The sequence below is a fragment of the Lactiplantibacillus brownii genome (assembly GCF_031085375.1).
GTDB lineage: Bacteria > Bacillota > Bacilli > Lactobacillales > Lactobacillaceae > Lactiplantibacillus > Lactiplantibacillus brownii.
Map to the genome: position 1 here is coordinate 1,499,460 of NZ_JAVCWF010000001.1, position 115,343 is coordinate 1,614,802.

Annotated in this window: 114 protein-coding genes and 1 riboswitch (2 of these 115 cut by a window edge); of the genes, 37 read left to right on the forward strand and 77 right to left on the reverse strand. The window is 43.8% G+C overall.

Going from position 1 to position 115,343, the window contains the following annotated elements; translation table 11 throughout:
- Nucleotides 1–754, forward strand: the 3' portion of a protein-coding gene (locus tag RA086_RS06920; RefSeq protein WP_308703108.1) for a hypothetical protein. The gene continues 1,274 nt to the left of window position 1, outside the view; only the last 754 of its 2,028 coding nucleotides appear in the window; its start codon lies off the left edge, out of view; the stop codon is at nucleotides 752–754.
- Nucleotides 755–842: 88 nt separating this feature from the next.
- On the opposite strand, the gene RA086_RS06925 is transcribed toward RA086_RS06920, so the two are convergent.
- Entirely contained in the window at nucleotides 843–1,112 is a 270-nt protein-coding gene (locus tag RA086_RS06925; RefSeq protein WP_308703109.1) for a hypothetical protein, read from the reverse strand.
- 213 nt (nucleotides 1,113–1,325) lie between these two features.
- On the opposite strand from RA086_RS06925, the gene RA086_RS06930 reads away from it, so the two are divergent.
- Nucleotides 1,326–1,895: a TetR/AcrR family transcriptional regulator gene (locus RA086_RS06930; RefSeq protein ID WP_308703110.1), complete on the forward strand. Its 570-nt coding sequence runs from the start codon at nucleotides 1,326–1,328 to the stop codon at nucleotides 1,893–1,895.
- 83 nt (nucleotides 1,896–1,978) lie between these two features.
- On the opposite strand, the gene RA086_RS06935 is transcribed toward RA086_RS06930, so the two are convergent.
- Together RA086_RS06935 and RA086_RS06940 are read right to left on the reverse strand one after the other, a co-directional pair.
- Complete coding sequence (locus RA086_RS06935; protein WP_308703111.1) at nucleotides 1,979–2,692, reverse strand: DUF2087 domain-containing protein; 714 nt, start codon at nucleotides 2,690–2,692, stop codon at nucleotides 1,979–1,981.
- Between the two features lie 569 nt (nucleotides 2,693–3,261).
- Nucleotides 3,262–4,968: an NFACT RNA binding domain-containing protein gene (locus RA086_RS06940; RefSeq protein WP_308704429.1), complete on the reverse strand. Its 1,707-nt coding sequence runs from the start codon at nucleotides 4,966–4,968 to the stop codon at nucleotides 3,262–3,264.
- A gap of 341 nt (nucleotides 4,969–5,309) precedes the next feature.
- Between RA086_RS06940 and RA086_RS06945 the strand changes: the two genes are divergently transcribed.
- From RA086_RS06945 to RA086_RS06980, 8 genes are all read left to right on the forward strand, one after another.
- The gene (locus RA086_RS06945; RefSeq protein ID WP_308703112.1) at nucleotides 5,310–5,732 is read left to right on the forward strand and encodes a MarR family winged helix-turn-helix transcriptional regulator; all 423 of its coding nucleotides are present in this window, start codon (nucleotides 5,310–5,312) and stop codon (nucleotides 5,730–5,732) included.
- Nucleotides 5,733–5,824: 92 nt separating this feature from the next.
- Nucleotides 5,825–6,691, forward strand: a complete 867-nt coding sequence (locus RA086_RS06950; protein WP_308703113.1) for a DegV family protein — start codon at nucleotides 5,825–5,827, stop codon at nucleotides 6,689–6,691.
- Between the two features lie 2 nt (nucleotides 6,692–6,693).
- Nucleotides 6,694–7,125, forward strand: coding sequence for a GNAT family N-acetyltransferase (locus RA086_RS06955; RefSeq protein ID WP_308703114.1), 432 nt, complete (start codon nucleotides 6,694–6,696; stop codon nucleotides 7,123–7,125).
- A gap of 79 nt (nucleotides 7,126–7,204) precedes the next feature.
- Complete coding sequence (locus tag RA086_RS06960) at nucleotides 7,205–7,951, forward strand: DUF975 family protein (RefSeq protein ID WP_308703115.1); 747 nt, start codon at nucleotides 7,205–7,207, stop codon at nucleotides 7,949–7,951.
- A 191-nt stretch (nucleotides 7,952–8,142) separates the two neighbouring features.
- Nucleotides 8,143–9,921, forward strand: a complete 1,779-nt coding sequence (locus tag RA086_RS06965; protein ID WP_308703116.1) for a hypothetical protein — start codon at nucleotides 8,143–8,145, stop codon at nucleotides 9,919–9,921.
- Nucleotides 9,922–10,007: 86 nt separating this feature from the next.
- Nucleotides 10,008–10,733 carry a hypothetical protein gene (locus RA086_RS06970; RefSeq protein ID WP_308703117.1) on the forward strand — a complete coding sequence of 242 codons (726 nt, stop codon included), beginning with the start codon at nucleotides 10,008–10,010 and terminating at the stop codon, nucleotides 10,731–10,733.
- A 93-nt stretch (nucleotides 10,734–10,826) separates the two neighbouring features.
- Nucleotides 10,827–11,114, forward strand: a complete 288-nt coding sequence (locus RA086_RS06975; RefSeq protein WP_308703118.1) for an RNA-binding protein — start codon at nucleotides 10,827–10,829, stop codon at nucleotides 11,112–11,114.
- A 66-nt stretch (nucleotides 11,115–11,180) separates the two neighbouring features.
- Nucleotides 11,181–11,954 carry a DUF4931 domain-containing protein gene (locus RA086_RS06980; RefSeq protein WP_308703119.1) on the forward strand — a complete coding sequence of 258 codons (774 nt, stop codon included), beginning with the start codon at nucleotides 11,181–11,183 and terminating at the stop codon, nucleotides 11,952–11,954.
- 50 nt (nucleotides 11,955–12,004) lie between these two features.
- Here RA086_RS06980 and RA086_RS06985 read toward each other — a convergent pair whose 3' ends face one another.
- The gene (locus RA086_RS06985; protein WP_308703120.1) at nucleotides 12,005–12,349 is read right to left on the reverse strand and encodes a hypothetical protein; all 345 of its coding nucleotides are present in this window, start codon (nucleotides 12,347–12,349) and stop codon (nucleotides 12,005–12,007) included.
- 153 nt (nucleotides 12,350–12,502) lie between these two features.
- Here RA086_RS06985 and RA086_RS06990 point away from each other — a divergent pair, with 153 nt between their 5' ends.
- The 3 genes from RA086_RS06990 to RA086_RS07000 all read left to right on the forward strand — a co-directional run bounded on the left by RA086_RS06990 (nucleotide 12,503) and on the right by RA086_RS07000 (nucleotide 14,053).
- Nucleotides 12,503–12,835 carry a hypothetical protein gene (locus RA086_RS06990; RefSeq protein ID WP_308703121.1) on the forward strand — a complete coding sequence of 111 codons (333 nt, stop codon included), beginning with the start codon at nucleotides 12,503–12,505 and terminating at the stop codon, nucleotides 12,833–12,835.
- A gap of 21 nt (nucleotides 12,836–12,856) precedes the next feature.
- The gene (locus RA086_RS06995; protein WP_308703122.1) at nucleotides 12,857–13,165 is read left to right on the forward strand and encodes a DUF960 domain-containing protein; all 309 of its coding nucleotides are present in this window, start codon (nucleotides 12,857–12,859) and stop codon (nucleotides 13,163–13,165) included.
- A 162-nt stretch (nucleotides 13,166–13,327) separates the two neighbouring features.
- Complete coding sequence (locus tag RA086_RS07000; RefSeq protein ID WP_308703123.1) at nucleotides 13,328–14,053, forward strand: DUF1003 domain-containing protein; 726 nt, start codon at nucleotides 13,328–13,330, stop codon at nucleotides 14,051–14,053.
- A 2-nt stretch (nucleotides 14,054–14,055) separates the two neighbouring features.
- Here the strand turns inward: RA086_RS07000 and RA086_RS07005 are convergent, their stop codons facing one another.
- Nucleotides 14,056–14,913, reverse strand: a complete 858-nt coding sequence (locus tag RA086_RS07005) for a DUF368 domain-containing protein (RefSeq protein ID WP_308703124.1) — start codon at nucleotides 14,911–14,913, stop codon at nucleotides 14,056–14,058.
- Between the two features lie 199 nt (nucleotides 14,914–15,112).
- Between RA086_RS07005 and RA086_RS07010 the strand changes: the two genes are divergently transcribed.
- Nucleotides 15,113–16,462, forward strand: a complete 1,350-nt coding sequence (locus tag RA086_RS07010) for an amino acid permease (RefSeq protein ID WP_308703125.1) — start codon at nucleotides 15,113–15,115, stop codon at nucleotides 16,460–16,462.
- A gap of 36 nt (nucleotides 16,463–16,498) precedes the next feature.
- On the opposite strand, the gene RA086_RS07015 is transcribed toward RA086_RS07010, so the two are convergent.
- From RA086_RS07015 to RA086_RS07025, 3 genes are all read right to left on the reverse strand, one after another.
- The gene (locus RA086_RS07015; RefSeq protein WP_308704430.1) at nucleotides 16,499–16,828 is read right to left on the reverse strand and encodes a hypothetical protein; all 330 of its coding nucleotides are present in this window, start codon (nucleotides 16,826–16,828) and stop codon (nucleotides 16,499–16,501) included.
- A gap of 122 nt (nucleotides 16,829–16,950) precedes the next feature.
- Nucleotides 16,951–18,549, reverse strand: coding sequence for an L-lactate permease (locus RA086_RS07020; protein ID WP_308703126.1), 1,599 nt, complete (start codon nucleotides 18,547–18,549; stop codon nucleotides 16,951–16,953).
- 23 nt (nucleotides 18,550–18,572) lie between these two features.
- A complete protein-coding gene (locus RA086_RS07025) occupies nucleotides 18,573–19,922 on the reverse strand; it encodes a hypothetical protein (RefSeq protein WP_308703127.1) in 1,350 nt (449 codons plus the stop codon).
- Nucleotides 19,923–20,464: 542 nt separating this feature from the next.
- On the opposite strand from RA086_RS07025, the gene RA086_RS07030 reads away from it, so the two are divergent.
- The 6 genes from RA086_RS07030 (at nucleotide 20,465) to RA086_RS07055 (ending at nucleotide 26,428) form a co-directional block, all read left to right on the forward strand.
- Nucleotides 20,465–20,884 (forward strand): MarR family winged helix-turn-helix transcriptional regulator, encoded by a 420-nt coding sequence (locus tag RA086_RS07030; protein WP_308703128.1) that lies wholly within the window; start codon nucleotides 20,465–20,467, stop codon nucleotides 20,882–20,884.
- Nucleotides 20,885–21,120: 236 nt separating this feature from the next.
- Entirely contained in the window at nucleotides 21,121–21,822 is a 702-nt protein-coding gene (locus tag RA086_RS07035; RefSeq protein ID WP_308703129.1) for an IspD/TarI family cytidylyltransferase, read from the forward strand.
- Nucleotide 21,823: 1 nt separating this feature from the next.
- The gene (locus RA086_RS07040; RefSeq protein WP_308703130.1) at nucleotides 21,824–22,849 is read left to right on the forward strand and encodes a ribitol-5-phosphate dehydrogenase; all 1,026 of its coding nucleotides are present in this window, start codon (nucleotides 21,824–21,826) and stop codon (nucleotides 22,847–22,849) included.
- Complete coding sequence (locus RA086_RS07045; RefSeq protein WP_308703131.1) at nucleotides 22,837–23,946, forward strand: CDP-glycerol glycerophosphotransferase family protein; 1,110 nt, start codon at nucleotides 22,837–22,839, stop codon at nucleotides 23,944–23,946. The genes RA086_RS07040 and RA086_RS07045 overlap by 13 nt, the downstream gene beginning before the upstream one ends.
- Before the next feature lie 28 nt (nucleotides 23,947–23,974).
- Complete coding sequence (locus RA086_RS07050) at nucleotides 23,975–25,864, forward strand: CDP-glycerol glycerophosphotransferase family protein (protein WP_308703132.1); 1,890 nt, start codon at nucleotides 23,975–23,977, stop codon at nucleotides 25,862–25,864.
- Between the two features lie 45 nt (nucleotides 25,865–25,909).
- Complete coding sequence (locus tag RA086_RS07055; protein WP_308703133.1) at nucleotides 25,910–26,428, forward strand: GNAT family N-acetyltransferase; 519 nt, start codon at nucleotides 25,910–25,912, stop codon at nucleotides 26,426–26,428.
- Between the two features lie 85 nt (nucleotides 26,429–26,513).
- Here RA086_RS07055 and RA086_RS07060 read toward each other — a convergent pair whose 3' ends face one another.
- Nucleotides 26,514–26,939 carry a hypothetical protein gene (locus RA086_RS07060; protein ID WP_308703134.1) on the reverse strand — a complete coding sequence of 142 codons (426 nt, stop codon included), beginning with the start codon at nucleotides 26,937–26,939 and terminating at the stop codon, nucleotides 26,514–26,516.
- A 244-nt stretch (nucleotides 26,940–27,183) separates the two neighbouring features.
- On the opposite strand from RA086_RS07060, the gene RA086_RS07065 reads away from it, so the two are divergent.
- The 3 genes from RA086_RS07065 to RA086_RS07075 all read left to right on the forward strand — a co-directional run bounded on the left by RA086_RS07065 (nucleotide 27,184) and on the right by RA086_RS07075 (nucleotide 30,569).
- A complete protein-coding gene (locus RA086_RS07065) occupies nucleotides 27,184–28,476 on the forward strand; it encodes a glycosyltransferase family 2 protein (RefSeq protein WP_308703135.1) in 1,293 nt (430 codons plus the stop codon).
- Between the two features lie 12 nt (nucleotides 28,477–28,488).
- Nucleotides 28,489–30,042 carry a hypothetical protein gene (locus RA086_RS07070; protein ID WP_308703136.1) on the forward strand — a complete coding sequence of 518 codons (1,554 nt, stop codon included), beginning with the start codon at nucleotides 28,489–28,491 and terminating at the stop codon, nucleotides 30,040–30,042.
- Between the two features lie 191 nt (nucleotides 30,043–30,233).
- Nucleotides 30,234–30,569 (forward strand): helix-turn-helix transcriptional regulator, encoded by a 336-nt coding sequence (locus RA086_RS07075; protein WP_308703137.1) that lies wholly within the window; start codon nucleotides 30,234–30,236, stop codon nucleotides 30,567–30,569.
- Nucleotides 30,570–30,669: 100 nt separating this feature from the next.
- Here the strand turns inward: RA086_RS07075 and RA086_RS07080 are convergent, their stop codons facing one another.
- Nucleotides 30,670–31,530 carry a LysR family transcriptional regulator gene (locus RA086_RS07080; protein ID WP_308703138.1) on the reverse strand — a complete coding sequence of 287 codons (861 nt, stop codon included), beginning with the start codon at nucleotides 31,528–31,530 and terminating at the stop codon, nucleotides 30,670–30,672.
- Between the two features lie 124 nt (nucleotides 31,531–31,654).
- Here RA086_RS07080 and RA086_RS07085 point away from each other — a divergent pair, with 124 nt between their 5' ends.
- Genes RA086_RS07085 through RA086_RS07095 form a run of 3 tightly spaced genes read left to right on the forward strand, consistent with a single transcriptional unit; the run spans nucleotide 31,655 to nucleotide 33,940 of the window.
- Nucleotides 31,655–32,512, forward strand: coding sequence for an aldo/keto reductase (locus RA086_RS07085; protein WP_308703139.1), 858 nt, complete (start codon nucleotides 31,655–31,657; stop codon nucleotides 32,510–32,512).
- 14 nt (nucleotides 32,513–32,526) lie between these two features.
- Complete coding sequence (locus RA086_RS07090; RefSeq protein WP_308703140.1) at nucleotides 32,527–33,174, forward strand: NAD(P)H-binding protein; 648 nt, start codon at nucleotides 32,527–32,529, stop codon at nucleotides 33,172–33,174.
- A gap of 22 nt (nucleotides 33,175–33,196) precedes the next feature.
- On the forward strand, nucleotides 33,197–33,940 hold the full coding sequence (locus RA086_RS07095) for an SDR family oxidoreductase (protein ID WP_308703141.1): 744 nt from the start codon (nucleotides 33,197–33,199) through the stop codon (nucleotides 33,938–33,940).
- Nucleotides 33,941–34,125: 185 nt separating this feature from the next.
- Here RA086_RS07095 and RA086_RS07100 read toward each other — a convergent pair whose 3' ends face one another.
- Entirely contained in the window at nucleotides 34,126–34,689 is a 564-nt protein-coding gene (locus tag RA086_RS07100) for a TetR/AcrR family transcriptional regulator (RefSeq protein ID WP_308703142.1), read from the reverse strand.
- 12 nt (nucleotides 34,690–34,701) lie between these two features.
- Nucleotides 34,702–35,592: an SDR family NAD(P)-dependent oxidoreductase gene (locus RA086_RS07105; RefSeq protein WP_308703143.1), complete on the reverse strand. Its 891-nt coding sequence runs from the start codon at nucleotides 35,590–35,592 to the stop codon at nucleotides 34,702–34,704.
- Between the two features lie 298 nt (nucleotides 35,593–35,890).
- Here RA086_RS07105 and RA086_RS07110 point away from each other — a divergent pair, with 298 nt between their 5' ends.
- Nucleotides 35,891–36,517 carry an IS110 family transposase gene (locus RA086_RS07110; RefSeq protein ID WP_308703144.1) on the forward strand — a complete coding sequence of 209 codons (627 nt, stop codon included), beginning with the start codon at nucleotides 35,891–35,893 and terminating at the stop codon, nucleotides 36,515–36,517.
- Nucleotides 36,518–36,913: 396 nt separating this feature from the next.
- On the opposite strand, the gene RA086_RS07115 is transcribed toward RA086_RS07110, so the two are convergent.
- Nucleotides 36,914–37,840 carry a bifunctional helix-turn-helix transcriptional regulator/GNAT family N-acetyltransferase gene (locus RA086_RS07115; protein ID WP_308703145.1) on the reverse strand — a complete coding sequence of 309 codons (927 nt, stop codon included), beginning with the start codon at nucleotides 37,838–37,840 and terminating at the stop codon, nucleotides 36,914–36,916.
- Between the two features lie 197 nt (nucleotides 37,841–38,037).
- Between RA086_RS07115 and RA086_RS07120 the strand changes: the two genes are divergently transcribed.
- The 3 genes from RA086_RS07120 to RA086_RS07130 all read left to right on the forward strand — a co-directional run bounded on the left by RA086_RS07120 (nucleotide 38,038) and on the right by RA086_RS07130 (nucleotide 39,636).
- Nucleotides 38,038–38,169 carry a hypothetical protein gene (locus tag RA086_RS07120; RefSeq protein WP_308703146.1) on the forward strand — a complete coding sequence of 44 codons (132 nt, stop codon included), beginning with the start codon at nucleotides 38,038–38,040 and terminating at the stop codon, nucleotides 38,167–38,169.
- Between the two features lie 23 nt (nucleotides 38,170–38,192).
- On the forward strand, nucleotides 38,193–38,978 hold the full coding sequence (locus RA086_RS07125) for a glucose-1-dehydrogenase (protein ID WP_308704431.1): 786 nt from the start codon (nucleotides 38,193–38,195) through the stop codon (nucleotides 38,976–38,978).
- Nucleotides 38,979–39,075: 97 nt separating this feature from the next.
- Nucleotides 39,076–39,636 carry a flavodoxin family protein gene (locus RA086_RS07130; protein WP_308703147.1) on the forward strand — a complete coding sequence of 187 codons (561 nt, stop codon included), beginning with the start codon at nucleotides 39,076–39,078 and terminating at the stop codon, nucleotides 39,634–39,636.
- Nucleotides 39,637–39,825: 189 nt separating this feature from the next.
- Here RA086_RS07130 and RA086_RS07135 read toward each other — a convergent pair whose 3' ends face one another.
- From RA086_RS07135 to RA086_RS07145, 3 genes are read right to left on the reverse strand one after another with little or no spacing between them, the layout of a single operon-like run.
- A complete protein-coding gene (locus RA086_RS07135; RefSeq protein ID WP_308703148.1) occupies nucleotides 39,826–40,098 on the reverse strand; it encodes a hypothetical protein in 273 nt (90 codons plus the stop codon).
- 11 nt (nucleotides 40,099–40,109) lie between these two features.
- Nucleotides 40,110–41,021 carry an MFS transporter gene (locus RA086_RS07140; protein WP_308703149.1) on the reverse strand — a complete coding sequence of 304 codons (912 nt, stop codon included), beginning with the start codon at nucleotides 41,019–41,021 and terminating at the stop codon, nucleotides 40,110–40,112.
- Complete coding sequence (locus RA086_RS07145; protein ID WP_308703150.1) at nucleotides 40,940–41,167, reverse strand: hypothetical protein; 228 nt, start codon at nucleotides 41,165–41,167, stop codon at nucleotides 40,940–40,942. The genes RA086_RS07140 and RA086_RS07145 overlap by 82 nt, the downstream gene beginning before the upstream one ends.
- Nucleotides 41,168–41,294: 127 nt before the next feature.
- Here RA086_RS07145 and RA086_RS07150 point away from each other — a divergent pair, with 127 nt between their 5' ends.
- From RA086_RS07150 to RA086_RS07160, 3 genes are all read left to right on the forward strand, one after another.
- Nucleotides 41,295–41,720: a MarR family winged helix-turn-helix transcriptional regulator gene (locus tag RA086_RS07150; RefSeq protein ID WP_308703151.1), complete on the forward strand. Its 426-nt coding sequence runs from the start codon at nucleotides 41,295–41,297 to the stop codon at nucleotides 41,718–41,720.
- An 885-nt stretch (nucleotides 41,721–42,605) separates the two neighbouring features.
- Complete coding sequence (locus tag RA086_RS07155; RefSeq protein WP_308703152.1) at nucleotides 42,606–43,460, forward strand: phage integrase N-terminal SAM-like domain-containing protein; 855 nt, start codon at nucleotides 42,606–42,608, stop codon at nucleotides 43,458–43,460.
- A 147-nt stretch (nucleotides 43,461–43,607) separates the two neighbouring features.
- Nucleotides 43,608–43,808: a YozE family protein gene (locus RA086_RS07160; protein WP_308703153.1), complete on the forward strand. Its 201-nt coding sequence runs from the start codon at nucleotides 43,608–43,610 to the stop codon at nucleotides 43,806–43,808.
- Between the two features lie 45 nt (nucleotides 43,809–43,853).
- Here the strand turns inward: RA086_RS07160 and msrA are convergent, their stop codons facing one another.
- The 6 genes from msrA to parE form a co-directional block, all read right to left on the reverse strand.
- Nucleotides 43,854–44,369 carry a peptide-methionine (S)-S-oxide reductase MsrA gene (msrA, locus tag RA086_RS07165; protein ID WP_308703154.1) on the reverse strand — a complete coding sequence of 172 codons (516 nt, stop codon included), beginning with the start codon at nucleotides 44,367–44,369 and terminating at the stop codon, nucleotides 43,854–43,856.
- A gap of 14 nt (nucleotides 44,370–44,383) precedes the next feature.
- On the reverse strand, nucleotides 44,384–44,812 hold the full coding sequence (msrB, locus tag RA086_RS07170) for a peptide-methionine (R)-S-oxide reductase MsrB (RefSeq protein ID WP_308703155.1): 429 nt from the start codon (nucleotides 44,810–44,812) through the stop codon (nucleotides 44,384–44,386).
- 136 nt (nucleotides 44,813–44,948) lie between these two features.
- A complete protein-coding gene (locus RA086_RS07175) occupies nucleotides 44,949–45,878 on the reverse strand; it encodes a manganese-dependent inorganic pyrophosphatase (RefSeq protein ID WP_308703156.1) in 930 nt (309 codons plus the stop codon).
- Between the two features lie 22 nt (nucleotides 45,879–45,900).
- Complete coding sequence (locus RA086_RS07180) at nucleotides 45,901–46,860, reverse strand: LysR family transcriptional regulator (RefSeq protein WP_308703157.1); 960 nt, start codon at nucleotides 46,858–46,860, stop codon at nucleotides 45,901–45,903.
- Between the two features lie 184 nt (nucleotides 46,861–47,044).
- Nucleotides 47,045–49,495, reverse strand: coding sequence for a DNA topoisomerase IV subunit A (gene parC / locus RA086_RS07185; RefSeq protein WP_308703158.1), 2,451 nt, complete (start codon nucleotides 49,493–49,495; stop codon nucleotides 47,045–47,047).
- Nucleotides 49,496–49,507: 12 nt separating this feature from the next.
- Nucleotides 49,508–51,514: a DNA topoisomerase IV subunit B gene (gene parE, locus RA086_RS07190; RefSeq protein WP_308703159.1), complete on the reverse strand. Its 2,007-nt coding sequence runs from the start codon at nucleotides 51,512–51,514 to the stop codon at nucleotides 49,508–49,510.
- 375 nt (nucleotides 51,515–51,889) lie between these two features.
- Here parE and plsY point away from each other — a divergent pair, with 375 nt between their 5' ends.
- The gene (gene plsY / locus RA086_RS07195; protein ID WP_308703160.1) at nucleotides 51,890–52,507 is read left to right on the forward strand and encodes a glycerol-3-phosphate 1-O-acyltransferase PlsY; all 618 of its coding nucleotides are present in this window, start codon (nucleotides 51,890–51,892) and stop codon (nucleotides 52,505–52,507) included.
- 205 nt (nucleotides 52,508–52,712) lie between these two features.
- Here plsY and RA086_RS07200 read toward each other — a convergent pair whose 3' ends face one another.
- The 31 genes from RA086_RS07200 to RA086_RS07350 form a co-directional block, all read right to left on the reverse strand.
- Nucleotides 52,713–53,591 carry an aldose 1-epimerase family protein gene (locus tag RA086_RS07200; RefSeq protein WP_308703161.1) on the reverse strand — a complete coding sequence of 293 codons (879 nt, stop codon included), beginning with the start codon at nucleotides 53,589–53,591 and terminating at the stop codon, nucleotides 52,713–52,715.
- Nucleotides 53,592–53,614: 23 nt separating this feature from the next.
- The gene (gene hslU / locus RA086_RS07205) at nucleotides 53,615–55,036 is read right to left on the reverse strand and encodes an ATP-dependent protease ATPase subunit HslU (protein WP_308703162.1); all 1,422 of its coding nucleotides are present in this window, start codon (nucleotides 55,034–55,036) and stop codon (nucleotides 53,615–53,617) included.
- Between the two features lie 17 nt (nucleotides 55,037–55,053).
- Nucleotides 55,054–55,596, reverse strand: a complete 543-nt coding sequence (gene hslV, locus RA086_RS07210; protein ID WP_308703163.1) for an HslVU peptidase proteolytic subunit — start codon at nucleotides 55,594–55,596, stop codon at nucleotides 55,054–55,056.
- A 16-nt stretch (nucleotides 55,597–55,612) separates the two neighbouring features.
- Nucleotides 55,613–56,539 (reverse strand): tyrosine recombinase XerC, encoded by a 927-nt coding sequence (gene xerC / locus RA086_RS07215; protein WP_407659055.1) that lies wholly within the window; start codon nucleotides 56,537–56,539, stop codon nucleotides 55,613–55,615.
- Nucleotides 56,540–56,589: 50 nt separating this feature from the next.
- Nucleotides 56,590–57,924, reverse strand: coding sequence for an FADH(2)-oxidizing methylenetetrahydrofolate--tRNA-(uracil(54)-C(5))-methyltransferase TrmFO (trmFO, locus tag RA086_RS07220; protein ID WP_308703165.1), 1,335 nt, complete (start codon nucleotides 57,922–57,924; stop codon nucleotides 56,590–56,592).
- Between the two features lie 135 nt (nucleotides 57,925–58,059).
- On the reverse strand, nucleotides 58,060–60,225 hold the full coding sequence (gene topA, locus RA086_RS07225; protein WP_308703166.1) for a type I DNA topoisomerase: 2,166 nt from the start codon (nucleotides 60,223–60,225) through the stop codon (nucleotides 58,060–58,062).
- A gap of 89 nt (nucleotides 60,226–60,314) precedes the next feature.
- Nucleotides 60,315–61,181: a DNA-processing protein DprA gene (gene dprA, locus RA086_RS07230; protein ID WP_308703167.1), complete on the reverse strand. Its 867-nt coding sequence runs from the start codon at nucleotides 61,179–61,181 to the stop codon at nucleotides 60,315–60,317.
- Nucleotides 61,182–61,218: 37 nt separating this feature from the next.
- Nucleotides 61,219–61,980: a ribonuclease HII gene (locus RA086_RS07235; protein ID WP_308703168.1), complete on the reverse strand. Its 762-nt coding sequence runs from the start codon at nucleotides 61,978–61,980 to the stop codon at nucleotides 61,219–61,221.
- Nucleotides 61,973–62,827, reverse strand: a complete 855-nt coding sequence (gene ylqF, locus RA086_RS07240; RefSeq protein WP_308703169.1) for a ribosome biogenesis GTPase YlqF — start codon at nucleotides 62,825–62,827, stop codon at nucleotides 61,973–61,975. Before ylqF ends, RA086_RS07235 begins: the two co-directional genes overlap by 8 nt.
- Before the next feature lie 528 nt (nucleotides 62,828–63,355).
- A complete protein-coding gene (locus RA086_RS07245) occupies nucleotides 63,356–64,861 on the reverse strand; it encodes a S41 family peptidase (protein ID WP_308703170.1) in 1,506 nt (501 codons plus the stop codon).
- A gap of 30 nt (nucleotides 64,862–64,891) precedes the next feature.
- On the reverse strand, nucleotides 64,892–65,113 hold the full coding sequence (locus tag RA086_RS07250) for a YozE family protein (RefSeq protein WP_308703171.1): 222 nt from the start codon (nucleotides 65,111–65,113) through the stop codon (nucleotides 64,892–64,894).
- A gap of 12 nt (nucleotides 65,114–65,125) precedes the next feature.
- The gene (locus RA086_RS07255; protein WP_308703172.1) at nucleotides 65,126–65,773 is read right to left on the reverse strand and encodes a YpmS family protein; all 648 of its coding nucleotides are present in this window, start codon (nucleotides 65,771–65,773) and stop codon (nucleotides 65,126–65,128) included.
- A gap of 12 nt (nucleotides 65,774–65,785) precedes the next feature.
- Entirely contained in the window at nucleotides 65,786–66,751 is a 966-nt protein-coding gene (locus tag RA086_RS07260; protein WP_308703173.1) for an SGNH/GDSL hydrolase family protein, read from the reverse strand.
- A gap of 120 nt (nucleotides 66,752–66,871) precedes the next feature.
- On the reverse strand, nucleotides 66,872–67,723 hold the full coding sequence (locus tag RA086_RS07265) for a DegV family protein (RefSeq protein WP_308703174.1): 852 nt from the start codon (nucleotides 67,721–67,723) through the stop codon (nucleotides 66,872–66,874).
- Between the two features lie 107 nt (nucleotides 67,724–67,830).
- Nucleotides 67,831–68,319, reverse strand: coding sequence for a dihydrofolate reductase (locus tag RA086_RS07270; protein ID WP_308703175.1), 489 nt, complete (start codon nucleotides 68,317–68,319; stop codon nucleotides 67,831–67,833).
- Nucleotides 68,320–68,329: 10 nt separating this feature from the next.
- Complete coding sequence (locus RA086_RS07275) at nucleotides 68,330–69,280, reverse strand: thymidylate synthase (protein ID WP_308703176.1); 951 nt, start codon at nucleotides 69,278–69,280, stop codon at nucleotides 68,330–68,332.
- 18 nt (nucleotides 69,281–69,298) lie between these two features.
- Nucleotides 69,299–71,188, reverse strand: a complete 1,890-nt coding sequence (locus tag RA086_RS07280; RefSeq protein ID WP_308703177.1) for an ABC-F family ATP-binding cassette domain-containing protein — start codon at nucleotides 71,186–71,188, stop codon at nucleotides 69,299–69,301.
- Nucleotides 71,189–71,437: 249 nt separating this feature from the next.
- The gene (locus RA086_RS07285) at nucleotides 71,438–71,890 is read right to left on the reverse strand and encodes a hypothetical protein (protein ID WP_137607142.1); all 453 of its coding nucleotides are present in this window, start codon (nucleotides 71,888–71,890) and stop codon (nucleotides 71,438–71,440) included.
- A gap of 60 nt (nucleotides 71,891–71,950) precedes the next feature.
- Nucleotides 71,951–73,174 carry a CCA tRNA nucleotidyltransferase gene (locus tag RA086_RS07290; RefSeq protein ID WP_308703178.1) on the reverse strand — a complete coding sequence of 408 codons (1,224 nt, stop codon included), beginning with the start codon at nucleotides 73,172–73,174 and terminating at the stop codon, nucleotides 71,951–71,953.
- Nucleotides 73,171–73,956, reverse strand: a complete 786-nt coding sequence (gene dapB, locus RA086_RS07295) for a 4-hydroxy-tetrahydrodipicolinate reductase (protein WP_308703179.1) — start codon at nucleotides 73,954–73,956, stop codon at nucleotides 73,171–73,173. The genes RA086_RS07290 and dapB overlap by 4 nt, the downstream gene beginning before the upstream one ends.
- A gap of 188 nt (nucleotides 73,957–74,144) precedes the next feature.
- Nucleotides 74,145–74,942: a Cof-type HAD-IIB family hydrolase gene (locus RA086_RS07300; protein ID WP_308703180.1), complete on the reverse strand. Its 798-nt coding sequence runs from the start codon at nucleotides 74,940–74,942 to the stop codon at nucleotides 74,145–74,147.
- Between the two features lie 66 nt (nucleotides 74,943–75,008).
- Nucleotides 75,009–76,277: a tetratricopeptide repeat protein gene (locus tag RA086_RS07305; RefSeq protein WP_308703181.1), complete on the reverse strand. Its 1,269-nt coding sequence runs from the start codon at nucleotides 76,275–76,277 to the stop codon at nucleotides 75,009–75,011.
- Nucleotides 76,278–76,397: 120 nt separating this feature from the next.
- Complete coding sequence (locus RA086_RS07310; protein WP_105448472.1) at nucleotides 76,398–76,673, reverse strand: HU family DNA-binding protein; 276 nt, start codon at nucleotides 76,671–76,673, stop codon at nucleotides 76,398–76,400.
- Nucleotides 76,674–76,919: 246 nt separating this feature from the next.
- Nucleotides 76,920–78,230, reverse strand: a complete 1,311-nt coding sequence (der, locus tag RA086_RS07315; protein ID WP_308703182.1) for a ribosome biogenesis GTPase Der — start codon at nucleotides 78,228–78,230, stop codon at nucleotides 76,920–76,922.
- 98 nt (nucleotides 78,231–78,328) lie between these two features.
- Nucleotides 78,329–79,636 (reverse strand): 30S ribosomal protein S1, encoded by a 1,308-nt coding sequence (gene rpsA / locus RA086_RS07320; RefSeq protein ID WP_308703183.1) that lies wholly within the window; start codon nucleotides 79,634–79,636, stop codon nucleotides 78,329–78,331.
- Between the two features lie 88 nt (nucleotides 79,637–79,724).
- Nucleotides 79,725–80,408, reverse strand: a complete 684-nt coding sequence (gene cmk, locus RA086_RS07325) for a (d)CMP kinase (RefSeq protein ID WP_308703184.1) — start codon at nucleotides 80,406–80,408, stop codon at nucleotides 79,725–79,727.
- Between the two features lie 35 nt (nucleotides 80,409–80,443).
- The gene (locus tag RA086_RS07330) at nucleotides 80,444–81,082 is read right to left on the reverse strand and encodes a LysM peptidoglycan-binding domain-containing protein (protein WP_308703185.1); all 639 of its coding nucleotides are present in this window, start codon (nucleotides 81,080–81,082) and stop codon (nucleotides 80,444–80,446) included.
- Between the two features lie 61 nt (nucleotides 81,083–81,143).
- On the reverse strand, nucleotides 81,144–82,583 hold the full coding sequence (locus RA086_RS07335) for a RecQ family ATP-dependent DNA helicase (protein WP_407659086.1): 1,440 nt from the start codon (nucleotides 82,581–82,583) through the stop codon (nucleotides 81,144–81,146).
- The gene (locus RA086_RS07340; RefSeq protein WP_308703187.1) at nucleotides 82,573–83,610 is read right to left on the reverse strand and encodes a helix-turn-helix domain-containing protein; all 1,038 of its coding nucleotides are present in this window, start codon (nucleotides 83,608–83,610) and stop codon (nucleotides 82,573–82,575) included. The genes RA086_RS07335 and RA086_RS07340 overlap by 11 nt, the downstream gene beginning before the upstream one ends.
- 318 nt (nucleotides 83,611–83,928) lie before the next feature.
- Nucleotides 83,929–84,558 carry an NAD(P)-binding oxidoreductase gene (locus tag RA086_RS07345; RefSeq protein ID WP_308703188.1) on the reverse strand — a complete coding sequence of 210 codons (630 nt, stop codon included), beginning with the start codon at nucleotides 84,556–84,558 and terminating at the stop codon, nucleotides 83,929–83,931.
- An 18-nt stretch (nucleotides 84,559–84,576) separates the two neighbouring features.
- Nucleotides 84,577–85,233 carry a nitroreductase gene (locus RA086_RS07350; RefSeq protein WP_308703189.1) on the reverse strand — a complete coding sequence of 219 codons (657 nt, stop codon included), beginning with the start codon at nucleotides 85,231–85,233 and terminating at the stop codon, nucleotides 84,577–84,579.
- A 160-nt stretch (nucleotides 85,234–85,393) separates the two neighbouring features.
- On the opposite strand from RA086_RS07350, the gene RA086_RS07355 reads away from it, so the two are divergent.
- The gene (locus RA086_RS07355; protein ID WP_308703190.1) at nucleotides 85,394–86,473 is read left to right on the forward strand and encodes a helix-turn-helix domain-containing protein; all 1,080 of its coding nucleotides are present in this window, start codon (nucleotides 85,394–85,396) and stop codon (nucleotides 86,471–86,473) included.
- Nucleotides 86,474–86,646: 173 nt separating this feature from the next.
- On the opposite strand, the gene RA086_RS07360 is transcribed toward RA086_RS07355, so the two are convergent.
- The 11 genes from RA086_RS07360 to dnaE all read right to left on the reverse strand — a co-directional run bounded on the left by RA086_RS07360 (nucleotide 86,647) and on the right by dnaE (nucleotide 98,650).
- Nucleotides 86,647–87,231: an ECF transporter S component gene (locus tag RA086_RS07360; RefSeq protein ID WP_308703191.1), complete on the reverse strand. Its 585-nt coding sequence runs from the start codon at nucleotides 87,229–87,231 to the stop codon at nucleotides 86,647–86,649.
- A gap of 120 nt (nucleotides 87,232–87,351) precedes the next feature.
- A riboswitch (FMN riboswitch) is annotated at nucleotides 87,352–87,474 on the reverse strand.
- 57 nt (nucleotides 87,475–87,531) lie between these two features.
- Entirely contained in the window at nucleotides 87,532–88,248 is a 717-nt protein-coding gene (locus tag RA086_RS07365; RefSeq protein WP_308703192.1) for a pseudouridine synthase, read from the reverse strand.
- Nucleotides 88,248–88,856 (reverse strand): SMC-Scp complex subunit ScpB, encoded by a 609-nt coding sequence (scpB, locus tag RA086_RS07370; RefSeq protein ID WP_308703193.1) that lies wholly within the window; start codon nucleotides 88,854–88,856, stop codon nucleotides 88,248–88,250. The genes RA086_RS07365 and scpB overlap by 1 nt, the downstream gene beginning before the upstream one ends.
- 1 nt (nucleotide 88,857) lies before the next feature.
- On the reverse strand, nucleotides 88,858–89,610 hold the full coding sequence (locus RA086_RS07375) for a segregation and condensation protein A (RefSeq protein ID WP_308704432.1): 753 nt from the start codon (nucleotides 89,608–89,610) through the stop codon (nucleotides 88,858–88,860).
- On the reverse strand, nucleotides 89,576–89,956 hold the full coding sequence (locus RA086_RS07380) for an N-acetyltransferase (RefSeq protein WP_308703194.1): 381 nt from the start codon (nucleotides 89,954–89,956) through the stop codon (nucleotides 89,576–89,578). Before RA086_RS07380 ends, RA086_RS07375 begins: the two co-directional genes overlap by 35 nt.
- Before the next feature lie 15 nt (nucleotides 89,957–89,971).
- Nucleotides 89,972–90,862, reverse strand: coding sequence for a site-specific tyrosine recombinase XerD (gene xerD / locus RA086_RS07385; protein ID WP_308704433.1), 891 nt, complete (start codon nucleotides 90,860–90,862; stop codon nucleotides 89,972–89,974).
- 7 nt (nucleotides 90,863–90,869) lie between these two features.
- Nucleotides 90,870–91,760: a CvfB family protein gene (locus tag RA086_RS07390; protein ID WP_308703195.1), complete on the reverse strand. Its 891-nt coding sequence runs from the start codon at nucleotides 91,758–91,760 to the stop codon at nucleotides 90,870–90,872.
- A 16-nt stretch (nucleotides 91,761–91,776) separates the two neighbouring features.
- A complete protein-coding gene (locus tag RA086_RS07395; RefSeq protein WP_308703196.1) occupies nucleotides 91,777–92,235 on the reverse strand; it encodes a DUF441 domain-containing protein in 459 nt (152 codons plus the stop codon).
- A gap of 153 nt (nucleotides 92,236–92,388) precedes the next feature.
- Complete coding sequence (gene pyk / locus RA086_RS07400; protein WP_308703197.1) at nucleotides 92,389–94,149, reverse strand: pyruvate kinase; 1,761 nt, start codon at nucleotides 94,147–94,149, stop codon at nucleotides 92,389–92,391.
- A gap of 74 nt (nucleotides 94,150–94,223) precedes the next feature.
- Nucleotides 94,224–95,186: a 6-phosphofructokinase gene (gene pfkA, locus RA086_RS07405; protein WP_308703198.1), complete on the reverse strand. Its 963-nt coding sequence runs from the start codon at nucleotides 95,184–95,186 to the stop codon at nucleotides 94,224–94,226.
- Between the two features lie 113 nt (nucleotides 95,187–95,299).
- Nucleotides 95,300–98,650, reverse strand: a complete 3,351-nt coding sequence (gene dnaE, locus RA086_RS07410; protein ID WP_308703199.1) for a DNA polymerase III subunit alpha — start codon at nucleotides 98,648–98,650, stop codon at nucleotides 95,300–95,302.
- A 128-nt stretch (nucleotides 98,651–98,778) separates the two neighbouring features.
- Between dnaE and RA086_RS07415 the strand changes: the two genes are divergently transcribed.
- Nucleotides 98,779–98,979, forward strand: a complete 201-nt coding sequence (locus tag RA086_RS07415) for a YjzD family protein (RefSeq protein WP_308703200.1) — start codon at nucleotides 98,779–98,781, stop codon at nucleotides 98,977–98,979.
- 80 nt (nucleotides 98,980–99,059) lie between these two features.
- Here the strand turns inward: RA086_RS07415 and clpB are convergent, their stop codons facing one another.
- From clpB to RA086_RS07435, 4 genes are all read right to left on the reverse strand, one after another.
- Entirely contained in the window at nucleotides 99,060–101,675 is a 2,616-nt protein-coding gene (gene clpB, locus RA086_RS07420) for an ATP-dependent chaperone ClpB (protein WP_308703201.1), read from the reverse strand.
- A 113-nt stretch (nucleotides 101,676–101,788) separates the two neighbouring features.
- Complete coding sequence (gene pepT / locus RA086_RS07425) at nucleotides 101,789–103,030, reverse strand: peptidase T (RefSeq protein WP_308703202.1); 1,242 nt, start codon at nucleotides 103,028–103,030, stop codon at nucleotides 101,789–101,791.
- A gap of 21 nt (nucleotides 103,031–103,051) precedes the next feature.
- Entirely contained in the window at nucleotides 103,052–104,077 is a 1,026-nt protein-coding gene (locus RA086_RS07430) for a Nif3-like dinuclear metal center hexameric protein (RefSeq protein WP_308703203.1), read from the reverse strand.
- Nucleotides 104,064–104,771: a tRNA (adenine(22)-N(1))-methyltransferase gene (locus RA086_RS07435; protein WP_308703204.1), complete on the reverse strand. Its 708-nt coding sequence runs from the start codon at nucleotides 104,769–104,771 to the stop codon at nucleotides 104,064–104,066. Before RA086_RS07435 ends, RA086_RS07430 begins: the two co-directional genes overlap by 14 nt.
- Nucleotides 104,772–105,108: 337 nt before the next feature.
- Between RA086_RS07435 and RA086_RS07440 the strand changes: the two genes are divergently transcribed.
- The gene (locus RA086_RS07440; protein ID WP_308703205.1) at nucleotides 105,109–105,969 is read left to right on the forward strand and encodes a helix-turn-helix domain-containing protein; all 861 of its coding nucleotides are present in this window, start codon (nucleotides 105,109–105,111) and stop codon (nucleotides 105,967–105,969) included.
- Between the two features lie 168 nt (nucleotides 105,970–106,137).
- Here the strand turns inward: RA086_RS07440 and rpoD are convergent, their stop codons facing one another.
- The 9 genes from rpoD to RA086_RS07485 form a co-directional block, all read right to left on the reverse strand.
- Nucleotides 106,138–107,253 carry an RNA polymerase sigma factor RpoD gene (rpoD, locus tag RA086_RS07445; protein ID WP_308703206.1) on the reverse strand — a complete coding sequence of 372 codons (1,116 nt, stop codon included), beginning with the start codon at nucleotides 107,251–107,253 and terminating at the stop codon, nucleotides 106,138–106,140.
- Between the two features lie 13 nt (nucleotides 107,254–107,266).
- Nucleotides 107,267–109,144 carry a DNA primase gene (dnaG, locus tag RA086_RS07450; RefSeq protein ID WP_308703207.1) on the reverse strand — a complete coding sequence of 626 codons (1,878 nt, stop codon included), beginning with the start codon at nucleotides 109,142–109,144 and terminating at the stop codon, nucleotides 107,267–107,269.
- A gap of 302 nt (nucleotides 109,145–109,446) precedes the next feature.
- Nucleotides 109,447–111,528: a glycine--tRNA ligase subunit beta gene (glyS, locus tag RA086_RS07455; protein WP_308703208.1), complete on the reverse strand. Its 2,082-nt coding sequence runs from the start codon at nucleotides 111,526–111,528 to the stop codon at nucleotides 109,447–109,449.
- Nucleotides 111,528–112,427, reverse strand: a complete 900-nt coding sequence (gene glyQ / locus RA086_RS07460) for a glycine--tRNA ligase subunit alpha (protein WP_308703209.1) — start codon at nucleotides 112,425–112,427, stop codon at nucleotides 111,528–111,530. The genes glyS and glyQ overlap by 1 nt, the downstream gene beginning before the upstream one ends.
- A 284-nt stretch (nucleotides 112,428–112,711) precedes the next feature.
- Nucleotides 112,712–113,488 (reverse strand): DNA repair protein RecO, encoded by a 777-nt coding sequence (gene recO / locus RA086_RS07465; RefSeq protein WP_308704434.1) that lies wholly within the window; start codon nucleotides 113,486–113,488, stop codon nucleotides 112,712–112,714.
- 29 nt (nucleotides 113,489–113,517) lie between these two features.
- Nucleotides 113,518–114,423, reverse strand: coding sequence for a GTPase Era (gene era / locus RA086_RS07470; protein WP_308703210.1), 906 nt, complete (start codon nucleotides 114,421–114,423; stop codon nucleotides 113,518–113,520).
- Nucleotides 114,424–114,442: 19 nt separating this feature from the next.
- Nucleotides 114,443–114,856: a diacylglycerol kinase family protein gene (locus tag RA086_RS07475; RefSeq protein WP_308703211.1), complete on the reverse strand. Its 414-nt coding sequence runs from the start codon at nucleotides 114,854–114,856 to the stop codon at nucleotides 114,443–114,445.
- Complete coding sequence (gene ybeY, locus RA086_RS07480) at nucleotides 114,840–115,319, reverse strand: rRNA maturation RNase YbeY (protein ID WP_308703212.1); 480 nt, start codon at nucleotides 115,317–115,319, stop codon at nucleotides 114,840–114,842. The genes RA086_RS07475 and ybeY overlap by 17 nt, the downstream gene beginning before the upstream one ends.
- Before the next feature lie 12 nt (nucleotides 115,320–115,331).
- Nucleotides 115,332–115,343 carry the 3' end of a PhoH family protein gene (locus RA086_RS07485; RefSeq protein ID WP_308703213.1) on the reverse strand. The gene runs 966 nt beyond the window's last position, so the window shows 12 of its 978 coding nt (coding positions 967–978); its start codon lies off the right edge, out of view — the gene reads right to left on this strand; the stop codon is at nucleotides 115,332–115,334.

A 115,343-nucleotide genomic window follows, 5' to 3' on the forward strand; every position in this document is an offset into this window, starting at 1 on the left:
GATGGCATTGTTACGCCGAAATGGATGGCAATTTAGTCGGGGACTGTTAGCCCTAACGATTTTAGGTTTCACGTTATTTCATGTGGGCTTGTGGGAAGTTGAAGCCCGCTATGCGTTACCATTGCTACCAGTGCTCATGCTGTTGGGAGTAAGTGGCTGGGGTCGCTATCGACCACGACCGTTAACCGTTCAGTGGCGAGTGGGCTTCAGTTTAGTGACAATCTTGGCGGCAGTCATTTGTGGCCGTCAAATTTGGCAACTTAGCCTTAACACACCGGTTTCATCAATAATGGTTGGTCGTCAAGGCAATGGCTCGTATTTTGATGCGGGCAAACAATTGATTCGACCCCAGCAACGGCTTCAGTTAAAATTGCCACAATCAGCCGCTAGCAATCAGCTCCGTTTAGGACCGCTAATGGCGAATGGGCGCGTTCGACTCAAAGTTAAGTCAGATCAGCGAATACTTTACAATCAGACCGGTACGCCAGCTCAATTACGCCGGCTGAATTATTCGTTGACGAAACGACCTTTGACGGTGACGCTCACAAATGTGGGACGTCAACCGGTTCGATATGCGGCTGTTCAAGCACATTACGATCAACAAACTGGACAAATCTTGCCACGTGCGACTAGTTTTCTACAGGTTACGCTGATTCAGCGACATGTACCACGGCCGTTGACATTGCGGCGAACAGTTGTGATACTCACTATCCTCTTTTGGGGGTTAGTGCTTGCCAGCATTTGGTTAATTTAAGAGTAACGAAAAAACGCCTTGGGAGTTAGTTGAAACTCTCAGGGCGTTTTTTTGACTTACGAAGGAAAAATTTGATGATCGACTTAGTTTAAGCGGTACGGTGGGTTGATGTTTGGCGATAGCCAAAGTAAAATTGGAGCGCGGCTAAAACGACGTTGGCCCAATTGAGAACTTGGAACCAGGTGTTTAAGCCACTGACAGGTGTGGCACCATAAAAGGCCCAGAAACCCCAAATAACTGCCACCACATTAATATAGGCAAAGGTTCTTAATAACGATTGATTGTCAAGATCGAACCACATCCAAATGGCATTGACAACAAACCAAATTGCTAAAATCCAAAAACTCCAAGTAAACATCGCGATTACCTCTAATCAATTAAGTTTTGAAAGGGATTGCTTTGTTCCTTTCAACAGTTATAGAATAAGGCTTTTCAGCCGATCTGAACACTAGCAAAAAAGCGTGAGCTGTCCGTTTTCGTACAATTAGCGTGTCGACTGTTCGAAAAACAACATTGGCTTTTAAATTGGTTGTGATAGGATGAAACTAACTTAACTTTTAGGGGTAAACCGATGACACAAGATGTTCGTAAGATCAAAACGGAACGAGATTTACAAAATGCCTTTTTGCAATTGTTGACGACGAAGGGGTTTCGTCACTTAACAGTTGCTGACATTTGTCAGGCGTCGTTAACCAGTCGCTCGACTTTTTATGCCCATTATTTAGACAAGTATGATCTGCTAGATCAACTGGTGGCACACTATACGGCAGTCTTTGCAAGCCGTGTTGATTTACGCTTTGACCAAATGATTACCGGCAAAATTGATGCATTAGTCCAGGGACTGTTGGCCGATATGGCTGAAAACCGAGCAGCCATTCAAATCCTGTTTACGGTACATGAACCTGAAGCAGACTTACAAGCAAATTTTAAAATGTTATTGTTGAAAAAATGGCAAGCATTTATTACCGCACGTCAGCCGGAGACCGCGGCACCGGTTGCCTTGATTGCGGCCATGGGAACCAATGTGCAGATGACGTTGATCGAGTGGGTGATTGCTCATGGTGAAGCAGCCATTGATGGGGTCGCGGATGCGGTCAACACAATTCGCGAAGCAGTCCTGTTACAAATCGATACTGATTAGCTGAATTGTTTTAAGTAATAAATAAGCCACGCTCTCAAATGAAGAGAACGTGGCTTATTTTGTGTGCTGAATAGCGATTAATATTAGATACCGCCCCCTTGAGCTACTGAGACCGTGTATCGTTTAGTCTGTTGGTCCCAAGTTAAATAACCATATTGAATTAGTGCGCGACGCAGGGTGGCAACGTCAAAATAGATGGATTTTAAACGTTGATCAATGGTTGCTTTTGACCAGTTACGATGACGCGGAAATTCTTCAATAATGCGAGCCAACACAATTTTTAGGCGGCTTTGTTGTATCGGCCAACGTTTTAGTTGAAGCGGCTCGTGATCAAAATCAAAGTAAGCTTTAAGAACGTGTGCCACCTTATCTTCAGATGGGAGTTGCATCTCAGCAATAGTAGGATCATTTGCTGACACGGTTGTTGGAGACTCAAAAACGGTTTCGTAGGTAGCTAAGTATAGTTTAGCCTGTTTGGCTTTTTCACGAAAAGTGAATTTTTGATGCCGGATAGTCGATGGTGCAACTTGCAATTGTTCAGCCAGTGCTTGGTCTTTAATCCCCGTAGCAAAAGCGGTTAACAAGTCTTGCTGTTTCGAGGTTAGTGTGTTGTACCGACTTTGTAAATGAAGCAATTGTGAGCGATTGCCCCCATGAACGAGATCAAGATGTTCTTGCCGTTGTGAAAGTGGGGCAGTGTTCGGCCAAGTGGCTTGGCAATAATTACAGACAAAACCGTTGGCGGTTGAATGCCAGCCGTTTTTTAAATCGTTGAGGCTTAAATTCGCAATAGTCATATTGGGGTCACCTCGTTTCTTTTAAAGCTTATCTTACGATTGTTTATTGAATACGTCAACATTAATTGATAATAGCATTTATTATATCAATAAACACGCGCTAGAAGATTCGCTTTACAATAGACTGGTTAAAGTCGACATGATCTAGAGGAACTTTAGCCAGTTTGATGAAATGATATATCAAATTCAAACGTCAAAAGTTCTTTTATAATTGTGTTTCCTTATACATAGTGAGACTGGACTTAAATTGTAGTTTTGAGCCCTTAATCTAGTGACGATTTAATGGAAACTCGGGTGGACCTGTCCTGACTTTTGATGCTGCTTATTTGTATCAAATTAATGCACAGAGCCTAGTTTAGTAAATTTTAGTAAATAACAATTAAATGTAATTTATTTGAGCGAACGGTTAGCTTTAAAAGTAGGTTGATTGAAATCGTGTGACTAATTTGAAGGGTGCGAACTATGGCGACAGCCAATGAACTATTATGATTAGTTGCAACATCTCAGTATTATAATTGGACAAAAAAATGCCAACGACTCAACCCTGAGGGCCGTCATTGGCATTTGCGTTACTTTTTTGGCATTAATCGATCAACTAAATTGGCATCTGGTGAGACGTATAAGGTCTTTTGGCCTTCATAGATGACAAATCCGGGTTTAGCACCGTTGGGTTTGCGAATACGTTTCACTTGGACATAATCGACGGGAACTGTCGCTGAGTCCCGTGCCTTGGAGAAATAGGCAGCCAAGTTAGCGGCTTCCGTTAAGGTTTGTTCACTGGGGTCAGCACTGTGAATAATCACATGTGAACCAGGAATCTTTTGCGTATGCAACCAAATATCAGTTTTACGAGCCGTTTTTAAGGTTAACTGATCATTTTGACGGTTGTTTTTACCAACTGAGATCTCAGTGCCATCACTGGCAAAAAATTGTTGTGGCTGACTTGGCTTGCGAGAGGCCCGATGCTTTTTCTTGGTCTTTCGTTGTTTCAAGTAACCTTGTTGCGTTAATTCTTCACGAATTTCAGCAATGTCAGCTGGAGCGGCTAATTCAATCTGCGTTTGGACATTATCCAAATAATCGATTTCGGCCTGTGTCAAATCAATCTGTTCACCAACGTAGATCACCGCGTTTTTTTGCTTCTGATAACGTGAAAAGTATTTTTGCGCATTACGTGATGGTGAAAGCTGATTTGATAATTGAATTTTTAACGGAGCATTATCGTGATAATAATCGGGTAACATAATTTCAGTCATACCACGCTTAACTTCATGCAAATAGGTCGTCAAGATCTCACCCTTTAGGCGCAGCTCATCTGCCTGTTTGGTGTTGGCAAGTGTTTTTTGTAGCTTTTTCAGTTTGTTCCGATTTTTCTTGAGATCATTTTTGACCACGCGAACCAGGTTACCGGCTTGTTGTTGAACGCGTTCCCGCTGAGCAGCATCTTGATAATAGAAATCCAATAGGGCACTCAGTGAGGCGAACTGCCGCCGCTGTTCACCAAAATCGGTGAAAGGACCAGCTGCGAACATGGTTTTATGATTGCTCAAAGTGATCAAGGTTGGTTGCGGATGATCAAATTGTGCTAAAAAGGCTTGATAATGTTGCGCTAGGTCACCTGGTTGATGTAAATCCGCGGCTAATTGACTAGCACTGTCACGACCGAGACCTTGATAGTGCTGTTGCAATTGTTGCGCCAAGACGGTTTGATTAGGAAATTGTTGCACCAAAGCTTGATAGTCCTGGTTGGCCGTAAATGGGTCAAGTTTGTCTTGCTTAGGTGGTTCAATATAAGTTGCTCCTGGCAATAATAACCGGTAACGGTTTTGGTCCGCACCGACGTGTTTGATCACATCTAAGATCTTACCAGTTTGATTGTCCACTAAAATGACGTTACTGTGTCGAGCCATGATTTCAATAATGAGTGTCAAAGTTTCGGCGTCGCCGAGTTCATTACGAGTGGTAATCGTAAAATGAACGACGCGGTCATTGGCTGGTTGGTCGATGGCTGTGATGATCGCACCTTGCAAATATTTACGCATCATCATTGCAAAGTTCGTTGGCACCGCCGGATTAACATAAGGAATTTGGGTCACTTGCACACGCGGGTAGGTGGGATCCGCCGAGAGCAAGACTGGCCAATTCTGACCGTTGGCGCGAACGGTCATGATTAATTCGTTTTGGTAGGGTTGATGAATTTTTGAAATTCGCCCGCTGACTAAATTATGTTGTAGTTCAGTGACCATGGCATGGGTAAATAGGCCATCAAAAGACATGTGATCACTCGCTTTCATTGTGATAGAATCGTTTTTGACTGCTAAAAGTGCAGTCAACCTTTACTAGTATACCGTGGGATTGGACCCGGTGCAAAAGAAGCGGTCGCTGGACTGAGGCGAAGTTTTAACTGGCGAGTCGTTGCTGACAAGTTTGGTGAAAGTTGTCAGATAGATTCCCACAGAGATGCATAAGCTTGCCAGTTATGCTTAGCGTTGAATCAAAGTAACTTAATGTTATATGCAATAACGGCTGGAACAATCTATTGAGCGAAAATACTTTTCATTATTCGCTCCCATATTGTATAATACAATATGAATTGAAACTTTTGGGAGGGTCCAGCATGAAATCGAGTTTAGCAGCTTTGGCGGCCACCGCCAAACAACAAACCGTGGTATTGAAACAAATTACTAAAGCTCAGGGGGTAACGGTTGCGGAATGGCAACTTTTAGCCCAGTTATTAGCGGGTTTTAATACGCAAGAAAAGTTAGCCGCTGAAATGCAGTTAGACACTTCGACACTGAGTCGGCAATTAGCCAGTTTAGTGAAGAAGGAAAAGTTAAGTAAAGAGGCGGTTGGTCGTGATCGTCGGCAACTGATCTACACCGTAACACCCGCGGGAACCACGGCGGTTTCAGGGATCAATCAAGCCTACAATGACTACGAATCTGCCGTTTTTGACAAATGGCCACAAGATGAACAAAACTTGCTGCGTATTTTGTTGAATCGCTTGAACAAATCAGTTGACCGTACCTTGGTCGGTTAAGCTTATTTATAGCGATTATGACATGCTGGAGGCCGGTACCGTTTTATGCTATGATAATGAGTATTATTTTAGATGAGAAGTAGGTGTATGTCATGAAGATTGCTGTTGTTACTGACAGCACCAGCTATTTGACACCGCGAGAAGTGGCTGACAACGATATTCATGTTGTGCCGATTCCGGTGATCATAGATGGCAAAGTGTATCAAGAAGGCGTCGATATTACGACGGAAGACTTCTATGCGAACATGCGAACGTTCAAGTCGTTTCCAAGCACGTCACAGCCGCCAGTTGGGGAAATGATCGAATTTTATAATAAATTGGGCGATGAAGGCTATGATGCGGTGATTAGTATTCACCTTGCGAGCACGATTTCAGGTTTCTACAATAGTCTTGAAAATATGCGCGACCTGGTGACTAATATCAAACTTTATCCGTATGATTCTCAAATCACGGTTCGTTTGATGGGGTACTTAGCGTTAGAAGCGGCTCGGATGGCTAAAGCTGGTCATACCGTTGAAGAAATCATTGCGCGCTTGGACGAGTTACGTTCAACCATGGGTGAATATTTCATTGTGGACGATCTGCAAAATCTCGTTCGTGGGGGTCGTTTATCCAATGCTTCAGCGTTTATTGGTAGTGTTTTGAGAATTAAGCCAATTTTGACCTTCAACGAAAAACATGAGATCGTTGCTTTTGAAAAAGTCCGTTCTACTAAAAAGGCCATCGCCCGTGTGGAGCAATTATTTGCTAAAGCTCAAGCTGAGATTAAATATCCGTTACGTGCAATTATTGTGCAAGGTAATAATTTGGATGCCGCCCAGGCTTGGAAAGCTAAATTGCAACAAAAATATCCGGACATGCCAATCGACATTACTCATTTTGGCCCAGTAATTGGGACGCATTTAGGTGATAAGTCGCTGGCATTAGCTTGGTTGAAAGATATTGACAAGGCATATTAATCATGGAATATCAATTTTCTAAATCACCCGCTAATCGGGCGGCGGCTTACGCTTTACGACAAGCAGTATTTGTGGAAGAGCGTGGCATTGATGCGACGGTCGAATTTGATGACAAGGATAATGATGACCGGTTGTATGTTGTCGCTTATGCAGCACCAAATTTTCCGGTTGCGACGTTGCGTTTGGAACCGCAGGCTGAGCAGGTAATGCGTTTTGGCCGAGTTTGTACCCGTAAGGTCTATCGCGGGCATGGGATTGGACAAAAATTATTAACGGCCGCCGAGGTTTGGTCGCAAAAGCACGGCTATACACAAGGGCTCATTCATGGCGAAGTGACGGCGCAAGGTTTTTATGAACGTTGTGACTATCAAGTTATTGCGGGACCCTATGATGAAGATGGGGCACCGGTAGTCGTGATGACTAAAAAGTTTTAGTTTTGAAGTGGGTACGGCCGGTGTCGTTCCCACTTTTGTTAATGGGGAAATTATTATTTTAAGAGAGCTGAGGAATGGTATGAAAACACGTGGTGAATTAAAACAAGAGGTAAAGCAATTATTTAAAGGACGTTGGAAACAAGCTATTTTACTCTGTATTGTGGTGAGCTTATTGTCGATGTTTGGGGTAATGGCACAATACTCACAACGCGCTAGTGGTCAAACGAACACTAAAGCTGATTATTCATGGATCAATCGCATGGCTGACTTCAGCTGGCGAGATTTATCAGTCATGGCAGGCGTTGTGATCGTCGTGTTACTCATCCAATTAGCTTTTTATCTGATTGTAAAGATTTTCATGACGGGAACGGCTTATTCGATGCTCGATTGGGTCCGCAATCCAGAACGTGAGATTCATCCGGTCAGTGATTCGACGATTGGTTTCACGAAGCAATATGCTTGGCAGATCGTTGGTTTACAAATTTTACAATCAATCATGGTCTTTCTGTGGGGGTTACTCCTAGTTGTTCCAGGAATTATTAAAGCCTTCGCTTACTCACAAACTTTTTATGTGTATAAGGATCTATTAGCTGCCACACCAGCCGGTCACGCTCGGCCACGGCTACTAGAAGCAATTACTCGCAGTCGGCAATTGATGAAGGGGCATAAGTTTGAATACTTTGTCTTGCAACTAAGTTTTATTGGTTGGGCGATTGCCAGTGCGCTGACACTTGGAATTGGTCAACTTTGGCTGACACCTTATCGTTATGGGGTATTTGCTAATTATTATGATAATTTAGTGGCTTTGGCAGCTGAGAAGGCTTAATCAATTGTTAAGGATAAAATACTTTGGTGAAAATCAAAGTATTTTTTATTATTTTATAATTGTTAACGATTACATTGTCAAAATAACATATCCAAATGCGTAGAACTATTTTATACTACCTAAAGAGGTTCAATAAGGTGTCTCATCATGTGAGATTAATTGGGCTAAAAAGGTGGAGGGTTTTAAGAACAATGGGAAATCAATTAAGAAAGTATCGTCAACCGACCGCGATTTGTTTGGGGCTGATTGTGTTGGCATTTTTATCAACGTATCCGGCTTTTACCGGTCATTTTTTTGCGATCAATAATGATGGTGATATTCATTTAGCCCGTTTAGAAGCTTTATATCAAGCTTTTAAAGTGGGCCATTTACCGAGTTTAGTCAATTTCATTGGCTTTGGTCACCAAGGCATTGCCATGACGGCCATGTACCCTTGGCTAACCTTGATGATTTTTGTTATCCCGCGGTTCTTATTCCAAAGCCCAATGTTGGGATTAGCGGTTGGCTTTTTCCTGCTTAATCTTTTCACTGTTTTAAACAGTTATTTTTTGATGAAACGTTTAAGCCAGAATAAATTAGCAATTTGGTTTGGGGTGATTCTATACCAATTTAATGCCTATCATTTCCAGCTGATGTTTACGCGTGTCGCATTAGGGGAAGCCTTCGGTTATGCTTTTTTACCGTTGATTTTTCTGGGCTTATTTGGCATTTGGCAACATGATCGTCGTGGATTACTTTGGCTAGGCTCAGGGATGGGATTGGTCGCTAATTCGCACGTGCTGTCTTTAGTCATGTTTGTGATTTTACTTGTGCTGGTTGAACTTGTTCGGCTGATTCAACGTAAGCTAACTTGGGTTGAGTTGCGTTCGATTCTGTGGTCAGCGGTGTTAGCGCTGTTGATGGCAAGTTATTCGCTAATAAATATGGTGACCTGGCTTTTAAACAATCACATGGTTTCACCAACACCATCACTGATTGCGTTAGACCCAGCTAATGCTTTTACCCGGATCTTAAATAACACGATCATTGAGTCATCACAGGGAGCCCATATGGGTTTGGCGGTTAGCTTGATCATGTTATTGTTGGTCATTGCATTGTTCACGAAGCCTATTGGGCGTTGGCAAGTTTGGACACTGGCTGGGCTCAGTATTTTCGTTCTCGCCCAAAATTGGTTACCGTGGGTGATTTTTGCCAATACTCCCTTGCAGTATTTTCAATTTACGATGCGTTTGTTAACAATCGTCGCGTTATTTTTGACGATTGGCTGGGTACTACTTCTAGATCAACAAGGCTGGCATCGGCGTGCTGTTACCATATTTTATAGCTTGTTTGTCATTCTGATTGGGGCTGGTGGACTTTATCAATATCACCAACAAGTTCGGCAGAATTACCAATGGGCTTTGAATCATAGTCAGCGCCCCGGTTTCAGTACCAGTCCAGAAGCGGCCAAATTACATTATTTAACTGGCAAAAACTATTTGGCAAACGTTAATGTCATGACCATGGCCGATTACCATTTGAAAAAACAAGCCGGTGGTCCCAAAATCACCGCACAAGAGAAACTCGATTTGCATTTGGCAAGCCGCTTAAATCGTTTAACAGTCGCATTTGATAACACAAAGGCCGCTCAATTTAAGCATGCCAAAGCAACGGATCAACAAGTCTCATTTGAGTTCTATCAGAAACACGCGCAAGCGGTTAAATTGCCAGTAGTTGGTTATCAGCAAGTCAACTATCAAGTTAAAGTGAATCAGCAGGTTGTGACTTACCAACACGTTGCCGGACAGTTACAAGTGAAGCTACCAGCAGGTAAGAGTCAAATCGTGGTTTCAGTGGCCCATAGCACCCGTCACGCGGGTTGGTTGTGGCTGTCGGTAATAGTTGGACTATTGACAACCGCGGCTATCTGGATTGATCCCAAACGATTGTGGTCAACCTTGAAGCGACACTCAAGGGTCCAAGCACAATGATTAATGGTTTTATGACACAAGCGCTCACGACAAGTGCTTAAAAATATGGTAAACTTGCGGAAGCAAGAAAGGAAGTGCGATAGTTAATGCCTGAACAACAGCCGACGCGAATGTCTCGCTTAAAAGCGCGACAATCAGCGAAGGGTCAAAAACGATCAGCGGACAAAGCACCAAAAACACCTAAGACGCCGCAGTCGCCAAAGACGCCTAAATCGCCGAAGAAAAAACGTCATCTCTCGTTATGGTTATTGGCTTTAATCGTGATCGCGCTTGGTGGCACGATTGTTTATTTTGTCAAAGCGTCTACGGACCAAGACTTAGTTGAAACAACAAGCTCATCAAGCAGTAGCAGTTCACGTAAAAGTTCATCATCATCAAAAAAGAAAAGCTCTAAGAAAAAATCAACTTCAAAGGATTCGAGTACGACTAGTGAAACGACCGCCGACACGAACACTTCTGTGAGTGACGGGGGGACTAATGCTGGTACCAACACGACTGACAATGGGACGAACCAGGGTACAAGTCAAACGACGACCACTGGTGGTAACACGACCAGTCATAATACGACGACCACCGCTGGCAACGGCTCATCCAGTGCGACGGCTCAAAGCAGTCAGTCAAGCACCGCACAAAGTTCGGCTAACAGCACTAGTAGTAATTCAGCTAGTGGCAGTAGCACGACCACGAGTGGTAATTCTAAGGATTTCAGTACGCTAGATGAAGCCACGAAATACGGCCAATCACATTCTGGTAATTACACGATCAAAAATGGTGATGGTAATGGTACTTACTATACTGTCACCACGGAATAAGTGGTACCGGCCTTAAAAATTCACGATGGCCCTTGGCTTTTCACGTCAAAATCGGTATGATTGAGATAAAGTTTATGAATCGGAGTGGTGGGATTGAATCGCAATGTTGAAGTAAAATATCCAGCAATCTTTCGCGATGAAGGCACCTATTGGGATGTTCGTTTTCCAGATGTGCCCGCGGCGCAGACCTTTGGCGCCAGTGTACAGGTCGCTGCCGATAACGCAGCTAATGCGCTGGCAGTGGCTTTATTCGAACAGGACCCACCGCAAGCCTCAAACCCACAGTATTGGCGGTTAGCGTCAACTGAGTTTGTGGTTTGGATCACGATGGCCGATGTTGAATTCGGTCCTGGCGCGGATACACCGAAACCTATGGCTTAAATGATGATGAGAACGGTTTGCCAATTTGGCAGGCCGTTCTTTCGTCTATGAAAGGATCCTAGTTAAATGCAAGCACATCCATTAGTTTTTGATACCAAAATCGCTAAAGGCAAACCGGAGAATATCCGGCACCCACATAATGAGTGTCCCTTTTGCGAACCCAGTCAGTTAACCGATATATTGGCTCAAACCGATGATCGTATTTGGTTACTGAACAAGTTTCCAACGCTGCAGGCCACGTGGCAAACCATTATTATTGAAACGCAAGATCATTTGGGGGACATTGCGACCTATTCACCAGCAAAAAATCGGGCCATCTTTGCTTTTGCGCTTAAACATTGGCAAGCTACGATTGCTAGTGACCGTTTTAAATCAGTGTTATTGTATAAAAATTTTGGCCCACACTCTGGTGGCAGCTTACGACATCCACATATGCAAATTGTTGGGCTACAAGATGTTGACGGTTATGCCAATTTGACGCCTGCTAATTTGAGCGGGTATCCGATCGTTACAACGCGTAATTTAAGTGTGACGGCATCTGATCAACCCATTATGGGCTTTGTCGAATTTAATGTGAGTGCGGCGTGGGCCGATGTTGACGAGTTAGCGGATGCAGTCCAAAAAATTGTTCAATATACCCTAAATGATTACTTTAACGGGCGCTGTGACAGTTACAATTTATTCTTCTATCCGGTCGGGGACCGAGTCGTCTGTAAAATCGAACCGTTATTCAATGTTTCGCCTTATTACATTGGTTATCGTCTATCACAAGTAGATACGCCGGAACGGATGCGAGAAATCGCCGCTGCAGTACGACAACGTTTTGATCAAAAAGCCTAATGAAGCGAAAAAATAAGCTGAACACCGGTTGTTCCGGGTCAGCTTATTTTTTAGTCGGTCGTAGAATCAGGGTTTGGTTGAGCGGTCGAAGCAGGATCGAGGTCGGCTTTAATCGCCTCAATTAAGGCTGTCCGTTGATCAAGATCGTCATCGCATTCAAAGAATGCCCCTAATGGTTGGGCGAGGAGCTTTTTGCCGGTGTCCATGTAACGGCAGTCATAACTAGTCAGTGAATAGTGCGTCGCATCATCCACTTGAGCCACGACACAGCCTTGCGCCGCCTTATGACTTTCATCGGTGAACTCAACGGCATATACGATACAGTCGGTATGTTTATTGGCTTGATAGATTTGGATACTTTTGGCGATATTACTCGCAATATCGGTTAATTTCATTTTCGACACCTCATTAAAAATTATAACGATTATTGCGGGGTAACGCTAGTCTGAATTAAGCTTGAGAGCGGTTCAAGTTTAGTCAATATGGTATGATAATTAATGAAGAAGTGAGCCAAATCGGCTTAATGTAGAAGAGTGGAGGAATGTCACGTGCAAAACTTAATTCCAGGTGATATGCTGGAGGTCAATCAGAAGTTAAAGTGGGAACTGGATTCCGGTGTCAAAGCTGACGAGAGCAGTGTAATTCATGACGCCCTGTTAGCCGGGACACAGTACTTTGTGGATGAAGCCCTTGAAGGCAGTTACTGGACGGTCAAATGGGATGCGTCCCAGCAAAATGTCGATATTTACGGGACGGATGACACCGTGGTCGGGGCCATTAAGCCAACCGGGGCCAGTCTTGAGGCAGACTTTCGGCAGGATGCTCAAGGCTTGTTTATCCGTATCGAAAAAGAAGTGGCGGTCGTCGTTCGTAATAATTAGGTTAGAAGTGAGGTGGCAACGATGTTTAATCAAAATGGAGAACGTTATGCAACTTTTGGCTTGGTGGCGAAATTGCCAAGTGAGGTCATTGACGGCATTTGGGACGTAATTGATGATGATCTACGTGGCGTGGTCAAACTACCACGGGTCTTACAATTTGCGTTGATTGCGCGGCATGGCCAAGTGACCGTGGTATTCGATGATCATCAGGACTCGATTTTTGAATTTGACTTGCCATTTGATTATCAGCGCAGCTTTCCGGAAACCGTGGCAGTCTTAGATGACGGTCAAAATCAAACGATGATGTTAATGGCAGAATTAAAGGCCTAACTAACTTGGTCGCAACAAGAAGTGAGTCTGGCGACAGGCTCTTTTTTGTTGCCTTGAAAAATAGCCGAGTTTGTTTGCTCAATGAGCCTCCCTTGGCAAATCGTCGTTTTTTACCGTGAGGACGCCTATAATCAAGGCATTCAGACCAAAGGAGTGAGCATTATGCCAAAAACGGCTCAGTGCCTCGTTGATCATGCTACCTATGATATGGTCGATGGGATGACTTTAAGGGAGTTAGATCAGCAATTACAAACCGCGATTCACCAAGCTTATCCGGCGGCGACGCCCACCTCGTTCATTTGTAGTGAACATTTGGTAGGGTATCGGATGCAAAAGATGGATCGCATGGTTGCGAAAGATTATCAACAAAACAAAAAAATTAATCATCGTTTGACACAAATTATGCAGAAAAACACGTATCAAGTCGTCGATGTGAACCGCCAATTAGAAAACTCGCTGACATTTGGTCAACGAGTGGCGGATGCAGTGGCACGATTTGGCGGGAGCTGGGCGTTCATTATTTCATTTGTCAGTGTCATGTTACTTTGGATGCTGATCAATGTCGTCCAACTATTTGGGATGCGTTTTGATCCCTATCCCTTTATTTTATTGAACTTATTCTTGAGCATGGTTGCCGCGATTCAAGCACCGTTGATCATGATGAGTCAGAATCGAGCGGCAGAATATGACCGGTTACAAGCCGTCAATGATTTTCGCGTCAACTCCAAGTCTGAAGAAGAGATTCGTGTTTTGCATACCAAAGTGGATCATTTGATCCAACAAGATGAACCTAATATGCTGGAGATCCAAAAGATGCAGACTCAAATGTTGGGTGAGATTCAAGCCCAAGTCAATGAGCTGCGCCGCTTACAAGCCCGGCACCACTAAGGCTATTTATACTTCTGTTCTAAGCGGCTCATCCAATAGCCGAGCGCAATCCCAACGATTAGTGCCAGGGCACTGAGGAGTAACGTGGCACTCGTCACGCCAGCGTAGGAGATACTTTCGGCTGCCTTGGGGTTGGGGACTAGAATAAGAATCGTACTAGCGACGACGATGCCTAAGATAAAGTGATAGACTCGTGAATGGAACCGGTGGATCAAATATTCCATCCCTTTAGAAAAGAGGACCATCGCGAGTGCCCCGCCAATGGCAATCGGTAAGTACACGCCAACTAGGTCAAGTCGTTTAAAGCCGGTTAACATTGGCGTAAACAGGCCTAAAATCAGTAATAAGTTGGAGGGACTTAGGCCAGGAACCAACACACCTAAGGCAATGAGGACACCGGCAATCATGAAGCCTAAGAAATTAGCTGGAATTTGACCGAAAAGATCACTCATAAAAAATAGTAAGGTACCACTAATCAGGAGTGTGCCCAAGAACCAGAGCAGGTCGATCCGATCACGTGGCGCTTTGACGGTCGCCGTTTTAGCGAGGGCTGGCAAGGTACCGATGATGGCCCCAGCAAAGCCCCACAAAACGATGACTTGTGCATGAGCGAGTAAGTATTCTAACGGCGCCGAAAGTAAAGCGATTCCCACGATGCCACCCAGGCCGACTGGCACAAAATACCAGAAATCGCGTTTAAAGTTTTGGCGGAAGTGGGCCATAAACCCTAGCAGGCGTTCATAGATGCCTAAAATGGCGGCTAAGACCCCACCAGAGACACCAGGGAGAATGAAGCCAAGGGCAATGATAACGCCTTTAAAAAAGCGTTTGAGTGGGCCGTCGGTTGACTGAGTTTGCATAAGTAAGCTCCTTTGAGTTGACGTTAAAATTTAAGTAGCCTAAACATATCAAATCTAGGGCTGTAAAGCAATTGAAATCAGTTGAAATCGCGGTTCTGAGTGGAATTCATTTGCTCGGAACGGCTTTTTAGCTTAAAATGGGCTAATATGAAAATACCTGTGGTTTTATGAAAATAATGATCAAGAGAGTTGAGGACTTATGGAAGATCAACACCTAGTACGAAAGTTAAAGCGGCGACATGTGCAGATGATTGCGCTTGGTGGTGCCATTGGGACGGGATTGTTTCTCGGTTCTGGTGCCGCCATCAAGCAAGCTGGCCCATCGATTTTACTCGCGTACGCCATCGGGGGCTTTTTTTGTTACTTGATGATGCGGGCGTTAGGTGAATTATTACTGTCAAATACGAAACTGCATTCATTCTTAGAATTTATTAATTTATATCTAGGCAAGAAGTTTGAATTTGCGATTGGCTGGACTTATTGGCTTTGCTGGATCAGTCTCGCGATGGCGGACTTAACCGCCAGTGGGATCTATATTCGCTACTGGTTCCCTTGGATTCCGCAGTGGGTCACGCCACTGGTCATTATCTTGATTCTGCTGATCTTTAATTTGCTATCGGTCAGTGCCTTTGGTGAGTTAGAGTACTGGTTCTCCATGATCAAAGTGGTCGCCATCATTGCTTTGATCGTCACTGGTGCGATTTTAATTGGGTCAGCAGCGCAAGTCGGTGGTCAGACCGTTACGATGAGTAATCTCGTTCAGCACGGCGGCTTTTTCCCCAAAGGACTGGGGGGCTTTTTGACATCATTCTCGTTAGTGATCTTTGCGTTTACGGGAATCGAAATGGTCGGAATTACGGCTGGAGAAGCGGAAAATCCGGAAAAAGAGTTACCGCGAGCGATCAATAGTTTGCCGATTCGAATCTCATTTTTCTATGTTGGGGCACTGTTTGTGATTATGTCGATCTATCCTTGGAACCAAATCACGACGACTCAATCGCCCTTTGTGCAAGTTTTCAGTGATATTGGGGTCAAAGCGGCTGCCAGTATTATCAACTTTGTCGTTTTGACCGCGGCATTATCGGCTTGCAACAGCGCGATTTTTAGTACGAGTCGTACGTTGTTCACGCTGGCGCATGGTCAGAATGCGCCTAAATGGATGGGCAAGGTCAATCGTTACAACGTGCCGGCACGTTCATTGCTGTTTTCATCAGTCATCTTATTAGTAATCGTGGTCTTAAATTACGTGATTCCTAGTACGATCTTTACGCTGATCTCAAATGTGGCCACCACCAATTTCATCATTGTGTGGTGTTCGTTATTGGTTTGCCACTATGTTTACAAGCGTACGGCGGATAGTCGCCATAATCCATTCAAATTACCCTGGTTCCCATTATCTAATGTAGCGACCCTCTTGTTCTTTATTGCGGTTACGGTGATCTTATGTTTTGATGCCGTCAATCGTTGGGCCGTGATCGGTTCATTGATCTGGTTTGTGGGGCTCTTGTTAGTAGAGACAGGGATGCGTCGTCATCAGGTGAACTTATAAACAAAAAAACGCTGCGGAATAGCTTTCCGGAGCGTTTTATTTTGGCGTTTTGAGGGCTTGTTCAATTTTAGCGGTGGCTTTAAGTAAGACCGTTTCATCACTCAAGGCCATCAAACGGTGTTTCATGATGATTTCGGGCGTCAAAGCCGCATAAACGGCCGCAGCAGTTAACCAGCAAGTTGTCGCTTGATCGTCGTCGGCCTGTAACAACGTATAGCCGTCACTATCATCGACATAAACTTGAAACCCAATTCCCAGCTGGGCTTGTAACCGTTTGGCGTAGCGCTGATACAAGGCCCGATTAGCGACTGGGTCACTGGTTGGACCAAGCATACGCGGCCCCAGTTGGAGATTAGGGACTAACATGACTTTCAATTTTAAAACCTCCTAACGACGAGAACCTAGCTTTATTTTAACTTAAAATTAGGCTGATTGCTGTGTGCAATTGGGATTAAAAAAGTCTGGGAAGCTAGTCCCAGACTTTTACGTTAGACCAAGGTCATTAAAACTAAGCCGGCTAAGCCAATCAGTGCCGCATAACCCAGTGCTGGCAGAATGGTTTGTCGTAGAATCGCGCCTTCTTGACCATTCAAGCCAACGACCGAGCTGACTGCGACAATATTATGGACGCAGATCATATTTCCGGCGGCCGCCCCAATTAATTGTGCCGGTAATACGATGGGTTGGTTTAATTGAGCGTTGCTTGCAATGTCGGCCTGAATTTGGGCAAAAGTTAAAGTTGAGACCGTGGCGCTTCCTGTGACGAAGGAGCCTAGTTCGCCTAAGAATGGGGCGATAATGATCCAGATGCCGGCCAAATATTTAGCCACAAACTTGGCGATATACATTGGCATACTTGGTAACTTGCCGGCATTAAGCCCGGAGTTGGTAAAGACTTGAACCATGATCAGGGTCACGATCAACGCAAGGGCCGTGCCACCCATTGAACTAACGACTTTTTTTGCCGTCGGAGCTAAGGGCTTTAAGGATCTGGCCTGAACGAGTAACCCAATGATGGCGGCTAAGGCTAATATCGTACCCGGCGAATACAGGAACTCCCAATCGGAACTAATCGTTTTGAAGCCTAAAATATGTTCCCAAGATAGATTCAACGTATTGGTCAGAAAATTCTTTAGTGGCTGCCAAACACGCGTTGTGAGTAGCAAGACCACGACCAGTAAGTAGGGAAACCAAGCTTTGAGCAGAGACATTTCGGTTTTAGGGTCAGTTGTCGCCGGTTGGGCGGCTGCCGTGGCGACTTGCCAAGGCGTTTCGCGGACGGCTGCGGGTAGCAACCAATGCTGACGGATGCTGACAATTGCGACGATTAGGGTGCCAAGTGGTGCCAGAATGGAAATAAACTCATAACCAATCAGCCAAGCACTCAATAGCGCAATACTACTGTAAACCAAGCCAATTAATAAGGCCCATGGCAGGACGTTCAGCCATTGTTTGAAACGATGCTCGGCTGGACCAAAGCCTAGAATCAAGATGAGAATCAATACCGCTGGCATGAGGGCCCCGACAAATAGATCAAGTTGCGTCACCCGTAAGCCGATTTGATTTAACAAACTAGCTTTTTCGGTGACGTTACTCAGCCCGACCGTTAAAGGTGTCCCGACGGCGCCAAATGCCGCGGGCGTTGAATCCGCGACCAGGGCCAAAATAACGGCAGCCATGGGGGAGAAGCCTAGTGCAATGAGTAACGGTGCGGTGACCATCGCCGGCGTCCCAAATCCAGAAACCCCTTCGATCAAGCCGCCAAACAGAAAGGCGACTAGGACCGTTTGAAGGCGCATGTCGGCGGAAAGTGCTTTGAAGCCTTGGTTGATACGATCAATGGCGCCCGTATGCCGGAGACTATTTAACATTAAAAGTGCCCCAAATAAAATCCATAAAATTGGTAAGGATTTGTGCAAGGCTTGAAGGATGGAAGCCCCCAGTACAGCTGGCGACAATTTCCAAAAGAAATAACCGGTGATGATGACCACGACAGCACTAATACTCATGCCACGGGTGGCTGGCAGATTGAACCCGCCAAGTAGGATTAACGGTAAAATAATTGCGGCTAACGCAACAAAAATCATAAAACAGCCTCCTTTTTAAGGTGCTAATGTGACGGATGCAGACGATCAAAATAGGGCTGACCATAAATGGTCACAAGTGAGAGTAATAACGAAATCAGTAATAATGGCCACGCCACGCCGTGTAAGTAAGTTAATTTTAAACTGGCACTGCTTGGATTGAAAAAGGCCATGAGTCGCAAATGTTGTCCGGCACTGACAGTAACTAAGGCGCCAAATAGGCAAAGTTGACAAAGCAGACCGCCATATGTGGAGAAACGATACTTATTAATAATGGCTAAATCTGGATCGGCTTTGTCCGCGTGGTAGACGCTCATGTTGAGTGCCGGATTTTCAAAACCGACATACAAGGCAATCAGCAGCAAGCCAGGCAGATATAAGACTGGCGATGTGGTTAAGGCGAGCAAATGTCCTAAAATAAGACCCCATTGTGCAAATTGCTTGCTGCGGGCTTCCAGCTGGTGACCCAAAGCAAGATAAAGTGGTCGACCGCCTTCAAAGCCAATTAAGTAGATGGCAAAGATAAAGTACATCCCATTTTTGCCCAAGATAAAGTAGCCAAAGAAGCTATTGAATAGCAAGACGAAACTAACCAAAAAGCCCCGATTTACGAGCCGTAACTTATTAGCTGGCATCGCTTGCCAGTCAGCAGCTAATTCAAGATTCAATAAGATGATTGCAATGAGTACAAGGCCTAAAACGTACGGTAAGGCAATTGCTAAGTTGATTTTCCGCAATAATGTTAGTAATCCCATTAGGGCAAAGAAAGCAACGAAAACCAGCACGCGCCAAGGCTTGATTGGTTGTCGGGCAACCGTATTTTGAGAATCGTAAAAGGCCAGTGAAAAGCTATTCAATAAGTGGCCAGCGGGTAAGGCTGCCAGGAAAAGCCCCCCTAAGATCACGAAGGCTAAGCGGTAATGCAGATCAAAACTAAAGTCAGCCACGAAGAGTAGTCCCAGAACGGCAAAAATCAGCCAGTAGAGCCGTTTTAGTTTGAAATCGGTATTGGTAGTCAAATGTAGCTTAAGCGTGAGGTAGTAAGGCCAAATCGTCGCTGAAGTATAGCCGAGACATAAGGCACCGAAGATGAGCCAAGGTAAGCTGGTAGTCACGCTATAAATAGCGCTACCAATGACGCCCAACCAAAGACACAACAGTAAGTAAGTGCTGGCTTTTAAATTAAGCCGTTTGGTTGAAAAAATACTGGCTGCACGGGCGACGTAAAAGACAATAATGGCAATTAAATAAGTTGTACTGTGAGTCTGTTGATACTTGAACAAGATCAACACGTAGGGGAGGACGATTCCGATGTTTGCCAAAAAGTTTAGGGTCGCAATTGAAAAATCCAACCAAGAATTCCGTAATTTAGACAATAATTTCACACACCATTCCGTTAGTTTCCTAACGCTAAGTATAGCAAGTTATCCTGGTAAATGCTGTAAAAGTGACCAATTGATGGCGGATGAAGTAGGACTTTACAAGGTAGTCCTGGTTGCGTATGCTTGGCGTTATGTTGAAAAATAGAATCAGCAATCAATAAGACTTTCAGGGTACATAAATAGTATCATGTTACTTTAACTAAAAACAATTTATAAAATAACCCTAGCAACCAGCTTAACTGCAACCCTGTTAAAAATACCAACCAGTCAAGGGGTTATTTTATTACCACCTGAGTCACTGATGAGCGATAGAATCAGTAATATTAAACAGTTAACAAATAAATTGCACCGGTAGTTGTCAGCATCCATGACGATTACCGGTGCTTTTTGAAGTCAAACGAACGGACATTAGTTATGATAGAGGCGTAAAGGTTAACTCGTTGAACTGTTTGAATTTAATTGTTAACAATTAAATTGTCTCGTAGGGATAAATGATTTATAATAATAATGACAATCAAAGGAGGGCCCCAGTCACCATGCGTAAATTAGAAGACCACTTTTGCTTTTTAATGTATGTTACATCCCGCGCCATTCAACGGGCCTATCAGCCTGAATTGGCCGCGCAAGGATTAACTTACCCGCAGTATCTTGTTTTAGTTTTGTTAGATGAACACCCTGATTTAACCGTTAAATCAGTTGGAAATTGGTTAGATCTAAGTACTGGCACCGTGACACCATTACTTAAACGAATGGACGAAGAAGGTTTAATCACGCGTCAACGTAGTCAAGCAGATGAACGGCAAGTTAGTGTTAATTTGACCGTTGCTGGCCGAAAAAAGCGTGCGACCGTCAGTGAAGTACCAGAATTGCTATTGGATCGTGGTGAGTTAAGTGATGAAGAGTGGCAAACACTAAGTCATTTAACACACAAGTTAATGATGAATCTCAAAAGTTAAAGTCTTTTCAAAAAGGTCTCTGCCAGCTAATGTTGGCAGAGATTTTTTAATATCCTGACGATTATCTGGCATTTGATTGTGAAGATGTTTCTGGTAAAAATGGGGTTGCTTCAGCTGATTATTTGTTAATTTGTCTGGTTATCGTCAAAGTTTACTCACATTATCCGGCAAAAAGGTCAAAAATTTTCTTTATGCTTAGGATAACTAATTTGAACCAAGAATGGAGTAATGCTGATATGATCTATGCACAAATTTTAGCCGGAGGTAAAGGGACTCGTATGGGAAATGTGCCCATGCCAAAACAATTTTTATCATTGGCTGACAAACCAATCTTGATTCATACGATTGAAAAATTTGTCTTGGAGAGTCGTTTTACGGCAATTCTGGTGGCTTGTCCCCAAGATTGGCTGAGCCATACTCAAGATTTGATCAAAAAATATATTACTGATGATCGTGTTCAGGTGGTCATCGGCGGTGCTGAACGCAACGAAACTTTGATGAACGGCATTGCATATATTCATGAACACTATGGTGAACATGATGATGACATTATCGTCACACATGATGCCGTGCGGCCATTCGTTACCGGACGGATTATTAACGATAACATCGAAGCCGCTTTAAAACATGCGGCGGTCGATACGGTTGTCGCAGCAATTGATACCATTGTGCAAGGCACCTCTGAGGAGATTGAAACAATTCCACTGCGATCAACGATGTTTCAGGGCCAGACGCCTCAAAGTTTCAATATTAAAACATTAGTTAGTTCGTACAATAGTTTATCTAACCAGCAACGGGCGACCTTATCCGATGCTTGTAAAATCGTTTTGCTAGCTGGACATACCATTAAAGAAGTGCGTGGCGAAAACTTTAATTTCAAAATTACGACACCCTATGATTTACGCGTCGCGAATGCCTTAGTTGAAAGGAGGGGCTAAAATGCTCAACCAAGTTTATCGTTTAGTTGCCGCACGCCAATTTGAAGTACAGACCGTCGCCGAGACGGTGACTGCCAATGATCTAGTCATTCGGCCACGTTTCTTGTCGATTTGTCATGCAGATCAACGTTACTTCACTGGTAATCGGCCACAAGCAATCTTAAAACAGAAGTTGGCTATGGCCTTGATTCACGAAGGCGTTGGTGAAGTCGTTGAAGACCCACAGGGGGACTTTAAACCCGGCACACTGGTCACCATGATTCCCAATACACCTGCGGAAAAAGATCCCATCATTGAAGAAAACTATTTACCAACTTCAAAATTCAGATCCAGTGGCTATGACGGGTTTATGCAAGAATACGTCTGTCTGGCCCGTGATCGTGTCTTAAAATTACCAGAAAATTTCGATCCACAGATGTCAGCGTTTATTGAAATGATTTCAGTCGGCGTTCAAGGCTTGAGTCAGCTGGAAAATGTCATGGACGCGGATAACAAAGTTATTGGTATCTGGGGCGATGGTAATTTGGGCTACATCACTGCGGTACTCGTCAAGCAGCTTTTCCCGACCAGCCAGTTAATCATCTTCGGCCGGCACCAATCAAAATTAACTTACTTCTCATTTTCAGATCAAACTTATTTAGTCGACGAAATCCCGGCTGGACTACAGATCAGTCAAGCAATTGAATGTACCGGTGGTCGTGGCAGTGAACAAGCTATTGCTCAAATCATTGCACACTTACGACCCATGGGTACGGCGATTCTGATGGGTGTTTCAGAAGATCCAGTGGGAATCGATACACGTGATGTTTTAGCGAAAGGTATTACGTTACGGGGCACTAGTCGTAGTGGCCGGCAAGACTTTGAAAAGGCGATTGATATCTTAGCCGCCAGTCCTGTGACTCGTGAACGGTTGCAGAATCTGATTGGTTATACTTGTCAGGTCCATACGATTCAAGACATTATTAATTTTTTTGAGCACAATCTTACCAATTATTGGGGTAAGGCGGTGATGGAATGGGACGTTTAAAGACCTTAAAATTAAAGACGCTGCAAGTAAGCTTTAACTTGTTTTATCAAGGCTGCTATTATTTCACGCTTGGGCATCATCGGCAGGTGACTTTTGCGACCATGCGTAGTGCGCAATTAAATGGTAATTTAAAAGCGGTGTATCAAGAGTTTGAACAAGCCGGAACCCCTGGATTAAAAACACTTTGTTACCACTACGATCACTCATTTAAAAGTAAATTAGGATTTTTGTGGGCCTCATTACGGGCGTTAAAGGCCATTGCGACGTCGGAACTGTTTATCGTAGATGACTACTTTTTCCCACTTTATGCCATCAAAAAACATTCTAAAAATCAAGTCGTCCAATTATGGCATGCTTTCGGCACCTTGAAAAAGTTTGGGCTAAGCTTACCGCAAGCAGATCAAAATGTTTTAAAACCACATACAAATTATGATTGGGTATTCATTAACACCGAAGTCAATCAGGCGGCCTATGCTGAGGCGTTTGAAATTGAGAAAAGCCATATTCTAGCTACTGGTGAACCAATGATGGACGAACTGACGCGGCAACGACCAGAAACGCATGCAGGGCCGAAACGGTTACTCTATTCGCCAACTTATCGCCCAGGTAGTGATGGTGAACGTCGCGTGATCACCTATATTCGAGAATTTATTCAAGCAACACGTCACTTGTCAGAAGACTGGGAGATTTATATCTCATTGCATCCGTACTTGAGGTTACCAGAATTAGACCAGCCAACAAATGTCCATCTTTTTCAGAATGCGACCCGGGTGAAGACCCTGATGCCGACGATTGATTTATTTATTACGGACTATTCTTCCTTATCGCTAAATTTCAGTTACTTTGAGCGACCAATTCTGTTGTGGACGCCAGATTATCAAGATTATCTGAAAACAAGTGGTTTTTACGTTGATTATTATCACTATTTGGGAGCACCACATTTTGAGACCGCCAGCGCCTTAACTGCCTTCATCAATCAACAACTGCCAGCGTTAGACTTGGGATATGTCAAAACGTTAAAAGCTAAAACATTTCCCCATCAAGATGGGTTGAATAGCCATCGTGTGTATACTTTTTTGAATGAAAAATTAGGTTAATTAAACGAAGTAGGGAGCGCTTTTATCGATGTTACAACGAATGAAACGACTTGCACGACGACTCTTGTATGGTCGTCCACGCACTAATCAACCAACAACTGAAACTTTTGCCGATGAGCAGTCGGCCGAGACACCAACGTACTTAAATGAGCCACGCCAAGCAACTGAGGCGGAGTCCTTGATCAAACGTCAGGTGACGCGTTTAGAATTTAACAGCTCCTTTTTAGTCATAGAGGGGCAGGCGTACTTTGAAAGTTATCCGGAAAAAGACGCTGAACGGCTCATCAAAAGTCTGATCTTAGTCAGTGACCAGCAGGATGAAATTGAAATTCCACTCGTGAATCAAGCCAGTAACGACGAAAAGTATCCGGCTGCCGGCTACCGTGGCGCCCTCAACTTTTCGATCATCAGTGCGGGTAAACCATTGACGCCTGGGACGTATGAAATTAAATTACAATTAAAACAGTATCTGACAAAAGGTTGGCTTATCCGTCGTACCAGTTTGGGACAAATCGCCAATACGTCTCAGGACCTGAACTATACGACTAAAATGATGAGTTACACGGCCAAACGGAACAAATCCTATAGTTTGATTTTTCGGTATAATTTAGCTGCACAAGCCTTAAAAGTGACTTCTTATCAATTAAGTGAAATCGACCCTTCAGTCAACGATTTTTCAAATAATAATGAGGTAGATACCGCAGCATTACGCGCCATCAAACGTCGAGCACTCAAACTTTGGTATCGCTGGTATTGTTTGCATCCCATTCGGAAGAAGCAAATTTCATTTGTTTCCGATAGTCGAGTCTCAGTTTCAGGTAACTTTGAGTTTATTTATCAGGAGCTAAAAAAACGACAGACCGATTTCAAGATTTCGTTTTATCTTAAACCGAGTATTAAGGCCAAGAAGTCTTGGCAAGAGATTCGGACCCTAGCTAAAGCCTTAGCGACGAGTCGTTACATTATTTTGGATGACTTTTATCCGTTAGTCTACCCCTTGCATATCCGGGAACATGCGGATTTGATTCAGGTTTGGCATGCGGTTGGGGCTTTCAAGACATTCGGGTACAGTCGTTTGGGAATGCCAGGTGGGCCTAAGTTGCAATCTTTGAACCATCGGAACTATACTAAAGCGTTGGTCTCGTCACATAACATCGCCGATAAATATGTGGAAGGGTTTGGCGTCAGTGCGGATAAGATTGCGCCACTTGGGATTCCACGAACTGATATCTTCTTTGATGAACCAAAGAAAAAAGCAATTCGATCCCGGCTGGAAGAAGAATTACCCTTTATCAAAGGAAAAAAGGTGATCTTGTTTGCGCCAACTTTCCGTGGTAATGGCCAACAATCAGCTTATTATCCCTTTGAAATGTTAAACTTTAAGGAGATCTACGAAGCGTTACATGAGGATTACGTTTTCTTATTGAAGATTCATCCATTTGTGCAGAATCAACCGACGTTGCCTTATGAATATGCAGACTTTTATTATGATGTCTCAGATTATCGGGAAATTAATGATTTACTCTTAGTAGCAGATCAATTGATTACTGATTATTCATCTGTGTGCTTTGAATACGCCTTATTGAAGCGACCGATGATTTTCTTTGCTCCTGATTTGGCTGATTACATGCAGTCCCGCAGCTTTTATTTCGATTACTTTGATTTTATTCCGGGGACGTTGGCTGAGAATACCGGTGATTTAATCGCGCAATTGCAAAACCCAACTGTTAACCAAACAAAATTAGCTGGTTTTGTTAATTTCTTCTTCGATAATCTTGATGGTCAGTCATCCGCTCGCTTCGTGGATGCGCTGGAAAATCATTTTGGGGAAGACGAGACTAATGGCCCCACTGATACACCGGCAGTAGGTGAGGATGGTAAAGTCATTCCAAATTGGGGAAAACGTGCACGAAATTAGGACCATTAAATGATTAATGGTTACAAACTACGAGGAGGAGGTCTATTGTCAAAACCAGTTATTCGTCAACTTACCGTCGAGGATGCCGCAGAATTACAAGCAATTAGCGTGGAAACGTTCAAAGATACTTTTGCAGCTCAAAATACCACTGCTAATATGACCGCTTTCTTAACGTCAGCCTACAATTTACCGAAATTGACGACAGAATTACAACGACCTGGTTCACGATTCTATTTTATTGAAGCTGGCGGTCAAGTGTTAGGCTATTTAAAATTGAATGTCGATCCCGCACAATCGGAAAAAATGGGGCCTGAAAGCTTAGAAATCGAGCGCATTTATATCCGTCCGACTGAAAAACATCGTGGCCTTGGCAGCCAATTCTTAAAATTCGCATTCGACTTAGCCCGTTCAGAAGATAAGACTCAAATTTGGTTGGGCGTATGGGAACATAACGAACCAGCCAAGCGCTTCTATGAAAAATGGGACTTCAAACGCTTTAGTCAGCATGCTTTTGTCATGGGGACTGATCGACAGACGGATTTCTTGATGAAACGCGCACTCTAACAAACCAAAATAAGTGAACCTAACCTAAGATCAGCGACGCAAACCTAAATGGGGCTTACGTTGCTGATCTTAGGTTTTTTAAGGCTTAGGGATGATTCTGTCGCCAGTAAAGCTGACCAACAAAACTAAGTAATACAAGAAGTAGTCCGAGGTCAAGAAGGAGCCAAATGATGGTGAAAAGCGGGGCCGTCATAAAGAGATTTGCCAGGACCAACCAGTTCGCGATAACCGTCCAACAACTCAAAGCTGAACGTGGGGTCGGTTGCCACCGCGGTAAGGTCGTACTGATTGGATTCTGTGACCAATAAGTTAGGATTAGTCCCAATAGTGGCAACAAACCACTAATACTCATGGCAATGACTAGGTCTTGTCCTGCGAGCCCATTCCAAGCATCACTGCCGAATAGCCCAAAATGGACCGGAACCGGAAGTCGTAACCCGGTTCGTGTTAAATAGACGAAAATTGGTTGAACGATTAATAAGGTCAGCCAGAACCACCGAAACTTTTTCACATGATCATCACCTTAAAGGATTAATTTTCACCAGTATAGTCATCCGCGACCACTCAAGTCATCAATAAGGCGTAAACTTCATGTAAAGAATCCGTATGGCTTTAATTGAAAATCATAATACAAACAATTTAATTAGTTCACTATGCTTTCACCGCGAATCGATAGGGTTCCCTACTGTACTTCGTTATAATACAGGGTAGTTATCATTAATACATTTATAATGGCAGGGGATTCAGGGGGAGTTATGATGTTAATTTTAGGTCAAATTGCGATCACCATTTCAAGTTTGTTCTACGGATACTTCTTGTTAAATATTTTACTGATCAATCATTATCGTGAACCGATTCGACCAGTTCACAAGGGGTCCCAACCATTTCGATTATATTTGGTGATTCCAGTCTTAAATGAAGCTAACGTTATCACGACGACGATCAACCGTTTGTCAGGAGAGTTGGCAAAATTGCCCAATAGCATTGAGGCCCAAATAATTGCGGTGGACGATAACTCACATGATCATAGTTTGTCAGCGTTAGCGACTTCTCAATCACCATTCTTACAAATCCTACACCGTGCTGGCAACGATCAGCAGGGTAAAGGAGCGGTAATCAATACGGCGATTCACTATTTGCAGCATACGTTAGCCCGACGTGCTTCACCACAAACGACCATTATTGGTGTTTTAGATGCGGACGCGTTTATGAGTTGTCACGATTTAACTGAAGTGGTGGCTAATTTCGAAACTGATGCTAAACTGGCGATGCTCCAAACCGGTGTCAGCATTAATAATCAAGTCAACTGGTTGACTCGCATGCAAAACTTTGAATTTATGTGTGTTAATAGTGCCACCCAGCAGTTGCGTAATCGTCTTGGTCAGGGCATTGCTTCGGGAAATGGCCAATTTGTCCGACTATCATTGGCTCAAAATAATGTCTGGGGCGATAGTTTGCTAGAAGATTTGGAATACACCTTACGAACTTGGTTATTAGGTGGGGAAGTGCGATTCACACACACCATCGTGGTGCAACAAGAAGGTGTGACCAAATTGCGGCCATTTTATCGGCAACGGGTGCGGTGGTGTCAGGGGGCTATCCAGTGTATGCATTATCTGCCTTCACTTTGGCATTCACAGTTCGTCAATAACTTTCAAAAATTTGATACGACCTTTTGGATTATGATGCCACTAACGGGCTGTCTTGTCCCAATCTCAAGTCTAGTGGCGCTGATTACCCTGATCAGCCGTAGTCTGAATAATTGGGGTGGCGGGTGGCACCACTTAGCTTTGACTCTTGTGATTATCATTGCCATTTTAAGTTGCGTCTTATTTACTAATTTATATGAACGAAATACAGTCGATGCCCATTTACCATTCAAATCCTGGGCGACATTAGGCAATAGTTTTAGTTTTCAAGTTTATTTACTCATTATTGGTTTAACCCCCTACGCTGCACTAGTTCGGCAACTTCTAGGGAAAACGAACTGGACGAAGACGCGCCATGGTACCGGAAAATTTGATCCCAGTTTGAAGCAGTCGTATTAGGGAGGAATCCACATGTGCAAACGACGTCTCACACAAGTGGTTCAAGCCATCACATTACTGATTGCGATTGGACTCATTGGCAGTGCAATGGTTGCAACGGCAGCAGGGACTTGGACTCAGAATACCGGTTTAGAAGTTAATTTGAGTTTACTCTGGGCAATCTTAACCTTAATTGCAATCGTTGCCAGTATCGTTTTTTTGACGATTTGGTTGAGTCAACGTGGCGCCAGTCGTTTAATTTGGGTTTTTGGTGGACTAAATCTCTTGAAAGTGCCCTTATTACTTGTCTTTAAAATTAAACCAACGTCAGATTTTTGGAATTATCATGCGCTGGCGGCTTTTAGTGCGCAAGGATTAACTTGGAAACAACTCTTTACTGACGGTTCAATCGGAAATTATGCGATTTTCCCGCATGCCATTAATATTGCTAATCTTTTCAGTGTCGGCGCAGCATTTGGGGGTTCAGCCTTCATTGTCAGCCAACTGATTAACATTACTTGTACCTTGTTGGATATGTTATTGCTCTATTGGCTGGTGGCCCGCTGGTTTTCTCGACCAATGGGAATTGCTGCGGGGCTGATCTTTTATTGGATTCCGGCTTATTGGCTCTACAGCACGTTTTTAAATGGCGCCGAACCAGCTTTTTTGACCTTTATGCTTATCGCAATGTTAGCACTGACAAATTTAGTCCGACCATTAACCACCGCAACGCCAAACGACGGCTGGGCCAATTTAATCATTGCAATTCTAGCTTGTTTTGCGGCCAATATGTTGCGACCGATTATGTCCGTTTGGCTAATTGTTTTAGTGCTTATCGGGATTAGCTGGTGGTTGACTAATCAGAAGCTCACTCGCCATATTGTGCGGCAGCTAGGGTTGTTCATGGGAATTATCGTTGTACTGATGGCCAGCTCATCAATGATTTATAATTGGTTATACGGCTTCCAAGTGGCACCGACACGCGTCAGCAGTGCTTACAGTTTGGCAACAGGGACTAATCCACAAACATCCGGTCAGTATAACGCTGACTTGATGGCCAAAGTCTCACATGAATTAAAAGCTGAACCAGTTACCGCCAAGGCTTATGCAACGGTTGCCAGCGAGATGCAAGCAACCACGCAACGAAATATCCAAGAATTGACACAAAAAAAGCAGTGGGGCAACTTTTTAGTCCAAAAATCACAAAATTTAATGGCCGAAAACTATGGTTATAATTGGATTCTGTATAATTTAGACAATGCTCAGCCGTATCAAGCCAGAATACACTGGTGGCAACGGTTTCAGAGCCCCCTGAATTGGTTAGCGGTGAGTTACTTTGAAGGCTTGATGGGGTTAGCTTTGATCAGTTGTGGTCTCGGTTTATGGGTTTTGATTCGTCGTTACGCGGTCTATTTAAACCATTATTTCTTTTATAGCGCCTTACTTTTAGATGGTTTCATCGTCAGCAGTATGCTTGTTGAAGTTCAAGGGCGTTATCATATTGTGCTATATCTACCGCTAACCCTGCTGATACTCTGTGGTTGGCAGACAGGCCATGATCATATTTGTCGGGTGAAGTCGGAGTGATCAGTCAGTATGATGTAGGGTTATGAGTCAGTTCATTAATCTTTTGGAGAATAAAGATAACTGCTATGATAAGGGAAGGCATATCTCACTACTCGGAGTTTTGTGGCTAAATAAAAGTTAGGGCGTAAGAGCATATGTGAACAGCTTTCTATTGAGCAGTCAGGAATCGTGACCATAAGGAGTTAAACACTATGTTGCATCGTGACCATAAAATTCGGCAATATCACATCAGTTCGGCCGCTAATCTCATTAAAGAAACCATGGAATTTTATCAGATTACCCAAGTTGATTTGGCTGATCGACTAGGTGTTAGTCAAAAAAACATATCCGATATTCTCAAACGTAAACGATTTATTAATGAAGTCTTGGCTTTGAGAATTGAAACTGTGATGGGAATTTCTAGTCAGTTATTGTTGAACCTAGATGCAAATTTTAAATTGCATTTAGCTAAGAGAGCTGCTGAGAAACCTGTATCACAGCATAAATCAGATAAATTTCTCAAGCGATATGATTGGGTAACGGCCTGACAGTTTCATCGTCGGGTAAATCACTTAATTAAATTACCCTAAAAAACGAGCCCCAATGGATGAAAATGTCAATTCCATTGGGGCTCGTTTAAGCTATTTTTCACGACCAAGATTGTGATAGCAATTTTATTAATGGCGAGACTTTAGATTTTTGGGTCTTTAAATAAGAAACGTAAAAGTCCATAGAACTAGCCTCATCACTGATAGGGATTCTTACCCGATCATCATCTTGACTAGGAAGATGATGGCCAGTTCCTGAAATATCGGTGCTGAAATATGGAAAAGTAGAATACTGGGTTATTTCGGTAAAAGAATCGTATTCATCTTGATATAAAAATTTAGCGTCAGGAATATTATCTTGAATAAGCTGTTTCCAAGCGCCAATATCATTAATCACAACAAAGCTCATTCCTTTTAGCTCCGCAAAGGTCACAGAGGTTTTGTTGGCAAGATAGGTGAATTTGTCTAAATTGACCGATAATTTTTCATTACCAATGAATCGTGATTCAATCGAATCAGTCATGATTTCTTGATTAGTGAAAATCATGGCATAACTACGCTCTTCTAAACTTGAACTCACGGTTTCAGGATCTAATAGCTCATTATTAATGACGACATTACTAGGGATAGCGTCCAGTGACTGTAACAAAATTAGCGGGCCGGGAGCGACTGCTCCAACTTTTATCGTCGTATGACTTGCCTCGTAAGCCTGAATCATCTTAATAAAATTTTGATTCTGATTCAAAACTTTTTGAGCTTCCTTTGCCGCCAAAATGCCAGTTTTTGTCAAAAAAATATGATTAGGCTGACGGTCAAAGATCTTAACATTGAGTTCTTCTTCAAGTTTTTGCATTCCACGGGTTACAGTTGGTTGAGTCACCATCAATTCTTTTGCAGTGGCGGCCAAGGTTCCATGTTTACTAAAACTAACTAGTTCTTCAAGCAAGTAATTATCAATCATTAGATCACCTCATGATGAAGCTATACGTCCAACGTATAGTAGCATACTTATTCAGTAATTTTCAAGTGACCCGTATCAACATATAATGAACTCATGAATTAAGTAAGCAAAGAGGTCAATAAATATGGGTACAGTTAAGCTGAATAATGGGATTGAAATGCCCCAATTAGGATTTGGGGTCTTTCAGATAACAGATTTAAAACAGTGCGAACAAGCAGTCATCGATGCCCTTGATGCCGGATACCGGTTGATTGATACAGCAGCGGCTTATCAAAATGAATCAGCTGTTGGGCGTGCAATTAAACGTCGTGGCATTGACCGCAAAGAACTCTTCATTACATCAAAGCTTTGGGTCTCTGATGCTAACTATGAACGAGCCAAGAAAGGTATTGAAACATCTCTTAATAATCTTGGTGTTGACTACCTAGATTTGTACTTATTGCACCAACCTTATGGCGATATTGCTGGCGCTTGGCGCGCGTTAGAAGAAGCTTACACTGCTGGGAAAATTCGTGCAATCGGTGTTTCTAATTTTTACACTGATCAATTGAAAAAATTAGAATTATTAAGTGATATTAAACCGGTAATCAACCAGATTGAAGTTAATCCGTGGTGTCAGCAGAACTCAGCAGTTGATTTTGCACGAAGCGAAGACATCCAGATTGAAGCGTGGGCGCCTTTCGCTGAAGGTAAGCATGATATTTTTACGAACGCTACGATTAAAAAGATTGCTGACAAATATAACAAATCCAATGCTCAAGTTACTTTAAGATGGCTCCTCCAACGAGGAATTGTTGTTATTCCTAAGTCAGTACACAAAAATCGGATTGAGGAAAATAGCGATGTTTTTGATTTCGAATTAACAAATACTGAAATGGCGTTTATGAACGAACTTGATACCGGTAAAAGCCAATTCTTTGATCATCGTGATCCAGTAGCAATTGAACAAATATTTGGGACAAGTTTAGCACAATTAAAATAATAGGAGTGACAAAGATGAAAAAAGTATTAGTATTAGGTGCAAACGGACAAATTGCTAGAATCGTTGAAGACAGAATTTTGAGTGAACAACCAGATGTTAAATTGACACTATTCTTGCGTCATAGCAGTCGTTTATCCGGATTAAGTTCAAACAAGAACGTTACCCTGATTGATGGTGACGTAACGGATTATGAAACCGTTAATAAGGCTATGCAGGACCAAGACATGGTTTATATCGCTTTTGTTGATCACGATGGCAACAATACGATGACTAAGAATGTCGTTAAAGCTATGAAAGAAAACAAGGTTGAACGTGTGATTGAATCAAGTTTGTTAGGCCTATATAACGAAGTTCCTGGTGAATATGGTCATTGGAACTACAGCATGGTTAAGGGTGGTTTGGACGCTGCTATTAACGCTGACAAGTTGCTTGAGGAATCAGGCTTAACGTATACAACCTTGCGTTTCCCATGGTTGAATGACCGTGATGAAGTTAAGTATGAAATTACCCACAAGAATGAACAATATCTTGGCGTTTCTGGTTCTCGTCAAAGTATGGCCGACGTCATTGTTAAGATCATTGCTGACCCAGGCTATTTGAAGAACGATTCAGTTGGTATCGCTGATGCTGAGACACAAGGTAAAAACAGACCTGTATATTAAGAAAAAGGAGATTATTTTTATTATGAGTGAATCAAAAGTTGTTGTCATTACCGGAGCTTCTAGTGGGATTGGTGAAGCTACTGCCAAATTATTGGCAAAAGATGGTGCTAAATTAGTTTTGGGTGCACGTCGTGAAAATAGATTGAAAGATATTGCTGATTCCATTGAAAAATTAGGTGGGGAAGCAACATACCAATCAACTGATGTTACAGATGATGACCAAGTGGAATCTCTTGCTAAATTAGCGATTGATAAATTTGGTCGGATCGATGTCTGGTTGAATAATGCTGGTATTATGCCACAATCAGTTCTTTCAGAGAAGAAGATCAATGACTGGAATAATATGATCGATATCAATATTAAAGGAACATTGTACGGAATTGGAGCTGCTATTCCTTACATGGATAAGCAAAAGTCTGGTCACATTATCAATGTTTCTTCAGTTGCTGGTCATACGGCGCATCAAGGCAGTGCAGTTTATTCCGCAACAAAATTTGCGGTTCGAGCTATTAGTGAATCATTGCGTCAAGAAATGGTCGATGCTAAAAATAATGTTCGAGTAACCGTTATTTCACCGGGTGCCATCAATACAGAATTATTGAGCTCTGTAACAGATCCAGAAGTTAAAGCTAATATGGAAAAGTTCTATGAATCATTTGGTATTCCGGTTGATAGAGTAGCTTTAACTATCAAAGAAGCCATTGATATGCCAGCTGATGCAGCTTGGAATGAAGTGATTATTCGTCCGACTAATCAATTGGGATAGAAAAGTACATACAAGATTTGCTGCTCTTTATCAAAAGACAAGTTAAATAAATGAAATTTTAGACAACCATCTGTGTATGGTTGCCTATTTTTTTGATTTTCTTCGGTTGTTACAATAATGGCAAATAATCCGATTATATAAAAAAAGACTTAATCATCATCCAATTGGACATGATTAGGTCTAATTTATTTTTTCAAAGTTTTAACAACCAATTGTATCGTTTGATTAATTTCCTCCTCATTTGCATCATCCACAGTTTGAAGTAACAACGATGGTACACTACAAAAAGCCGACAGTACTGCCTGAGGGGCGTCAATAAAATCAGAATCTGCCTGAATTTTTTTATAAAGTATCAACAGTGACGCTGTCTCTTGCTCACCAAATTTTCGGGCCTGTTCATCTAATAATTCCTGGTTAGTCCATAATGCAGACACAAAATGTGATTCTTTAGGAAATTTTTTAGCTTGTATGATCGTGAAAGTTAACATAGCTATTAACTGAGCTGTTAAATCAGTCCCTGACTTTTTTATTTCTGCTGTTAAACCAGAATGCAATTCATTTTTAACGGCTTCATATAAACGGCTTAGCAAATCAGTTTTATCTGTGTAATACCAATATATAGTTGCCGGACTGACTCCCGCTTTTTTCGCAACCTTGGCTGTTGTTAAATTAGTAAAGCCATCTGCTTGACTGAGTTCAATTACAGCATCACGAATAGCTTTTACTTTCTTTTCATCTCTTGTTCTCATTGTATATCTCCATTAAATTATTGAATCTTCATTTAACCATGGCTTTAGTTTTAACATGTAATAGTCCCAAACAGTTTTTTCTTTTTCAGTGTTCCACTGTTTAGCATAAGGCTTTATCTGTTGCTTTTTATTATTGAAAAATTTGCCTGTAATATCTTTCACAGCCTGCGAATCAGCCAAATAAACATTGGTAACAGCACCTTTTTTAGGATCAAGTTTTAATAACTTAGCTATTTTTAGAGAAGATTTATAAATAAAATCGTTGAACCAACCATTATCACTATTTTGACCAAAGTTGGTAGCAACAGCACCAGGATGGGAGACGTTGACTGTTACATTCTCAATGCCATTTTTTTGTAGCAGCATGGCCAAATGTTGTGTATTCCAAATTACGAATAGTTTAGCAATCCCATAGCGAGCTTGTCCAGATGCAACTTTCTCCAAATTTAAATCACTCATATCCGGTTTGGCTAGACGATAGGTTCCTGAAGACATATTTATAATACGGCCATCTTGAGACCGACGTAATTTTGGAAGTAACAGTTGCGTTAACAATAATGGTGCTATCACGTTTAAGGCAAGCGTTCCATCAAAGCCATTTTCCGTTACGAAACGTTTATCATCCAAAACCGCTCCGGCATTGTTTATCAAAACATCTAAATGATCATATTTCTGACCAAATTGTGCAACCATCTCCACAATAGCTTTCATGGAGAATAAATCAGCAATCAAATAATCAACATTTTGATTACCAGTTTCTTGTTTAATTTCACTGACTACACGTTTAGCCTTTTTTTCATTTCTACCATGAATAATGATGTGATGGCCTTTTTGAGCCAATTCATTTGCGGTGATTTTGCCGATACCATCAGTAGCTCCAGTAATCATAATTAATTTCTGCATGTTTTAACTTCCTTCAAAGGTTATTTATGTATTATTCATTTTTTAATACTAACTGATTAGTCAGTTATAATCAAGCCGAAACTTATCAAAATTAATTAAAAGAATCAGAATGAATTGCAAGTGCCCCACGACTGTTTAAGAATCATGGGGCACTTCAACACACCGGGTCTTACAGTTAACTTTCGCAACATTCGGTAACTCTAAAGGCGGATTCAGTTTTGACAACAAGATTACTTGGAAGCTACTGGCACTCTTTCCCCATGCTCAAATAGTCCGGGAATTTACAGATCTGAATGTCTTGCAGAATAATATCTTAGCGGCACATTTTAAGAGTGTTGGTCCAAAACGAGCTCATGAATATGCTCATAAACTTTGGAAACTAGCCGCAAAAAATGGTGATGGCGTTCCCATTACGTCAGATAACACACGTCAAATCAAGAATTTGGCAGAACAGGTTCTTGACCTAATGGGGCAGGAAGAAGAACAAATTCAGCGAATGATTGAACTTGGAAATAATTTATCCGAATATACGCTTCTCCAAACTATCCCCGGAATCGGTGCTAGTACCGCTATTCGACTAATCAGTGAGTTAGGTGATGTTCGACGTTTCAAGACGCGACAGCAACTCAATAGCTTCATTGGAATTGACCTGACGGAAATGGACTCGGGTGATCACCAATCAGCACGGCATATCACCAAACACGGTAATCCTCACGCTAGACGGATCCTATATTGGACAGTGGTTCTCATGATAAATTTCAAAATGGCAGACAATCATATTAGAGATGGGTATCAAAAAAGACGAGGAGACGGCCCCCAAAAGCCACTCATCGTCAAAGAAATTGATCATCTCATTAAGACAATCCTTTATCTCATAAAAACGAATCAACCTTACTCGTATGAGCTAGCCCCTCAACGTAAGTAAGTCCTCGTTACAATTAAAGCATACCAGCCTTGGGAAAAAATTCATACCCTCAAGGCTTATTTAAGTGCACCTCAGGGTCTCACTCTTTGAGGTATTTTAACTATAATCTCTGTTCAAACCTTTGGACAATGTACAAAAGTAGTCAAATCAAGACCACCTTGAACAAGTAAAACCTAATTTATCACCATTTCCATTGACAAGGCGTAGAAAAGATTGAAAGAGAAAAGTAGGCATACGGCCATGGTATTAAAGGTATAAATTCCACTTAAAAACACCGAAGATTTAACCACATATTCATCTACTTTTCATATGATTTTAAATCTTTCGATACGCTTCTTTTGTATAAAATGAAACACATGCGACGCCTTGACCAATCACTTTGTCACTGTGATGCGGTCAGCTGTTGTATTGACGTCCAGTTCCTGGGGTATAATCCCAGCGTTCTTCCATGATTGTATTGTCTTTCCATTCGTGATTGGGTTTGGTTTCGGCGCGATGGAAGCCATTGCGCGCATAGATACTTCTGGCTGCCTCTAATTCACTGACCGTCCAGAGATACATTTGAGAAATATCATGAAGCTTAGCGTAATCAACTAGTGTGGTGATAAGTTGCTTACCAAGGCCATGGCCTTGATAAGCGGGATCAACAACGAACCAGCGTACTTGCCAAGTGCCATCGGTTGACTCGACTAGACTGACTGTCCCGGCCCGAGTCCCATCTACTGTTGCAGTGAAGGTGACGCCGCCAAGTTCTGACTGGGTGTATTTGGCTAATGATTCTAGGACATAATATTGAAAAATGGCGTGATAGTGGCGAGCCGTGTAAACACGTGCATGAAGATCGGCGATATAGCCAATATCCGACAGGCCAGTAGTTTCGATTTTAACATTGTGTTCATTAGTGAGCGTGTTTTTTATGATTTGCATCGACTTGCTCATTCTACCCAATTGTTGAGGACTATAGGGTGAGACGAAATCATTTAGGCCACTTTGAACTGTACGTACCTGCTTGTCCTGTAATTGTTCACCCAGGGTGGTTAAGCTGATCAATATGGAACGTTTGTCTTTAGGATTGATTGAACGTTGGATAATGTCCTGCTTTTCCATTTTTGTGAGTATTTTGCTCAATTGACTTTTATTTAAGTTTAGTTTTTCACTGATGTCGTTGGGATTGATGACACCTGCGGTTTTTATCGTGGTTACAACGCGGTCCTCAACCAGTGAGAATGGATCTCCGTATAGATGTCGGTCAAATCCCGATAACAGATTTGAGTAATAGCGATTAAAACTACGAAATTTTGTGATGAAATGATTTGGTGTCATGTAGCGCCTCCAATTAGTTTGCTGTGCAAAATATAAATATATAGTAATGCAAAATGTTTGCAATGTCAACAATATCTAAGAAAATGTACCTGACGTTAGTAGTACCAAAGACTTAGTCTGAATTTTAATTTTTATGTTTTAGTTATATATTTTTAAAGTTTCCTTTAAGTGGCCGTGGTCGCTTAGAGAGAACTTTTTTGTTTGCAGAACAACATCCAAAAATTTCGATGCTTTTTCTACATGAAAAGAAGAGTCACCGCGAATTAACGTTGACTATCATCGGCTTAGTTTTAATCGTCGGTGGCGCAATCATTACAACAATCTTTTAAAAACCAAATTGGAGGAATTTATGATGTATGAAGATCTTAAAAACAGAGTGGCAGTAATTACAGGCGGTTCAAAGGGAATCGGCACCGCAATTTCAGAACGGTTTGGTCAAAAACACATGTCAGTGGTTATTAATTACAATAGTGATGCTACGGGTGCACAGGCGGCCGCTGACAAAGTTGAACAAAATGGTGGCAAGGCGGTTATCGTTCAAGCAAACGTGGCCACAGAAGAAGGCAATAACGCGTTACTAAAAGCTGCGGTCGATAACTTCGGTGACTTGGATGTTTGGGTCAACAATGCTGGTATGGAAATCAAATCACCGACCCATGAATTATCACTAGAAGATTGGAATCGGGTTATTTCAATTGATCAAACCGGTGTGTTCTTAGGGGCAAAGACCGCTTTGAACTACTTTAAAGAACATGGTAAAAAGGGCAATATCATCAATATGTCATCCGTTCATGAACAGATCCCATGGCCAACGTTCTCAAGTTATGCGGCTGCTAAGGGCGGCGTAAAGATGTTTACGAAGACGATTGCCATGGAATATGCCAAAGACGGTGTACGGGTCAATGCAATTGGACCTGGAGCCATCAACACGCCAATCAACGCGAAGAAGTTTGCGGACAAAGAACAATATGACCAAACCGTTTCAATGGTTCCCATGGACAGAATTGGTAAACCTGAGGAAGTAGCTGCCGGAGCCGCTTGGTTAGCATCAGATGAATCAAGTTATGTGACTGGTATTACCTTATTCATCGATGGTGGAATGACATTGTACCCAGCATTCATGAATGGTCAAGGCTAATTGAATTAATTGGAGGATAGGAAATTGAACAATAAATTTCAAAATGCAACGATCGCCGGACAAACAATCACGGCTTATCAATTAGGAAAATCTAATTTTGAATGGCGCTGGAACGACTTCTGATGGAATGGATACGAATAAGAATCATCAGCCGATTAGAAGGTTAACCAATTCGGCTGAAAGTATCATTATTTACTTTTCAAGATCAGGCAGTACGGAATTATTAGCCAGCAAGATTGAAAATAAAACTAATGCTGATATTTTGGAAATTACTGTGCAAGAACCTTATCCAAGTAATTATCCTAAGACCTTGGCACGGGCAAATGCTGAACGCGAGCGTCAGGATTATCCAGAACTAAATATGGCGTTGCCTAACCTGGACCAATACAAAACGGTTTACTTAGGCTATCCAGTTTGGGCCATGACACTGTCGCATCCAATGCACTCGTTTTTAAATACTTATGGTCGGCAATTATCTGATAAAATGATTGCCCCGTTCATGAGTGAAGGCGGCTATGGCCAAGGCGACAGTGTTCAAGTGGTGAAAGAGAGTCTTAGCCAACGAGGCGCAGTAAATAACCGTTTTACATCGGCCTTAGTAGTCGATGGTAATCAGGTTGACCACGTTGATAAACAGGTTAATGACTGGCTCAGGTAATGATCAGTTAACAAGGGGGTAGCGACTGAAGTATATTTAGTAAAGCCAGGTTCAAGACACATTTTAGGTTTGGACCGATCCGCTCAGCAAAATATATATTAAAGGCCCGGTGAATTTAAAATTCGTCGGGCCTTTTGTAACCGATAAACTCGGCAGGGGACCAAAGAAGAGTTATTTTAAGCTACTCATTTACTGGGTTTGAGCATCAAAGCAATCAGAAAGCGAATGAGGCCAAGACCAATAATGCTGGCAAAAAAAGGCCCGGGCACCAATGAATGGAGAACTAGTACTGAAAATCGTTTGAATAACGACTAATAGTCCCGTTCCAATGGAGCCGCCAACCTGACGAAACGTCTTGACCATGGCAGTACCATGCTTTAATAGCGTTGGTGGTAAGACATTTAAGGCTTCCGTTGTTAAGGGCGTCATGACCAAAGAATTTCCAATCATTTTTAAAATCAAACAGAGCGCCATCATAATGAGGGAAGTGTGCACCGTGAGAAATAGGAAGGGAACATAGAAAGTGCAACCGTCAGGCTACCGATAAGCCCCAATATTTTCCCACCGACACGGTCATATAATTTACCCGCGATTAATGACGTTAAGCCGCTAGCAAGCGCACCAGGCAGAAGTACGAATGCCGACGTCAGGGCGGTATGATGCATGGCCGACTGGATTAAGGTTGGAATAACTGCTTGTGGCCCAATTAAGGTGATAAATGATAGTACAACTAAGATGAGTGACAATGAAAATTGACGATTCTTAAAAACACGAAAGTCCAGCATCGGCTTAGGCAACTTTAATTGCCGAAAAATGAAGACGACAATAAATATTAAGCCTGCAATTATCGCGATAAGCCCTAACTGTTTATTTTGAGTAAGGCTTCCAGTACCATAAAGTAACAGGCCAAATCCGAGGGTCGAATAACTGACTGAACGAATATCGAGTTTAGCTTCGGGGTTAGGATTACCAACGTTTTGCATGCCCACGATAGTCGCAATAATTAATCCAATACCGATTGGAAGAACTAACCAAAATAAGAAACGCCACGACAATTTGTTAATAATAAACCCAGCGATAGTCGGCCCAATCAACGGTGCAAAGCCCGTTGTAAGGCCGATGATCCCCATGACAGTGCCATGCTGCGCCTTTTTAACGATCGTAAACATGACGACCTGCATTAGGGGAATGATAATGCCGACACCGATTGCTTGGATGAGTCGTGAAATTAATAGCATGCTGAAATTGACGGATAGTGCTGACAGCAATGTTCCAAGGGTAAAGGACCCAAGCGCAAATAGCGTTAGTTGCCGCGTTGTAAAGCGCCCAATGAGAAACGCGGTAACGGGGATCCACTTACCAGCATATAGGCAGTCGTCAGCCATTGGACGGTACTGTTGCTAACCTTAAAAGTCGTCATAATGCTAGGAAACGCGGTAAATAGTAAAGTCTGATTTAAAATCGAGATGAATGCACCTAACATAAATATAACGAGAATCGTTTTAACGTGATATGGTTTGGTGACTGCCATCGGTAAGCCTCCTAAGATTAATCATTCAAGTTGTAATTACAACCTGAACACGAAAAAAGGTTACACCACTTGATTTTAGAAGTCAATTAAACTACATTTTAATTACAACATGAAGGAGTGGTGTCCAATGTCTCAGCAGCACCCAGTCACAACTGCAGAACTAATTTATCAAGTCGGCCAATTGGAAGGTAAAATCATTCAGCAAAGACTCACCGATATTGGCATTAGAATGGATCATGCGCGTTTATTGCATTACGTAAGCGACGTGCCGGGAACTAATCAGGTCGATCTGGCTAAGTATTTAAATGTCCAACCAGCTACGCTAACTAATATGATTAAAAAACTTGAGCAGCAAAATTTAATCATTCGCCGGATTAGTCCGACTGACTCACATATGAAACAGATCTTCTTATTACCTAAAGGCGAAGTGGCCGCACGTAAGATCAACGACGTTTTCAACCAATTGAATCAAATCGTTGCGTCGGTCGATTTGAAGAACCCAGAACAATTTCAACAACTAGTAAAGTTACTAGAGCTTAAATATCAGGAGTAAAATCTAACACGATCAGCGTTTATAGAATCAGCGGCGCTTTAGTCACGATTGCTAGTTTAAATCACAGCACTAGTTATGGCCGCAGCATGAGTTCCACAGACTAAGCAACACAGATTGATGCATAGACGTCTGTAATAGTTTAAAAGTTAATCCAGCAGATGCTTTACAGACAAAGATTCATAATTGCAGCTGAATTTAATCCTAAATCAGCCATGATCTAGTCAATTTTATTTTGGCTATCAATTCAAATAGCTCATATATAAAATGACAGATTCAAAACTCTGATTTTATTTTGAATTATATTTGTTCAGACTGCAGCAGAATAAACTGCATTTAAGGCAATAAAACCAGTTTTTAGGGTTATCGGCAATTAAGTAGTAGATTCTGAGAGGGGGACCTTTTTTAATATATTCTAGTTTACATAATATATATTATACGAAGTATAGGTTGGAATTAAAATACTCCCCCACGGTCAAATTTGGACCCCCTCAGGTCTTTTTTTGCCTTTTTGACTAATTCGTGCTGATTTGTCTTATCGTCAACAATGATTAAATATTTTCTAATACCAATTTGTTGTCGGATAATTCTGCTGCTATTATTTTTTCGCTGAAGAATCATTGAGCTTAAAAAATCATTTCAGTTAGAATTAGATTTTTAGTTTTAGTAAATCATAAATTAGTATAAATTCCAGTAAATTCGAATTTAGCTTCAATTGCAATTATCAGGCTTGATTTGAGTTCACGTCTCGTGATCACTTATCCGTTTAATTGTTGAACTGGTCCTTAGAATGCGTCTCTCAGCATCCGTTCTAATGGCTTGTTTTGATTTTGGTTTTGTGTTTTAGTTATAGTAACAGATTATAATTAGAAAAGATGTGTAACCTACATGACGAGTCAATTTCCTTATAAAAAAAGCTTTGTGCAGCAATTACAAGCTGATGGCAAGCAACCTCAAACGATTAATCAATATCAGCTGACCCTGGCTGACTTCTTTCAATATGAGCAACATTTTAATCCCACATATCATGCCAGCGGCTTAATTGCTGACATTACCGAAAATGATATTAAGGCCTACTTAGCCATGCTCAGAGACCGAAGAGAATTTAAAACAAGCACGATCAATAAAAGTTTATCCAATTTGAATGGCTATTTTAGTTTTTTATTTGCGTACCGAACGATCACCACATTGCCCACATTTGCGATCAAAGGCCAACCCGTTGGCGCTGAGCAGCCAGTTGATGATTGGCCAGTTCAATTACCAGACTTGCTGACAAATGCCGATCTACACGTCTATACACGGGCATTCTTGCTGTTTACTTGTAAAAGCTACACTGCAAGTGAAATACTGGCACCAAATTTTTATCAGCAACTTAATCATCTCACTTTCAGCACAAACGAACAAGTGTTCTTAACTACTTTTAGTGATTTTTTAGTCCCGTTACAAAGCGAGTTTGACACCAAAGATCTCTTTTTAAAACAGCGTAAACGTGGTGATGACCCACATCTTAGCTTGGCAGCGCTGCATAAGTATCTAACCGGTGACAGTCAGCGGGCTGGGCTACCTTTGACACCAGTTTTATTGCGACAAAGTTTTGTCCTTTGGTTCTTACGTGAACATCGAGCGACTGATTTAGCCAGCGTGATGCACGACTTACGTTTGGACCTAACCAGTTTAGGTTACTATCAAAACTTACTTCGGAAACAAGATCTGCAACGACTTCGAGCAAATAAATTATCATAGACTATTACAATTTATTTACATCAATTTACATGCAAGTCACAATTTTTACGTTTAATTTGCAAATTAATTAAGCTAGTCCTAATCCCTGTACATCCCAATTAATTGCCGTTAAACTGAGATTATCAAGTATTGAGAGGATGATTGAAGATGACATTTTACCGCTGGTTAGAGCCATTCATCGATCAACATGGGCCATTTAATTCGGCAGCTTGCTATGCTCACTCCGACTTTGATTTTCCAATGACTAGTGACATCACCGAATTATCCGATTATATTACTTATTTGAATATTCGTGAGTCCGTAAAAAATTCATTTTATTCGGCATTAGAAGCCTACCAAGCAGCATAAAAAATCACCTCAGCTAGTTGACATAATTAGTTGAGGTGATTTTTGTTAGGCTTGCCATTTTTCTTTAATGAACTTGCTACGGCCACCCATTTCTTCAATTTGATAACGTAATGGGTTCCGGCGATAAAAGTCTTGATGCTCAGCTTCAGCTGGGTAAAATGGTTGCGTCGTTTCAATCTGAGTCACAATTGGTGCCTCGAAGCGGCCACTGGCTGCCAGTTTAGCCTTAGAGTCCGTCGCTATTTTACGTTCGGCGTCATTAGAAACAAAGATTACGGGTCGATACGAGTCACCGCGGTCTTGAAATTGGCCCATGGCATCAGTTGGATCAGTCTGACGCCAATAGATTTCAACTAACGCCGCATACGTGATCACGGTCGGATCATAAGTAATTTCAACCGCTTCCGTGTGGCCGGTCATATGACTAGCCACTTGCTCGTAAGTTGGATTAGGCACCGTACCGCCGGTGTATCCCGAAACGACCTTTTCAATTCCTGGTAAGCTGTCAAATGGCTTCACCATGCACCAGAAACAACCACCTGCAAAAATTGCCTTTGCCATTCTAAATCACTCCTTCATTTAAATAATGATTGGTATTGACCATATCCGGCTACAGCCAACTCTGAAACTGGAATAAACTTCAAGGCCGCTGAATTAATACAATAACGTAAGCCGCCCTGGTCTCGTGGACCATCAGTGAAAACATGTCCTAAGTGTGACTGAGCCTTCTGACTCAATACTTCCGTTCGATGCATGCCATAACTATCATCATCATGTTGGCTTAGCTGCGATGGCTGAACGGGTTTTGTGAAAGATGGCCAGCCACAACCTGCGTCATATTTATCCAATGAGGTAAATAGTGGTTCACCACTAACGATATCGACGTACAAGCCAGCTTCATAAAAATTATCGTATTTTCCGGTAAACGGGCGTTCAGTCGCTCCCGTTTGCGTGACCGCATACTGTTCGGCAGTTAATTTTTTCTTTAATTCAGCCTTATCCATCTCTAATCAGTCCTCTCTTTAAATGGATTGTACACAATCTACATGATTTATCTTACGCTACTTTAGCGTTAACACAATCATTTTGCTTATGATAGCAAAAAAAGACACCCAAATTGGATGTCTTTTCAAAATTAATTTAAGCGTTAAAAGCCTCAGTTAATGGTGGGACAACTTGCTTCTTACGTGAAACCACGCCTGGTAAACTTAAACGATGATTTTCAAGCTTCTTACCAAAGGCTTTTTCAACGGGTGCAGTTGGTTCGCCGACCACTAATAATTCTGAGTTGCTGTCCAAGATATTGGTAGCCAAGATCAAAAACAAGTCATAACCTTCAGCAGCGTTTTCAGCCTTGGCAGCGGCTTCTAAAGCGTCTTGACGGTCGAAGACTTCTGGCAAATCAACCGTATTGATTTGGGCAACACGAACGGTTGAGCCATTCAATTCGAATGATTTAGCATCAGCATCAAGCAATTCTTTTTCGCTCTTGCTTGCCAAGTTCGTCCCAGCTTTAAGCATTTCTAAGCCGTATGTTTCGTAGTCAACATCGGCAATTTTTGCTAAGTCTTTAACTACTGCGACATCAGTTGCCGTCGTGGTTGGTGACTTCAATAATAAGGTGTCAGAAATAATGGCTGATAACATCAAACCAGCTAATTTAGCAGGAATTTCAACTTTGTTTTCTTTGAACATCTTGTAAATCACGGTGCTGCAGCAGCCAAGTGGTTCAGCCCGGTAGAACAATGGTTGGGCCGTATTAAAGTTATCGATTCGGTGATGATCAACCACCGTCGTAACCGTCACGTCAGCGATATCACTGACACTTTGTTGTGGTTCGTTATGATCCACAAGCATGACTGAGTCAACTTCTGGCGCCGCTTTAGTGATGACCCGTGGTGCGGGTTCATTAAAGTGGTTCAAAACGAATTGTGTTTCTTCGTTTGGCTTGCCTAAAGCAACTGCTTCAGTGTCTTTACCTAGTTTGTTTTCCAAATATGATAATGCTTTGGCCGCCACAATTGCGTCGGTGTCAGGACTTTGATGACCAAAAATTAATTCCTTACTCATTAGCGAAAAACTCCTTTAGTTCTTATTTTTGATTAATTTTTTGTAACCGTGAGATGTAGTCTTCTTTACGCAAGTAATTATCAAATTCATCCAAGAAGTTCTTGATACGTGGAATCTGATCCTTATCCTTACGGAAGACGAAATTCAAATCAAATTTGATTGCTGGTTCAAACGAAACCGTATTGAGATTATCATTGGCTGGATTCGCAACCATGAATGAATTTGGCAAGGCCGTATTCGTCCCAGTTGCAGCAACGAAGCGATAAATCTGCTGTGGTGTCGTGAAACGTGCAATCGGTGTCGGTAAATCAGCAAGCTGATTCTTATATGACTCCTTGATGACTTGATCCAAATAGTAGTTTTCAGGATACATGACCCAAGGTTCACTGGTCGTGTCCTTAAACTTGATACGCTTCTTTTTTGCTTGTTTAGGATCACTGGTAATGAATAGCAAATCTTCCTGGACAATCCGCTTCGATTGATAAGGCTTCCAGTTCTTAATGCTTTCATCTGGTAAATACATGACTGCCAAATCAATACGGTTATTTTCCAAACGTTCCCAAATTTCCTTCCGTGTTAACATATGGAAAGAAATGACGACGTTCGGGTTAGCCTCATAATACTTGATGGCAAAATCTTCAAAGACATGGTCTTCGATGGAAGCTAAAATCCCAATGTTAATTGATCCTTGTGTCGCACTGGTCGTTTGTTGAATCTCATCTGTTGCTTTATTCAACACATCATAAATATTGTGCGTCGCATTTAACATAGTGTAACCAGCATCGGATAACCGTAACTTTTTCCCAACGGAATAGAATAATGGCGCCCCAACCGTGCGTTCCAATTTTTTAATCTGTTGTGTCAGCGCGGGTTGAGTAATGCCTAAAATCTGAGCAGCCTGCGTATAATTCATTGTTTCAGCTAATTGCAAGAAATAAGTTAATGTTTTAGAAGAAAAAATACTTTCTTGAGTTGTTTTCATGAATTTTACCTGATCCTTTCGTCTTATCTTCATCTTATGATATCTATAATATATACAAGATTAGATTCTAAAGCAAGCGATTGTTATCGGTAAATAAACCTTAACTAATTATTAAGCGATTATTTTGCGTCTAAATTCATAGTAAGCTAATGCTGAAAACCTTGCAAGCGTTGTGCCAATATTTTTAAACCGTCAACGGAATTGGATGAATCTGAATCGCAATTGGCGTCCCTTCAGTATCGGTATCCACAACAAATGACCCATTTGAATAGCGGGCGCTAACTGGATGGTCATCGCTTAAAATCGAATGTTGTTTCATACGATCGGTTAATACTTCTAGGGCAACTCCCGTCTGATCAGCACCAATCAAAACATAATCCGCAACTCGATGTGGATTGGTCTTCAGCTCACGCAAGACCTGCACCCCACGACGAGCACGACTAGTAACTGGAATATCACGCACTTTCATTTGCTTGAATGACCCACGTTGCGTAATCATCGCTAGTAAATCATTGTCGTTGGCAATCGTTGCGCGGACAATCAAATCATCACGTAAATCCATGGACTTGACGCCGACAGCCTTCGCCCCGACTGTTGGCACTTCACTGAGATCATAGCGCAACCCATAACCATGTTGCGTGACCAAAACAAGCGTCCCAGTTGGCACGACTGGTAAATAATTAACTGTGACCACTTGTGAGGTAGCCGACTTTAATTTGATAAACTGACTGGCACGAGTCTTATAAGTCCGTCCAGGAGTGTAATCTGTAAAATCAGTCTGCTTGACATAGCCATCATTCGTCGCAACCAAGAATTTACCAGTTGCCTTTAGGTCAGCAAAACTGAAGACCCAAGTAATGCGCTCATCGGCGGCTAGGCCAATGGTTTGCGAAATATGCTCACCGGTATCTTTCCACTTCGCGTCCGCAATCTCATAAACCGGCCGATAAATCAAATGGCCTAAGTTGGTGAACATCAACAGATGCTCCAGCGTATTGTTTTTCGCCAAATAAATTGGGAAATCCTCATCCTTCAAACCATTATCGTTAGTATCAGAGGCGCTATATGAGCGCAAACTGGTCCGTTTGATGTAGCCATCATGACTAATCATCACGACCACGTCTTCTTGTGGTACTACGACTTCGGTATCAATCTTCAATTCTTGGACTTCTGATTGAATTTCAGTAAATCGCTTGCTTGGATAAGCCTTTTGAATCGCTTTTAACTCGCGACGCAAAACTTTATCCAATTCTTTAGGTTCGGCCAAGATAAGTTGATAAAGTTGAATCGCTTTGGCCAACTCAGCCGCCTCTTTTTCCAACTGGGTCACATCGGTATTGGTCAACCGATACAATTGCATGGTGACGATGGCTTCAGCTTGAAGTTCTGAGAAGTCAAACTTAGTCACTAAATTGGCTTTGGCATCTTTTTTGTCCTTGCTACCACGAATCGTCGCAATCACTTGATCCAAAATCGACATGGCCTTAATTAGCCCTTGGACAATATGCTGACGATCAGCAGCCTTTTGCAAATTAAATTGCGTCCGCCGGGTGATCACGTCACGCTGATGTTCCAAATAAGCGCCAATAATCGTCTTCAAGCCAACATGTTCTGGACGTTGATGATAAATCGCAACCATGTTGAAATTATACGTAATCTGCAGATCAGTATTCTTGAAAAGGTAATTCAAGATTCCTTCAGCGTTTACATCACGTTTCAGTTCAATGACGATCGACAACCCTTTACGGTCACTTTCATCCCGAACTTCCGCAATACCTTCAATCTTTTTCATGATGCGAATTTCGTCCATCTTTTTGACAAGTTGGGCCTTATTCACTTCATAGGGAATCTCTGAAACTTCAATTTGCGATTTATTACCCTTAATCGGCACAATCTGTGTTCGTGACCGGACGACGATCCGACCACGACCCGTTTCATAGGCTTTCTTAATGCCGTCAATACCTTGGATAATCCCACCGGTGGGAAAGTCTGGTCCTTTGACGAAATCCATCAGATCCGCTAATTCGGCTTTAGGATGATTCATCAAGTATAGGACTGCGTCAATGACTTCACTTAAATTATGCGGCGGAATCTCCGTTGCATATCCGGCTGAAATCCCGGTCGCACCATTAACGAGTAAATTTGGAAAACGTGCTGGCAACACGGTTGGTTCATATTCGGTGTCATCAAAGTTTAAGACCATATCAACAGTCTTTTTATCAATGTCCTGTAACATTTCACCGGCAATTTTACTTAAACGCGCTTCGGTGTAACGCATCGCAGCGGCCGGATCGCCATCCATGGAGCCATTGTTCCCGTGCATTTCAATGAGCGGTTCCCGGAGTTTCCAATCCTGACTCAGACGGACCATCGCTTCATAAATCGAAGAATCCCCATGAGGATGAAAATTACCCATGACATTTCCGACTGACTTAGCAGACTTCCGAAAAGCCTTGTCGTAAGTGTTGCCATCTTGATTCATGGCATACAAAATTCGTCGTTGAACCGGTTTGAGACCGTCACGAATATCTGGTAACGCCCGTTCTTGAATAATGTATTTTGAATAGCGGCCAAAGCGGTCGCCCATGACATCTTCCAGCGTTAATTCCTGGATTTTTGGTTGTTCAACTGTCATTTTACGGCCTCCTTATTGCTTCAATTGTTGCGCCAACTCTTCGTCAGCCTTTTCATGTGCTGAACTGAGCGCTTGATTGTCTAGCAATGACCCGTCTTCATCCAGACTAAATTGAACATTACTTTCAATCCATTTACGGCGTGGTTCAACCTTGTCACCCATTAAAGTTGTGACCCGTTTTTCAGCCAACGCTGCATCATCGATGCGAACACGTACCAAGGTCCGCTTTTCTGGATCCATCGTGGTTTCCCAAAGCTGTTCCGCGTTCATTTCACCAAGCCCTTTGTATCGTTGCAACGCATAACCTTTACCAAAAGTCTTGGTCCGCAACTCAAGCTCTTCATCAGTCCAAGCATATTCAGTCCGCAGTTGCTTGCCTTGCTTTTTCTGCAAACGATACAATGGTGGCAAAGCAATATAGATCTTACCAGCGTCGATCATCGGCCGCATATATTTATAGAAGAAAGTCAATAACAGAATTTGAATATGCGCACCATCAGTATCCGCATCAGTCATAATAATGACTTTGTCGTAATTACTGGATTTAATATCAAATTCAGAACCGACACCGGCACCAATGGTATAAATCATGGTATTAATTTCTTCATTTTTGACAATGTCTTGTAATTTAGCCTTTTCAGTATTCAAGACTTTCCCACGTAATGGCAAAATAGCTTGGAATTTACGATCACGACCCTGTTTAGCTGAGCCACCGGCAGAATCCCCTTCGACTAGGAATAGTTCATTACGCTTGGCGTTCTTCGACTGGGCTGGCGTCAATTTACCGGATAGCAAACGTTCTTGCTTATGCTTCCGTTTACCATTCCGACTCTCATCACGAGCCTTGCGCGCCGCTTCACGTGCCTGGCGAGCCTTGGTTGACTTTCGAATCAGCATTTGAGCAAATTCACCATTTTCCATTAAGAAAAATTGTAATTGTTCGCTGACAACGCTATCTACAATCGTCCGTGCCTCTGGCGTCCCCAGTTTTTCCTTCGTTTGGCCTTCAAATTGCAATAAATTTTCTGGAATCCGCAATGAAATTACTGCTGAAAGTCCTTCACGAACATCGGACCCTTCAAGGTTCTTGTCCTTTTCTTTCAATAAGCCAACCTTACGCGCGTATTCATTGAAAGCTTTTGTCCAAGCGCTCCGGAAACCTGCTTCATGTGTCCCACCATCTGGCGTTCGCACATTATTCACAAAAGAAAGTAAGTTTTCAGAGTAACCATCGTTATATTGCGCGGCAACTTCAACTTCGACGCCTTCCTTCATGCCATCAAAGAACATAACATCGCCAAGGGTATCTTTGTCTTCGTTGAGATAGGTCACAAACTCCTTGATGCCTTCTTCATAATGGAAGACTTCTTCTTGTTCCTGACCTTCTCGTTCGTCTGTTAGCGTGATTTTAACGCCCTTGAGTAAGAAAGCTGATTCACGTAATCGTTCTGATAACGTTTGGAAGTTATAAACGGTCGTCGTAAAGATACTGGCGTCCGGTTTAAACGTTAAAGTTGTCCCGGTTGGTTTGTTCGTCTTACCTTTTTTCTCTAAGGTGCCAACTGGTTGACCACCATTTTTAAATTTTTCTTGATACCGATAACCATCACGAATAATCGTTACCGTTAATTCGGTCGATAACGCATTAACCACACTCGCGCCAACACCATGCAAGCCACCAGAGGTTTTATAACCACCCTGGCCAAACTTCCCACCAGCATGTAAAACCGTCAAAATGACTTCGGGGGTCGGAATGCCAGAAGCATGCATCCCAACAGGCATCCCACGACCATGATCGACCACGGTGATGCTGTTATCCGCGTGAATAATAACATTGATTTCTTTCCCAAATCCTGCTAGCGCTTCATCGACCGCATTGTCCACGATTTCGTAAACAAGATGGTGCAATCCGCGACCGTCCGTCGACCCAATATACATCCCAGGTCGTTTACGAACAGCTTCCAATCCTTCGAGCACTTGGATTGAAGAATCATCATATTTTAGTCCTTTTTTAGCCATTCATGAATTGCTCCTTCGTGTTTCTGGTCATAACCAATTACTGACTATCTAGCGTTACATCGCCCAGTTTTCGGGCTTGACAACGCTAACCAAAGTCATGCAGATTAAATTATAGCACAGCAAATTATAAATTCTGTATCTTTTTTACTTTTTAATGTCCCAGAGACGACTTTTAAGCGCCACTTCGAATAAATTTAAACCAAATTAAACTTTTTTAACATTAGAAACACTTCCAATTTATTACGAACATACGTTCACTACATTGTAATGATTGATGGCTTAACTTGTCAACCCAAACTTTTCGGTAAAAATTTCCCCATCAACAGACAAAGCATGCTAAAATATTGTTTGACTCTATTGCAGGAGGCTTCAATTGTGGAAATCATACTTATGCTGATTGTCGCCTACTTTTTAGGCGCGATTCCTTCGGGGGTCATCATTGGCAAACTGTTCTTTCATACAGACATTCGACAAGCTGGGAGTGGGAATATCGGCACCACTAATACGTACCGAGTCTTAGGCCCGACCGCCGGCACGATCGTCATGGTGATGGACATTTTGAAAGGAACGTTAGCGGCCGCCCAACCCGCCATCTTCCATTTACCGGTTAACGCACTTTTAATTGGTTTAGCGGCAATTCTTGGACACACCTTCTCAATCTTTATTGGTTTCAAAGGTGGCAAGGCGGTCGCGACCAGTGCTGGGATCTTGTTGGCCTACAATTGGCAATTCTTCTTGATTGCTAGTGCGATTATGTTCACACTAGTTTATCTGACGAGTATGGTCAGTGTTGCCAGCATGACTTCCCTGACACTCGTTAGTTTAATCGCCATTTTTTACTACCAAGATTGGATTTTATCGGTTGTTGCAGTTGTCTTGACCATTTTCATTTTCTACCGTCACCGCGCAAACATCGTTAGGATCAAAGCAGGCACAGAATCCTTAGTCCACTTTGGTCTCGGTTGGCGTCGTTATCAAGCAAAACATCGTTAATAAAAGTAGCCGCCTGGATGACATGGGGGCTATTTTTATGGCCTAATGACCAGTGATTTGCTAGACTGTGGTGGTTTTGGGTTAGGTTTGTTTGGCTTTTAGTTAAAGTAACAAATTACAACTACACTATTCAAACTGACATTACACCATCAAAAAAGAGCCACCAGCCAAAATCAGCAAGCAACTCTTTTGAAAAAATTTAGGACTAGAAGAAATTAACCACGTAATGGGCATTAAACGTTTGGTTGGCAGCTAAATGGTTGATGCCCATCTTATGACTCAATTGACCATCATGGGCCACATTATCCGCAATCCCCCACCAAGGTTCTAGACAAACGAATGGCGCATCCGCGGGATATGGTGACCACATGCCGACGTATGGGGCATCCGTGATCGTCATAGCGACCCCATGAGTATTCAACTGAGAGCTCAATTTTAAGGTCGTCTGTGCTTGTTTCAAGCCTAAGATCACCGCATCATCCTTAAAGAAGTCACGCGTCAATGGTAATGGCTTTGTCAGATCCAACGTCGTCGCATGCTCAATGTCATTATATGGCGTCTGTAATGGGATGTGTTGATACTTTTGCCCAGGATTAACTGTGAGCTGGTAATCGGTCAAAGACCCAGTAGCCGACCCTAATGGCACGTTAAACGCCGGATGACCACCGATGGAGAACAGCAATTCGTGGTTCGCTGGATTATGCACTTCATAACCGACCGTCAAATCATGACCAGACAAGGTATAGATGAGCCGTAAGCGAAAGGCAAATGGGTAAATCGTCCGAGTTTCACTGCTATCGGCTAATTCTAAAGTCGCTGTTGTAGCGGTTTGACTTACGACCCGAAAATCATGATCGCGTGCAAAACCATGTTGTCCCATATGATAACTTTGACCAGCGACCGTAAATTGGTCATCCTTTAGCCGGCCTACGATTGGGAACAATACTGGCGCGTGGCGTCCCCAAAATTTTGGATCTGCTTGCCACATGTACTCGATACCATCCGCGGATTTCACACTACTGAGTTCTGCTCCGGCCTCATTGATTTTGACCGTTAGCGCCTCATTTTTTAATTCAACTGTCATGCACCCTGACTCCTTTGATTTTATTAGAGAATATAACGACTTAGATCTTTATCCTTAGCAATGTTTCCAATGCGTTCGTTGACGTAATTCTCGGTAATCGTGACCTCGCCCATTTCCATGTCGGGACCTTCATACAATAATTCTTCCAATAACTTTTCGAGCACGGTATGTAACCGCCGTGCGCCGATGTTTTGGGTTTCATGGTTGACCTTATAAGCAATTCCAGCAATCGCTTCGACGGCTTCGATCGTAAACGTGACTTTGATATTATCCGTTCCGATTAAAGCGATATACTGTTTAATCAACGCATTCTTAGGTTCCGTCAAAATCTTCACGAAATCTTCTTTAGTCAAATCATCTAGTTCAACCCGAATTGGAAAGCGGCCTTGTAATTCAGCAATCAAATCACTTGGCTTGCTTTCGGCAAACGCCCCAGACGCGATAAACAAGATGTGATCTGTGTTGATGGGACCATACTTAGTCGAAATTTGTGAGCCTTCAACAATTGGTAAAATATCGCGTTGAACCCCTTCACGAGAAACTTCACCAGAGTTTTGTTGCCCGCCAGCCGTGATCTTATCAATTTCATCGATGAAAATGATCCCGGTATTTTCTGCTCGTACGATCGCATCATGATAAATATCCGCATTATTGACTAACTTTTCGGATTCTTCTTTGACTAAGATCTCACGCGCTTCTGCGACTGACATGGTGCGTTGAATCCGTTTCTTAGGCATGATCTGACCAAGGGTATCCCCTAAGTCGATGCCCATCTGGCCTAACATATTATTGTTGCCAGCAGCTTTTTGTTGGGGATCATCCATTTCAATCGTGACCTCTGAATCTTCCAGTAAGCCATTCTTCAATTGATCCGCCACCGATAATCGTGAATTACGAATATCATCCGTCACTTCTTCGTTATCATTTGCCGGGTTATTCGGCATCTGACCACTTTGTTGCATCTGTGTCAGCATGCTCATCATGTTTTGGAAGTCGTTACCGTTAGACTTGCTCTGCTTCTTCTGTGCAGGAACTAACAACTTCACGAGTCGTTTGTCGGCTTCGCGAACGGCCGATGACCGTACCCCTGAATAAGCCTGCTCTTTTTCCATTTCAATCGACACGTCGACCAAGTCACGTACCATGGATTCCACATCACGACCAACATAACCGACTTCGGTAAACTTCGTCGCTTCGACCTTTACAAAAGGTGCTTGTACGATTTTGGCTAATCGCCGCGCAATCTCAGTTTTCCCGACCCCGGTTGGTCCGATCATTAACATGTTTTTCGGGGTAATCTCTTCTTGCATCTCCGCAGACAATTCCATCCGCCGATACCGGTTCCGCAACGCAATCGCTACAGCTTTCTTAGCGTCACCTTGACCGATAACATAATTATCCAGGTCCGCAACGATCTGTTTAGGGGTCTTATTAATCATTTCCATTAGCTGTGCTCCTTTTTCTATAAGGCTTCTGAAATAACATTGTGGTTGGTGAAGATATCGATATCTCCGGCAATGTTAATCGCGGCTTCAGCAATTTCTTTCGCACTCATTTCTTTTGCATGTAGTTGCATCCCGCGGGCTGCGGCTAAGGCAAAATTACCCCCGGAACCAATCGCGAGCACGTCGTTATCGGGACTAATGACTTCACCACTCCCAGAAACCAATAGCATTTCATCTTTATTCATGACGATCAGTAAAGCTTCCAATTTTTGTAAGGCTTGATCACTGCGCCATTCTTGGGCCAATTCGACCGCTGAACGTTGCAAGTTACCTGAAAATTCGTTTAGTTTCTTTTCAAAACGTTCTTCAAGGTTGAAGGCATCCGCCACGCTCCCGGCAAAGCCGACGACGACTTCATCGTTATAGATCCGTCGTACTTTATGGGCAGTGCCTTTCATCACGACTTTTTCACCCATCGTGACTTGGCCATCACCGGCCATCGCATTATGGCCGTTTTGACGAACGGCACAAATCGTTGTTGCTTCAAATTTTGTTGGCATATTAACGCTCCTTTAATTATTTCCGCGTTGCGCGGGGGAAAAAGTTTCGATAATCTTGTTGTAAATGTTCCTTAGTGACGTGCGCATAGATCTGCGTCGTCGACAAACTCGTATGACCGAGTAACTCTTGCACGGTCCGTAAGTCGGCCCCGTTATTGAGCATTTGCGTCGCAAACGTATGCCGCAACATATGTGGATGGATATCCGAGGTCAGACTGCTCTTTTTGACCAGTTGGTTCAACACGTACTCGATACCTTTCCCAGTAATGGGGCCGCCACGCCGGTTAATAAAGACCGTCGTGTGAGTTTGCTCGTATTGGGCCATAATAGGCGTACGACAGCTTTCAAAATATTGCCGTAACGCGTGGGCGGCATAACGACCAAAGGGGACATACCGTTCCTTATCGCCCTTCCCACGAATCAGCATCATCTTTAGATCAAAGTCGATATCCGCTAATTGCAGATTGACACATTCACCCAAACGAATCCCCGTCCCATAAAGAACTTCCAGTAAGGCCGCATTACGTGTGCCCATCACCGACTCATCCGCATACACCGTCTGAAACAGCACGTCGAGTTCCTTTTGATAAAAGAACCGCGGTAAACGAGCAGCATGCTTTTTGAGTTGCACATAGACAAACGGATTCAACTTTGCTAGATCATTTTTGACCAAAAAATTGTAAAATGACCGCAGACTGGAAACTTTACGGGCAATCGAGTTACGCGTTAAATGCCGGTCGTACAGCGAACTCAAGTAAACGTTCACATCCAGATGGTCAACTTCAGTATACGCTTTGACACCGCCATTCGCCGCTAAAAAATCATGAAAAGCTTGAATATCTTCTTGGTAGGCCTCAGCAGTTTCTTCTGAATACTGACGCTCAACGCGAATGTATTTTAAAAATAGATCCAAATCAGCTTCTGCCAATAAAAAAACCTCCATTCGTTGCTACTTTAGCAAAGTCTGGAGGAAAACACAATTAAGTGTCTTGATTATTGGTCAACTTTAGTCAAATTTAAGTCATTTGCTTTAAATACTGCCAATTCTGCTAAGGCGCGTTCAGATAAAGCCGTGTTACGTTCCCGCTTATCCCGGATACGCTGCTTTAATTTTGGCACAATACCAAAGTTCGCATTCATGGGTTGAAAGTTCGTTGCATTGGCATGCGTGATATACTGTGCCATCGCGCCCATCATCGTGTCTTTCGGAAAGACGACCGGCGTCAAGCCTAATGCTAAGCGTGCCGCATTCGTCCCGGCCACGATCCCGCTCGCCGCACTTTCAATATAGCCTTCGACCCCGGTCATTTGCCCAGCAAAAAACAGGTCTGGTCGTTGCTTGGTCTGATAAGTAGGCTCTAACAGTTTAGGCGACTTCATGAACGTATTACGATGCATGACACCATAGCGGACAAATTCAACATTTTCGAGCCCCGGAATCAACCGGAAAACGCGCTTTTGTTCGCCCCACTTCAAATGAGTCTGGAAACCAACAATATTGTAGAGTTCACCAGAGGCATCATCCTGACGTAATTGCACCACGGCAAAAGGTTGTCGACCCGTTTTGGGATCTTCCAGTCCCACCGGTTTCAATGGCCCAAACAACATCGTTTGACGACCACGTTGTGCCATGACTTCAATTGGCATACAACCTTCAAAAACATCCGAATTTTCAAAATCATGAGCTTCGGCCATTTCGGCGTGAATCAGGGCGTCATAGAAAACATCAAATTCCCCTTCGGTCATTGGACAGTTCAAATAAGCGGCTTCACCACGATCATAACGAGACTTCAAGTAGACCTTGTCCAGATCAATTGAGTCTTTCGTTAAGATTGGGGCAGCTGCATCAAAGAAATGCAAGTCGTCCTCTTCATTAAAGGACTGGATCGACTTGGCTAAGGAAGCGGCGGTCAATGGTCCCGTTGCGACCACGGTGATGCCTTCAGGAATCGTTGTGATCTCTTCATTGATCACTTCGACATTTGGCAAGTTCGTGAGTTGATCGGTGATTTCTTGTGAAAAAGTATCTCGGTCAACGGCTAGCGCGCCACCAGCCGGAACAGCGTGATGTTCGGCTGAACTGATGACCACTGAATCTAATTGACGCATTTCGGCCTTTAACAAGCCGGCCGCGTTACTCAGTTGGTTCGCCCGCAATGAGTTCGTACAAACCAGTTCAGCGAAGCGCTGCGTATGGTGTGCTGGGGTCATTTTTGTCGGCCGCATTTCATAGAGCCGCACGTTGACACCCAAGTTAGCGATTTGCCAGGCGGCTTCTGAGCCCGCAAGCCCAGCACCGATAACATTAACTGTTGGTATTGATGCCATCCAGAATTCCTCTTTTCATTTGACTGTACCCTTGATAGTACTTATCGCTAATCATACCGGAAATCCCCACGTGATACAAATAAAAGCGTTACCAAGAGCCGGTCTTTTAACCGAACCTTAATAACGCTTTAACGCTTATTTTTGCACGTTTTCTTTATAATCCCCGTTTGGACAAAGGACTTGTTTCCCACCCTTGACCTTCTTCTCAACTAAGAAGTGGCCATCCTTCGGGCAATCCCGTCCAATTGGCTTATCCCAAGAAACAAAGTCACATTCAGGAAAGCGTGAACAACCGTAAAAGATCCGATTCTTCTTGGATTTCCGTTCAATGACTTGGCCCTTTTTACATTGTGGACAAACGACCCCGATCTCTTTAACGATCGGCTTCGTATTGCGACAATCTGGGAAGCGTGAACAAGCATAAAACTTCCCATAACGACCCATTTTCACGACCATTGGGGCCCCACAGATTTCGCAATTGAAACCAGCGAGCTCATCTTTGATCTGGATCTTCTCCATCCCGGCTTCGGCCTTCGTCACTTCTTTAGAGAATGGCTGGTAGAAACTATCGACGACCTTGACCCAATCTTCTTGGCCTTCTTCAGTCGCATCCAGCTGTTCTTCTAATTTAGCGGTAAAGCCGACATTGACGACATCCGGGAAGTACTCCAAGATGATGTCATTGACGATCTCACCAAGCTCGGTCGGCACAAAACGGCGGGCTTCCAATTTAACGTAGTAACGCCGTTGAATGGTGTCCAACGTTGGCGCATACGTTGATGGCCGGCCAACGCCGTTTTCTTCCAAGGCTTTAATTAAGTTTGCTTCAGAATAACGGGCCGGTGGCTGCGTGAAATGTTGTTGTGGATCAGTTTTACTGAGCTTGACCACATCGCCTTCTACCAAATCTGGCAAGACGTTGTTCTTTTCAGTCTTATCATAGATCTTCGTGAACCCAGCAAATTTAGTCTTAGAACCGTTCGCCCGGAATTGGACATCGTTTTGGTCGATGGTGACCGCCATCGTGTCTAAGACTTCCGGTGTCATCTGGCTCGCAACGAACCGTGACCAGATCAATTGATACAACCGGAATTGATCCTTAGATAGATAATCTTTGATGCTGGCAGGGGTCCGGAACACGGATGACGGCCGAATCGCTTCATGGGCATCCTGAGCGCCTTCTGGCAACTTACCTTTAACCGGCTTAGTCGCCGCATATTCAGCACCATATTCTTTATGCAAGAACTGTGACGCTTCATGCTTAGCAATCGACGAGATCCGGGTGGAATCGGTCCGCATATAGGTGATCAACCCCACGCTACCTTCTTTGCCCCCAACGTTAATTCCTTCATACAATTGTTGTGCGGCCATCATGGTCTTACGGGTGCGGTAATTTAACTTACGGTTCGCATCTTGTTGCATGGTCGATGTGGTAAATGGCGGTGCTGGGAATCGCTTGCGCTCTTTCTTAACGACTTTGACCACATTAAAGTCGCCTTGCCGATCCAACTGGCCTAAGATCTTCTGGACCGCTGGATTATCATCCAACGCTTGTTTCTTGTTATGCGTCCCATAAAAACTGGCCATAAACTTTGAACGGCCTTTTTTGAACTCACTTTCGATCGTCCAGTATTCTTTCGGCTTAAATGCCTTGATCTCATTTTCACGCTGAATAATTAAATCTAACGCGATTGATTGAACCCGTCCGGCTGAAAGACCTTTTTTGACTTTCTTCCAGAGCAATGGACTGATGGAATAACCAACGAGTCGGTCTAAGATTCGTCGGGCTTGTTGGGCATCCACCAAGTCCATGTCGATGGAACGTGGTTCTTTGAAGGCGTTCTTAACCGTGTCTTTCGTAATTTCGTTGAAGACCACACGGTTTTTAGCTTTCGTGTCTAAGCCTAATAAGTAAGATAAATGCCAGGCAATGGCTTCACCTTCACGGTCCGGGTCAGAGGCCAGGTAAACGGCTTTAGCTTTTTTGGCTTCTTTCCGCAATCCCTTGATCACATCACCCTTACCACGAATCGAAATATAATGGGGGTCATAATTATTATCAACATCGACACCCATTTTACTTTTTGGTAAATCTCTAATATGACCTAAACTGGCCACGACCTTATAAGAACGGCCTAAATATTTTTCAATCGTTTTTGCTTTTGATGGTGATTCCACAATCACTAATTTTTTGCCCGGTTGCCGAGTCCGCCGCTTGGTCGCGGTCTTCTTGGCTGGCTTTCGAGCACTGGTTTTCTTTGTTGCCGCCTGCTTGGCTTTGGTTGTACTACTAGCAGCCACTTGATCAGCTCCTTACGCTTTTGATCATGATTATTTGGGGCATTTGCACTTGCAAATCCATGTAATCATATTTCAAAAGTTTGTGCTTGTCAAATATTGGGGTAAATCTCTTCTATTATATGTCGCGAATTTAGTACCGGTTTGGCACCTGCTAAGATCAATTGATTACACCCAACTGACATCGGCGCATCGATTGGTCCGGGGACCGCCAAGACATTGCGGTTGTTTTGTAACGCCAGATTAGCCGTGATCAGACTACCAGAATGCTCACGCGCTTCAACCACTAAAATCGCTTGGCACAGCCCGGCAATAATCCGATTACGTTCCGGAAAATGGTGGCGCGCCGGGGGACACCCCAGTGGATATTCACTAATTAGTAAACCAACTTGGCTAACCTGAGTTTGTAGCGCCACATTGGCCCGTGGATAGACCACATCCAGACCGGTCCCGATAACCGCAATCGTGCCTAAATTTAAATTAAGGGCTTGGCGATGAGCACAACTATCCGTGCCTTGTGCCAAACCACTCACGATTGTTACCGCCTGACCAGCCAAAGGGGTCAACAAGCGTTGGACACACCGTGCAGCATAGGGACTCGCCTGCCGAGCACCCACGACCGCTAACTGCGTTGTTCCTAGCAATCGCCGTTGACCACACATAAATAAGACCAAGGGAGGCTGAAAGCTCTCCAGTAAGGGTAATGGATAATCCGCATCTAAGATCGTTAAGATCGCGATTTCTCGGTGTTGCTCAACGGCCTGATTGAAACGGTCACTTTGCCAATCCACTCGAAAACGGCGCGCCGATCGTGTGGATAGTTTAGCGACACGACTGATCTCAGCGGCCGTCGTCAAAACGGTCTGGTGACGCAGACAAAAATGTAAAACTTTGGTCATGCCCGCATAGCCAATACCCTCAGCTAAATGGAGCCGAATTAATAAACTGCGTAACTGCATGTTGTCACCTCTTTAGGTAACAACTACGCAACGGCTTTTATTCTGCGTCTCGTACTGGTGAAAAAGAATGCCGATGGATTGGGGTGACACCCAATGTCTTTAAACCGGCCAAGTGTTTAGCCGTGCCATAACCCATGTTGTCCGCAAAATCATAACCAGGATACACTTGATCATAGAGTTGCATTAAATGATCTCGCGCGACTTTCGCCACAATACTGGCGGCTGAAATGCTGGCACTTTTGGCATCACCTTTAATTAAACGGGTCTGCCGAATCGGCACCGGAATCTGCATCGCATCGACCAATAACAACGTTGGTTTGACCGTCAAATTTTCCACTGCTTGGCGCATAGCGACCCGCGTGGCTTCATAAATATTCAACTGATCGATTTGTTGGGCATCCGCCAAGCCTAAGCTCACTGACACTGCCGCTGATAAAATTTTCGGCATTAATTCGGCACGTTTGGCAGCGGTCAATTGTTTAGAATCATTGACTTCTACCAATTGAAAGTCTTGTGGTAACACGACGGCCGCCGTGACGACCGGACCAGCTAAAGGACCGCGGCCGACTTCATCGATTCCCGCGACATACTGCCCACCATGTTGCCAGAAGTCTCGTTCCAAATGCATATGCTGATTAAACCGCGCTAAGAGTTGTGCCTGTTTTTCAGCTTGCTTTAAGTAGCGCTGATAAGCCTGCTGAACCCCTTTGCGCGGATCAGCTTTAGCAGCTGTTAAAACGTCCTCATTGGGCTCCGCGGCTAATAAGCGTTTGTAATCAGCGACTGTGTACTCAGACATCGGCTTCATCGCCCGTCAAGTCTAAGGTAAAACGGCCTAAGCGACCTTTACGAATATCCAGTAAGAAGGCCACACAGAACCGTTCCCAGTCATCACGCATACCAACGTTTTTTGTCATGGCAACAAGTAACTCTGGCTCAGTCAGTGCTAATTGAGCCGCCGTAACATGATAACGTTCAGCCAAGCGTTGCGGATAGTACCGTTTGAAGAAGGTCAGCGCATACAAAGCCACATCATCATTAGGATAAATATTTTCTTTGATTGCACCAGTAACGGCTAATTTCGTCCCGACCACTTGATCGTCAAATTTAGGCCATAAAATCCCTGGTGTATCGAGCATTTCCAATTTTTTAGACGCTTTCAGCCATTGCTGGCTCTTAGTGACACCCGGCCGATCGCCGACCTGGGCAATTTTCTTATTCACGATGTGATTTAAAAGCGTCGATTTACCAACATTCGGCACTCCGACACAGACTGCTCGCACCGGCCGATTCGTAATGCCACGCGCTTCAATCTTGGCGATCTTATCCGCCAACATCGTCGTCGCCGCCTCCGTAATTTGTTTCGCAGTGCTGCGGTTCCTTGAATCAACAGCGATTGCCACTTGACCTTGGGCTTCATAATGAGCCACCCAAGCCGCTGTCATTTGCGGATCAGCCAAATCCTTCTTGGTCATGATGACCAAACGCGGTTTTTGTGCAATCACTTTTTCGATGGCCGGATTTCGTGAAGATTCTGGAATCCGAGCGTCAACTAGTTCAAAGACTAAGTCAACAAGATGTAACTTATCTTCAACTTGATGAATCGCTTTTGCCATATGTCCTGGATACCACTGTATATTAGCCATAGTGCTTTAATTCCTTTCATATCAAGGGTCTCAACACCCTTGTTTTTCTGATTTTTCGTCTAGGGGGCAGCAAGGGGGCACAATCATTGAATATTACCCCCCCTAGTAAATATCGCCCATAAACCTTGAAATTGCCGTAACTGAGCTATTTTGATTCAGTTTCATTGCATGAGTATACATTGCGGTGGTTTCAGAAAGCACATGTCCAACACGTCCCTGAACCTCTTTCAATGACACATTTAGGCCATCCTGCTGGACCAAAATTTACCGGCAATTCCGAATCATTACACCCTTTTTTGTTAGCGCACTTTCTATTCAGAAAGATCAACACACTTGTTAGCTAAAACCAGCGTATTAATTTCCAAATTAGCAATTTCTATTTTAACACATCTCCTGTGACTCTTTCCGATCAGTTATGCCGGAACATCATTCTAGTCTCATTAGTGTGCTTAATAGACGTTCAGGTTATTCAAGGCTAAAAAAAGCCGCCCAGTTTAACCTGAGCGACTTTCCAGCCAATCTTTGATCCTATTTCGACATTAACTTCAATGCTGCGTTATAGGCATTGTCATTATCACCGATCTTGTTGGCTAATTCGGTTTCCAGCCTAGTCAACGTGTTCTTGTCAACTTCACCATTATCCTTAATTTTAGCGTGTTTCTGATAAGCCTTCACCGCATCCGTGGTCGAGCCACCAAAGTAACCATTAGCGTCATCCTTGAAGTAACCCAATGCCTTCAAATACTGTTGTAAAGTCTTAATATCATCATTGACCTTGCCAGCTTTTAAATTATCGGGTTTACTGATGACCGTCAAACTAGCATAATCCGGTTCAGCGGCTTTCACATCAGGGGTTAAGCCCTTCTTATTAATCCATGAGCCATTCGGTGTCAACCACTTCGCGACCGTGATCTTCATTTCGGTCTTGTCGCTAAAGGTGCTGACCGTTTGAACCGTCCCTTTACCGTATGACTGTGAGCCAACTAATTTGACGCCAGCGGATTGATTCAAAGCAGCTGAGAAAATTTCGGCGGCGGAAGCACTCCCACCATCAATTAAGACGGTCGTTGGCTTGGTTTCCTTGAAGCCACCATCATATTTCTTACCAGCTACATATTTTTCAGCTTGCGCACCACGTGTCTGCACTTGCATGATGGTCTTCCCATTCTTGACAAACATCGATGCCATCTTCAAGGCCGCGGTCATCAAGCCACCAGGATTACCACGCATATCAATAATCAACTTCTTGGCACCTTTTTTATCGAGGGCCTTTAAAGCGGTCTTGAATTCCTTGGCGGTATTCGTCGAGAAGGTTGAAACGGTCACATAACCGATCTTCTTGTCGCCACCGACCATTTTGTAATCAACGGTCGTCACTGGAATCTTCGCCCGTTTCAAATTAACGGTGAAGGTCTTGCCAGCTCGTTCGATTTCCAACGAGACCGTGGTCCCAACTTTACCGCGCATTAAGTTCACGGCTTGCGTCAAGGTTTTGCCTGCGATTGATTTACCATTAACTTTCTTGATAATATCTTTCGGCTTCAACCCGGCCTTTTTCGCGGGAGTATCCGCAATCGGTGAAATAATCTGAATATAGCTGCCAGACTTTTGGACCTGCGCACCGATACCAGAAAACGAACTATCGATCGTATCATTCAAGCTCTCAGTTTCACTTTTATCCATGTACTCGGAGAATTTATCTCCTAATGAACTGACCATCCCATTGATGGCGCCATTAGCAAGCTTGTTCGAGTTAACCGGTTCATAGTAATTATCACTGATCGTTGCATAGACCGATTGGATCTTCTTCATGGCACTGCTGGTTTGTTGCATACTGTTGATCTGTTGTGTGACCGCGCGACCCAAGACCCAATAAGTCCCACCAATGCCGACACCTAGTGCGACAATAATCGAAATAATATAAGTCCATAGGCCCACGCGTCGTTTAGAACGTGGCTTTTTCGACTTCAAATGTGGATTGACGTTTGGGTCATCCGTTGTTGCTGGATCCGTTTGCTTTGGTTGCTCTGGCATGCCAGACTCCTCTTTCCTCACTAAATTGGCTTAGGCTTCACTCGCCAAATAGGCCTGCCAGCTATCATCAAAGATTGTCATTGATGGTAAATAGCCGGCATTTAATTCCAAATACTGTGATACTTCATGAAAATCCTTACTTTGCTTTGGAAATTGTTGGTCAAAGAAGGCGTTGTTCGCAAACTCGGCAATACTTTCGGTACTGTCAGGATTGCGTTGAGTCATTAAATATTGATAAAACGTTTTGTGCATGAACTCGCCTCACTAATCTGTTTTGGGAATGTGCATTTCAAAGTTGAATTGATTATTCGTCAAATCGACCTTATCCACGCTATACCGCACATCATGTTTACCCACTAATTTATTCAAATATAAATCAATGGTCTTATGCTTGGCACTCAGCTTGACCCACTTAGGGATCTTATAATTATTATTGATATAGTTGATGACAAAACTAATTGGCAAGGACATCGTGCCCACCGATAATTTGGTGGCTTTTAATGAGATGTTCCCGTTACTGATGACACTCGGTTGCATCGTGATCACAAATGACACGTTTTGTCCGAGCACTTTCGTAGTGCCGAGCAAGTACGCGGCATCTGCCCGGACGACGAACTTATACTTCAAGGCTTGACCTTTCTGTAGATCAGCCAAGTAATAAGCCGCCAACGCGTTCAATTGTTGCCGATTCATTTTGATCGGCACACTGGCCGCCGAATCCGTCTTGGTCGCAGTGACCGTTTGTGCTTCACTCGGTGTCCGTAAGACTTGGGTCCCCATATAGGCCCCACCGCCTAAAATCAAGGCCAGCAAAATGATCGCTAACCATTTCCAAAAATTAATAGGTCCTTGCGGCTTTTTGGCCGTAGCTTTGGGCTGTTTTTGTTTAGTGGCCCGTTTAGCTTCTCGCATACTGCTAACTCCTTACTTCTTGATCAACCAAGCATCATGCGCGAGCATGGTTTGATACAGCTTGGTTGCAAAAATATGATACCCACGTTTATTAGGATGAAAATTATCATTGTTTGAAATCAGATCGTTGTCTTTGGATTTCGCCGTTAAGGCCGTGCCTAATTCCTTAGAACTCGTGATCTTCGTCAAATCTGTGCTGGTCGATGCCTGTTTCAGCTTAGTGATTTGACTCGCAGACTTATATTGCCCGTGAGACATGACCGTGTCAATATCCATGAAATAAGCGCGTTTATAACTAGCCAATGTCGTTTCAGTTTGATGATTCCATTGACTCACGTACTGCGTAATCGCCGTGACATTTGGGAAATTCACGTAGATCGGATTATAAATACTGAACACGAAGAGGGACGCATTTGGGTTCAGGCTGCGCAATTTATCAAACAACTTAGTCAACTTTTGCGCGTAAGCATTTTGCGCACGCGTTACCGTGGCATCATTTTTAGTCGTATTATTAGAGGTAATTGACCCTTCCAGCGTTTGTAATAAATCATTGCCACCCACTGTAACGGTTAACACATCCGCTGCGGTAATTTTTGCTTGCAAGGCTTTTGATTTATTGATGCGTGCTAGGATTTGATCACTCCGATCACCAGACTTACCCGCATTGGTGGTCGTGACCGTTAAATCTTGCTTTTTGGTCAAAAGTTGCTTGATTTGACCTACATAGCCACCCTCAGCTTCATCACCGACACCTTCCGTCAATGAATCCCCAACCGCAACCAGACTAACTTTTTTCTTATGTGCAACTGTGTTTGGTTTAGCAACCGTTTTTTTAGTCTTGGTGGTCGTTTTTTTGGTGGTCACCGCCGTCGAGTTTGACGACGTTGGATGTAAAACAAGATTAAGGCCAAAGTAAGCCCCACCACCAACGATTGCTAAGACAATCACGATTTTAACAACTTCCCATACTTTTCGCATGCAGTTCTAGCAACCTTCCTTTAGTTTGTTGACTTAAAACAAAGAGAGTCTGGGACAAAACGCCAGACTCATCTTGTTTTTCCTGATATTTATGGCCGAAACAGGTGGCCATTTTCCGTCTTAAACGGGCGTCTGTGTATGATATTCCACAGCAAACGCACCGGGACCACCATGTGTTGCAATAATCGGCACCGTTGGTTGGACGCTCACTTTCAAGCTAGGAATCGCGGCCTGTAACCGAGCCTTGTATTCTTCGACCCGTTCCGTCGCGCCGACATGTGAGATCGCCACTTCGACCACATTTGGCGTATGAATAATCTCGTCGATCACTTTATCAAAGAATTTATTAATTGCTTTGACCCCGCGACCCTTCATCTTCACATCCAACGACCCATCATCGACTTCCAAGGCAATTTTGACGTTTAATAACGTACTAATTGCTCCAGTTAACCGACTGATGCGGCCACCAGCCACTAAATTATTTAACGTCATGACACCCATAAATAATTTGGTATGCTTTTGAGTGGCATGTACCATTTCGATCACGGCCTGTTTATCCGCGCCAGTTTCCGCTAGCTTAGCGGCATTCAAAACTTGAAACGCCATGGCACGATCGGTCGTCCGTGCGTCAATGACGGTCACATCGGTTTTCGTGATTGAAGCGGCTTGTTCCGCGGTATGCACGGTACCTGAAATCGCTTCGAGCATATTAATGCAGACCACACTGGACCCATCGGCGCCCAATTTGTCAAAAGTTTCAATAAAGGTCCCTAACGCTGGTTGACTCGTTTTTGGTAACGACTTAGCCGTTGCCATCTTGCTAATAAACTCGTCACGCGTAATCGTTTCATCTTCAATATAAATTGTGCCATCGATCATGACGGACAACGGAATCACGGTGATAGCGTACTTTTCGATCTCGGCGTCCGTTAAATTTGCCGAAGAATCGGTCACAATCTTGATTTTCGTCATACTTTGCCACGCTTTCTTATGCTTGCAACGCTTACGGAATCGTTACAATAAAATTAATGATTTTAGTATAGCAGAAATAGCGCTTAGTTTCACTGTTACTTGTCGATTTAACGCCGTTGGTAATCCGTAAAACTAAACGTCCACGGCGTCTGCTCATCGGCTACGATCGTTTGTTCGGCGGTCACTTGCCAGTCAGCATAATTAATTGCTGGCATCCAAGTATCCCCAGTAAAAGCATGCTGAATCGCCGTCCGGTACAAGCGGTCGGCTCGCGGTAAGACCGCCTCAAAAACTGCCGCGCCGCCGATCACAAAGATTAGGTCGTTGGGCTGTTGCGCATTTAATGCCCACAACTCGTCTAACGATTTAAACTGTTGTACGCCCGCCGGTAAATTCAGAGACTGGTGTGATAAGACGATATTTTGCCGATGTGGTAGCGGCCGCTTAAAGCCTGCAAACGTCTTACGACCCATCACGACCGTCTGTTCAGTCGTCAAGGCTTTAAATCGTTTTAAATCAGCCGATAAGTGCCAAGGCAACTGACCATTGGCGCCAATTAGCCCATTTTCATCTTGTGCCCAAATTAAGCCAATCATCCGTGGCCTCCTAAATCGCTACCGGCGCTTTGATGGCCGGTGCGGGGTCATAACCTACCAATTTGATATCACTCATCTGATAATCAAAAATACTCTGATGAGTCCCACTTAGTTGTAGTTGTGGTGCGGCCTTAGGCGTCCGTTGTAATTGTTCCTTGATTTGGTCGAGATGATTCGTATAAAGATGGGCATCGCCCAAGGTATGCACGAATTCACCGACTTGTAACCCGGTTTCTTGGGCAATCAAACAAGTCAATAAAGCGTAACTCGCGATATTAAACGGCACACCCAAGAAAACATCGCCTGAGCGTTGATAGAGTTGACAACTCAACTTGCCATCCGCCACATAAAATTGGAACAAGGTGTGACAGGGTGGCAACGCCATACTCGGAATATCTTCTGGATTCCAGGCCGACACGATCAAGCGCCGTGAATCCGGCGTTTTTTTGATCATCTCAATGACATTAGCAATTTGGTCGATCGTCCCACCGTCACGCTTCTGCCAATGACGCCACTGTGCGCCATAAACATCGCCTAAATTACCAAACTTGGCGGCAAAATCATCATCGGCCAAGATCTGATCATCAAACTGTTGCATGGTTGCACGATAGATCGGCGCAAATTCAGGGTCATCTAAACGACGGTGTTCAAAATTAGTCATGTCCGGACCCGTATAAGCCGCACTCGTCACCCAATTTTTAAAGGCCCATTCATCCCAAATGTGGTTATGATGTTTTAGTAAGAACTGAATGTTCGTATCACCATGCAAGAACCACAATAATTCACTTTTAATTAAGCCAAAGGGAACTTTTTTAGTGGTCAGTAACGGAAAGCCTTTGGCCAAATCGAATCGCATTTGAGCGCCAAATAAACTGTAAGTCCCGGTACCCGTCCGGTCATCTTTGTAAGTCCCGTGATCCAAAATATCGCGAGCTAATTGCAAATAAGGGTCTTCTAACATTTGGCACGCATCCTTTCATTATTCCGCATATTGACTCAAATAATCCCAGCGATCCATCTTTTCGTCGATCGACTTTTCAGTGGCCGTGAGTTCTTTTTGTAAATCAGCCAGTTTGCCGTAATCACTCGCATTAGCCGCCATGGCCTTTTCCAACTCACTCTTGTGACTGTCAAGGCCTTCGATCACGCCTTCGATCTTGTCATACTCCAATTGTTCAGCATAAGTCAACTTGACCTTTTCTTTCGGCTTAGCTGATTTAGCCACCGGTTTAGCTGCCGGCTTGGATTTGGACTCGGCTGGCTTTTCGGCCGCTTTTTGATCCTTTAAGTAACTTGAGAACCGCCCGGCATAACGTTCGATTTGACCGTGACCATCGAAGATCAAGAGCTTCGTACCGACCTTATCCAAGAAGTAACGGTCATGTGAGACTGTAATGACCGTCCCAGAAAAGTTTGCCAAGTAATTTTCAAGCACCGTTAAGGTCCCAATATCCAAGTCATTCGTCGGTTCGTCTAGCAACAACACATTCGGCTGTTGCATCAAGAGCTTCAACAAGTATAATCGCCGTTGCTCACCACCAGAAAGCTTACGAATCAAGGTCCCATGCATGGCACGTGGAAAGAGAAATTCTTCCAACAATTCCGTCACAGAAACGCGCTCGCCTTGCTTATTGAGCACATTTTCACCAACCTCTTGTAAATAGTTGATAATGCGCTTGTCTCCCGGAATCGGCTCAGTTTGTTGCGTGTAGTAAGCCATTTTGACCGTTTCACCAATCGTTACCGTCCCAGAATCTAGCGGCAAGCGGCCGGCGATCACATTCAGTAAACTTGATTTACCCGCACCATTCAAACCAGTGATCCCGATGCGATCATCGGCTTGGATCAGCATAGAAAAATCGTTCAAAATCTGTTGGTCATCGAAAGCTAAACTGGCATGCTTCAATTCGATCACTTTTTTACCTAAACGTTGTTGTCCTAACGAAATATCAACGTCGTCATCTACTTGTAAGGTATTTAAATTGCCTTTGAGGTCGTTAAAACGATTAATCCGACCTTGTTGTTTCGTGCTTCGCGCCGGGGCTCCCGCACGCATCCATGCGAGTTCCTTTTTATATAACTGCTGCTGTTTATGTTCAGCGGTCACATCGCGGGCGACCCGTTCGGCCTTGGCCTGTACGAAGGCTTGATAATTCCCGGTATATTTATACAACTCGCCAAATGACAGTTCAAACATTTGGTTAGCGACTTGATCCAAGAAGTAACGATCATGCGTCACGACCATCAAAGCACCCTTGTAGTTTGCTAAATAAGTTTCCAGCCAGTCGATTGAATCAAAATCCAAGTGGTTGGTCGGTTCGTCTAGCAATAACAAATCAGGCGATTGGATCAGTACCTGTGCTAAACCGACCCGTTTGCGTTGACCACCAGACATCGTCTTGACCGTTTGACTGAGATCTGTGATGTGCAATTGCGTTAAAATCGTTTTAACATCACTTTCAGCCGTCCAGGCATCTTCTTGATTCATCTTAGTCTCCGCATCCAAATAGGCTTGTTGCGCCTGTGGATCTTCGGGATGTTGACCGTAGATCGTTAAAGTTTGCTCATAGTGTCGAATCGTCCGAAAAATTTGTTGATCACCGGCTAAGACCGCATCAATCACGGTTAAGTTCTCGTCCAAATCCGGCTGCTGTTTCAAATAACCAATTTCATAATTTTTAGGGGTCACGAGTTCCCCAGCTTCTGGCGTCGTCACACCGGCCAGTACATCCAATAAACTCGTCTTACCAGAACCGTTGACGCCAATCACGCCGATGCGGTCATGTTCATTAATGATAAACGAAATATCTTTAAATAGTGTTTTCTCACCGTACGTGCGGGTCAGATTTTCTGCTCTTAATGTTTGCATTTTCTACGATCCACCCTTTTTACATCATTACGTTCTATCTTAGCTAGAATTCGGTCAAAACACAACTGACAAACGCGCAATCATGATTATTCCCGACCAACTGGCATCACCATCACGCCAATCGCAGCCCGTAAAAAAAGAGTCTGGAAACAAAACCCCAGGCTCATTGGTTATTTCTGATAGTGCTAGCCGAAACATACAAAAAAGAACTTAGGCATTGGCCCAAGTTCTTAATTTTCAAATCAGTTCTTATTTTTGATCACCATAAACATCTAAAACGGTATTTTCAGCGTCAACGACTAAATGTAACAAGCCATCAGTTGATAAAGAACTCGTTTGATAAACGTTGTCTAACCCATCCACATCTTTAGCTTTGAATGGTAAGTAAACTTGTTCGCTACCACGTTCATCACCAAACAAGATATCCACTTTTTCAATGTCTTGGAAATGTGTGACCCGTTCAAACATCCCACTGGTAACGGATGCTAAATGGGTTGTATCAGGATCAACGGCGTCAGCGTCTGGTTCAAATTCGGCCTTGAATGATTTGCAAGGATGAATAATCGTCATTTTGCCACCTTTGATCCGGCCATAACTGGTCGTGACCCGGCTGATCCATAAGTCTGAAATATCTTTGTGATTAACGACCCATGTATCACCATTGCGGAAATAAAACTTTAAAGCTTCTAATGCTCTATCCATAAATGATCACCTCATTGAAGAATTAGTTTCACCTCAATCGTAACAGATTAACAGAAAATATCAATTACTTTTTGTATCCGCTACCATCCGTGCAAATTCAAGCAATTTTCCAGCTTCGTTCGCAACTTTTCCTGTCACAACTGCGACTAACAGTTGGGCAAGGACTTGGCCCATCATTGGTCCCGGCTGAACGACTTGTTGTTTCAGCAAGTCACCACCTTTGAGTGCCAAGGCATGCTTATCTTGAATCGGCAAAGCCGCATAGGCCGCATCTAACTCAGCTTGCGGCTGCCCAAAGCCTAATAAATTAGCCACCGTATTCGCCGTTTTAAGCGCGGGTGCCCCGGCCTTGAACAATGTCATGGGTGCGAGCGTGCCGCCCGCCTGCAAGGCGCCTACGACCGTCCAGGCCGCAGTCACGTGGTCAATCAAGTCATTACTCGTCTTCCAAGCCTTCAACAGCTGACGAATGGCTGCCGTATCTGGTAATTGCATTAACCAAGCCAACAATGTCCAAGTACTTTCGATCTGATCTAGCTGCCAAGCCGGTAACGCCATTAATTTTTTGAGCATTGGTAATTGGTCCGCCATCTCTGGCATATACCGGTAGAGCGCCGTTTTGACCAACGCTTGGAGGCCACGAACCGGTTGTTGCCCCATTAATAGCTTTTCCCATTCGACCCGAGTCCGTTCGACCGCGATCTTCGTGAGTAACTGGGCATTATCAGCGATTGCTTGTTCGGTTGCCGGTTCGATCGTAAACCCGAGCTGACTGGCAAAGCGAACGGCCCGCATCATCCGTAGCGCATCTTCATGGAAACGGTCTTCAGCAACCCCCACGGCTCGAATGACGTGCGCACTCATATCTGCCAAGCCATCAAAAAGGTCAATCACTTCACCATTGGCCCGCATTGCCAGTGCGTTAATCGTAAAGTCACGCCGTTTTAAATCTTCTTTTAACGATCGCACAAAAGTGACCTCATCTGGACGCCGAAAATCTTGGTACCCCAATTCCGTTCGAAAGGTGGTCGTTTCATAACCCTGACCATGATCCAGAATCATCACGGTACCGTGTTCGATCCCCGTATCGACCGTCCGCTTGAACAAGGCCTTCACTTCAGCCGGAAACGCACTCGTCGCAATATCCACGTCATGAATCGGCTTCCCTAAAATCGTGTCACGCACGCTCCCGCCCACAAAGTAAGCTTCATAACCGGCCGCTTCAATCGTGTCGATAATCGGCTTCGCCTGTTTGAACTCTGTCGGCAATGACGTCAAAATCATAGTAAGTGCTCCAAACCAACAAAGAGTTCATGGTACTGGTTTACTTTTTCAACGGCAACTTTAACCCCGGTCATAAAGGAGATCCGGTCATAAGAATCTTGTCGAATCGTCAAACCTTCGCCAGGGCCACCGAACATCACTTCTTCATGTGCCACTAACCCAGGGAGCCGCACCGCATGAATCCGCATGCCTTCATATTCGGCACCACGTGCACCAGGCAACGTTTCAGTCGCATCAGGATTACCTTGTTCCTTAGGCTTGCGGACTTCAGCAATCTTCTTGGCCGTACTGATCGCCGTCCCACTAGGAGAATCGATCTTGTCAGCGTGGTGCATTTCAATAATTTCAACATCTGGAAAATACTTAGCCGCTTGTTGGGCAAATTGCATGAGCAAGACCGCACTGATCCCGAAGTTAGGGGCAATTAGGCCACCAACTTGCTTGTCTTTGGCTAATTTTTGTAAATCAGCCACTTGTGCATCCGTCATCCCAGTCGTCCCGATCACTGGTGAAATGCCATGATTGATCGCAAACTTGGCATTTTCGTAAACGGCAGTAGGAATCGTAAAGTCGATCCAGACCGTTGCGTCCGTTTTAATCGCCTGTAAATCGTGAAAGGCAGGCACATCTTGACCCTTAAACTGGTCATCTTCGCCTAAGTTTTCATCTTTTCCACGCGCGTCAAAGACCCCAACTAATTCAAAATCCGCATTATCGATCACCATTTGAGCAGCTGTGCTACCCATCCGACCATGATAGCCGGCAACAATTACTTTAACCAAATTAAGTTCCTCCTCAAATTTAACTGTACATCCGTTGGAAACGACTGACAGTTAATAATTACTATTATAGTTTAACAGATAACCACGAATTGGTTAATCTTCAACCTCTTTACAGCCAGCCCCAAATCGCAACCACCTAAAAAGGCAATACCGACTTCAAGTCCGCATCACCTTTTAAAAATCAGTCTTTAAATGAAATCGTCGATCGTGGCTAAGACACCATCGTGATTGTTATCCAACTTCGTCTCGTAATTAGCCATAGCCTTGACGGTTGGAATCGCATTACGCATCGCATAGCTATAGTCCGCTTCACGTAACATCTCCAAATCATTGCTATTATCCCCAAAGGCGGCCGTCTGACTGGGAGCAATCCCCCAATGACGTTGTAAGAACGCCAATCCAAAGGCCTTATCAACATTCGGGGCAATAACATCTAAGCCACCGTAACCACTGGCAGTAGCCCGTAAACGGCCTTTAAAGTGAGCATTGATCACACCCGCATGATATTCAGCACGTCGGTCTTGCCAACCAAACGTGGCCTTATAGATATGATCATCAACTGCGGCCAAATCAGGGACAATCGATAAATTGCTAAGAAAATACTGCATCACCGGATTATTATCTTGACGCCGAATATACGCGCCTTTTTTACCAGATAATGAAGCACTTGCACCAGCCAAAGCTGGTTCCGTTGCGACAAACGTCAATAAATCCTGTAAAACAGCCGGTGTGAGCAAACTCTCGCTCAAAACCTGACCATGATTATCAATGACTAAGCCACCGTTCTCGGCCACATACGTGATCTCACCATTAATCCCGTCAAATACCTCAATACAATGTTGCAGCTGGTTACCACTAGCCACTGCAAAATGTTGTCCATTAGCAATTAATTGATCTAGTTGCGCTTGGAAGCGTGGTCGATCAAATTCATGATCGTCGCGCAAAAAAGTGCCATCTAAATCGGATGCCATTAGTGCTACTTTCAATCAAATGCCCCCTCGGTTGGTTATTTCTTAGTCCATTTTACCAAACCTGTAAGCATTTTCAATCGCTTAGTAGCCTTGATCCTCGAAATCTTCTAACATTGCGACCATTTCACCATCATCTGGTTCGATCGCCAAGTAATTGCGTAAAGCCGCAACGGTCTCCGTCGTTAACCCAGCTTCCCGGAAGAAATAAATCGCTGGTTTCAAGAAATCTTCATTATGTTCAAAAAACGGATAAGCCGCCAAATAGTTGTCTTTAGCTGCTTTAACGTTATCGAGCCGGTCATTTGAGACCGCCAAATTCCAATAAAACTGTGGATCAAATTCATTACTTTGCAAATATTGATCCAACAAATCAATATTATCTTGATAACGTTCTTGCTTAACTAACAAATTGGATAATTCCAATACCGTCGTTAAATTATCTGGATCAATACTCAAACCTTCACGTAAATACTTTTCCGCTAAATCTTGATCATCGAGCTTCAACGCAATACGTGCCGTTTGCAAGTAGAGCTTTTCGTTATACTGATCCACTGCTAGCCCTTCTTGTAATGTCATCAAGGCATGATCCAATTCATTGAGTTTCTCTTGGGCTTCTGCCAAATAAGGATAGACCGTCGCATATTGTGAATCTTGCTCGCGCAACTTATTGAACACATCAATGGCCTTACGTGGTTCGTCCAATTGCAAATACGTGAAACCGAGTTCAAATTGACTATCTGGCGTCAACTTAGCCGGTTTGATCTGTTCAAGATAACCGACTGCTTGTTCAAAGTGCCCAGATTCGGCATAAGAAACGCCCAAACGTTCCACCAAGTTTACCTTTGAAATTTCCAGTTGGCCTTTTTTGATCAAATCAAGATAAAAGCGGACAGCTTTCGCGTAATTACGAATCAAAAAGTAAAATTCAGCCAACGCAAATTCAACGACTGGTTCGTCAGGATCGAGTCGGTAAGCTTCTGCTAACTTTTGTTCACTGACTTCGAACAACTCTTGGGTCTGATAAAGATCAGCTTCCACGAGTAATGCTTGCACATAAGCGGATGAATCCGGCTTGACGGCCGACAGATAGTTTAAAGCTAAGTCCGTATCATCCTCATCAATGGCAATGTCCGCCAAACTGGTCCGTAAATCATCTTCATCTGGATATTTTGCTAATAATTTCTTATAAATGCGGGTCGCTTGCTTGAGGAAGCCGAGCCCGTATAATTCTTCTGCCAAGCTATACAAAGTTGCGTCGTCGTCTTTACGCAACGCCCATGCATAGTGTTTGTTGGCAGTTTCTAATTGCCCGTTGGATAATGCCGCGAGCATTTTTTCTGAATAAGTCATCGCACCCATCCTTTAGCCATTTTGTCTTATAACTCGACTTACTATCATAACGCAAACGACAGCAAAAAAGCCAGTATAACGGTTGCTATACTGACTTCTTAACGTAAAACTTTATGACGCTTATTTAACTGCATCCTTTAAAGCTTTCCCTGGTTTAAATGCAGGTACTTTGCTTGCAGGAATTTGGATTTCGTCGCCAGTTTGTGGATTGCGGCCCTTACGAGCGGCACGTTCACGTACTTCGAAGTTACCAAATCCGATTAATTGAACTTTTTCACCCTTTGCAAGAGTGTCTTGGATTGATGCAAATACTGCGTCGACCGCAGCAGTTGCGTCTTTCTTAGTCAAGCTAGTTGCAGCAGCAACGTTGTTAACTAATTCAGCTTTGTTTGCCATGTTTGATTCACCTCCCCTTTACAGAGTGAAGATGTATGTATTTGAGTACGTACATCCAGATGATCATTTTTGAGTGGTCCAAAAATGAGAGAAACGATGACAAGCATCATTTCTTCATCAAAGATAGCATAGGAATGCTGTAATAGCAAGCTTTTTTGAGCTTTTTGCGCAAAAATCCGAAAATGAGTAATAATCGTTTACAACCTTTACAGATTATGCTAAAATGCCGGTTTCAAGCCATTTCGACTACTTTCGTCGCCGTTCAATCATATGGATCGGTGTCCCGGTAAAATCAAAGGCATTCCGAATCTGATTTTCCAAGAAACGTTCATACGAAAAATGCATCATATCTGGGTCATTAACGAAAACAACAAAGGTCGGTGGCTGGATCGCCACTTGGGTCGCATAGTAGACACGAAGCCGTTTCCCATTATCACTAGGCGTTGGATTCATCGCAATCGCATCCATAATGACATCATTCAAAACGGATGACTGAATACGACGAGAATGGTTCGTGTTGACCTTTTGAATCAAGGCGGGCAATTGTGCCAAGCGTTGGGTCGTCTTCGCTGAAACGAAGATAATTGGCGCATAAGCGAGGTATACGAATTGATCCCGAATATAGGCTTCGAACTCTTGCATCGTATGATTGTCTTTTTTAACTAAATCCCACTTATTGACCACGATAATGATACCTTTACCGGCTTCATGCGCATAACCAGCAACACGCTTATCTTGTTCACGAATGCCTTCTTCACCATTAATGATGAAGAGCGCAACATCACTATTATCAATAGCCTTCAAGGCACGCATGACCGCGTAACGCTCGGTGTTTTCGTAAACTTTACCCTTCTTACGAATTCCGGCCGTATCGACCATAACGAACCGATTACCTTCCTCATCCGTAAACTTAGTATCAATGGCGTCACGGGTCGTCCCAGCAACGTCAGACACGATTACTCGGTCTTCACCAAGCAAAGCGTTAACGATCGAAGATTTACCCACATTAGGCCGACCAATCAAACTAAATCGAATCGTCCCGGGTTCATCTTCACCACTTGAGTCTGGAAATTCCTTGATCACAGCATCCAACATATCGCCAAGTCCCAAGCCATGGGCCCCAGAAATTGGATATGGATCGCCGAAACCTAAGGCGTAGAAGTCATAAATTTCTGCCCGTAATTCAGGATTGTCAACTTTATTAACGGCTAAGACAACTGGCTTGTCTGACCGATATAGAATTTGCGCAACATGTTCATCCGCGTCCGTCACGCCTTCTTTAGCGCTAACTAAATAGACGATGACATCCGCTTCATCAATGGCAATTTCAGCCTGTTCGGTAATTTGTTTAATAAATGGGGCATCATCAATATCAATCCCACCAGTATCAATCAAACTAAACTGGCGGCCTAACCACTCACCATTCGCATAAATACGGTCACGGGTTACCCCCGGCGTATCTTCAACGATCGAGATTCGATCACCGGCGATCCGGTTAAAAATAGTGGATTTACCAACGTTGGGTCGCCCTACGATGGCGACAACTGGTTTTGGCATTTAGTGTTCCTCCTTCACAATAGCGTCATTCACACGCTATTCATAAAAAAATATCCTTCAAGACCAGCTTGAAGGGTATTTTCAGAAGCAATCAATGATTACTTTTCATCATCATTGTGTTCAGCGTTCTTCAAAGCGTCACCAACTAAATCACCTAAACTGAAACCAGTTGATTCTTCCGGTGCATTAGCCGTTGAGCGTTCTGAAGCGGAACGGTTGTCGCGACGATTGTTGTTACGACGGTTGTTATTTCCACCGCGATTGTTGTTATTGTTATTACTGTGGCTTTCTTCTTCGCCTTCAGCAGCTTGTGGCTTTTCTTCCAAAGCTTTGATCGACAATGCCAACCGCTTTTCGTCTGGACGAACATCCAAGACTTTAACTTTAATTTCTTGGCCAACCTTTAAGACATCATTAGGTGTCGCAATGTGTTGGTGTGAAATTTGTGAAATATGAACCAAACCTTCAACGCCAGGGAACACTTCAACGAAGGCCCCAAAGCTTGTCAAACGCTTAACTTTACCATCAAGAACAGCGCCTTGAGGGGCTTTTTCTTCAATTCCATCCCAAGGTTCTGGCAAAGTAGCTTTGATTGAAAGTGAAACCCGTTCGCGGTCTGCATCAACAGATAAGATCTTAACCTTAACTTCTTGACCGACCTTCAATACGTCAGCAGGCTTTTCAACCCGTTCGTATGAAATTTCTGAAACGTGAACCAACCCGTCGATACCACCGAGGTCAACGAAGGCCCCAAAGTTTGTCAAACGAGCCACTTTACCAGTAACCGTTTCGCCAGCTTGCAACGTTTGTAAAGCTTCAGCGCGTTGTGCTTCGCGTTGCTTTTCAACAACGGCACGGTGTGATAAGATCAAGCGATTTTCGCTAGGTTCGATTTCAATAATCTTAAGTTCAAGTTCTTTGCCTTTGTAAGCACTCAAGTCTTCAACGTAATGATCATCAATCATTGAGGCAGGGATGAAGCCACGAACGCCAGCATCAACGACTAAGCCGCCTTTAACTACTTGCGTTACAGGAGCTTTAATCGTATGACCTGCTTCGTATTCTTTTTCTACATCGTCCCAAACTTTGCGAGCTTCTAAACGACGATGTGACAGTAAATAACTGCCGTTTTCTTTATCGGTGCCAATCCGAGAAATGACAACCAAGTCTAAGACGTCGCCAACTTTAGCGACCTCGTTGACATCTTCAACCCGTTGCGTTGAAAGTTCTTTCAATGGTACGACACCTTCAACCCCGGTACCTTGGATCCCAACAATAACTTGCTTGTCGTCGTCAATAGCTAAGACTTCACCCTTAACTACATCACCGACATTAACTTCTTCGACACTATTTAAAGCGTCTAAAAGTTCTTTCTTCTCATTTTGACTGTTTTCGTTTTCACTCATGCAAATTTCCTCCTGTCAACAATAACTCTAACCTATATCATAGCTGAAAAAGCGATGAAAAGCTAGCTAAAAGCACCAACTTGTGCAATTAGATTGCTGAACTTTGTTTTTTTATGATGTTCGCAATGGTATCCACGACTTCGTTGATCGACATAGGTGTCGTATCAACCAAGACAGCATCCGCTGCTTGGGTCAGTGGTGAAACCTTACGAGTTGAATCCTTATGATCTCGGAGCTCAATTTCAGCTTGCAGTTGTGCAAGGGGTGTATTGATCCCTTTGGTGATATTTTCAGCGTACCGCCGCTTAGCGCGTTCGGCTGCTGAGGCCACTAGGAAGATTTTAACTTCCGCTTGTGGCAATACGGTCGACCCAATATCGCGGCCATCCATCACTACACCACCAGCAGCGGCAATTTGCCGTTGTTGTGCGGTTAAAATGGTCCGAACTTTGGACAATGCCGCAATCGTTGAGACATTATTTGTCACATCCGGTTGCCGAATCGCCGCCGTGATATCCTCACCGTTGGCAAAAACCAGCTGATCGGGTTCCCCCGGTTTGAAACTAATTGTCAAGGTCTGCATCAATTCGGCCACGGCCGCTTCATCTGTCAGCGCCACTTGATGGGTCATGGCCCAATACGTGACGGCGCGATACATCGCGCCTGTATCCACGTAAATATAGCCAAAGCGTTTGGCAACTAACTTAGCGACCGTACTTTTGCCAGCCGAAGCGGGACCATCAATGGCCACTTGTAATGCTTGTTCCGCCATGAACTTTAACTCCTCACCATTTTAAAAATCGTGTTTTAACGGACACGTAACCGTTGACCAGCTGAGATCGTCGATGAGGACGACAAGCCGTTTAATTCAAGGAGTTTGTCCACGGAGATCCCGGCATTTGTCGCGACCCGATAAACCCCTTGACCAGCAGCGACCGTCACATACTTAGCCTCAGCATCTGATGAGGAACTGCTACTGTCACTACTCGCCGAACTGGATTCAGCACTACTGGATTCAGTCGACGATTCGTCTGCTTTACTGCTAGCCTTAGCGGCAGCTTTCGAACTGGCTAAAGCCAAACGACTGCTCTTAGCGGCCGCCTTCTTTTTAGCGGCAACGGATTCACTGGCTTTTTTAGCCGCTTTTGAAGATGACTTGGCTGTTGTACTCGAAGATTTTTTCTTGGAGCTGGAACTAGCAACCTGTTCAGTCTGTTGCGGATTATTCAACGAATTTTTCTTCACCAAAAAATAACCAATTGGTGCAAGTGCGAGCAACAAAATTAAAACCACTAAAACCGTGGTTAACGTGGAATTACTACTATCCTGTTTACGTTTTTGAGTTCGCGATAAATTGCCTGAATCATCCCGATCGTCTTCAAAAGTTTTATCCCAAGGTTTAGCTTTCTTGTCCTGGGGTTTTTGATCATCATTTTTTTGACTCATAGGGTGTTCCTCCTCAAAAAACTTTCAACAAATATTGTAACATAACGCCAAACTGATTTCTTTAAGAATTTTGTAAAAACAATTGCGCTAAAATCTGTTCCCATGGGGTTGTGACCGGTCGACTAGTCGTTTGACGCGTTAGCAACCCCAACTCATCTAATGGTAACCGTTCACCCGCTAATTGGCAACAGGTCGCCGTATGAACCGGAGCAGTCTCGTTAAAGTATTGCATTAAAATCGCCCGCCGACACGTTTTTGCCTGAATATAAGTTAACAGTTGTGTGAGGTCAGCCGCTTTAGCACGCTGTCGCTGCTCAAACTGTGCCGTCACTTGTGGCACCGTGTAACCGTGCGTCCAGTAATACTGTAGCACCTGGCTTAAATCGGTCGTCGCAGGCTGCTGTAACGTAAAACGCTGTTGGTCCGCTTGGATTTCAATCGCACTCGCTGACGTTAGTTCGTTCAGATTGCGGACTAATTGTTCATCCCCCGGCGCATACAATAAAACGGCTATGGCCGGTTGTCCATCCCGGCCAGCACGACCAATTTCTTGAACATAATCGGCCAAATTATTGGGTAAATGGTAGTGGATAACTTGCCGAATATCAGCTTTGTTGATCCCCATGCCAAATGCCGAGGTCGCACAGATCACATCCAAATCACCGGCCATAAATTGTTGTTGGATTTTAAAGCGGTCTTCGGCTGACAAACCGGCATGGTAAGCCGCAACCCGTAGCGCAGTTGTCGCTCGTAGCCAGTCTGCAATCAATTCGGTCTGCTTTTTAGAACTAAAGTAAACAATACTAGGTCGTTTGACGGTGACAACCAACTGTTGCAGTCGTTGCCGTTTGGCGGCCTCGTTGGCAACTGCTTCAACCGCCAAATAAATATTAGGTCGATTGACAGAATAAATGACCTGTTGCGCTGACGGGACTTGCAATTGATTCAGGATATCTTGACGAACTTTCGCCGTGGCGGTCGCCGTCAGCATTAAGGTCAACGGATTGCCCAACGTTTGTTTTAAGGCTCCCAACGATAAATAATCCGGCCGAAAGTCTGGTCCCCAAGTTGAGATACAGTGGGCTTCGTCGATCACTAACAAGCTAAGCGGCACCTGCTCCACCGCCGCTAAAACTGGCGCTTGTTTCAACATTTCTGGAGAGATAAAAAGAAATTTTAATTGCTTTAAATGTCTTAAAACACTCTGACGAGCGCCAAAATCCAGTTGTGAGGTTAAAGCCGCAACTTGTTTTTCTCCCTGATAATTGAGTCGTGCCACTTGGTCTTGCATTAAGGAAATAAGTGGCGAGACCACAATAACTAACCCAGGGACCACCGTGCCTACGAGTTGATAGATCAAAGACTTCCCAGTCCCCGTTGGCAACACAGCTAACACATCTTGACCGGCCAGCAGCTCACTAATCACTTGGTATTGACCGGGACGAAATTCATCGAAACCATATTTATTTTTCAAAAGTTGATAAAGGGCTTCACGCTGCATCATGACACCTCATAATCTGATAAAGTCGAAACCAGAAAAAGTCTAAGTCTGGTAAGACCGCTTGCACCGTTTTATATTGCCAAGTTTCGATCACGGCATTGTCCGCAAAAATTGCCGCCAAGGCTGTGATTCTTGCCGAGGTTAATAGTTCCGCAACCGGAAATTCAGGCCACAAAATAGCCACCTCTAGCAAATGTTCGCGTACGGTACTGAGTTTAAGTTGACGAGCTTGTGCAATTTGGGCCAAATTTTGACCGGACTGATAATCCTGATAAGTTTGCCAAGCACTACTGCTGACCGGGTTAACCTTCAACATTGGCTGTAACAGTGCTGCTATGGGACTCGTCGGTGTCTGTTTTAACCAGGCGACCCAATGACAACTTAAATCTTTGCGCATCACTAAGATCTCAACCGGTGACCGCTCAAACTGTCCCGCGAGTTGTTGATCCGTTTGCCCCGGAAACGCAAATCCCGTCAAGCTTTGAGAAAACACTGCCGCCGCTTGGGGTGATTGTGTTTTTAAAAACGTCACTAGATCAGCGTAAATTTGCGTGCCCAAGGTTGGGCTTTGCCACTGTCGAAACCAGTGCTTCACTTGCCGTTGTATCGTTCGATCCGTCGTAATCGGATAATAACGCCGCTGCTGATGCACGGCTTCTGACACGACTTGTAAAGCCAGCTGGCTCACCGCAGTGAATTGTCGGACATCGGCTTGTTGAAATTGAACCCAAGCCGTGGGTAAATATAACGTTTGTGCCAACTGTTTTTGCCTTTCAACCCCAGCAGCCGTCAATTGCAGGTAACCAGGTTGTGCCGCGACCAGCCATCCGTCTGCGACCAATTGTGCCGTTGCGGCTTCAAAGGTCGGCAACGCAACCCCATGCCAGCTATCTAAATAAGCTAACGTTCCGGTAGTCAGTCCGGCAAACAAGGTCGAAACGGTGCGCTTGCCACGCAACACATTCGCTAATGCCTTAGGTCGGCGCGGCGCCGTCGTAAAGAGTAACAATAAATAATCAGCAAACACTCCGGCACCTTCTTTCGATTTGTTAAGCTCATTAAGCATAGCATGGAACTTAACACGTGACCAACCAAAAATTGGCCGATAATCATTGTTGTCTCTTACCTACACTCATATTTATACATATCTGCTTAGCTTGCCGCTCCGGTTGGGATGTCCTGCGCAAATTAATGATTCCAACACCAACAAGAAACGACCTCACCCCGGTAGAATACCAGAATGAGGTCGCTTAGAGACGAAACTAAATTTATCTTATTTCTTATGAAAAATTGACAGGACCTAGCACAGAATCTCAAAAATTTCTGCATTTACTTTAACTAGACCTTATGCCGACAGTTTCTTCAAAGCCGTCGCAATTGGTTGATGCCCCTGCTTCATCATGATCACTCGGTCATGAACCCGATCTGCCGTCAACACGGCGACTAACAAACTAACCACATCTTCAATTGGATTATCCCCTAATGTCGTCTCATCCAGGCTAACTTCGCCTGTCGCCGGTTCCGTCGTTAGGACCCCCGGCTGAACAATCGTATAATCTAAATTCGTTCGCTGCATCAACCATTCGTCAGCATAACGCTTAGCAATGTTATAATCCGTCAAATGCTTTAAATAACCTTCGTGCCAACGATCTGGTTGTAGTGCATAAGCAGAGCTCAACTGGATAAAACGCGAAACCCCACTCTGCTCAGCCGCTTGCATCACTTTAATCGCCCCATTTAAATCCGTTTGTAGCAAATCTTTCCCTCGTGAACCCGCAACAAAGTAAACTGCATCAATACCGGCCATCGCCGGGCGCATCTCTGAAACATCCTGATGTAAATCTAGCTTAACGGTAGTCGGCAAATCCGGTTGATGGCGGCTATACGTCCCCACGACTTGGTGCCCTTGTACCATCAAGGCTTGTGCCAACTGATAACCGACGCGACCACTTGCGCCAACAATTAAAATTTTCATACTACTGGTTCCCCTTTCTCAATCCTGAATCGTCAAAATGTCATCCGTTGCAACCCGACTAGTTCTAAAACCGTTAATCACCGACTCATCCGCGTACCCCAGTGCGATTCCCATTAGAATTTTCTGCCCGGAATTCAATTTTAAAATTCGGCGCAACTCATCGGGATATTTTACAATTTCATAGGCTGGCATGGATTGAACGCCCTGATTGGCCGCACTCAACATTAATGTCTGCGCAAATGCTCCCGTATCAAACGTTTCCCAAGAATTGACCGGTGCCGGCACAATTAAGTAAACCAAAGCAGGACTGTTGAACAAGCTGAGCTGGCTCGTTCCATAAGCACTTGCGCCGACATTTTTCTCCGCTAAGTACCGGCCTAGATCGTTACTCCACGTCGCCATATTTCGACGTGGCGCCTCCGCCCAATTAGTTCGATGAGCAATTTCCAAATCGGAACTTCCCGCAACACCCTGTTCCGTACGCCGTTGAAAAACTGATTGAATCTCATTTAACGTTTTACCCGTCGCAATCACAACTTGCCATGGCTGTGCGTTGGCCCAAGAAGGCGTTAGCTGGGCCTGATTAACTATTTTCTTTAACGTTGTCGTCGGAATCACTTGATCCCGGAAAGCACGTTCTGAATGGCGCGCTTCAAGTACTCGTTCAAAATCCATCATATTTCCTCCAATTCAGTAGGCATAGTGCCATCAAAATTTAGTTTCATTTGATTACAGGACTTAGTATACCGGCTAGGCTCTGATCATTAAACGTGACTTTGGCCCACACTTTTTATATACTTAGTGGGCATTATGCACACTATCAGGAGGAATTGCTATGACTGACTCGGACTTACTACTTTCTGCAATCAAGTGCACCGCACTTGATTCCTTAACCCAATTAATCGCCACCTATTTAGAACAACCGGTCTTCATCATGGATGTCACCGGACACACGATCAGCACCTCTACACCGGACCTACCTGCCGTCACCCCCGACTGGTTCCGCTTAGATACGAATCGCGGGGCCTTTCAAGATGGAACCACCGAATATTTGCGGCAACCGATCAACACGTATGCTTTAAAAATTTGGTTTCTATTCGTGGCCCAGTCAAAAGGCTACCCAGTCACGGCATCACAATTAAACCTGGTCATTCAAGTCATCAATAATTTCAATGAACGCTACACGGTTAATCCCAACCAAAGTGAAATGAATAGTCTCTTTACTCAACTACTACATCAACCCACCAAAACCGACATTACAAGCTTTGGTCCACTACTCAACCAACCACTAGTGATGATCACAGCCACGCCTCTAAGCACACGACCACACCAAGATGCCTTTAAACAAGCCCTGCAAAAGCAACTAACCACTATGCCGATGACGGAAGATACTCATCAAAACTTGGTCCTAATCGTCCCCGCCACAACTGCTAAATTCGAACAAACGGCCTTAGATACGTTGGGACAACAATACCAATATTGTTTTTTCATTTCAGAACCCTACACGGACATTACGAAAAGTCGAGACTTTTTAAACATTTGTCACCAAGCGTTTAAAGCGGCCCAAAAGCTTGGTGAATTGCATCCTGTCAACTTAACTCAAGGCTACAATATTTATATTATCTTAGACCATATGACCGACACGTCCCTATTACGCCAAACAATGTGTGCTCAGTTGCTCACCTTAAAAGCTTACGATCGTGCGCACCATGCCGAATTATTTCAAACACTTTTCACTTATCTCGAAAACGATTGTCGCTTAAACACTACGGCCACCCAATTACATCTACACCGCAACAGCTTAACAAAACGGTTACAACGAATTGACGATATCATCCATATCGATTGGAGCCAACCACACAAAACATTCGGCTTGCGATTAAGTTATCGCATTTTTGACTATTTAGACCATTAGTTTGGCTGTCTAAATCCTTAACAAAAGCTCACCCAGCGTCACCCATACCTGAGGGGCGTGAACACTACAGCACACTAATAGCAGCCAAAAGACCGTCATCATTTTATTCGACCATCTAATGACAATAAAAAAGCCTAGGTTTTTGCACCCAGACTTGTTAGTTATTGAATTGATTAAACGCGGCTCATCAATTGATTACGATTTCCCAGCCACTTGGCTAAGCGATGGTAAACGAGCCAGAAGACACCCCCGACTAAGAGCCCCTTAATCAGGTTGAACGGCACAACGGCAATCAAGACGAGTGTATTCAATGACACACTAAGCTTCATTCCCATGACTTGCATATAAAATGGCAAGACAAACGTTAAGTTGGCTAACGATTCGACCACAACTAAGCCAATCGTTGCCAGTCCGATCGCTAATGGCAGTCGCCATTTTTCATTACCACGATAATAACGTAACACGATGGCAAACGCGATGATCAGCACGGCTGAACCAAGAAAACTAGCCGCCGAACCAATCAGATCTGGAATGGCAAAGCCCATCGTTGCAGAATGGAGAAATAATTTTATCAACGTGATTGCAAAAGCACCACCCATTCCGTAAAGAAATAAGCCAATCAAAATTGGAATATCCGAAAAATCAATCTTCATCCAAGCGGCAATCGGAATGATTGGAAACTCCAGTAACATGAGAATATAAGCACACGCGCCGAGCAAGGCAATGCCCACTAGTCGGCGTAACGTTGTTTGTTGCATAACGCACCCTCCTATGGGTCATCTTCAATGAACCGCTTTGTCACATCTTCACAAAAAAACGCCCGACAACAAAAGAACTGTCATCAGGGCGGGTTTATTTGCGGATTTATGCCAAATAAGCTCGATCTTCTTTATACCAGACTTTAACTGTCGACTTTGGAATTACACCAAATCACTATGCTTGCACATAGGTCGCGGGCTATAACCGCCGGTCGGGAATCACACCCTGCCCTGAAGATGAACCAAATATTTATTTTTGAACAATTATAGTTTACGCACTTTTACCAATAAATGCAAGCGTTATCGTTCACCTTTTAACTTACTAATCTCAATTGGCTTTAACTTCCGATATTCACCGGCTTGTAAACTTTGCAAATCTAAAATACCATAGCGCTCGCGCTTCAGCTTCGTTACAGGATGTCCAATGGCTGCTAACATCTTTTTGACTTGATGGTTATGACCTTCGTGGATCGTCAACTGAACCAACGCGTTTTGCTTCTTATGATCACTATCTAACAAATTAGATTTAGCCGGCGCGGTCGTCCGACCATCAATTTCAACGCCCAAACGTAATTGTTTCAAATCAGCATTAGTTGGGACGCCTTCGACTTTCGCCAAATAAGTCTTTTTGACCTCATATTTAGGATGAGTCAGTCGATTGGCTAGTGCGCCATCGTTGGTCATGATCAACAAGCCCGACGTATCGTAATCTAAACGACCCACGGGATAGATCCGTTCAGGAACTTCTTTAAAGTAATCCATGACTGTTTTTCGACCACGTTCATCGTGAACCGTAGTTACTACGCCGCGGGGTTTATAAAAGAGATAATAAACTAATTTTTCGGCTAAAATTGGTGACCCGTCAACTTCAATTTGATCGTGTCGTTCCACTTTGACGCCTAATTCTGTCACCGTCTTGCCATTAACCCTCACGTGCCCAGAAGTGATCAACACTTCTGATTTACGCCGTGACGCAACGCCGGCCTCGGCCATGACTTTTTGTAATCGTTCTGCCATTAATTTTCCTCACTATCTGGATGTTGTCCGTTGAGTTTATCTTGAAATGCTGTCAAAAAGAGATCGGTCTCTGGTGCCGGATGCTCACTATCGGTTAAGGCTTCCAAATCGATTGCTGGCAAATCATCAAGGGTCTGTAACCCAAAATAATCTAAAAATAGTTCCGTTGTGCCATAAAGGATCGGCCGGCCGGGTTCACTCAGACGACCCGTCTCGGTCACCAATTGGCGTAATACCAACTTTTGAATGGTTGAGCCGCTCTGCACGCCTCTAATCTCATCGATCTCAATACGCGTCAGTGGTTGCCGATACGCAATAATCGCTAAAACTTCCAACGAGGCTTGTGAAAGACTCGTTGACAGTGGCGCTTCAAAGTACCGTTTCAAGACTGGCGCAATGGCTGCCTTGGTCGCTAACCGATACGTGTTGGCCGTTGATAGGATCATCAAGGCACAATCTGGCTCTTCAGCGTAATGGGCTGCCAAAGTTGACAGCATCGTATTAATCGCCGGCTTGGCAAAACCAGTTGCATGCTCAATTTCAGCAACCGTTACGCCTTCATCACCGGCAACAAATAATAATCCTTCAATCTGTTCAATGTTCGTCATGCTATTCATCCTGTCGTAAATGTAAATGAATTGGGCCTAATTGGGCCGTTTGTACCAAAGTTACTTGAGCCTGCTTGGTTAATTCTAACACGGCCATAAAAGTTGTCACTAGCATATCATCACTGGCGCTTGGCGTAAATAACGTGGCAAAGTCAACCCCATCTGGTTGGGTAGTCAAACGGTCACGAACTTGCTGCATCCGAGTCTCAATCGTCACTGGATCAGCCGTCACCGTTTTAGTTAACGGCCGTGCCCGGCGACGTTTCGCCACAAGTTGCCGAAATGCAGCTTGCAAGTCAGCAACTGTTATCCCGGCAGTCAGCTGTGGCGTTGGTAATTCAGCCGGCATCAGCATGGCTTCCCGCGTAAAATGTTGTTGGCGCGCCTGTTCTTTGACCCGTAGCTCACCCGCAGCTTCTTGATAAACTTTGTATGCCAACAACTCCGCAACTAACGAGTCCCGTGGATCATCATCAGCCTCATCAGTCTCGTCTTCAGCTACCGGTGCCTGTGGCAATAAATAACGACTTTTAATCGTCATGAGTGTCGCCGCCATGACCAAATAATCACCCGCAATATCTAGTTGCAACGCTTGCATCGAATGCAAATAATCTAAATACTGTTTCGTGATGGCCGCAATCGGGATATCATAAATATCCATTTTGTTTTGGCGAATCAAATGGAGCAATAGATCAAGTGGCCCCTCAAATTCTGATATTTTAATAGTGATCGGCTGTTCGTTGTTTATCACGATTTCGCTCCCATGCACCAATGATCGGTGCCATTTCTAAAGTTCCCATGACCCGTTGATCCGGGTACAACGCCGCCAATTCATCCAACATTTGTTGTTGATTTTGGGGATTTCGTTCTTCCGGTGATAGCGAATCATGATGCACCAAGATGAAGTCAGCCCCCACTTCAATGCCAATGATCCCGCAGAAATCACCGTCGGCCTGACGCCATAATAATAATTGATGATTGTTGTCTGCTTGATACCATTGCATCTCCGTTTGCAAATGGGCAATATCTTTAAAATCAGGAATAAAAGATAACAAGCCCATGGCTACTTTTTCATAATCTTTGCGATATTTTACGAGCATCGTGGGCCCTCCTAACTATGCGCGCGGATGATATTTATTGTAAACCTCCGCTAAACGTTTCTTGGTAATATGCGTATAAATCTGGGTTGTGGAAATATCCGCGTGGCCCAGCAATTCTTGAACCACCCGCAGATCAGCCCCATTTTCCAAAATATGCGTGGCAAACGAATGCCGCAGCGTATGTGGAGTCACATCTTTTTCGATTCCAGCCGCTTTGACTAACCCTTTAAGATTTTTCCAAACCCCTTGGCGTGTCAATTGGCCCCCGTGATGATTTAAAAACAGATAATTATTGCGCCGTTTCGCCGAGACGAGTTTGGGCCGCGCCGTTTTCAAATATTGTTCAACAAAGTCAATGGCCACGTCACCAATCGGGATAATCCGCTCCTTGTCGCCTTTACCGATCGTTTGGATCAAACCAAGGTCTAAATGCAGATCATCCAGTTTAACATTGATCGTTTCGCTAACCCGCAACCCGGTCGCATACATGACTTCGAGTAAAGCACGATCACGCAGTCCTAAGGTTGTCTCGGTCTTCGGCACCGCTAATAATCGTTCCACTTCGCGCGCCGACAAAACTTGTGGCAAATGTTGCGCTCGTTTAGGCGTATCAATTTTTAACATTGGGTCACTATCAATGACATGCATTTGGGCTAAATATTGAAAAAACTTACGCAGACTTGAGACCGCGTGAATAATCGTATTACGTGCTTTACCTTGCTCATCTAAGACTTGTAAGTAGTTCAAGACAACATAGCGATCAACGGGTTTGAAGGAAGTCATCTTTTGCGTCGTCAAATAGCGCGCAAATTCGGTGAGGTCCTGTTGATAGCTTTTAAGACTATTCGTGACTAACCCCCGCTCAACACGCAAAAAATGCAGGTAATCAGCAAGCTGGTCCTGCATCGTTTGATTAATCGTCGGCTTCGTCATCATTAACCTCAGTTAATTTGATTTCACCTGGTTGCTGACTGATCAGCCGTTGCTTCAATAAATTACCCACGGCCCGCTTGAACTGTCCTTTACTAATGTTAAAGTAAGTCCGAATATCTTCAGGATCACTTTTATCCCAAAATGGTAAAGTATGATCAGCTTGATGTTGCAGCGCAGCTAATAACATTTGAGCATCATCACCAATTTCTTCGTAGCCCCGTGGTTTCAAAGAAAGGTTTAATTCACCATCACGCAAATGACCAATCACACGCGCTTTCATATGTTGACCCAAGCGTGGCTCTTGATCACGTTCAGAAGGATGCACGAAACCTAAGTGACCATCATCGGTAATAACCGAAGTTCCAGCCATCTTTAGCCGAAAAACCGTTACTTGAGTGTCGGCGTTTTTAACTTGATCACGATCATAAGGCGTTGCCATATCGGTAAAGACCGTTTGATCCGCCAAGGTTCCCCAAAGGCGTTGTTTGTTATCACGATCTAGTTTGACCAATAAGCGGTCATCCTTCTTCGGCCATAGCCGACTCAAAGTTGGTAGCTCATCTAAAGACACGACTAAGTCCTTGTTAGGTAAGCCAACATCTACGAACACGCCTAAATCATGCCGAGTCCGCACGACGGTTCCCCAGACATAATTTTCAAACGAAATTTCGGGGATATGACGGGTCATTTGTGCTTGATGGTTTTCATTTTCATAAACGAATCCTTCGTATAAACCACCAATATGCAATGGCTTCTCAGGTTCTTGTTTGTCGACCCATAAAGTCTGTCCATTGACTTGAACAAAATAGGCGTCATCATTTTCATCGGTCACTTTTGCAGTGACCACGGTTCCCATAATACTAGCTTCCATAGTTAACTCCTTTAAATTATTGCAAACTTAAATGTAAGACTTGAATAATGCAATAAGTAATGCCGGCCGCAATAATTGGCCCGGCAGCGATGCCACGTAATAATACCACACCCATGATGGTTCCAAAAACAAGGGCTACAGTAATTTCTGGTGAGGCATTGAGTAAGCCCACGCCATGAAACGACAAGACTGAGACCAACACACCACAGGCCACTGCAATCCAACCGACCGGCGATTTGAACGCATGCCAGAGATCACGAAATCCAACTTGACCAGTGGCAATCGGAATCAGGATAGCCACGGTAATGACCGTGACACCCCAGTTAATACCCTTTTGACCGATCGTGGTCAATAATTTGCTTGTGTTGGGAATCAATTTAATCACCAAGACCACCACGGTGGCAATCTGTAGCGACTGGTTCTTACCCAGCCATGCAATTAATAAAATTGCTAATAAAAATAGCCAGCTTTCCATACGACACCTCACGTGTTATTAATTGTAACCGAAAACGCCTCAGATAGCGAGGAATGCCCACAAATATGCTCAGCATAAGTCATCGCAATATCGTTATGTATATAAAAAGCCGCCGCTAAGCGACGACTTTTCAAATTCAATTTTAAATGAATTTTATAAGGCGTTTGAAGCACCGCGGTAAACAATCCCACGACGTGAATCAACCGTGATCAATTGACCATCAGCGATAACCGTTGTAGCATCCTTAACACCAACGATGACAGGAATACCCATTGAAATACCAACAACAGCAGCATGTGAAGTTAAACCGCCATTTTCAACAATCAAAGCGCTAGACTTTTCGATTGCTGGCAAGTAGTCTTTGTCAGTGGTCTTAGTAACTAAGACGCCACCTTCAACGGCCTTGTCGATAGCTTCTTGTGCAGAAGTTGCAATAACAGCCTTGCCAATGACAGTTTCGTCACCGACACCTTGGCCATCAGCTAAACGAGAACCAATTAATTGGATCTTCATGATGTTAGTCGTACCGCGTTCGCCAACTGGCACACCGGCAGTGATTAAGATCAAGTCGCCTTCCTTAGCAAAGCCAAGTTCAACGGCCTTTGAAGCAGCCAAATCAAACATGTCATCAGTGGTTTCTGGTTTGTCAGCCACGATTGGTTGAACACCCCAGTTAACCATCAAGCCACGTTGAGTCCGTTCGTCAAAGGTAATTGCTAAGATATCAGCATCTGGACGGTACTTCGAAATCATCTTAGCCGTGTAGCCAGATTCAGTCGCAGCAACAATCGTCTTGATACCAAGGTTCTTAGCAGCACGCGCAATGGCGATACCAATGGTTTCAGTAACACTAGTCTTGTCGAAACGGTTTAATTGTAAATTGCCGTTTTCAGCCAAAGTGTTTTCAGCCTTTTGGTCGATCTTAGCCATCATAGCAACTGATTCAACTGGGTAAAGCCCGTTAGCACTTTCACCAGAAAGCATCGTTGCGTCAGTACCGTCAAAGACAGCGTTGGCAACGTCAGATGCTTCGGCACGAGTAGGACGTGGGTTTTCTTGCATTGAATCAAGCATTTGAGTGGCAGTAATAACTGGCATACCCAAAGCGTTACATTTCTTGATTAAGCTCTTTTGTACCAAAGGCACATTTTCAGCAGGAATTTCAACACCCATGTCACCACGAGCAACCATCAAACCATCACAAACCTTAAGAATTTCATCGACATTGTCGATACCTTCTTGTGATTCGATCTTAGGGAAGATTTGAACATGTTCCATATGCTTTTCTTCAAGTAATTCACGGATGTCTAAGACATCTTGTGGCTTACGAACGAAAGAAGCAGCAATGTAGTTGATTTCGTGATCCAAACCAAAACGAATATCGTCTGAGTCTTTTTCAGTAATCCCAGGTAAGTTGATAGAAACGCCAGGAGCGTTAGTACCTTTACGTGAGCCTAATACACCGGCGTTTTGAACAGTGGTAACCAATTCGCGGTTAGCTTCGTCTTTTTCGTCGATCTTCATGTCTAATAAACCATCATCGAAGAGGACATGACCACCTACATGAACATCGTCAAATAGGCCATCATAGGTAACGGCAATTTTATCCTTGGTTGATTCAAGTGAATCATCCATGGTAATACGTACCTTATCACCGATCTTGTATTCAGACTTACCATCTTTTTGAACAGTTGTCCGAATTTCAGCACCCTTAGTATCAAGCATGATACCAACAGTCTTACCCGTAATCTTTTCAGCTTCATGAACCTTGTTTAAACGATCCAAATGTTCTGCATGATCACCATGCGAGAAGTTAAAGCGGAAAATATTTGCGCCGGCTTCGATCAATTTAACAATAGTGTCAGTATCGGTGCTGGCAGGACCAAGTGTTGAAACAATCTTGGTTTTCTTCATAAGAAAAATCTCTCCCTTGAAAGTTTTTATAAAAAGACATTTACGTCATTTTTATCAAATTAGTAAGAAACGAGTTAGCTGAATGAGATTTCGTCATTCAACTTAGCCAATGAAGCTTCCGTCACATGTTTTGAATCAAATAGATCCAACATGCTGTGGGTCACTAATTGGTTGTTTTGAATCCCAACGGCTAGGCCACCCTTACCGCTAAGTAAGAGTTCCACAGCGTAGGCGCCCATCTTGCTGGCCATGACACGGTCTTTAGCTGATGGACGGCCACCACGTTGCATATGGCCAATCGTGTTGGCACGCGCGTCAAAGTCACCATATTGTGATAACTTCTTAACAAATTCATCCGCACCCATGACGCCTTCTGCCAAAACAACAATATTGCTGCGATGACCGTTAGCCCGGTTGTGTTTGATCTTGTTAGCAACGCTCTCCATATCCCAATCGCGTTCAGGAACGATGATTTCATCGGCACCGGCAGAAACGCCAGCCCACAAAGCAACATCACCAGCGCCACGACCCATAACTTCCACAACGAAAGTCCGGTCATGACTATGAGCTGTATCATGAATCCGATCGAGGGCCTCAACGTCAGTGTTCACTGCCGTATCGAAACCAATCGTGAAATCAGTGAATGGAATATCATTATCAATGGTCCCAGGAAGACCAATTGTGTTGTAGCCATGTTCAGTTAAACGCAAGGCCCCATGATAAGACCCATCGCCACCAATAACGACCAAGGCATCGATCCCGAATTTCTTCAGTTGTTCGATCCCTTTCAATTGACCTTCGACATGTGCGAATTCTGGGTAACGAGCAGAATAAAGTAACGTTCCACCTTCACCGACCACACCGTCTAAATCTACTGATTCTATTTTATGAATGTCACCAGCAACTAATCCGGCAAAGCCGTAATTGATGCCGTATGCTTCTAACCCTTCGGCCATTGCTTTGCGAGCAACCGCACGAACAGCCGCATTCATACCAGGAGCGTCGCCGCCACTGGTTAAAATACCAATGCGTTTCATTTTTTCACCTCAGGCAATAAATTGAGTTCGTAACTCCATAAGTGATTTTAACACTTTTCATAAAAATTGTCTGTTATTTTTTGAAAATAACACCGATTAAAAACGCCGTCACATCAAGGGATTTCGCTTTTCATGACAACATTATCGCGACCTAATAGGTTTGTAAGCGCTCCAACCATTTCCGCATTATCTTGTACCCAATACTGTGAATTTAGTTCAACTGTCTTGTGGGCCACACTGGAATAAATTAAGACTGGATTTGGCCCCTTAAATCCGCGCAAACATTTTAAAACTTCTCGTTGGATCTCTGGTGTCGAAGTCGTAGCGGTCAGCCGCAGAAAAAGTTGTCCGGTTGGTGCTGGAAAGCTTTCTGCGAGTTGCCATTGGTTCACAATGACTTGTAGTCCCCGCTGTACTTCGACTTTACCACTAATCAGGACAATACTATCGGTCTTTAAACTCGCTTGAAGCCGTTGGTAAGTTGTCGGAAAAATCGTGAGATCGATTTCGCCAGATAAATCACTGCCAGTAGCAAAGGCCATCTGCTGACCACGCTTGGTGCGGATTACGCGAATCTTAGTAATGTAGACCAATATTTTAACAGTTTGTTCAGCGGTGAGCGCACTGACCATGGTCGTGTGCTGTTGCTGTGCTAACCATTGGTAAGCTTCCACTGGATGGCCAGAAACATAAGCGCCTAAAACCTCTGATTCCTTGGCTAAACGCTCACTTAACGGCAACTCTGGTTGCTTTTTGATTTTGGGTGCCAATGAGGCAAACAAGCTCACACTGTTGCCGGCCAGTTCCGCACTAGACATCAATTCTGGAACACTGGTCAACAACTCCGCACGATTCAAGCCAAAATGATCCAAGGCCCCCGCATAGATCAAGGCGGTCATCAGATCTGCTTTCAGCCATTTGGCATCCAAGCGTTGCATCAATTGTTGTAAGTTTTTGAAAGGGCCATTCGCTTGACGTTCTGCTAATAAGCTGGCGATAAAATCACGTCGCAAGCCCTTGATGGAACTCAATCCAAACGTAATGGCCTGCCCATTCCAATCAAAGTAAGCGCCACTGACATTAATATCTGGCGGAACGACCTTAACGTGATGTTGTTTGGCTTCAGCCAGATACTGCTTTAATTTAGTGCCATTGCCTAAAATTGAATTCATCAGTGAAGTGAAGAATGCGCCCGGATAATGAACTTTCAAATAAGCGAGCTCAAACGCCATTTTACTATAAGCAACCGCATGTGAACGGTTGAACCCATAGTTCGCAAATTGCTCAATATATTGGTAGACCTGTGTCGCTACTGCCGCAGAAAAATGTTGCTTTTCTGCGCCATCAATAAATTGTTGCCGCATCTTGTCAATGACTTGCTTCTTCTTCTTACTCATCGCCCGCCGCAATAAATCGGCTTCACCAAGACTAAAACCACCCATGACCGCCGCCACTTGCATGACTTGTTCTTGATACACCAAAATACCATAAGTTGGTCCAAGAATCGGTTGTAGCTCTGGTGCCGGATAGGTCACGGGTTCTGTTCCCTGTTTGCGCGCAATAAAATGATCGATATTTTCCATTGGCCCCGGCCGATACAACGCATTGACCGCCGCAACCAGTTCAAAATTATCAGGATGCAGTTTACGCAAAACATTACGAATACCGGCTGATTCGAATTGAAAAACGCCCGTCGTATCGCCGGCCTGAAATAATTTTAACGTTTCAGGGTCATTGAGATCAATTTTGGTAATCGCTAATGGCTGTCCAGTTTGTCGTTGGACATAGTGTAAGGCACTTGCCAATAACGACAAATTTCGCAGGCCCAAAAAGTCCATTTTCAGCAGTCCAACGGCTTCGACAGTATCTTTCGTATACTGTGTCATCATCATGGTTTCGCTACCAGCTTGTAAAGGGACGATTTCAATTAACGGCACTTGGCTTAACACCACTCCGGCAGCATGGGTCGAGTAATGCCGGGGTAATCCCTCGATTCGTTGGGCCGTTTCAAATAGCAATCGGTTCTTGCTTGAATCCGCGACTAAATTTTGTAACCGCCGTGAGTCTTGATAAGCTTGTGCTAGCGTAATATGCAGTTGATTCGGAATCGCCGCACTCCAGTCACTCATTTCAAAGGTCGACAGCCCAAAGACTCGGCCAACGTCTCGTAACGCCTGCTTCGCGGCCAACGTCCCAAAAGTGATAATTTGTGCGACCCGGTCATGGCCGTATTTGTCATGAACATACATTAAAACTTGTTCACGACGATTGTCTGGAATATCTAGATCAATATCCGGCATGTTCGCCCGTTTGGCATTTAAGAATCGTTCAAATAACAATCCATATTGTAAAGGATCAACATCCGTAATCTGTAAAACGTAAGCGACTAAAGAACCAGCAGCTGAGCCTCGGCCCGGCCCCGTGGTGATATCAGCACGATGCGCATAATTCATGACATCCCACACGATCAAGAAATAATCATCAAAACCCATCTGATCAATGACTTGTAACTCCCGATCTAACCGCTCGTGATAAGGGGTAGCATCGACCGTGGTCGGCAAGGCTTGTAAACGTTGCTTTAAGCCCTGTTCACATAATTGACGTAAATATTGATTGGCCGGTTGTTGTTCAGGCGTTGGGAAGCGAGGTAACTGTGGCTTTTTAAAGACCAACGTGACCTGACAGGCAGCGGCAATGGTCGCGGTGGCCTCAACGGCTGCGCTGAGTTGGAGCTGCGCATACGCCGTAGTCAATTCAGTCGCTGGTCTTAGATAATGTGACCCAGCAATGCCTTGCAGATTTTCTGGTTGGTCAATTTGTTGCCCACTCTCAATCGCACGTAACACCGAAACGGCAAAATAGTCGGTTGGTAACACGTAATCAACGGGATCTAGCGCCACAATCGGTAACTGTTGACTGCCTGCAAAACTAACCAAAGTTGTTCGAAAAGCGGGGGCTTGATCCAGTGAAACACCTAGATACAAACTATCCGGATCACAATTTGCTTGCAAAACCTTTAACCAGCTTGCGGCGACGTCAGGTTGATCTTGTAACAAAAGCGCTGCTAATTCACTGTCTTTAGCTGGCGTTATGACAATCAGATGACTTAAATGTGGCAAAATTGCGGTCACCGTCAACGGGGTCCCCGCTGCGGCAGTCTGTTTCAGTGTCGAGAGTTGCATCAAATTTTGATAGCCTGACCAGTCTTTAGCCAACACCACGAGTTTAAACGTTTGCTCAGTTAACTGACTCCCTGCTAACTCTAGCGTGATCCCCAGAATTGGGGTAATCTGAGCTTGACGACAAGCATTATAGAAGTCAACAATGCCATACATGACATCAACATCGGCCAAAGCTAGCGCTGGATAGCCTTGTTGCTTGGCCGCTTGGACCAGTTCGGTGACCGTGCTTGTACTTTGTAACAAACTGAAAGTACTCATCACTTGTAACGGAATGACCTGCATGTCCACGACTCCTTTCTTTAATTTCATTAATCATATTATACCAAACCCTTGTTCCATAAAGCAGTGATAAGGCAATTGCTTTTCTGGTCGATTGTGCTAAAATTACTTTCATTGGGAGGTGTTAGAAGATGACGAAACAACTCGTGATTATTTTTTGGAGTGTCCTTTTTGGCGAAGTCATTGGCTATATCGGTAGTGCTTTGGAAACCATGACTTACAATTTTGGTGAAATCGGTATTATTTCTGCGGTATTTGCTTTAATTGTGGTTAACGGCATTTCATTGATTACCAATCATTCTATGCCCTTTAAAGGTTCAGAAAACAAATAAGTTCTACTAAACGAAAGGTTCCCCTGCAATGATAGGCATTGCAGAGGAACCTTTTTTAGTTTGACCGTCAGTCGCGTCGCTTAAGCTTGTTCAGCTTGAGTTGCTGTTTTTTCATTTTCAAAAACCAAATGATCATCCAACAAATTGATCTTAACGGTCGATTTTGGTGTCACACGACCCGCAATGATCTCCTTAGCCAACGGTGTTTCCACATTGTTGGTGATGAAACGCCGTAAGGGCCGCGCCCCATAGGCTGGTTCATAGCCCTGTTTAGCGAGCCACTGCTTCGCTTCATCAGAAATTTTAAGGGTAATTTCACGGTCTTGTAGCCGCGACGATAATCGGTCGATCAACTTGACCACGATTTGTTCAATCGCAGCTAATGTCAATGGTGTAAACATGATAATATCATCAATTCGGTTCAAGAATTCTGGTTTAAAATGGGTCTGAACCAATTGCATGACTTGCTGATGGGTCGTATCAGACAACTGACCTTTGTCATCCACACCGGCCAATAACAACTCGGAACCTAAGTTTGACGTCATAATCAAAATCGTATTTTTAAAATCAACGGTGCGACCTTGACCATCCGTCAAACGGCCATCATCGAGCACTTGCAGTAAAATGTTGAACACGTCTGGATGAGCCTTCTCAATTTCATCGAAAAGCACGATGGAATAAGGATTACGCCGGACGGCTTCTGTTAACTGGCCGCCTTCTTCATAACCAACATAACCCGGTGCGGCCCCAACCAACCGTGAGACTGAGGCTTTCTCCATGTATTCACTCATATCAATGCGCACCATATGATCATCCGCATCAAATAAGTTTTCGGCTAACGCCTTGGCTAGTTCAGTCTTCCCGACCCCGGTTGGTCCGAGAAACATGAATGACCCCAATGGACGGTTAGGATCTTGCAGTCCGGCTCGTGACCGTAAAACCGCATCCGACACCGCGTTCACTGCGGCGTCCTGACCAACCACGCGTTTGTGCAAATTAGCCGCTAAGTGCAATAATTTTTCACGTTCACCCGCAACTAACCGATTCACCGGAATTCCAGTCATTCGTGAAACAACATTAGCCACTTGATCCGCCGTCACTGATTCTTCTACGAGCCAATCTTCATGATGATCGTTGGCTTCCATCTGGGTCAATTCCGCGGTCAACTTAGGAATCGTTCCATGTTGGAGTTTGGCCGCTGCTTCTAAATCATACTTACTCTCAGCAGTCTCCAAAGCATGCTTAGCTTGATCTAAGGCCGACTTTTTATCGCTCAGTGCCTTCAAACTCTGCTTTTCAGCAGCCCAGCGTTCCGCGAGTGCCCGTTGCTTTTCCTTGGCACTGGCAAGTTCTTTTTGTAAGTCCGCCAAGCGTTTTACAGAAGCATCATCGGTTTCCGTTTTAAGTGCAGCTTCTTCAACCTCTAACCGCATCAATTGGCGATTAACTTGATCCAATTCCGTCGGGTTAGAATTCATTTCAACACGAATTTCAGCGGACGCTTCATCAATCAAATCTAGCGCTTTATCAGGTAAAAAGTGATCCGTAATGTAACGATCGGACAATTTGGCTGCCGCAATCAACGCATTATCATGAATACGAACGCCATGATGAATTTCGAAGCGTTCTTTGAGTCCACGTAAAATGCTGATCGTATCTTCGACGGATGGTTCGGCAACTAGAACCCGTTGGAACCGCCGTTCTAGCGCTTTGTCTTTTTCCAAATACTGCCGATATTCATCTAAAGTCGTCGCACCAATTAAATGTAACTCGCCTCGCGCCAGCATTGGTTTCAACAAGTTCCCCACATCCATGCTGCCTTCTGTCTTACCCGCACCAACAATGTTATGAATTTCATCAATGAACATGATGATCTGACCATCACTCTTTTTGATTTCCTTCAAAACGGCCTTTAAACGCTCTTCAAACTCCCCACGGTACTTGGCTCCGGCAATCAATGACCCCATATCCAGCGAGAAAAGGGTCTTGTTTTTTAAGTTTTCAGGCACGTCGCCACGAACGATCCGTTGGGCTAAGCCTTCAACGATCGCCGTTTTCCCAACACCTGGTTCACCGATCAAGACCGGATTATTCTTCGTTTTGCGTGACAAAATTCGGATGACATCCAAGATTTCCTCATCACGGCCGATCACTGGATCTTGATTGCCTTGACGTGCTGCCTTGACCAAATCAACCCCATATTTCTCTAAAGCTTGATACTGATCTTCTTGATTACGTGAAGTCACCCGCTGACCACCACGAATCCGTTCAACCGCATTCTTAATTTGACCGGCAGTGATCCCTTGTTTAGTCAAATACTTGGTTAACTGATCGCCAGTTTGAGCCATTAACGCGAGCACAACGGTATCCGTGGCTAGAAAATCATCGCCCAAGGATTTCCGTTTGTCATCCGCGGTCTGCATCAAGGTGGCTAAACTCTGACTAAAACTCTGACCATATTGCACGTTGCCACCACTGACGGTACTGATATCATCGAGCTCACGATCAAGTTCGACTTGTAACTGATCTAAATCAGCCCCAGCTTCACTGAAAATTTGTCGGACTAGTTCACCCGGTTGTGTTAAGAATTTAAATAGATGTGGCACCCCAACTTCTTGATGATGCCGAGTTTGGGCGATTCGTTGCGCTTCTGCTAGCGCCTGTTGTAGACTTTCTGTAAATTGTTCTGGATTCATAAACGATAACCCCCTCAAATTTAGGTTAGCAAAAAGGCAGCTCATTAAGCTGCCAATTAAAGTTTGACCTTTATTGACCATTGCATTATATAACGAATGACCAACTTTGCCAACTATTTAGTTTGTTGTGCGTTATCTTGAATAATTTGTAGGACAACATCGACTGCTTGAGCCATCACTTGTTCGGAAACGTATTCGAAACGACCATGCATGTTTTCACCACCAGCAAATAAGTTCGGTGTTGGTAAGCCCATAAATGAGATTTTAGACCCATCCGTCCCGCCACGAATTGGTTCGATGACTGGCGCGATGTCCAGTTTTTCCATGGCTTGTTTAGCTAACTCAACGACCGTCATATCTTTTTCGATAATTTCACGCATATTGTAATATTGATCTTTCATGTCAATCTTAATATGTTCAACACCTAGCCGCTCATTGATTTTAGCCGCAGCGGCTTTAAACAATTTTTTGCGGGCTTCAAAGTTAGCGCGATCATGATCACGGATGATATAAGTCAACTTAGCATGATCAACGGTCCCATCCAAAGCTAATAGGAAGAAGAACCCTTCGCGACCCTTGGTTTTTTCTGGAACTTCATCATCAGGCAACGCATTTTGAAAATCAACGGCTAGTTGTAATGCATTGACCATGATACCGTATGCTTCACCGGGATGGACATTGACACCACTAATGTTGACTTCCGCCTGCGCGGCATTAAAGGTCTCATATTCCAATTCACCCAACGGACCACCATCAACCGTATAAGCAAAATCCGCATTAAAATCAGCCACATTAAAGTGGTCGGCGCCTGTCCCGATTTCTTCATCCGGTCCAAAACCAAAGCGGACAGTCCCATGTTTAACCTCTGGATGTGCCAACAAGTATTCGGCAACGCTAAATAATTCCGCAACCCCAGACTTATCATCAGCGCCCAGCAAGGTGTTCCCATCCGTGGTAATCAACGTGTGGCCCGCATAGTTTTTCAAATGTGGGAATACTTTAGGATCTAGTTCATAACCACTGGTTCCCAATTTGATGATCGATTGACCATCGTAGTTTTCAACAATTTGGGGTTGGATATTTTCCGCGTTAAAATCGGCGGTATCAATATGTGAGATAAACCCTAACGTTTTCACATCCGCAGTCGTATTTGCCGGTAAGGTCGCAAAGACATAGGCACTTTGGGGGTCTTGATGCACGTCACTCAATCCTAAAGCAGTTAATTTAGTCATCAACTGCTTTAAAAATGCCGTTTCACGTGGTGAAGATGGGACCGTCGTTGAGTTCTCGTCGGAACGACTATTCACCTTAACGAACGTTAAAAAGTCACTAATTAAATTTGGATACTTTGCCATGGTAATTCCTCCTCGTATCATTTAAATAAATGTAAACGGATCCGTATTCACATTTGAAGCCACAACCGCCAATTGCCAGTTATTCTCAGCCTGCCATTGTTTAAATAACGCCGTTAACTTAGGAATACAAATACTTTCAATATGATGGCCAGGATCAACAACGGACAAGCCAGCTGCCAACATGTCATGTGCCGTATGGTAGTAAACGTCGCCAGTCACATAAACTTGGGCACCTTGTGCTAAGGCTGTGGGATAAAATTTACCCCCGTCACCACCAAGAATAGCAACCCGTTGAATCAAGTCATCTGGATGCTGGCTAATTAGGCGCAACCCACCAATCTTAAAGGTCGACTTGCATTGCTCGGCGAATGCACTCACCGTCATTGGTTGCGCTAAATCACCGATTCGACCCATGCTGTACTGATGGCCACCACTAACCAGTGGTTGTAATTGATAATCCCAACGATCAGCGCTGACAAATTGATTGATGCCCGCGACGGCCTTGGTGACTTGGTCTTGTAAAATATCTACACTGAATTGTTCACCAGAATTAAAGGCATAACGATCCAATTTAGCTTTAGCGGTGTTAGTCAGATACTCTTGAACCGCTTCAACTTGATCCGTTGGCACGATGACCGTCATCTTAACCGCATCGGCATGATAACCTGGAACTAGTCCCGTAACATGCTTTAATTGCAAAGCTGCGGCTAACCAGTCATTCATCCCGTTATCCGTACTATCCAAATTAGTATGCGCCGCATAGACCAGAATATGATGGGCCGCAATTTTAGCGTACATGGCTTTTTGTGGCTCTTGATAGTCTAAGTTATTTGCCGGCCGAAACATTACTGGGTGATGGGCAAAGATCATGTCAGCCCCAACCTTAATAGCTTCATCAACCACTTCTGGTCGTACATCTAAGGTCACTAACACTTTATGAATCTCCTGCTGCCGGTCACCAATTTGTAGCCCACTGGGGTCACGATCCCACTTTAATTTTAATGGTGCAAATTGTTCAAAACGCTGAATCAACTCATTTGCCAACATCCGCTAAGACTCCCTCGATTAATTTAATTTTGGCATGCGCCGCGGCTAAATGTTCGGTCGGGGCGACTTTTGCTTGTTGCATCTGAGCCACCGCAGTTTGAGCCCGCTCAAGTTCTCGTTGCCACTTCGCCACAAAGACCGGAGACTTTTCAAGTCCTAAAAATGGCCCAAATAACTGTTCAGTGGCCGTATAATGTATCGTTGTCGCTGTTTTATCCGCCACAATCACTTCATACGTGTGGCCATCTTCGGCCAAGATTCGTTCAGCCGTAATCTTAAACTGATTGGCCGCTAGCCACTCTCTGACGGTCGCCTCACCCACGTTGGGTTGTAAAACTAACCGTTTGACGCCGACTAACGCAGCCGGTTTAGCCGCTAAAATATGGCGAATCAATGGACCACCCATGCCAGCAATCGTGATCGTATCGATCCGGTCGGCCGGCTGAATCGCCGCTAAGCCATCCGCCAATCGTGCGACGAGACAAGCGGTCAAATGTAATTTTTGAATCTCGTGCTGCGCGTTTTCGAAGGGTCCTTTGACCACTTCACCGGCAACACCATACTCAATTCGCTGATTTAAAGCTAAATTAGCCGGTAAGTAAGCGTGATCCGAGCCAATATCGGCCACTCGGGCACCCTGCGGTACAAACGCTCCTACCGTTGCTAACCGTGCTGATAATTGTTTGGCATCCACCGACATAACCCCTTTAAAAAAATATTTAAATCGCTTTCCTGTATGTATTTTAACATTGTTTAGGGTCGCTGTTGGGCCCAACAACTAAAATTCAACGCTTTTTTAACCCTGTAAAAAGTCGACACCACGGTGTCAGTTAAATTCCATCAACAGACCGCTAACCACCACGACCTATGGCGTTCAGTCACTTAGGAAAAGAGATCATTGATTGCCAATTTAAATTGACCACCGTTGTTTTGCGTAACTATTGAGTATAAAGGGACAGTGATTCGTCACTGCGTATTAAATCTAACTCAGTCACAGCTTAACACCAACCAAATTAAAGGAGTGTTTACTTATGATTCAATCGCAGTTAAAAACGATTCTACTGGATCGCACGATCAGTAACCAAGAACTAGCCGCTATGACCGGTATCAACCAGAAAGCACTGGTCAAAATTATTGATGGGCGCGCTAAAAGTATTTCATTCAGTCAATTGAATACCCTCATTCGGGTCCTAGACATTGAACTAGATGAGTTATTTATGATCACCCCAGATTTAGATCTTGAAGTCGTCCTCAACAGTATCAATGAAAATACCCACCAATTTAATGGGATTGTTAGTTTCATCGATCATGACCAACAAATTCAATTTGATCTACCGTTAACCGGTTATTACCGTCAAAATGGGTCGCTGTTTGTCTTCACCTTAAATGATGCCTTCGATGATGACTTAGGCAGTGACGGCATCGCCACCCGTTTAGACCAATTACTACCCGTTGAAACGATGTCAAACGCCAAGCGCGCTTTAGGACAACTATTGGAAAAATACCCTGAACAACAAGCTTGGTTCGAAGCAGATGGAATGCAACTGAGTGACGAGCCAACCGATGCGGAACTTGAACGTTATTTGCAAGTCGGTAATTTAGTTGCTCGAACCCAATACGAACGTCTGCATCGCCTGATTGAGCCACTCGCCATGGGTTTTCTGGCCGCAATCTATAGTGATTTTCCCCGCTTTCTCGGTAATCCGCAAACTATTACGTTACCTTGGGGTGTGCCGGATACCTTTCGCGTTTTTAACTTTAACCTCGCAGAAAGCCCTGAGTCGCTAGCTAATGGCGGCATTACCAAACGTCAAGAACAGCTCCGTCAGCAGCAAGCTTTTCCGGTCAGCTATAACAGTTTAGATGTGATCAGTTACTTTTCAGCCTCTTAACAACACTTAAAGTATGAGCGCGTCAGCCTGACTTTCTTTAAGTTGGCATAGCGTTGGTCTGCAGATAAATCAATCCCAGGTTTGACAAGCTATTGAGTCCTAACAAAAAAAGCGGCAGTGCCAATCAACCCATTTGAGGTTGACCAGCACTGCCGCTTTAAAATAACCTTATTCCAAGAAATCTTTTAATTGTTTGCTACGTGATGGGTGGCGTAATTTCCGCAACGCCTTGGCTTCGATTTGACGAATCCGTTCACGAGTGACACCGAAGACTTTTCCGACTTCTTCCAAAGTCCGAGTCCGGCCGTCATCGAGACCGAAACGTAACCGTAAGACATTTTCTTCCCGATCCGTTAAGGTGTCCAAAACGCCTTCCAATTGTTCCTTCAAAAGTTCATATGCCGCAGCATCCGCTGGGGAAGTTGCGTCTTGATCTTCAATGAAGTCACCTAAATGAGAATCATCCTCTTCACCAATTGGGGTTTCCAATGAAACAGGTTCTTGCGCGATCTTCAAGATCTCACGAACCTTTTCCGTTGGCATATCCATTTCAGCCCCAATTTCTTCAGGGGTAGGTTCGCGGCCTAAGTCTTGCAACAATTGACGTTGAATCCGGATCAATTTGTTGATGGTTTCGACCATGTGTACCGGAATCCGAATCGTCCGTGCCTGGTCCGCGATTGCCCGCGTAATGGCTTGCCGAATCCACCAAGTGGCATACGTCGAAAACTTGAACCCTTTGCGATAATCGAACTTTTCAACGGCCTTCATCAAGCCCATGTTACCTTCTTGAATCAAATCCAAGAATTGCATGCCCCGACCAACGTAACGTTTAGCAATTGAAACGACCAACCGCAAGTTAGCTTCAGCTAATTCTTGTTTGGCACTTTCATCGCCTTGTTCGATCCGTAACGCTAACGCAACTTCTTCATCGGCGGTCAAAAGGTCGACCCGCCCGATTTCCTTCAAGTACATCCGAACAGGATCATTGATCTTGATCCCAGTGGATGACCCGGCGCTACTTAATTCCTTCTTAGTAACCTTTTTGATACTCTTAACGGCACGTGCATCTGGATCACCTTTTTCATCGACGACACTGATCCCAGCATCTTCAACTTTTTGCAATAACTTATCGATGCCCTTGGCGTCAAGTTTATACGGCGCAGCAAGTTTATCAGATAATTCATCATATTTAATCGTACCAGTTTTTTTGTAATCCTTGATTAATGCTCGGACTGCTTTGTTGTATTCAGTCGTTGAACTGGTTGATTTTGCTTTTGCCATAAAATAGCCCCTCCTAGATGTTCTCAGCTTGTTGTACCCGCTGTGCTTGCCGGTACAACTCAATTAATTCTAAAGTTAGTTGTTGGACCAAATCACGATTGCCCAACTGTTTTGCCGCCGTTAATTCGGCTTTTTTACCATTAATTTTTTCGGCCACCGGTTGCTGATTCATGATGACATTCACCAAGTCAGCGACTTCTTCTTTCGAAGTCTCACCAGCCACATCCATAAACTCTAAACTAGTCACCACCGGCTGTAAGGCCTGATCACCCATAAAATCGGTGAAATTCGCTAGTTCAAACTGCGGATGGGTCTTAAAATAAGCTTCCGCAAAGACCAAAATTTGTTGATATTGGTCATGGACAAAGTGAAACCCTGCTATCGCCATCACCCGTAACCAGACATCATGATCGTGCAGTAAACGGAACAACAGCAGCCGTTCCGCACGCTCGACTCGACTCACCGGCCCATTTTCTGGCGGTACGCCTGTAATGGTTGGCGATGGTGGTGTCATATCGATTGGTGGTGGTGGCGTCAGTTGACCGCCACCACTGGGTTGTCGATGAACTGTTTGCTGCCCGGTCACCGAACGTAATTGTTGACGCAGATCGCCCTTATCCAGGCCAAATTCTTGTACCAATTGATTTAAATAGAGATCTTGCTCAACATTAGAAGTCAACCGACTCAACTGGGTCAATACGGCCGCAATATAAGTCAACTGATCCTGAGTATTTTGCAAGTTCAAATCACGGCGCAGATATTGCATCTCAAAAGCGGTCGGCGTTTGTTTACCATCCTCAAAAACCTGCGTAAACTTTTCCGCCCCAGCAGAACGCAAATACTCATCTGGGTCCATCCCATCAGGCATTTGGACGACCCCTAGTTGTAAACGGCTATTGCCATTCAACAACTTCAAGGCCCGATCGGTCGCTTTTTGACCCGGCATGTCACTATCATAACAAATATAGAGCTGGTCGGTCACCCGTTCCAACATGTAAATTTGTTCGTTCGTCAAACTGGTCCCCATTGAGGCGACCCCGTTTTGAATCCCGGCACGATACGCCGCAATGACATCCATAAACCCTTCGAACAAAACGACCGATTTATGCTGCCGAATTGCCCCACGGGCCAGATCAAAGTTGAAGAGTACCGAACGCTTATTAAATAGTTTCGTTTCCGGACTATTTAAATATTTTGGCTCATCTGGCGACTTCTTTAAAATCCGTCCTGAGAAAGCAATGACGCGACCACTCGCATCTTTAATTGGAAACAAGACCCGATTCACAAATCGATCACGCAATTCTCCGGCTTGATTTTCAATAAATAATCCTGACTGTCGCAACAATTGATAATCAATTTGATGCTCTTGAAAGAAATCCAGTAACAACTGTTTGGGCGGTGCAAAACCGATCCCAAACGTCTTGATGGTGTCATCGTCCAAACCACGCTGGTGCAAATACTTTAAGGCTGATTCACCAGCCTCCGTATTCAACAACACATGTTGATACAACTTGGCACTATCCGCGTAAAGCTTTAATAGTGCGGCTTGTTCTTTGTTCTGTGGCGTTGCTGGTTGACTCTGAGCCGTATAAGTTGCTGCCAACTCAATATGTCCAAAATCAGCAACCTTAGCGACCGCCTCTGGGAAAGATAAATTCTCCAGATCCATGATAAACGAAAAGACATTTCCGCCACGACCACAACTAAAACAATGAAAAATTTGTTTTTGTTCATTAACGGAAAAAGACGGCGTCCGTTCCTCATGAAACGGACACAACCCAAAGAGGTTTTTACCCGCCTTTTTCAGTTGGACGTACTGGCCGACAAAGTCTGCGATGTTGACCGCTGAACGAATTTGATCGACCTTTTCTTCTGGAATTAAATTGGCCACATCGCCACCCCATTTCTCACATTAACGACTGACAACTGCCAAAATAACCGCAACATTGAAAAGTCGCATCACGACAACGAGATGCGACTATTAATGTGCGAATTTCTACAAAATATAGTGTACCACAAGTTTGACAGCTGTGCAATAATAAGTCTCACTTATTAGACATATTTGTCAAGTTTGTTTGATGATACGCTCAAAGTACCGGTCTAACACACTTTTGACACATGACCCCAACCTAAAAAAGGAATCTGTTTGGCCAGATTAGCCAACAGATTCCTTTTATTGTACATCATTATACGTTATTTAACGATTAATTGGTTCAAGTCACCCATGACATTGACCATGTTGGCAATAATCAGTAATTGCTTCAAATGGTTGTCGCGAACTTTTTCATCCTTACTCATGACCATCGTCGCTTCAAAATAAGCGGCAATCAATGGCCGTAAGCCGGCTAACGCCTTAAAGCGGTCATCCATCGGCATCGTTGGTGTGACTGTCTTCTGAAGCTTTTCAACGGCTTCATACAATTTTTGTTCCGCATCATTTTCAAATAATGCTGGATCAACGGTCAAATCACTCACATCAATATCTGCCTTGGCAGTAATCCGTAGTAACCGAGTTAACGCCTCAATGGTGTCCTTAAATTGCGGATCATTTTGATGTGCATTGAGTACATCCGCAGCCCTAAACATTTCACGAATGTCTTGACGTTGGCCCTTAACGACCGTATCCACGATATCATAACGAATCTTTTGATTGCCAAACCATTGTTTGACCCGATCCGTCAAGAAATCAGCGACAGGTTGCGTTTGTTGGGCAAAATCCAAGTGATAAGTGGCGTCATTGGCTTTCAATTCAGATTGAATGGCTTCTTCAAACTGACGAATTGGGAAGTCCCAACCTTGATCACGGACAATCCGGACAATCCCGAAGGCTTGGCGACGTAAGGCAAATGGATCATTGGACCCATTTGGAATTAGGCCAACTGCAAAGAAACTCGTAATTGAATCAATTTTATCCGCAACCGCCAACACGGCCCCAACTTTAGACTTTGGCAAGGCGCCATCTGCACTAATTGGCATGTAGTGTTCACGGATGGCTTGACCAACCGCCGGATTTTCACCCTTCAGCACGGCATACTTGTCACCCATGACCCCTTGTAACTCAGGAAATTCACCGACCATCCCTGTCACCAAATCAAATTTATAGATTTGAGCAGCACGGTGTAATTGGTTCTTTTCAGTTTCACTCAGGCCAAATTGGTTTGCTAAGAAACCACTGATATACATGACCCGTTGCATTTTTTCATACATCGTCCCAATCTTATCGTGGAAACTAACCTTCTTTAAACGCTCAACATATTCTTGAATGGAGTGTTGTTGGTCTTCATGATAGAAGAAGGCCGCATCTTCCAAACGCGCTGTGAGTACCTTTTGGTTGCCTAAAACCACATTTTGTAAGTTTTCGGCATTCCCATTTCGAACTGAAACGAAATGTGGTAACAAGTTGTCATCCGCATCCGTGACATAGAAGAAACGTTGATGGTCCCGCATTGAGGTAATCAAGACTTCGTCGGGGATTTCCAAGTATTTAGCTTCAAAATCACCAGCAAATGCTGTCGGGTACTCAACTAAGTTATTGACTTCTTCAAGTAAGTCTTCATTTACTTTGATTTGCCAATCATGATCCTTCGCAAGTTGGGCAATTTGAGTTCTGATTTCAGCCTTACGTTTTGCGGCGTCAGCCACCACGTAGACTTGGGCCAAATCAGCTTCATAATCCGCAGCTGTCTTGATTTCAACATCGTGGCCTAAGAAACGATGACCACGACTCGTCCGACCCGCTTGGACGTCCAAAATTTTAATTGGTACGATCTCATCATCTAACAGTGAAACAAGCCACCGAATAGGCCGAATATATTTGAAGCTAAAGGTTGACCATTTCATCATAGTTGGGAAGTTCATCTTCGTGATGACAGATTTAACGCCCGCTAATACTTCACTAGCCGGTTTACCAGCAGTGAACGTTTGTACGAAGACATAAGGCGTTCCCTTGATTTCTTTGAACACGATGTCATCCGTAGAGGCGCCTTGGCCTTTTGAAAAGCCAATCGCTGCCTTGGTCCAGTTACCATCCGCATCCTGAGCGATCTTTTTGGCAGGGCCACGCACTTCTTTTTTAACATCTGCTTGCTTGTCTGCAAGGCCTTCAACTTGAAGCGTCAACCGGCGTGGTGTTGAAAATGTCTTGATGTTGTCAAAATCCAACCGTTCGTCTTTTAAGAATTTCGCAAAGCGTTCTTTTAACTGAATCACGCTAGGAGTGACGACATGTGCCGGCATTTCTTCCAAACCGATTTCTAATAAATAAGTTTTAGCCATTACTTTGTTTCCTCCTTCGCATGTTTTAACAATGGGAAGCCCCGCTTTTCACGTTGCGCCACAAATTCTTTGGCAATTGACTTCGCCATGTTCCGAATCCGATCAAGATAGCCAGCCCGTTCAGTGACTGAAACCATCCCCCGGGCATCCATCAAATTAAAGGTATGACTACATTTCAAACAATAGTCGTACGCTGGGTGTACTAAACCATTTTTGATCTGCTTTTTAGCTTCTTTTTCGTATTCATCGAATAGCATTAACAACAAGGCTTCGTTGCTTTCTTCAAAGGCATACTTAGAATTTTCATATTCTGGTTCCAAGAAGATGTCGCCATACTTCACGCCATCGCCCCATTCCAAGTCAAAGACCGAATTGACGTCTTGGATATAAGAAGAAAGGCGTTCTAGACCATAAGTAATTTCTGAAGTCACTGGATCAACTTCTAAGCCACCAACTTGTTGGAAATAAGTGAATTGGCTAATTTCCATCCCATCAAGCCAAACTTCCCAACCAACACCGGCACAGCCCATGGAGGGGTTCTCCCAGTTGTCTTCAACGAAGCGAATATCATGTTCTAATGGATCTAGACCTAATTTTTGGAGACTTTGTAAATAAAGCTCTTGAATATTTTCTGGTGAGGGTTTCATCACAACTTGGAATTGATGATGTTGATAAAGCCGGTTAGGGTTTTCACCATAACGACCATCCGCTGGCCGCCGTGATGGTTCAACATACGCTGCGTTCCATGGTTCTGGACCGATTGCTCGTAAGAACGTATACGGGCTCATCGTTCCGGCCCCTTTTTCCGTATCATAAGCCTGCATTAACATGCAGCCTTGATCTGACCAAAATTCTTGCAAGGTCAAAATAATCTCTTGCACTGATAACTTTTTGCTCATTTTCTTCCTCCCAAAATTAGTGACTGAATGGTTTGACGCCACAAAAAAAGTCCCCTGTCGTTCACTAAAAACGACATAGGGACGATTAAAATCGCGGTTCCACCCTACTTCTGGGTCTCCCCAGCAGCTTGATTAATTTCTGAAAGCTCCGAAAGCGCCAATTATCAAAACTTTTAACCACTTCTCACCACCGTGGTCTCACTATGAAAAGAGCTTGATAACTTTCTCTCATCAACACTTAACTATTCAGTTCTTCATCATCATAGTCGACTCGCTGGCGTTTGTCAATTATCGTTTGAACGGGGTTTCAAGGGTTGATACCAGCTACCCATCTGATCAATAAACTTTTTTGATTTGAGATGTAACCCCACTGAATTATCATAAATTTCATCGAGTACCCGGCGCAATTGGGCTGCGGTACTAGGCTTTACCTTGATTGAATTAACTTTTGCTAAATCCAGCACGGAAAACCGCCGCAAGTAAAAAATGGTGGCTTGGCTCGCGTGCAGTCGATGGGGATCTAAATGCCAATGTTGTTGACATAATAAGCCACCATAACTTTCCGAATAATCTAAAGGCAAGTCTTGACGACCACAAACCGTACACCAGCGCAATTCTGGCGCAACCCCAAACGCCCCCAGCAATTGGATTTCAATCACATTAGCAACGAGTGGCGGTGCCACCTCACGATCAATCAGTTGTAAGGCACTCACGATTTGCTGATACCAACGCCCGACCGGCTGATTGTCTGGATAGGCCACATCAATTAAATTCATAATGTAGGTGGCATAAGCATTTAGACTAATGTCTTGGCTAATTTGTTCAAAATATTGAACCGTTTTTACACTGTTAATGTAGGAAAGGCCTTGATCTTTTAAATCGCCCACATACTCGCCCATTGTAAATGGTAAGAGTTCTGCGGCCATTTTAAAACCACGCCGACGCGCCCCACGAATAAAGAACATCTTTTTCCCATATTCAGCGGTCAAAAACTTGATCAGCATGTCCCGTTCACGATAGTCACGCCGATAAAGCAAGATGCCGTTGAAATTGGTGACCATCTGTTGGGCCATACACTCACCTAACGATTCTAATAATCATCTTGCCGGTAACCGTAGCTAGCCAACAAGTTTTCTCGATCTTTCCAATTTTCTTGAACTTTGACCCAGAGTTCCAAATAAACTTTATCGCCTAATAAACGTTCAATATCCCGTCGTGCCAGCGAGCCAATCTTTTTCAACATGCTCCCGCCTTTACCAATGATGATCCCTTTTTGTGAAGACCGTTCAATGATGATCGTCGCTTGGATATGAATCTTTTCTTCATCTTGGCGTTTGATCGAATCAATCACGACCGCCGTTGAATGTGGCACTTCTTGCCGTGTCAATTCAAGCACTTTTTCACGAATCAATTCGGAGATAATGAACCGCTCTGGATGATCAGTAATCTGGTCTGAAGGATAGTATTGCGGTCCGACCGGCAACTTGCCCTTCAAAGTCTCTACCAATTCTTCGACATTGTTCCCTTCCAAGGCAGAGATTGGGTAGACTTCTTCCCATTTAAGGGCGTCTTGGTACTGATCCATAATCTCTAACAAGTGGTCAGGATGAATTTGATCGATCTTATTAATGACCAAATAAATCGGCTTTTTAACCGCCTTTAAACGTTCAATAATAAAGTTGTCCCCGGCGCCCCGGCGTTCATCAGCGTTGATCATAAACAACACGGCATCTACTTCACCAAGTGTCGACAAGGCTGATTTGACCATAAAATCGCCTAACCGACTGTGTGGCTTATGAATCCCAGGAGTGTCAATAAAGACCATCTGAGTATCCTTAGTCGTGTAAATTCCTTGAATCCGGTTTCGCGTCGTCTGAGCTTTATCCGACATGATTGCCACTTTTTGACCAACAATTCGGTTTAATAAAGTGGACTTACCCACGTTGGGTCGACCAATAATGGCCACAAAGCCAGAACGAAAATCTTGATTATCCATAATATAGTTATTCCCTTTCTTACCGCCAAGTTAAGTATAACTGCCAGAATTTCGGTAAAAACAAAATCAAGCCGACTAAAACTGCAAAGGCAGCCGCAAAAACGACGGCACCAGCAGCGATATCTTTAACTTTTTTAGCTAACGGATGGTAGTGCGGCCCAGTGATCAGATCACAAATATTTTCAGCAATCGTGTTGTTAATCTCACACAACATGACCAAAAAGATTGCTAAACTAAGCCATAGCCACTGATTAACGGTTAGACCAAAGAACCAACCAGCCAGCAATGCCACCGTTCCTAACACAATGTGCGTCCGCATATTTCGTTCTTCACGAACAACCGTTTTTAACCCCGTCCAAGCATGCAACCACGACTGCCAAAACGAGTGATTTTTATCAATTTGCGGTTTAACTGGTCTATTTTTTGAGGCCATACGTGTCTAAAATCTTTCGCTGTAAAGCAAACATCGCGGTTTCATCTGCTGGTTGCATATGGTCATAGCCATTCAAATGTAAGAAACCGTGGACCACAAGATAGCCTAATTCACGTTCACGCGAATGTTTTAAAAAGGCGGCTTGTTCGTCAACTTTATCAACCGAAATCATAATATCCCCTAAATTTAGTGGCATCTCAGCCGCCATTTCTGGGTCCATCACGATCAAATCATCTTCATCATCATCATGCATCGCAAAACTAATCACATCCGTCGGGCGATCGACCCCACGGTAGGTTTCATTAATTTTTTGAATCGCTTCATTATTCATTAATGTCACCGAAACTTCAGTATCGTCCCGTAACTTCAATGTTTTTCCCGCCAACGCGATCAGGTCGCGAACCAACTGTAAGTCAGACTCACGCGCTCCCGCAACGGTTTGATCAACTAATTCTAAATCCATGATTGCCTCCGTTTAGCGTTGTTC

What these genes read in the sequence shown, in the direction of transcription:
- RA086_RS06965 (WP_308703116.1), top strand. Translation starts at nt 8,143, where the DNA reads ATGGGAAATCAATTAAGAAAGTATCGTCAACCGACCGCGATTTGTTTG.
- dprA (WP_308703167.1), bottom strand. Translation starts at nt 61,181, where the DNA reads ATGCAGTTACGCAGTTTATTAATTCGGCTCCATTTAGCTGAGGGTATT.
- RA086_RS06950 (WP_308703113.1), top strand. Translation starts at nt 5,825, where the DNA reads ATGAAGATTGCTGTTGTTACTGACAGCACCAGCTATTTGACACCGCGA.
- RA086_RS06960 (WP_308703115.1), top strand. Translation starts at nt 7,205, where the DNA reads ATGAAAACACGTGGTGAATTAAAACAAGAGGTAAAGCAATTATTTAAA.
- RA086_RS07015 (WP_308704430.1), bottom strand. Translation starts at nt 16,828, where the DNA reads ATGTTAGTCCCTAATCTCCAACTGGGGCCGCGTATGCTTGGTCCAACC.
- RA086_RS07380 (WP_308703194.1), bottom strand. Translation starts at nt 89,956, where the DNA reads ATGCTCGTAAAATATCGCAAAGATTATGAAAAAGTAGCCATGGGCTTG.
- RA086_RS07350 (WP_308703189.1), bottom strand. Translation starts at nt 85,233, where the DNA reads ATGGATTTTGAACGAGTACTTGAAGCGCGCCATTCAGAACGTGCTTTC.
- RA086_RS07140 (WP_308703149.1), bottom strand. Translation starts at nt 41,021, where the DNA reads ATGGCTGACGACTGCCTATATGCTGGTAAGTGGATCCCCGTTACCGCG.
- pyk (WP_308703197.1), bottom strand. Translation starts at nt 94,149, where the DNA reads ATGAAGAAAACCAAGATTGTTTCAACACTTGGTCCTGCCAGCACCGAT.
- RA086_RS07095 (WP_308703141.1), top strand. Translation starts at nt 33,197, where the DNA reads ATGAGTGAATCAAAAGTTGTTGTCATTACCGGAGCTTCTAGTGGGATT.
- RA086_RS07275 (WP_308703176.1), bottom strand. Translation starts at nt 69,280, where the DNA reads ATGTTAGAAGACCCTTATTTGCAATTAGCTCGCGATATTTTGGATCAC.
- RA086_RS07000 (WP_308703123.1), top strand. Translation starts at nt 13,328, where the DNA reads ATGCCAAAAACGGCTCAGTGCCTCGTTGATCATGCTACCTATGATATG.
- RA086_RS07035 (WP_308703129.1), top strand. Translation starts at nt 21,121, where the DNA reads ATGATCTATGCACAAATTTTAGCCGGAGGTAAAGGGACTCGTATGGGA.
- RA086_RS07245 (WP_308703170.1), bottom strand. Translation starts at nt 64,861, where the DNA reads ATGCCAGAGCAACCAAAGCAAACGGATCCAGCAACAACGGATGACCCA.
- RA086_RS07070 (WP_308703136.1), top strand. Translation starts at nt 28,489, where the DNA reads ATGTGCAAACGACGTCTCACACAAGTGGTTCAAGCCATCACATTACTG.
- RA086_RS06925 (WP_308703109.1), bottom strand. Translation starts at nt 1,112, where the DNA reads ATGTTTACTTGGAGTTTTTGGATTTTAGCAATTTGGTTTGTTGTCAAT.
- RA086_RS06955 (WP_308703114.1), top strand. Translation starts at nt 6,694, where the DNA reads ATGGAATATCAATTTTCTAAATCACCCGCTAATCGGGCGGCGGCTTAC.
- pfkA (WP_308703198.1), bottom strand. Translation starts at nt 95,186, where the DNA reads ATGAAACGCATTGGTATTTTAACCAGTGGCGGCGACGCTCCTGGTATG.
- RA086_RS07080 (WP_308703138.1), bottom strand. Translation starts at nt 31,530, where the DNA reads ATGATTGATAATTACTTGCTTGAAGAACTAGTTAGTTTTAGTAAACAT.
- RA086_RS06995 (WP_308703122.1), top strand. Translation starts at nt 12,857, where the DNA reads ATGTTTAATCAAAATGGAGAACGTTATGCAACTTTTGGCTTGGTGGCG.
- RA086_RS07440 (WP_308703205.1), top strand. Translation starts at nt 105,109, where the DNA reads ATGATTCAATCGCAGTTAAAAACGATTCTACTGGATCGCACGATCAGT.
- RA086_RS07100 (WP_308703142.1), bottom strand. Translation starts at nt 34,689, where the DNA reads ATGAGAACAAGAGATGAAAAGAAAGTAAAAGCTATTCGTGATGCTGTA.
- RA086_RS07150 (WP_308703151.1), top strand. Translation starts at nt 41,295, where the DNA reads ATGTCTCAGCAGCACCCAGTCACAACTGCAGAACTAATTTATCAAGTC.
- clpB (WP_308703201.1), bottom strand. Translation starts at nt 101,675, where the DNA reads ATGAATCCAGAACAATTTACAGAAAGTCTACAACAGGCGCTAGCAGAA.
- ybeY (WP_308703212.1), bottom strand. Translation starts at nt 115,319, where the DNA reads ATGGATTTAGAATTAGTTGATCAAACCGTTGCGGGAGCGCGTGAGTCT.
- xerC (WP_407659055.1), bottom strand. Translation starts at nt 56,539, where the DNA reads ATGGAGGTTTTTTTATTGGCAGAAGCTGATTTGGATCTATTTTTAAAA.
- RA086_RS07390 (WP_308703195.1), bottom strand. Translation starts at nt 91,760, where the DNA reads ATGGAAGCTAGTATTATGGGAACCGTGGTCACTGCAAAAGTGACCGAT.
- cmk (WP_308703184.1), bottom strand. Translation starts at nt 80,408, where the DNA reads ATGGCGGAACAAGCATTACAAGTGGCCATTGATGGTCCCGCTTCGGCT.
- RA086_RS07175 (WP_308703156.1), bottom strand. Translation starts at nt 45,878, where the DNA reads ATGAGTAAGGAATTAATTTTTGGTCATCAAAGTCCTGACACCGACGCA.
- RA086_RS07270 (WP_308703175.1), bottom strand. Translation starts at nt 68,319, where the DNA reads ATGATTGGCTTAATTTGGGCACAAGATGAAAATGGGCTAATTGGCGCC.
- RA086_RS07145 (WP_308703150.1), bottom strand. Translation starts at nt 41,167, where the DNA reads ATGGCAGTCACCAAACCATATCACGTTAAAACGATTCTCGTTATATTT.
- scpB (WP_308703193.1), bottom strand. Translation starts at nt 88,856, where the DNA reads ATGACGAACATTGAACAGATTGAAGGATTATTATTTGTTGCCGGTGAT.
- RA086_RS07050 (WP_308703132.1), top strand. Translation starts at nt 23,975, where the DNA reads ATGTTACAACGAATGAAACGACTTGCACGACGACTCTTGTATGGTCGT.
- RA086_RS07415 (WP_308703200.1), top strand. Translation starts at nt 98,779, where the DNA reads ATGACGAAACAACTCGTGATTATTTTTTGGAGTGTCCTTTTTGGCGAA.
- der (WP_308703182.1), bottom strand. Translation starts at nt 78,230, where the DNA reads ATGCCAAAACCAGTTGTCGCCATCGTAGGGCGACCCAACGTTGGTAAA.
- msrA (WP_308703154.1), bottom strand. Translation starts at nt 44,369, where the DNA reads ATGGCAAAGGCAATTTTTGCAGGTGGTTGTTTCTGGTGCATGGTGAAG.
- RA086_RS07160 (WP_308703153.1), top strand. Translation starts at nt 43,608, where the DNA reads ATGACATTTTACCGCTGGTTAGAGCCATTCATCGATCAACATGGGCCA.
- RA086_RS07005 (WP_308703124.1), bottom strand. Translation starts at nt 14,913, where the DNA reads ATGCAAACTCAGTCAACCGACGGCCCACTCAAACGCTTTTTTAAAGGC.
- RA086_RS07180 (WP_308703157.1), bottom strand. Translation starts at nt 46,860, where the DNA reads ATGAAAACAACTCAAGAAAGTATTTTTTCTTCTAAAACATTAACTTAT.
- parC (WP_308703158.1), bottom strand. Translation starts at nt 49,495, where the DNA reads ATGACAGTTGAACAACCAAAAATCCAGGAATTAACGCTGGAAGATGTC.
- RA086_RS07430 (WP_308703203.1), bottom strand. Translation starts at nt 104,077, where the DNA reads ATGTTGGCAAATGAGTTGATTCAGCGTTTTGAACAATTTGCACCATTA.
- RA086_RS06930 (WP_308703110.1), top strand. Translation starts at nt 1,326, where the DNA reads ATGACACAAGATGTTCGTAAGATCAAAACGGAACGAGATTTACAAAAT.
- hslV (WP_308703163.1), bottom strand. Translation starts at nt 55,596, where the DNA reads ATGCCAACAAAATTTGAAGCAACAACGATTTGTGCCGTTCGTCAAAAC.
- RA086_RS07085 (WP_308703139.1), top strand. Translation starts at nt 31,655, where the DNA reads ATGGGTACAGTTAAGCTGAATAATGGGATTGAAATGCCCCAATTAGGA.
- RA086_RS07285 (WP_137607142.1), bottom strand. Translation starts at nt 71,890, where the DNA reads ATGGATAGAGCATTAGAAGCTTTAAAGTTTTATTTCCGCAATGGTGAT.
- RA086_RS07115 (WP_308703145.1), bottom strand. Translation starts at nt 37,840, where the DNA reads ATGACACCAAATCATTTCATCACAAAATTTCGTAGTTTTAATCGCTAT.
- RA086_RS07010 (WP_308703125.1), top strand. Translation starts at nt 15,113, where the DNA reads ATGGAAGATCAACACCTAGTACGAAAGTTAAAGCGGCGACATGTGCAG.
- dnaE (WP_308703199.1), bottom strand. Translation starts at nt 98,650, where the DNA reads ATGCAGGTCATTCCGTTACAAGTGATGAGTACTTTCAGTTTGTTACAA.
- ylqF (WP_308703169.1), bottom strand. Translation starts at nt 62,827, where the DNA reads ATGGCTAATATACAGTGGTATCCAGGACATATGGCAAAAGCGATTCAT.
- glyQ (WP_308703209.1), bottom strand. Translation starts at nt 112,427, where the DNA reads ATGAGCAAAAAGTTATCAGTGCAAGAGATTATTTTGACCTTGCAAGAA.
- RA086_RS07030 (WP_308703128.1), top strand. Translation starts at nt 20,465, where the DNA reads ATGCGTAAATTAGAAGACCACTTTTGCTTTTTAATGTATGTTACATCC.
- RA086_RS06970 (WP_308703117.1), top strand. Translation starts at nt 10,008, where the DNA reads ATGCCTGAACAACAGCCGACGCGAATGTCTCGCTTAAAAGCGCGACAA.
- RA086_RS06985 (WP_308703120.1), bottom strand. Translation starts at nt 12,349, where the DNA reads ATGAAATTAACCGATATTGCGAGTAATATCGCCAAAAGTATCCAAATC.
- era (WP_308703210.1), bottom strand. Translation starts at nt 114,423, where the DNA reads ATGGATAATCAAGATTTTCGTTCTGGCTTTGTGGCCATTATTGGTCGA.
- RA086_RS06935 (WP_308703111.1), bottom strand. Translation starts at nt 2,692, where the DNA reads ATGACTATTGCGAATTTAAGCCTCAACGATTTAAAAAACGGCTGGCAT.
- RA086_RS07255 (WP_308703172.1), bottom strand. Translation starts at nt 65,773, where the DNA reads ATGCGAGAAGCTAAACGGGCCACTAAACAAAAACAGCCCAAAGCTACG.
- RA086_RS07020 (WP_308703126.1), bottom strand. Translation starts at nt 18,549, where the DNA reads ATGATTTTTGTTGCGTTAGCCGCAATTATTTTACCGTTAATCCTACTT.
- RA086_RS07305 (WP_308703181.1), bottom strand. Translation starts at nt 76,277, where the DNA reads ATGACTTATTCAGAAAAAATGCTCGCGGCATTATCCAACGGGCAATTA.
- RA086_RS07040 (WP_308703130.1), top strand. Translation starts at nt 21,824, where the DNA reads ATGCTCAACCAAGTTTATCGTTTAGTTGCCGCACGCCAATTTGAAGTA.
- RA086_RS07290 (WP_308703178.1), bottom strand. Translation starts at nt 73,174, where the DNA reads ATGATTTTGACGTCATTGCCGACAGAGTTCAAACAGGCGAAGCCGATT.
- RA086_RS07045 (WP_308703131.1), top strand. Translation starts at nt 22,837, where the DNA reads ATGGGACGTTTAAAGACCTTAAAATTAAAGACGCTGCAAGTAAGCTTT.
- RA086_RS07280 (WP_308703177.1), bottom strand. Translation starts at nt 71,188, where the DNA reads ATGCAAACATTAAGAGCAGAAAATCTGACCCGCACGTACGGTGAGAAA.
- glyS (WP_308703208.1), bottom strand. Translation starts at nt 111,528, where the DNA reads ATGGCTAAAACTTATTTATTAGAAATCGGTTTGGAAGAAATGCCGGCA.
- RA086_RS07200 (WP_308703161.1), bottom strand. Translation starts at nt 53,591, where the DNA reads ATGACAGTTGAATTAAAAAATGAGGCGCTAACGGTCAAAATCAATGAG.
- RA086_RS07155 (WP_308703152.1), top strand. Translation starts at nt 42,606, where the DNA reads ATGACGAGTCAATTTCCTTATAAAAAAAGCTTTGTGCAGCAATTACAA.
- xerD (WP_308704433.1), bottom strand. Translation starts at nt 90,862, where the DNA reads ATGCAGGACCAGCTTGCTGATTACCTGCATTTTTTGCGTGTTGAGCGG.
- pepT (WP_308703202.1), bottom strand. Translation starts at nt 103,030, where the DNA reads ATGGCAAAGTATCCAAATTTAATTAGTGACTTTTTAACGTTCGTTAAG.
- rpoD (WP_308703206.1), bottom strand. Translation starts at nt 107,253, where the DNA reads ATGGCAAAAGCAAAATCAACCAGTTCAACGACTGAATACAACAAAGCA.
- parE (WP_308703159.1), bottom strand. Translation starts at nt 51,514, where the DNA reads ATGGCTAAAAAAGGACTAAAATATGATGATTCTTCAATCCAAGTGCTC.
- RA086_RS07235 (WP_308703168.1), bottom strand. Translation starts at nt 61,980, where the DNA reads ATGTCTGAGTACACAGTCGCTGATTACAAACGCTTATTAGCCGCGGAG.
- RA086_RS07360 (WP_308703191.1), bottom strand. Translation starts at nt 87,231, where the DNA reads ATGCAACAAACAACGTTACGCCGACTAGTGGGCATTGCCTTGCTCGGC.
- msrB (WP_308703155.1), bottom strand. Translation starts at nt 44,812, where the DNA reads ATGGATAAGGCTGAATTAAAGAAAAAATTAACTGCCGAACAGTATGCG.
- RA086_RS07345 (WP_308703188.1), bottom strand. Translation starts at nt 84,558, where the DNA reads ATGAAAATTTTAATTGTTGGCGCAAGTGGTCGCGTCGGTTATCAGTTG.
- RA086_RS07105 (WP_308703143.1), bottom strand. Translation starts at nt 35,592, where the DNA reads ATGCAGAAATTAATTATGATTACTGGAGCTACTGATGGTATCGGCAAA.
- RA086_RS07075 (WP_308703137.1), top strand. Translation starts at nt 30,234, where the DNA reads ATGTTGCATCGTGACCATAAAATTCGGCAATATCACATCAGTTCGGCC.
- RA086_RS07355 (WP_308703190.1), top strand. Translation starts at nt 85,394, where the DNA reads ATGACTGACTCGGACTTACTACTTTCTGCAATCAAGTGCACCGCACTT.
- trmFO (WP_308703165.1), bottom strand. Translation starts at nt 57,924, where the DNA reads ATGGCATCAATACCAACAGTTAATGTTATCGGTGCTGGGCTTGCGGGC.
- RA086_RS07335 (WP_407659086.1), bottom strand. Translation starts at nt 82,583, where the DNA reads ATGCAGCGTGAAGCCCTTTATCAACTTTTGAAAAATAAATATGGTTTC.
- recO (WP_308704434.1), bottom strand. Translation starts at nt 113,488, where the DNA reads ATGGTCACCAATTTCAACGGCATCTTGCTTTATCGGCGTGACTATCGT.
- RA086_RS07395 (WP_308703196.1), bottom strand. Translation starts at nt 92,235, where the DNA reads ATGGAAAGCTGGCTATTTTTATTAGCAATTTTATTAATTGCATGGCTG.
- RA086_RS07090 (WP_308703140.1), top strand. Translation starts at nt 32,527, where the DNA reads ATGAAAAAAGTATTAGTATTAGGTGCAAACGGACAAATTGCTAGAATC.
- RA086_RS06940 (WP_308704429.1), bottom strand. Translation starts at nt 4,968, where the DNA reads ATGTCTTTTGATGGCCTATTTACCCATGCCATGGTCACTGAACTACAA.
- RA086_RS07365 (WP_308703192.1), bottom strand. Translation starts at nt 88,248, where the DNA reads ATGGCAGAACGATTACAAAAAGTCATGGCCGAGGCCGGCGTTGCGTCA.
- RA086_RS07065 (WP_308703135.1), top strand. Translation starts at nt 27,184, where the DNA reads ATGATGTTAATTTTAGGTCAAATTGCGATCACCATTTCAAGTTTGTTC.
- RA086_RS06945 (WP_308703112.1), top strand. Translation starts at nt 5,310, where the DNA reads ATGAAATCGAGTTTAGCAGCTTTGGCGGCCACCGCCAAACAACAAACC.
- RA086_RS07475 (WP_308703211.1), bottom strand. Translation starts at nt 114,856, where the DNA reads ATGGCCTCAAAAAATAGACCAGTTAAACCGCAAATTGATAAAAATCAC.
- rpsA (WP_308703183.1), bottom strand. Translation starts at nt 79,636, where the DNA reads ATGAGTGAAAACGAAAACAGTCAAAATGAGAAGAAAGAACTTTTAGAC.
- RA086_RS07330 (WP_308703185.1), bottom strand. Translation starts at nt 81,082, where the DNA reads ATGAGTCAAAAAAATGATGATCAAAAACCCCAGGACAAGAAAGCTAAA.
- RA086_RS07250 (WP_308703171.1), bottom strand. Translation starts at nt 65,113, where the DNA reads ATGCACAAAACGTTTTATCAATATTTAATGACTCAACGCAATCCTGAC.
- RA086_RS07310 (WP_105448472.1), bottom strand. Translation starts at nt 76,673, where the DNA reads ATGGCAAACAAAGCTGAATTAGTTAACAACGTTGCTGCTGCAACTAGC.
- RA086_RS06980 (WP_308703119.1), top strand. Translation starts at nt 11,181, where the DNA reads ATGCAAGCACATCCATTAGTTTTTGATACCAAAATCGCTAAAGGCAAA.
- RA086_RS07260 (WP_308703173.1), bottom strand. Translation starts at nt 66,751, where the DNA reads ATGCGAAAAGTATGGGAAGTTGTTAAAATCGTGATTGTCTTAGCAATC.
- RA086_RS07125 (WP_308704431.1), top strand. Translation starts at nt 38,193, where the DNA reads ATGTATGAAGATCTTAAAAACAGAGTGGCAGTAATTACAGGCGGTTCA.
- hslU (WP_308703162.1), bottom strand. Translation starts at nt 55,036, where the DNA reads ATGGAAATGATTAATAAGACCCCTAAACAGATCGTTGCGGACCTGGAT.
- RA086_RS07265 (WP_308703174.1), bottom strand. Translation starts at nt 67,723, where the DNA reads ATGACGAAAATCAAGATTGTGACCGATTCTTCGGCAAATTTAACGGAC.